At 73.8% G+C, this 86173-nt stretch carries 46 protein-coding genes, 1 pseudogene and 2 riboswitches (1 of these 49 cut by a window edge); of the genes and pseudogenes, 19 read left to right on the top strand and 28 right to left on the bottom strand.

Features of this window, described 5'->3' with window-relative positions:
* The first annotated feature begins 269 nt into the window (after positions 1 to 269).
* From ACIP4Z_RS16520 to ACIP4Z_RS16510, 3 genes are read left to right on the top strand one after another with little or no spacing between them, the layout of a single operon-like run.
* Complete coding sequence (locus ACIP4Z_RS16520) at positions 270 to 1472, top strand: ABC transporter substrate-binding protein (protein ID WP_355342412.1); 1203 nt, start codon at positions 270 to 272, stop codon at positions 1470 to 1472.
* Positions 1469 to 1993, top strand: a complete 525-nt coding sequence (locus ACIP4Z_RS16515) for a nuclear transport factor 2 family protein (protein WP_401308597.1) — start codon at positions 1469 to 1471, stop codon at positions 1991 to 1993. Before ACIP4Z_RS16520 ends, ACIP4Z_RS16515 begins: the two co-directional genes overlap by 4 nt.
* Positions 1972 to 2424 (top strand): MaoC family dehydratase, encoded by a 453-nt coding sequence (locus ACIP4Z_RS16510; RefSeq protein WP_401308595.1) that lies wholly within the window; start codon positions 1972 to 1974, stop codon positions 2422 to 2424. Before ACIP4Z_RS16515 ends, ACIP4Z_RS16510 begins: the two co-directional genes overlap by 22 nt.
* A gap of 197 nt (positions 2425 to 2621) precedes the next feature.
* Here ACIP4Z_RS16510 and ACIP4Z_RS16505 read toward each other — a convergent pair whose 3' ends face one another.
* From ACIP4Z_RS16505 to ACIP4Z_RS16450, 12 genes are all read right to left on the bottom strand, one after another.
* Positions 2622 to 2819 carry a ferredoxin gene (locus ACIP4Z_RS16505; protein WP_188284234.1) on the bottom strand — a complete coding sequence of 66 codons (198 nt, stop codon included), beginning with the start codon at positions 2817 to 2819 and terminating at the stop codon, positions 2622 to 2624.
* A 32-nt stretch (positions 2820 to 2851) separates the two neighbouring features.
* Positions 2852 to 4084, bottom strand: a complete 1233-nt coding sequence (locus ACIP4Z_RS16500; RefSeq protein ID WP_355342403.1) for a cytochrome P450 — start codon at positions 4082 to 4084, stop codon at positions 2852 to 2854.
* Positions 4085 to 4485: 401 nt separating this feature from the next.
* Complete coding sequence (locus ACIP4Z_RS16495) at positions 4486 to 5283, bottom strand: 4'-phosphopantetheinyl transferase family protein (protein ID WP_401308590.1); 798 nt, start codon at positions 5281 to 5283, stop codon at positions 4486 to 4488.
* Positions 5280 to 8552: a S41 family peptidase gene (locus ACIP4Z_RS16490; protein WP_401308587.1), complete on the bottom strand. Its 3273-nt coding sequence runs from the start codon at positions 8550 to 8552 to the stop codon at positions 5280 to 5282. Before ACIP4Z_RS16490 ends, ACIP4Z_RS16495 begins: the two co-directional genes overlap by 4 nt.
* On the bottom strand, positions 8549 to 9133 hold the full coding sequence (locus ACIP4Z_RS16485) for a GNAT family N-acetyltransferase (RefSeq protein ID WP_355342394.1): 585 nt from the start codon (positions 9131 to 9133) through the stop codon (positions 8549 to 8551). Before ACIP4Z_RS16485 ends, ACIP4Z_RS16490 begins: the two co-directional genes overlap by 4 nt.
* Positions 9134 to 9136: 3 nt before the next feature.
* On the bottom strand, positions 9137 to 9574 hold the full coding sequence (locus ACIP4Z_RS16480; protein WP_401308583.1) for a hypothetical protein: 438 nt from the start codon (positions 9572 to 9574) through the stop codon (positions 9137 to 9139).
* A complete protein-coding gene (locus ACIP4Z_RS16475) occupies positions 9567 to 10067 on the bottom strand; it encodes a hypothetical protein (protein WP_355342388.1) in 501 nt (166 codons plus the stop codon). The genes ACIP4Z_RS16480 and ACIP4Z_RS16475 overlap by 8 nt, the downstream gene beginning before the upstream one ends.
* Positions 10064 to 10621: a hypothetical protein gene (locus ACIP4Z_RS16470; protein ID WP_391163053.1), complete on the bottom strand. Its 558-nt coding sequence runs from the start codon at positions 10619 to 10621 to the stop codon at positions 10064 to 10066. Before ACIP4Z_RS16470 ends, ACIP4Z_RS16475 begins: the two co-directional genes overlap by 4 nt.
* Positions 10618 to 11754 (bottom strand): acyl-CoA dehydrogenase family protein, encoded by a 1137-nt coding sequence (locus ACIP4Z_RS16465; protein WP_355342382.1) that lies wholly within the window; start codon positions 11752 to 11754, stop codon positions 10618 to 10620. The genes ACIP4Z_RS16470 and ACIP4Z_RS16465 overlap by 4 nt, the downstream gene beginning before the upstream one ends.
* Positions 11751 to 12374: an acyl-CoA dehydrogenase family protein gene (locus ACIP4Z_RS16460; RefSeq protein WP_355342379.1), complete on the bottom strand. Its 624-nt coding sequence runs from the start codon at positions 12372 to 12374 to the stop codon at positions 11751 to 11753. The genes ACIP4Z_RS16465 and ACIP4Z_RS16460 overlap by 4 nt, the downstream gene beginning before the upstream one ends.
* Before the next feature lie 31 nt (positions 12375 to 12405).
* Positions 12406 to 12672, bottom strand: a complete 267-nt coding sequence (locus ACIP4Z_RS16455; RefSeq protein ID WP_188284224.1) for a phosphopantetheine-binding protein — start codon at positions 12670 to 12672, stop codon at positions 12406 to 12408.
* A gap of 165 nt (positions 12673 to 12837) precedes the next feature.
* Complete coding sequence (locus ACIP4Z_RS16450) at positions 12838 to 13023, bottom strand: hypothetical protein (RefSeq protein WP_355342376.1); 186 nt, start codon at positions 13021 to 13023, stop codon at positions 12838 to 12840.
* A gap of 280 nt (positions 13024 to 13303) precedes the next feature.
* Between ACIP4Z_RS16450 and ACIP4Z_RS16445 the strand changes: the two genes are divergently transcribed.
* A complete protein-coding gene (locus ACIP4Z_RS16445; RefSeq protein WP_401308576.1) occupies positions 13304 to 15160 on the top strand; it encodes a condensation domain-containing protein in 1857 nt (618 codons plus the stop codon).
* 273 nt (positions 15161 to 15433) lie between these two features.
* On the opposite strand, the gene ACIP4Z_RS16440 is transcribed toward ACIP4Z_RS16445, so the two are convergent.
* A complete protein-coding gene (locus ACIP4Z_RS16440; RefSeq protein WP_355341381.1) occupies positions 15434 to 16513 on the bottom strand; it encodes a hypothetical protein in 1080 nt (359 codons plus the stop codon).
* Between the two features lie 350 nt (positions 16514 to 16863).
* Between ACIP4Z_RS16440 and ACIP4Z_RS16435 the strand changes: the two genes are divergently transcribed.
* From ACIP4Z_RS16435 to ACIP4Z_RS16405, 7 genes are all read left to right on the top strand, one after another.
* Entirely contained in the window at positions 16864 to 17142 is a 279-nt protein-coding gene (locus ACIP4Z_RS16435; protein ID WP_355341384.1) for a phosphopantetheine-binding protein, read from the top strand.
* Positions 17143 to 17164: 22 nt separating this feature from the next.
* On the top strand, positions 17165 to 18865 hold the full coding sequence (locus ACIP4Z_RS16430; protein ID WP_401308573.1) for an acyl-CoA ligase (AMP-forming), exosortase A system-associated: 1701 nt from the start codon (positions 17165 to 17167) through the stop codon (positions 18863 to 18865).
* Complete coding sequence (locus ACIP4Z_RS16425; RefSeq protein ID WP_355341390.1) at positions 18862 to 20133, top strand: pyridoxal-dependent decarboxylase, exosortase A system-associated; 1272 nt, start codon at positions 18862 to 18864, stop codon at positions 20131 to 20133. The genes ACIP4Z_RS16430 and ACIP4Z_RS16425 overlap by 4 nt, the downstream gene beginning before the upstream one ends.
* A gap of 62 nt (positions 20134 to 20195) precedes the next feature.
* A complete protein-coding gene (locus ACIP4Z_RS16420; RefSeq protein WP_401308569.1) occupies positions 20196 to 22916 on the top strand; it encodes a BTAD domain-containing putative transcriptional regulator in 2721 nt (906 codons plus the stop codon).
* A 103-nt stretch (positions 22917 to 23019) separates the two neighbouring features.
* Complete coding sequence (locus ACIP4Z_RS16415) at positions 23020 to 23958, top strand: ABC transporter ATP-binding protein (RefSeq protein WP_355341396.1); 939 nt, start codon at positions 23020 to 23022, stop codon at positions 23956 to 23958.
* Positions 23948 to 24703 (top strand): ABC transporter permease, encoded by a 756-nt coding sequence (locus tag ACIP4Z_RS16410; protein ID WP_355341399.1) that lies wholly within the window; start codon positions 23948 to 23950, stop codon positions 24701 to 24703. The genes ACIP4Z_RS16415 and ACIP4Z_RS16410 overlap by 11 nt, the downstream gene beginning before the upstream one ends.
* 9 nt (positions 24704 to 24712) lie before the next feature.
* Entirely contained in the window at positions 24713 to 28540 is a 3828-nt protein-coding gene (locus tag ACIP4Z_RS16405; protein ID WP_401308565.1) for an SDR family NAD(P)-dependent oxidoreductase, read from the top strand.
* A gap of 134 nt (positions 28541 to 28674) precedes the next feature.
* Here the strand turns inward: ACIP4Z_RS16405 and ACIP4Z_RS16400 are convergent, their stop codons facing one another.
* The 10 genes from ACIP4Z_RS16400 to ACIP4Z_RS16355 all read right to left on the bottom strand — a co-directional run bounded on the left by ACIP4Z_RS16400 (position 28675) and on the right by ACIP4Z_RS16355 (position 63223).
* On the bottom strand, positions 28675 to 30252 hold the full coding sequence (locus ACIP4Z_RS16400) for an AMP-binding protein (RefSeq protein ID WP_401308562.1): 1578 nt from the start codon (positions 30250 to 30252) through the stop codon (positions 28675 to 28677).
* On the bottom strand, positions 30239 to 31081 hold the full coding sequence (locus ACIP4Z_RS16395) for a thioesterase domain-containing protein (protein WP_355341408.1): 843 nt from the start codon (positions 31079 to 31081) through the stop codon (positions 30239 to 30241). The genes ACIP4Z_RS16400 and ACIP4Z_RS16395 overlap by 14 nt, the downstream gene beginning before the upstream one ends.
* Positions 31078 to 32187, bottom strand: a complete 1110-nt coding sequence (locus ACIP4Z_RS16390) for an HAD-IIIC family phosphatase (protein ID WP_355341410.1) — start codon at positions 32185 to 32187, stop codon at positions 31078 to 31080. The genes ACIP4Z_RS16395 and ACIP4Z_RS16390 overlap by 4 nt, the downstream gene beginning before the upstream one ends.
* Complete coding sequence (locus ACIP4Z_RS16385; protein ID WP_355341413.1) at positions 32184 to 33350, bottom strand: acyl-CoA dehydrogenase family protein; 1167 nt, start codon at positions 33348 to 33350, stop codon at positions 32184 to 32186. The genes ACIP4Z_RS16390 and ACIP4Z_RS16385 overlap by 4 nt, the downstream gene beginning before the upstream one ends.
* Before the next feature lie 11 nt (positions 33351 to 33361).
* Positions 33362 to 33622, bottom strand: coding sequence for an acyl carrier protein (locus tag ACIP4Z_RS16380; protein WP_188282225.1), 261 nt, complete (start codon positions 33620 to 33622; stop codon positions 33362 to 33364).
* 5 nt (positions 33623 to 33627) lie between these two features.
* Entirely contained in the window at positions 33628 to 34479 is an 852-nt protein-coding gene (locus tag ACIP4Z_RS16375) for a 3-hydroxyacyl-CoA dehydrogenase NAD-binding domain-containing protein (RefSeq protein ID WP_355341416.1), read from the bottom strand.
* Positions 34480 to 34582: 103 nt separating this feature from the next.
* Positions 34583 to 43684: a beta-ketoacyl synthase N-terminal-like domain-containing protein gene (locus ACIP4Z_RS16370; protein ID WP_401308556.1), complete on the bottom strand. Its 9102-nt coding sequence runs from the start codon at positions 43682 to 43684 to the stop codon at positions 34583 to 34585.
* Between the two features lie 12 nt (positions 43685 to 43696).
* The gene (locus ACIP4Z_RS16365; protein WP_401308553.1) at positions 43697 to 48583 is read right to left on the bottom strand and encodes an SDR family NAD(P)-dependent oxidoreductase; all 4887 of its coding nucleotides are present in this window, start codon (positions 48581 to 48583) and stop codon (positions 43697 to 43699) included.
* Between the two features lie 147 nt (positions 48584 to 48730).
* A complete protein-coding gene (locus tag ACIP4Z_RS16360) occupies positions 48731 to 54268 on the bottom strand; it encodes a beta-ketoacyl synthase N-terminal-like domain-containing protein (protein WP_401308550.1) in 5538 nt (1845 codons plus the stop codon).
* Between the two features lie 39 nt (positions 54269 to 54307).
* Positions 54308 to 63223 carry an SDR family NAD(P)-dependent oxidoreductase gene (locus tag ACIP4Z_RS16355; protein WP_401308547.1) on the bottom strand — a complete coding sequence of 2972 codons (8916 nt, stop codon included), beginning with the start codon at positions 63221 to 63223 and terminating at the stop codon, positions 54308 to 54310.
* Positions 63224 to 64013: 790 nt separating this feature from the next.
* On the opposite strand from ACIP4Z_RS16355, the gene ACIP4Z_RS16350 reads away from it, so the two are divergent.
* Positions 64014 to 65435: a condensation domain-containing protein gene (locus ACIP4Z_RS16350; RefSeq protein WP_401308544.1), complete on the top strand. Its 1422-nt coding sequence runs from the start codon at positions 64014 to 64016 to the stop codon at positions 65433 to 65435.
* Between the two features lie 10 nt (positions 65436 to 65445).
* Here ACIP4Z_RS16350 and ACIP4Z_RS16345 read toward each other — a convergent pair whose 3' ends face one another.
* Positions 65446 to 66054 carry a hydroxyisourate hydrolase gene (locus ACIP4Z_RS16345; protein WP_391045985.1) on the bottom strand — a complete coding sequence of 203 codons (609 nt, stop codon included), beginning with the start codon at positions 66052 to 66054 and terminating at the stop codon, positions 65446 to 65448.
* Positions 66055 to 66106: 52 nt separating this feature from the next.
* Between ACIP4Z_RS16345 and ACIP4Z_RS16340 the strand changes: the two genes are divergently transcribed.
* Positions 66107 to 66301: a hypothetical protein gene (locus ACIP4Z_RS16340; RefSeq protein ID WP_188281614.1), complete on the top strand. Its 195-nt coding sequence runs from the start codon at positions 66107 to 66109 to the stop codon at positions 66299 to 66301.
* 457 nt (positions 66302 to 66758) lie between these two features.
* Here the strand turns inward: ACIP4Z_RS16340 and ACIP4Z_RS16335 are convergent, their stop codons facing one another.
* On the bottom strand, positions 66759 to 70391 hold the full coding sequence (locus ACIP4Z_RS16335; RefSeq protein ID WP_401308539.1) for a BTAD domain-containing putative transcriptional regulator: 3633 nt from the start codon (positions 70389 to 70391) through the stop codon (positions 66759 to 66761).
* Between the two features lie 893 nt (positions 70392 to 71284).
* On the opposite strand from ACIP4Z_RS16335, the gene ACIP4Z_RS16330 reads away from it, so the two are divergent.
* Together ACIP4Z_RS16330 and ACIP4Z_RS16325 are read left to right on the top strand one after the other, a co-directional pair.
* Positions 71285 to 72277, top strand: a complete 993-nt coding sequence (locus ACIP4Z_RS16330; protein WP_391045981.1) for an ATP-binding cassette domain-containing protein — start codon at positions 71285 to 71287, stop codon at positions 72275 to 72277.
* Positions 72274 to 73173 carry an ABC transporter permease gene (locus ACIP4Z_RS16325; protein ID WP_355341444.1) on the top strand — a complete coding sequence of 300 codons (900 nt, stop codon included), beginning with the start codon at positions 72274 to 72276 and terminating at the stop codon, positions 73171 to 73173. The genes ACIP4Z_RS16330 and ACIP4Z_RS16325 overlap by 4 nt, the downstream gene beginning before the upstream one ends.
* Before the next feature lie 167 nt (positions 73174 to 73340).
* Here the strand turns inward: ACIP4Z_RS16325 and ACIP4Z_RS16320 are convergent, their stop codons facing one another.
* Together ACIP4Z_RS16320 and ACIP4Z_RS16315 are read right to left on the bottom strand one after the other, a co-directional pair.
* Positions 73341 to 73808 carry a hypothetical protein gene (locus tag ACIP4Z_RS16320; protein ID WP_401308535.1) on the bottom strand — a complete coding sequence of 156 codons (468 nt, stop codon included), beginning with the start codon at positions 73806 to 73808 and terminating at the stop codon, positions 73341 to 73343.
* 42 nt (positions 73809 to 73850) lie between these two features.
* A pseudogene (locus ACIP4Z_RS16315) lies at positions 73851 to 74554 on the bottom strand (IS5 family transposase).
* Positions 74555 to 75080: 526 nt separating this feature from the next.
* Between ACIP4Z_RS16315 and ACIP4Z_RS16310 the strand changes: the two are divergent.
* A complete protein-coding gene (locus ACIP4Z_RS16310) occupies positions 75081 to 78641 on the top strand; it encodes a family 78 glycoside hydrolase catalytic domain (RefSeq protein WP_401308532.1) in 3561 nt (1186 codons plus the stop codon).
* Between the two features lie 151 nt (positions 78642 to 78792).
* Positions 78793 to 79737 carry a cobalamin-binding protein gene (locus ACIP4Z_RS16305; RefSeq protein WP_401308529.1) on the top strand — a complete coding sequence of 315 codons (945 nt, stop codon included), beginning with the start codon at positions 78793 to 78795 and terminating at the stop codon, positions 79735 to 79737.
* On the opposite strand, the gene ACIP4Z_RS16300 is transcribed toward ACIP4Z_RS16305, so the two are convergent.
* Positions 79716 to 81152 carry a hypothetical protein gene (locus ACIP4Z_RS16300; protein ID WP_401308526.1) on the bottom strand — a complete coding sequence of 479 codons (1437 nt, stop codon included), beginning with the start codon at positions 81150 to 81152 and terminating at the stop codon, positions 79716 to 79718. The genes ACIP4Z_RS16305 and ACIP4Z_RS16300 overlap by 22 nt on opposite strands.
* A 109-nt stretch (positions 81153 to 81261) precedes the next feature.
* A riboswitch (cobalamin riboswitch) is annotated at positions 81262 to 81407 on the bottom strand.
* A 50-nt stretch (positions 81408 to 81457) separates the two neighbouring features.
* Positions 81458 to 81591, top strand: a riboswitch (cobalamin riboswitch).
* A gap of 106 nt (positions 81592 to 81697) precedes the next feature.
* On the opposite strand from ACIP4Z_RS16300, the gene ACIP4Z_RS16295 reads away from it, so the two are divergent.
* Positions 81698 to 85399, top strand: a complete 3702-nt coding sequence (locus ACIP4Z_RS16295; protein ID WP_401308523.1) for a prenyltransferase/squalene oxidase repeat-containing protein — start codon at positions 81698 to 81700, stop codon at positions 85397 to 85399.
* A gap of 26 nt (positions 85400 to 85425) precedes the next feature.
* Positions 85426 to 86173 carry the 5' portion of a hypothetical protein gene (locus ACIP4Z_RS16290; protein WP_401308520.1) on the top strand. It continues 245 nt past the right edge of the window, so the window shows 748 of its 993 coding nt (coding positions 1–748); the start codon lies at positions 85426 to 85428; the stop codon falls past the right edge of the window.

Genomic DNA, 86173 nt, shown 5'->3' with positions numbered 1-86173 from the left:
CTGAGACCGCGCCACGCGACCGAGGCCACCTCCGGCTGAGACCGCGCCACGCGACCGAGGCCACCTCCGGCTGAGACCGCGCCACGCGACCGAGGCCACCTCCGGCTGAGACCGCGCCACGCGACCGAGGCCGGGTCCGGCCGAGGCCGCACCCTACCGAGAGCACCTCCGGCTGAGCCCGCTCGTGGCTGAGCCCGCCCACCCTCCCCGTGACGCGCGTACGCGCCGTCGCCGGCGATCCATCATTTCACTTCGTTAAGGAGCCTGTTGTGCACAGATCCCTCTTCGGCGTCGGCGTCCTGGCGCTCGCCGCCACGATGTCGCTCGCCGCCTGCGGCTCCAACGGCGGGGGCAGCACCTCCGGCGGTGGCGGCGGCAAGACCCTGGTCATCGGCTTCGCCGCCCCGCTCACCAGCGGCAACGCGGCAGTGGCCGAGCAGATGGTCAACACGGCCAAACTGGCCGTGAAGACGATCAACGCGGACGGCGGCGCGGGCGGCCGGAAGCTCTCCCTCAAGGTCTACGACGACAAGCTCACCGCCGACGAGTCGGCCAAGGTCGCCCAGCGGGCCATCACGGTCGACAAGGCCGGGGTCATGATGGGCGGCTACACCAGCATCGAGGGACTGGCGATCCGCAAGATCGTCGAGCCGCGCAAGATCGTCTTCATCAACTCCTCGACGATCTCACCCGCCCTGATGGACGGCGCGAAGTACACCTTCCGCACCACCGTCGACCAGAGCGACTACCCGGTCCAGATGATCGACCTGCTCAAGTCGCTCGGCTACAAGCACCCGGTGGTGACCGCGGACGACGGCCCGACCGGATCGACGCTGTGGAAGCCGATCGTCGACCAGGCGAAGCAGGCGGGCATGGACCCGGGCGACACCGTGCACTACACGCTGGGCGCGACCGACCTGACGTCGGCCGTGACCAAGCTGAAGGGCGAGCACCCGGACGCCGTCGTCCACATCGGCTCCGCGGCGGCCGACGCGGGACTCATGCTCAAGACGATGGCGGAGGCCGGGGTCAACGTGCCCGTCGTCGGCTTCGGCTCGCTCATCGCGCCGGACGCCCTGAAGATCGGCGGCGACGCGTACACCAAGCTCCCGGCGATCTACACGCTGGCCAACCAGCAGCCGTCCAAGCCGGAGTACCAGGACTTCGTCAAGGCGTACGCCACCGAGTACGGCGGCAGCGCGGACGCGCTCGCGCTGGGCCTGGCGGAGCAGGCGGGCGCCACCTGGGACGCCTTCACCGTCCTGAAGAAGGGGCTCGACGCCACCAACGGCGACACCGACGGGGACAAGCTCGCCAAGGCGATCGACGCCATCACGCCCTTCGCGGGCGCCGCGGGCAAGGACGGCTCGCTGATCAACTTCGGTGACGGACGCGACGGATTCAGCAAGTCGCTCGTGGCCTTCCAGTTCGTCGGCGGCAAGCCCAAGGAACTGGCGAAGCAGCCCTCGTGACCCGGCGCGACCCGGTCGACGCGCCGGGCCCCACACCCCGGGGCCCGGCGCTCGACGCCCAGGACGTCCGGCGGATCACCGCCCTGCTCACCGCGTACTGCGACAGCGTGGACACCGGTGACTTCGCGCGCTTCGCCCGCCTCTTCCGCGACGGCACCTGGCTGGGAATGCCCGGCGAAGACGTCGAGGACTGGATGCGGGAGAACGTCCTCACCTACGACGGCGCCACGCACACCCGGCACCGCGTGCACGACATCAGCCTGGCACCCGGCCGTTCGCGGGACGAGGCGTACGGGACCTGCGGCATCGAGGTCACCCAGCGGTTCCCCGGTGAGCGGGCCCTGCTCGTCACCCGCAACACCTACGCCGACCGGTTCCGCCGCGTGGACGGCCGGTGGCGGTTCGACTCCCGGACGATCACGCGGCGGCAGCCCGGCGACGACTCCCGGCACCGGCGCCGGGGGAGCGGCCGGGACGACAACCAGAAGGGACGAGGCACGTGCGGATCTTCGACGGCCTGACGGATCTGGCCGACTCCGAAGGCGAGGATCTGGGGGCCGGCGACTGGATCGCGGTCGACCAGGAGCGCATCGACGCCTTCGCCGACGTGACCGGGGACCACCAGTGGATCCACGTCGACCCGGACCGCGCGGCCTCCGGCCCCTTCGGGCGGACGGTGGCCCACGGCTACCTGACCCTGTCGCTGCTCGCCGAACTCACCACCCGGCTCTACCGCGTCGACAACGTCTCCTTCGCGGTCAACTACGGCCTGGACCGCGTCCGGTTCGTCACGCCCGTGCTCGAAGGCTCCCGCATCCGCGCCACGGCGCGGCTCGCGGAGGCCGCACGCCTGGACGCGGCCGTCCAGGTGAGGCTGGAGAGCACCATCGAGATCGAAGGGTCACGGCGCCCGGCCGCGGTCGTCACCTCACTCGCCCGCTACATCGTCTGAGCCGGGCAGCGTACGAGGCGCGGCGGACCGGGACAGGACAGCGCGATGGACCTGCGCGTCGCGCCGCACCGGCTGTGCCCCTTCTGCGACCGGCGGCGGGAACTGCCGGGCGGCCGGTGATCCGGGGGCGCTCTCTGCGGAGCGCCCCCGGATCACCGTGGCTGTACGGCTCTACGGCTTCGGCTACGGCCTACGGCCTACGGCTCGACCGTCTCGATCGCCTGCGCCGGGCAGCCCACCTCGGCCTCGCGGACGTCGTCCCACGTCGCCTCGGGCGGCTCGTCGGCCAGCAGCCGCACGATGCCGTCCTCGTCGCGCTGGTCGAAGACGCCGGGCGCGGTCAGGACGCACATGCCGGAGCCGCAGCACTTGTCGGTGTCGACGTGGACACGCATGAGGCGTTCCTTTCGTTGCGGAGCGGCGGGGTTCACCAGGCGAGCGGGAGCGCGTGCAGCCCGTAGACGGCCATCTCGTGGCGGAAGCGCAGCTCTTCGAAGGGGACGGCCAGACGCAGGCCGGGGAACCTCTGGAGTACGGCGGGCAGCGCGACGCGCAGTTCGAGGCGGGCGAGCGGCTGGCCGAGGCACTGGTGGACGCCGAAGCCGAAGGCAAGGTGGCGGCGGGCGCCGGGGCGGCCGAGGTCGAGCAGGCCGCCCTCGGGGAAGGCGTCCTCGTCCCGGTTGGCGGCGCCGATCATGCACAGGACGCCCTCGCCCGCCCGTATCCGCGTGCCGCTGACCTCCACGTCCTCGACGGCGGCCCGGCCGATCCCGTTGTGGACCACCGTCATGTAGCGCAGCAGCTCCTCGACGGCGGTGTCGAGGGCGGAGCCGTCGCCGTCCTCGTCGAGCCGGGCCGCCTCGTGCAGCCGCGCGGCCTGGGCGGGCTCGCGCAGCAGGGCGAGGACCGACAGGGAGGTCATGTTGGCGGTGGTCTCGTGCCCGGCCACCAGCAGCAGCCGGCCCATCGACGCGATCTCGTCGTCGTCCAGGACGTCCTGCTCGGCGAGGCGGCTGATGATGCTGTCGTCCGGCGCGGCCCGCTTGGCGCGCGCCAACCCGGCGAGATAGGCGCCCAGTTCGTCCTGCGCCGCGGCGACCTCCTGCGGCGGCGCGTCGGTGCGCAGCATCGTGCTGCTGCACTGCTGGAAGAAGGCGTGGTCGGCGTAGGGGACGCCCAGCAGCAGGCAGATGACCATGGAGGGCAGCGGCAGCGCGAAGTCGGCGACCAGGTCCGCGGTGCGGTCGGCGCGGGCGGCCATCCGGTCCAGCAGGTCGTCGGTGACCTGGCGTACGGCCGGTCGCATCTCGGCGACCTTGCGGATCATGAAGTCGGCGGTGAGCATGCGGCGCAGCCGGGCGTGGTCCGGGTCGTCCATCCGGATGAAGGTCGGCCGGTCGGTGGCGAGCGTCCGCAGGCCGGCCGAGAGGAACGGGAAGCCGGGCCGCCTCGCGTCCGAGCTGAAGCTCCGGTCCCGCAGCACGGAGCGGATGTCCGCGTGCCGGGTCACCATCCAGCACGACGTGCCGTCCCACAGCCGGACACGGCTCAACCCCTCCTCGCCTCGGGCCTGTTCGTAGGCGGGCGGTGGGGCGAAGGGGCACGTCCCTCGGGCGGCGGGGGCGGTGACGGCAACGGGCGGGTGCGCGGCGGTGGCCATGACGGACACTCCTGTCTTGCCGGTGCGGAAGGTGCCAGAGCGGTGCCAGGGGCAGCAGAGGTCAGTGCCTGTAGCACTAAGTGCCGTAGGCAACTAACTTGGTGTCGAGGCTAGTTCGCTCTCCGCGCTCGCCGGTAGGGCGGATTCGGGCCGTTTCACGCTGATGCGACCCGGTGGTCACGCCTTCGGTGACGGGACGTCACGCCCCGAACGGGGCGCCCGCTTGAGGTCGGCGCGGCGGCCCCGACCGGCGACGCCGCGCCGTGCCGTCGCGCACCCGCTCGCGTCGCGCCGACCGCCGCCCGGCACCGTCCGAAACGCATCGGTACGGGGTCGGGTGCGGCCATTCGGTGTGGCTGCCGTCCGTGGCTGCCGTGCGTGGCTGCCGTGCGTGGCCGCCGTCACTCCGGGAGTGTGCGCCGCCGGACGTGGGTCACCGGAACCGTCGTGGCCAGGGCCGCGCGATGGGCGGCCGGGGCCGCGAGGGGGGTGAGGTGGAGCGGGGCGCGGGGCCAGTCCCGCACGGTCGGCGCCGTGGCCAGCGCAGTGCTGACGTCGATCGCCGCGGGAGGAGCCGACAGGCCGTGGCCGGTCAGCTTCATCGCCGCCTCCTTGCGCACCCAGGCGTCGAGGAACGCCTCCGGGCGCGCGCCGGGCGGGAGTTGGTCGTACGCGGCGCGCTCGGCGGGGGTCAGGGTGAGCGCCGCGAGGCCGTCCGCGTCACGGTCCGCGTCGAGTTGGTCGAGATCCGCGCCGATCAGGCCGCTGCCGACGACCGCGATCAGCAGCCACTCGCGGGTGTGCGAGACGGAGAAGTCGAAGGCGGCGTCCGCCACTCGGGGGCGGCCGTGCCGGGGCGCGCCGCACAGCCCGCAACCCCGCTCGACGGCCACCTCGGCCGGTGGCACGCCCAAGTAGCGTCCTACGACGAGCCGTTGGGCCGCCCGCGAGGTCAGCAGCGTATCGGCCGCCGCGCCCTCACCGAGCACCTGCCACCGCTCCCGCTCCTCGGCGCCGAGCAGACCGGCCCACGCCGCGCGCCGCCGCACCGGCACCAGCCACACCTCGCAGGTCCCGGTGGCGGGCGCAGCGAGGGCCCTTCCGGCCGCGACCGGCCCGGCCGCAAAGGGGCTCGCCGCCAGAGGCGTGGGGACGAGCGATCCGGCCGCGGCCCGCCCCGCCGCCTCCGGCCCGCTCATCCGCCGCTCCGTCCCGTCGCGGCGCCGACGGCCCCGGCGTCGACCGCCCCGGCGTCGGCCGGTGCGATGTCCATGCCGGACCCGTCCGTCGACGCCGGTGCCGGCAGCACCGTCAGCAGATGCGTCACCGCCGTCGCCAACTGCGCGTCCAGGCCGGGCTGCGGCCCCGCCGGGACCACGGCGACCGTGATGTCCGGCTCGACCCCGCGGTTCTCCAGCCCCGCCCCGACCCCGCGGAAGTAGTAGCAGAATTCGGGCTGGGTGGTCACCGTGCCGTCGACCAGCCCGTGCCGCGGCCAGGTGGCGATCGTGCCGCCCCACGTCCGCGTGCCCACCAGCGTGCCCAGGCCGCGCTCGCGGAACATATGGCCGAAGATCTCGCCGTCGGAGCCGGTCTGTTCGTTGATCAGCGCCGCCATCGGACCGCGCGGCGACTCCAGCGGATACGGCACCGCGCCGCTCCACCGGCCGTGCTCGGTACCCGTGCGGCTGCGCGCGAGCCGGTCGAGGAGCAGCGGAGAGACATGGCCGCCGCCGTTGAACCGCACGTCGACCACCAGCCCCTCCCGGTCCAGACCGCCGAGGAACTGCCGTACGAAGTCCGCGTATCCGGTCCTGAACATGTCCGGCACGTGCAGATACGCGAGCCTGCCGTCGGAGACGGTGTCCACGTACGCGCTGTTGCGGGCCACCCAGTCCAGGTAGCGGGCGCGCGCCTCGCTGCGGGCCGCGCGGACCACCACCCGGCGCGGGACGGCGCCGCCGCGCAGCACGGTCAGTTCGACCTCGCGGCCCGCGAGACCGGTGAGCAGTTCCGCCGGGCCGCCGGGCCCCACGAGGTGCCCGTCGACCGCGGCGATCTCGTCGCCCGGCCGGATGTCGACACCCGGCCGGTCGCAGGGCGAGGTGGCGTCGGGGTTCCACGGGTCGCCGCGCAGCACGTGCGCGATCCGCCACCGGCCCTCGGCCTGCGGCGCGGGCTCCCAGTCCACACCGAGGAAACCCTGCGCCTCACCGCTCGGCGCGCCGTAGTCGCCGCCGCGCTCGTACGCGTGCGAGGTCGCCAGCTCGCCGTGCAACTCCCAGACCAGGTCCGAGAGTTCGGCGCGGGTCGCGACCCGGTCGAGCAGCGGCAGATAGCACCGGTGCACCGCGTCCCAGTCGATCCCCGACATGTCGGCGTTCCAGAAGCTCTCGCGCTGGAGCCGCCACGCCTCCCGGAACATCTGCCGCCACTCCGCGGCAGGGACGAACGGGATCTTGACCCGGTCCAGGTCGACCCAGCCGGTGGGCCGCCCCGGCGGGGCGATGGGCGAGTCGAAGTCCTCCACGGCCTCCTTGGGCGCGCCCGCGGGCACCACGCGCAGCCGGTGGTTGTGCCGGTAGAGCAGCGCCGTGCCGGTGCGGTCGGTGCTGATCTCGTCGACCGGCCCGAGATAGTCCTCGGTCACGTCGCCGGTCGCCAGGTCCACCAGGGTGACGCTGCCCTCCTGTTGCTGCTGCGGGTCGTCCGGCTCGGGCGCGCTGAGCGGTACCGACAGCAGCAGCACGCAGTCGGGCAGACCCAGCACCGCCGCGTAGCGGCCCTCGGGGACCGGCAGCGGGACCAGGCGCCGTTCGATACCGGTGAAGTCGATGGCGACCGGCCCTTCCGGATCGCCCTCGTCGTACCCGTCGGGGGAGTACGCGCCGCCCGCCGACTGCTGCGGCGGAGCGAACGGCGGCTGCCGGTCGGCGGTCAGCGGCACCGCGTACGGCCGGGCGCCGAAGGGGAAGCCGATCTCGAACTGGACCTGGTCGTGCTCGGGCGTCAGGTCGCGCTGTCCGACGAAGTACAGATAGCGGCCCGCCGGGTCGAAGGACGGCAGCGCGTCCCGCAGCACCGGTCGGGTGATCCGCGAGGTGCGTCCGGTGTCCACCTCGGCGACCTTGATGGCCGTGCTCCTGGGCGTGTCCGGATAGGTGTAGGCGAGCCAGCGGCCGTCGGGCGACCAGGCCAGATCCTCGATCCGCTCATGGGCACTGGTATCGAGCAGCCGCGGCTCCAGCTTCGGCCGGTCGGTGTCGACGCTCCACAGCTCCTGCCGGTTGGTGGCGAAGGCGACCTGCCCGGTGGCGGGCGAGGCGGCCAGCGCGGTGACATAGCCCAGGTCGGCCAGCGGCACGCCGAGCAGCTCCGCGCCGCCCTCCGCGGGCAGCAGCACCAGCCGCTCACCGGGCCCCGAATCGCCCGCGACCGCGACCAGCCGCTCCCCGTCGGCGAGCCAGTTCAGCAGCCGGTAGCGGACACCGTCCGGGCGCCCGTGCCGCCGTACCGGACCCGACCAGGGCGCGAGCGTGAACGCCTTGCCGCGGGCGGTGACCGCGAGGGTCTGCCCGTCGGGGCCGATCCGCGCGCCGTCCAGGAAACCGGTGGCCGACACGATACGGCGCTGGTGCTGGACGCCCGAGGGGCCCAGCTCCACCCGCAGCCGCCGCGTGCCGCCGCGCGCCGGGTCCAGCACGTGCAGGACCGCGCCGCTGTGGTAGACCAGCCGGCGGCCGTCGCTGGACAGACCGCGCGCGTAGTACTCGTCGTGGTCGGTGTGCCGGGTCAGACCCGTGCCGTCGGAGTGGCAGGAGTAGACGTTGCCGGTGCCCTCGTGGTCGCTGATGAAGTAGATCCGGTTGCCGACCCAGCACGGGTCCGCCGGATTGCCCGCGGGCAGCGCGAGCCGCCGGTACGCGCCGGATCCGTCGTCGTCCACCCAGAGTTCACCGGCCGCGCCGCCGCGGTAGCGCTTGCGGCGCGCCGGGTCGGCGATGCTCCGGCCGATCACCGAACCGCCGCCGGGCCCGTACGACACGGACGCGGCGGGGCCCGCCTCGACCAGCCGCGGCGGGCCGCCGTCGGGGTGCACGGCGAACAGCCGGAAGCCGAAGCCCTCGGGCTGGCCCGCGGTGCTCGCGTACAGGATCTCGCCGGTCAGCGGGTGCCAGCCGGTGACCGTGCACCGGCCCGCCTGGTGGGTCAGCCGGCGGACGGGACCGCCGGAGACCGAGGTCAGGCAGACCTCGGTGAGGCCGTCGGGGGAGCCGGTGAAGGCGACCTGGCGGCCGTCGGGCGAGAGCCGGGGGCCCGCGCACGCGGTCGTGCCCGCGGTGAGCCGCCGCGCGGTGCCGCCTTCGGCGGACACCGTCCACAGGTCGTCCTCGCACACGAAGACCACGGTGTCGCCCACGATCGTCGCGTGGTGCAGATAGCCGCCTTCCGCGGCGCGGGCGCTCATGACGGCTGGGACGACGTGGAGCGGATACGGGCGGCGATCGCACGGCGCCGGTCGGCGACCTGCTCGCGCCGGCGGTGCACGTCCTGCTCGCTCTCGGTCCAGTAGCAGGCGGTGCGCCACTCGCCGACGGTGTAGGAGTCGTACGCGCAGCGCACCCGGCGCTGCTCGGTGAGTTCACCGGACGACACCAGCATCGTGTTGTGCTCCAGGACCTGGTTGACGACCACCCGCATGTTCAACTCCGCGCGGATGTACGCGTGCGCGGCGGTCACGGCGGTCGCGCCGTACGGGCCCCGGCACTCCGGCAGCACGCCGAAGGACAGCTCACAGGTCTGGCCGGGCCAGTCGATCGAGGTGATCCAGGCGAAGCCGACGGTCGCGCCGCGGGAGTCGCACATGGTGAACATCCGCTTGACGTCGTGCTCACGCGTGAGGGTGCGGCGCTGGTTGGCGGTGAGCGCGTCGTCGTCGCTGACGACCGCGAAGTCGGTGAGATTCGCCTGGAAGCGCGACTCGCGCAACAGGGCGGTACGCGTGGGGATGTCGTCCTCGGTGAAATGCCGGACGGTCACGAACGGCATGGGTCAGCCCTCCTCGGTGGCGCAGTAGACCAGCACGTCGTGGTAGCCGCCGGTGTGGAAGACATGGCCGGGCAGCCGGCCGGCGCCGGTGAAGCCGCAGGCTTCGAGCGCGGGCACGGCCGGTGAGCCGTCGGGGACCTCGGCGACATACGACGTGCACCGGCGGTAGGTGCGCAGGAAGGCGAGCAGGGCGGCCAGCGGCTCCGGGTCGGCGGACGTGGTCGCGACCCAACCCTGGCGCGGCTGCACGGGGTTGGGCACGTATCCCAGCAGCACGTCCCCGGCCTGGAGCACCTGCGCTCCGGTACGGGCCAGCTCGCGGGCGAGCAGCGGGCCGTTCTGGGTGACCGGGTCGAGGCCGAGGAAGCCGCGTGCGGCCTGCGGCGCGGCGCTCAGCCGCGCGGCGGCCTCGGCGGTGCCGAGCAGGGTCAGGTCAGCCATGGCGGGTCGCTCCCCAGATCTGTCGGGCCACCGGGCGGCCGTCCAGCCACAGCGCCCGCGGGATGTCGGCCTCCGGGCTCAGCCCCGCGTCACGCAGCAGGGCGTCGCGCGGGAGCCCGTCGGGCAGCGGCACGGCCGGGGTGACCCAGCCGAAGACCCGGCTCAGGCCGAGCACCCGGAAAGCGTGGTCGAGGGCGGCCTTCAGCAGCGGCTCCGCGCTGGTCTCCGCGCCGGAGCGCAGACCGATCTCCAGCCGCGCCCTGCGGTGCACCCAGTCCAGGGCGGCGAGCCGGACGAAGCCGGTGCCGGGCACGACGCACAACTCGTCGTCCTGGCCCGGCGCTCCGTCCTCGCCGGGACCTTCCGGCGCCGGCACCCGGGCCGGTTCCGCCAGGACGGGCCTGCCGGGCACGGACAGGCCGAGCAGCTCGCCCGGCAGCCAGTGGCCGGTGAGCAGGGGCAGGTCGGCGCCCCGGTATCCGCGCAGCATCATGACGTGGGCTCCCAGATCCGGGAGAGGAAGACGGAACCGCGGCGGTGTCCGTCGTGGACGACGTGTCCGGTCAGGACGCCTTCCTCGGTGAAGCCCGCCAGGCGGGCGGCGGTCAGGCCCCGGTCGTCGAACTCGTGGACGACGACGGCCAGTCGGACCACCTCGCGCTGCCAGCGCAGCGCCCGGACCAGCTCGCGGTACGCCGACGCCCAGGCGTCCGTGCGCAGCCGTGAGGTCAGCCGCAGGTGCAGCACGTAGTGGCAGGCGTGCTCGGCGCCCATCGCCTCCAGGGCGTACAGGCCCACGGGCCGTCCGTCGGCGCTCAGCAGCCGGGTGTCCTCGTCCAGCAGGGCGAGGATCTCCCACTGCGGGCGGGTGGCGGGGCGGGCGGTGCGGAAGTAGAAGTCGGACTCGGTGAAGAGGTCGAGTACGGCGTCGTGGTCGGCCTCCGTGACCGGCCGGGCGGACCACGCGAAGGACGCGGGCGCGGGAGCTGTCGCGGGGGCGGGGACGGACGCCGTGGCCGGGCGCGCCGTCAGGTCCGTGGCGGTCATGTCCGTCCCTTCCGCGCAGCCAGGTCGTGGGTGATGTGCAGCCGCTGGATGTTGCTGGTGCCCTCCATGAACTCGAAGGCGAGCACGTCCCGGCTCCACTTCTCCAGCAGCGGGTGCTCGATCAGCGCGCCGGGGCCGAGCGCCCGGGCCGCCCAGTGCGTGGTGCGCACCGCCAGATCGGTGGTGTGCAGCTTCGCCATGGACGGCGGCCGTACGACGTCGGGCTGGAGGTCGACGGCCGCCGCGGACTCGTACAGCAGCGCCGTGGCCGCGTCGAGCCGGGCGGAGACCACCTCGTGCCCCGACCAGCCGGGACGCTGCTCGGTCACGTAGTCGCGGGTGCCGAGAGCGGTGCCCAGGGCCAGCGCGGCGATCTGGAGCCGCATCGCGTTGAAGGTCCGGCTGATCCCCCACAGACCGCGCCGGGAGGCGGGCAGGTGGGCGCCGAGCAGCATCTCGCGCGGCACGGGCACCTCGTCGAGGTCCAGCCGGCAGATCCGCGCGCCGCGCAGACCGATCATGTCCAGCGGCTCGCCGTGGAAGCCGGGCGCGGGCTGCCGGATCAGCGCGCCGCGGATGGAGAGCGGGCTGCGGCCGGTCCTGGCGAAGACCACGCCGATCGCGCCCCGGGAGGCGTTGCCGACATAGCGCTTGGAGCCGGAGAGCAGGTAACCGTCGGCGGGGTCGCCCGCCGCGTCGAACCTGCTCTCCATCGCCGTGGCGTCGGTGCCGTGCTCCGGTTCCGTCATGCCGAAGAAGGTCCAGGCGCGACCGTCGGCGATGGTGTCGTAGAACAGTTCGCGCTGTGCCTCGTTGCCCAGGGTGTCGACAGCGACGCCGGCCAGGGAGGGACCGGTGTTGGCGCTGAGCACCCCCGCGTCGCCGCGCGCCAGTTCGACGCTGGCGACCACGCGGGACAGGCAGGTGTCGGAGTAGCCGCCGTCGTCCACGGCGGAGCCGGTGCGGTAGTCCTTGGGGGTGGAGGCGGACCTGACCAGCGCCATGACGGGCAGGTCGAGGTGGGCCGTGCCGGCCGGGTCGGCGTCGACGGCCAGGGCGTGGGCGCGCAGTTCCCGGCCCGCTTCCCGGCACTGTTCGCGCAGCTCCCGCAGCGGGGTGTCGAGGGGGATCATGGCTGTACGTCCTCCCGGTCGGTCCAGCAGTCCGCCGCGAGCCGGCCGACGTACGCGGCGCGCACCGGTCCGTCGGCGAGGTAACCGGAGGCCCCGAAGAGCTTGGCGGTGTCCCAGTCGAGCGCGGTGATCCGGTCGTGCGCGTCGGCCACGGCCGCGGGGACGCGGTGGGCGACGAGCAGGAGTTGGCGTACGGCGTCGAGTGCGGTCATGACGTCGGCGACGGTGCCGAGCACGAGTTGTTTGCGGATCAGGGGCTCGCCGCCGCCCACCCGTCCGGACAGGTGGGCGACCGCGTCGTCGAGGAGCCTGCGGGACACGCCCACCCGTACCGCGCCGAGCAGCGCGGCGAATACGGTGCGGCGGTCGTCGGGCCCGTCGTACGAGGCCGGTGCGGCGGATTCTGCGGGCCGGTGGGGCCACGCCACGAAGGCGACGCCCTCCATTTCCGCGAGGCGGTGCGGCACGACCTCGGCGCCCGTGGGCACCCGGCCCGCCGGGAAAGCGGCGACGCGTCCCGCGGGAGCGCCGACCTCCACCGTGCGCAGCGCCAGCTCCAGGCCGGGCGTGAACCCGCCGTCATGGGCCGCCGCTTCACACGCCACGAGCGTGTCCCTCATCGAATCCTCCGTTGGGCCGTGCCGTGTTCGGCTAACCGGCGACCCGCGTGAGGTCCAGCCGGATTTTGATGTAGTCGGCAAAGGAGCCTGCGGACTGGAATACCTCGGGTTCGAGAGTGTCGGGGTCGACTTCGAGGCCGATGGTGTCCTCAAGGCTCATGAGGAGTTCGACAAAACGCATGGAGTCGATCTCCAGGTCTTCGAGAATCCTGGTATCCGCGCTGAATTCGGGGAGCGGCCGGTCCAGGATCACGGAGAGGGAATGCTGAAGGTGCTCGATAATCTCGGCGTGTTCCACCGGACTTTCCCCTTCCCTGGGAGAAGTGGGCCCGAGCGGTCGGCCGTCCGGCCCTGGGGGAGGGCTGCCCGCCGGCAGGGCGCCGGCCGCCTGATGGCGGACGCGGCGCCTTGCCGGCGACGGACGTCACACGGCCGTGAGCTCAGACATGTTGCAGGTCCGAGATCAGGCGGCCTTGGACGCGGCCTTCACCGCGGCCTTGACGGCCGCCTTCGACGCGGCCTTGCTCGCAGCCTTGCTGGCCGCCTTGGACGCGGCCTTGGTCGCCGACTTGTCAGCGGCCTTGACGGCAGCCTTGCTGGCGGCCTTGGACGCGGCCTTGACGGCGGCCTTCACGGCGGTCTTGGACAAAGGAACCACACCTTCCATGTAAGGAAATTCGGGACCCGAGTGGGCCCCGGATGCCGGATCTGGTTTCTCCGACACCATGAGATTCCCGGACGGCGCAACTCCCGTCAACCCTTGCCGGGTTGCACCGGGTCGAATCCCGATGGCAGCTTTTTGCCGTCAACAAGCGGCCACCGTGAAACGCTGCCGTTATTCCCGTTCGGGCCTGATGCTGGGAGGTGATTCACGGGCCCGCGCGAATGCGGCCGGGCCGGTCCCACTCACGGTTTGGAAGGAGGGCGGGATGCCCGAGGTGAGAAGCGCGGACCTCTGCTGGGGGCAGCGGTACCACTGGCTGAGGTACCAGCAGGTGCCCGCGGGCGCTCGTCACGACGCGCACATCGTCACCAACTACCCGCTGCCGCAGGGACTCTCCCTGACGGGCCTGCGGTCCGCGCTGGCCTATCTGGTGCGCAGGCACGAGGGGCTGCGCACGGTCTTCGACGCACACGCCAGGCCGGGCCCGAGACAGCGGGTCGAGCCGCCGGGGCCGATGCCGCTGCTGGTCGCCGCCACCGAGCAGGACGGTACGCCGGGACCCGCGGCGGTCATCGCCGAGATGTCCAGCACCGAGTTCGACCCGGAACGCGAGTGGCCGATCAGGGCCTGCGCGGTCACCACGGGCGGAGTGCCGCGCACGCTGGCGCTCGTCCTCAACCACACGGCCTTCGACGACTGGAGCATGCAGCTCTTCCAGCGCGACTTCGAGGCACTGCTCGGCACGCTCGCCACCGGCCGCCGGGCGCAGTTGGGGCCGGTCGCGTACCAGCCCGCCGACCTCGCGGCCATCGAGGCGCGGCCGTCGCCGGAGCGGGCGCAGATGCTGCGCTATTGGCAGCGGGCGGTATCCGAGCTGCCCGCCGACATGTTCGTACGGCGCCGTGAGCCGGCCGTGCCCGACGGCGTCGCCGCCTTCGGGGCGACGCTCACCTCGCCCGCGCTGCTCCCCGCCGTCCGCGAGATCGCCGCCCGGCTGCGGGTGTGGCCCTCCGCGGTGCACCTGGCGGCGTACGCGGTGGCCATGGCCACGTACACCGGCGAGCGGACGGTCACCCACCGCTGGCTGACCAGCCACCGCCAGGACGGACCCCGGATGTCCGTGTTGACGTGCATGTTCTCGCCGGCGCTCGTCTCGGTCGACCTCGGCGGCGACCCCGGATTCGCCGAGGTGGTCGCGCGGGTCGCCGCCGCGCTGGAGACGGCGCAGGAGCACGCGTACGCGCCGTACGACGAGATCGTGGAGCTGGTCGCCCAGGACGCCTTCCGGCGCGGCGCGCCGATCAGGACCTCCTCCGAGGTCAACTTCCTCAACCACGGGACGAAGAGCTGCGGCACCCGAAAGGAACGCCTCCTGCGGACACCGGAGCCGACCGCGTGGGCGCTGTCCGAGACCGACACCTATCTGCGGGTCGGGGAGTGGGACGACGGGGTCACCGTCGGCCTCAACGCGCGGGCCGACGTGATGGACGCGGCGGCCGTCGAGCACTTCCTGCGCGGGTACGGGCGGCTGCTGGAGGCGCACCGCGACGCGGCCGTCGACCTGCGGCTCGACGAGGCCGCCGCGCTCTTCGACTTCACCGCCCCCGCCCCGCGCCGCCTGGCCCGGCTCGGACCCGACGCGGTGGACCTGGACGCGACCGAGCGCGTGCTGCTGGCGCATCCGGCGGTACGGTCCGCGCGGGTGTCCGTGGAAGACGGCCGGCTGCTTGCCGAGGTCACCACGGAACGGCCCCTGGACGAGCGGGAGTTGCGGCTGCACTGCCTGGACACCGGCTCCGCGCTGCCCGGTGCGCGCCGCCCCGACCTCTTCCGGGTGACGGCCGGGGAGGGCGCCCGCGCGGCGCGTACGGAAGCGGTGGCCGCGGACGCGCTGGCCGCCGTCGTCGCCGAGGTCAACGGGCTGGCCGCCGTGGACCTCGACGCCTCCTACACCGTGGCGGGCGGCCGGATGCTGCGCGCGCCGCGGGTCCTGACCGAGCTGCGCGCCCGCGGCTGGGAGGGCGCCGATCTGAACCAGCTCGGCGGCACCCGGCCGCTGTCGGGCCTGGCCCACGGACTGACCCCGGTCCAGGAGCCGACCCCGGAGTTGACCCCGGCCTGACACCCTTCCGCCCGGCCGCTGTCGACCGCGCCGCCCTCGCCACGGACCACCCGCGGCGAGGGCGGCGCGGCCATGCCGGGACCGCTCCGCCGTACCGCTCGCGGCCATGTCGGGACCGCTCCGCCGTACCGCCGTTCCGCGCGCCGCCGTACCGCGCCCGTGACATCCGGGACCGGCCCGCGCACGCCGCCCCCGCAACCCACGGCGGCGGCCGACCCCGGTGGGGGTCGGCCGCCGCCGTGCGGGTCGGGGACGGGTGTGCGGGGGGCGGGTTCAGGCGGCCTCCTCCAGGGACAGGCGCTGGGCGATCTGGACGCCGGCCTGGAAGCGGCTGACCGAGCCCAGGCTGCGCAGCAGGGCCGCGATGTGGCGGCGGCAGGTGCGGACCGACATGTCCAGGCGGCGGGCCACGACCTCGTCGGTGAGGCCCTGGGCCATCAGCCGGGCGATGGAGCGCTGGAGGTCGTCGTTGATGTCCTCCGCGTAGCCCGCCTCCTCCATCGCGAAGGGTGCGGCGCCGTCCCACAGCAGGTCGAACATGTCGACCATGCACCGGATCATCGTCTCGTCGCGGACCTGCCGCGCGGTGGGCGGTCCGCCCGCCTCGCCCGCGGTGACCACCACGGCCAGCGCGCGGTCGAAGACCACCGCCGTCTGCGGCACGGAGCGGATGGTGCGGATCGACGCGCCGCGTTCCGTCAGCTTCTTGGCGCGGGCGCGGGAGGCGAAGTCGGCGCGGTCGCGGTGCGGCGAGAGCACCCGTACGTCGATCTCCGTGCCGAGCGTGTCGTAGCAGGCGTCGAAGAGGTCGTCCGGGGCGATCCGCGCGTCGTGACCGGGGCGCAGGACGATCGCCTCCGTGGCGCAGTCACCGGCCGCAAGGCGCAGCAGGCCGCGGATCTCGGCCTCGCCCTCGACGGTGTCGATGACGCCGAGCGGCCCTTCCGCGCCGCCCGGACCGCCCGCGATGGAGTCGATCCTGGCGCGCAACCGGTCGGCCAGCTCGCGCTGTTGGAGGATGGCCCGCTCGATCGGCGAGGTGAGCTGGGTCGCCGCGGAGTGCGGGTCCACCGGTACGAGACCGGTGCCGGTCGTCTCGTCGGTGCGCAGCAGCCGCAGTTCCACCAGCCGTGCGGCGGCGGCGAACACCTCCCCCGCGGACAGGCCGAGTTCGAGCGCCACCAGGTCGATCGAGCCGGGGGTGACGGCGCCGCTGCGGGTCGCGTACTGGTAGACCGCGACGAGATCGCCGCTGTCGTGGCCGCCGGCCGGGTGCCGGTCGTATCCCGCGGGACGCGGGTGTTCCGGCGGGCGGTCCGGTGTCGGCGCGAGGTCGGATATCCCCGTGAGCATGGAGGGTGCCTCCCCTTCGTGGATCAATGCGGTGCCGCGGCGGGTCAGGTTCCGTTCGTGCTCCGCCCATGGTGCGTCGGGCCGCCATCACGCCGCCCTCGTTCCGCTCACCGCCCCCTGATACCGGCTCCCGGCGCGCTATCGATCCGCTATCGGCCCACTGTCCGGGGACCGCCGCCGGGGGCCGCGCCATCGCCCCGGGAACCCGCGTCACCTCGTCCGAGGGGCCGGGCGAGAGCGCTGCGATGGCGGTTCGAGAGCGGCCGGCGGTCAAGTGACATCTGTGCGCGGGTGGGTCCCGCGCCCCGGACGAAGACGAAGACCGGATGAAGACAAGGGGACCGATCACCATGGCCGAGACGACGCGGGAGATACCGCGCACCTTTCAGGACGTCCTGCTGCCCCGCCTGCCGTACGCGGAGGGCGACGAGCTGACGGCGGACGCCGATCTGGCCGCGCTGGGGCTGGACTCGATGGGCGTCGTGCAGCTTCTCGCGGACCTGGAGGACCACTTCGGGGTGGAGCTGGACGACGAGCTGCTGACCGAGGAGACCTTCGCCACGGTCGGCTCGCTGTGGGCGACCGTCGCCGACTTCGTCACGCCGGAACTCGCGGCCGGCCATGAGTGAGCCGACGGTGAGCGCGTCGGCGGTGAGCGAACCGACGACGGGCCGGACGACAGCACAGGCCACGGCGACGAACGGCACGGCGAACGGCACGGCGACAAGTGCGCCGTCCACGAACGGCACGGCGCCCCACGGGGCGGCGGTGGCCGCCCGCCGGGTCGCCGCGCCGCTGACCCGCCTGGACCGGCTGATCGCGCGCGGCGCGACCCACCGACCGGCGCTGACCTTCAAGGACCGCACCGTCAGCTACGGCGAACTCGCCGAGCAGGTCGCCGAAGTCGCCTACGGCCTGCATCGGTTGGGCGTGCGGCGCGGCGACCGCGTCGCGGTCTACGCGGAAAAGCGCGTCGAGACCGTCGTGTCGATGCTCGCGGTCTCCGCGGCCGGGGCCGTCTTCGTCCCGGTCAACCCGCTCTTCAAGGGCCGCCACCTGGCCGGTATCACCACCGACTGCGCGGTCACCGCGCTGGTCACCACCGCCGAGCGGCTGGAGACCGTACGCGCGGCGCTGCCGCCGGACACCACCGTCCGCCACCTGGTGCTGATCGGCGACACCGGCACCGTGCTCCCGGCCGACGACCGCTGGACCGCGGTGCCGTGGGAGCGGCTGCGCGAGCACGGGCCGCTGCCGGTGCCCGGCGCCGACGCCGTCGTGGACGGCGACGTCGCGGCCGTCTTCTACACCTCGGGCAGCACCGGCGGCCCCAAGGGCGTGGTGCTCTCGCACCGCAATCTGCTCGCCGGGGCCGAGAGCGTCGCCTCCTACCTCGGGCACACCGAGGACGACGTGGTGCTGGCCGCGCTGCCGTTCAGCTTCGACGCCGGTTTCAGCCAGCTCACCACCACCCTGATCGCCGGGGCCCACCTGGTGCTCACCAACTACCTGCTGCCGCGCGAGGTGGTACGGCTCTGCGCCCGCCACGGCGTCACCGCGCTCACCTGCGTACCGCCGCTGTGGCTGCAACTGGCCGCCCAGCAGTGGCCGCGGGAGGCGACCGCGCGGCTGCGGTACTTCGCCAACACCGGCGGCCGGATGCCCCGCGCCACCCTGGGCCGGCTCCGCGAGATCTTCCCGCAGGCCCGGCCGTATCTGATGTACGGGCTCACGGAGGCGTTCCGCTCCACCTACCTCGACCCGGACGAGACCGACCGCCGTCCCGACTCGATCGGCAAGGCCATCCCCAACGCCGAGATCCTGGTGCTCCGCCCCGACGGCACCCCGTGCGTGCCCGGCGAGCACGGCGAACTGGTGCACCGCGGCGCGCTGGTGGCCCTCGGCTACTGGAACGACCCCGAGCGCACCGCCGAGCGCTTCCGCCCGGTGCCGGGCGCCGTCCCGTACGGCGGCACCGAGTTGGCGGTCTGGTCGGGCGACACCGTCTACAGCGACGAGGCCGGTTTCCTGTACTTCGTCGGCCGCACCGACGACATGATCAAGTCGTCGGGCTACCGGATCAGCCCCACCGAGATCGAGGAGGCCGTGTACGCCAGCGGCCTGGTCACCGAGGCGGTCGCGCTCGGCGTCGGCGACGAACGGCTCGGCCAGCACGTGGTCCTGGTCGTCGCGGGGGCCTGCGACACCGCCCGGCTGCACCAGGCGCTCGCCCGCGAGCTGCCGCCGTACATGCTGCCGCGCCGCACGGTCGTCCTGGACGAACTGCCGCGTTCGGTGAACGGGAAATTCGACCGGGTCGAGCTGCGCAGGACCGTGGAGGGCAACCGATGAGCGGCGCGGCACCGGGTCAGGGCGCGGAGGGCGCCGACGCTTTCGGCGGCTTCGGCCGGCACGGCCGGTTCACCGTCGTGGACGGCGAGTTGGCCGTCGGCGGGGTGCCCGCGGGGCGGCTGGCCGAACGCGTCGGCTCCACCCCCTTCTTCGCCTACGACCGTTCCCTGCTCAGCCGCCGCGTCGCGGAACTGCGGGCGGCGCTGCCCGACGGCGTGGAGCTGAACTACGCCGTCAAGGCCAATCCGATGCCCGCGCTGCTGCACCACATGAGCACGCTGGTCGACGGCCTCGACGTGGCGTCGGCCGGTGAGATGCTCACCGCGCTCGACACCACCGTCCCGGCCGAGCGAATCGGCTTCGCCGGACCCGGCAAGACCTCGATCGAGATCCGGCAGGCCGTCGCCGCGGGCGTCATCGTGGAACTGGAGTCGGCCACGGAACTGGCCCGGGTCCGGCTCGCGGGCGAACAGCTCGGCATCACCGCCCGCGTCGCCCTGCGCGTCAACCCGCCCTTCGCGGTGCGCGGTTCGGGCATGCGGCTGGGCGGCGGACCGCAGCAGTTCGGGGTGGACGCCGAACAGGCGCCGGAACTGCTCGCCGGGATCGGCGCGGCCGGGCTGGACTTCCAGGGCTTCCACGTCTTCGCCGGATCGCAGAACCTCGACGCCGAGAGCATCTGCGCCGCCCAGCGCGGCACCGTGGAACTGGTCACGGAACTGGCCGAGCACGCGCCGGGACCGGTGCGCTACCTCAACCTCGGCGGCGGCTTCGGCATCCCCTACGCCGCCCGCGACCGCGCCCTGGACCTGGGGCCGATCGGCGAGAACCTCGCCAAGCTCCTCGACACCGTCATCCGCCCCGCGCTCCCGCAGGCGCGCACCGTCATCGAACTCGGCCGCTATCTGGTCGGCGAGGCCGGTGTCTATCTGACCAGGGTCGTGGACCGCAAGATCTCCCGCGGCACCACCTTCCTCGTGGTGGACGGCGGTCTGCACCACCAGCTCGCGGCCACCGGCAACCTGGGCCGCGCGATCCGGCGCAACTACCCCATCGCGGTGGTGGGTTCCGCCGTCGCCCCGGCCACCGAGACGGTCGACGTGGTCGGCTGCCTCTGCACCCCGCTCGACCTGCTCGGCAAGGACGTGTCACTGCCCCACGCGGAGATCGGCGACCTCATCGCGGTGTTCCAGGCGGGCGCCTACGGCCTGACGGCCAGTCCGGTCGGCTTCCTCGGCCATCCGGCACCGCACGAAGTCCTGATCTGAACCCACCCGCCGCGGCGGCACCGGGCCCCGCGAGCCTCACGTTGCAAGGAAGGCTGACGGACATGGCGATCGCATCACCCCTCCCCGCCAGAGCCACGGCGGACCCCACGCCGGACCCGGCTGCGAACCCGCCCGCGGACTCGACATCGGACTCGACAACGGACCTGACGGGTGAGCCCACCGTGGACGGGCAGGCGCCCGCCGCCCCGGTGGGCACCGCGGTCCGGTTCCGGGTACTCGGCTCCCTCGAGGTGCGCGGCTCGCAGCAGGTGGCGGTCACGGCGCGGCGGCAGCAGATCGTGCTGGCGCTGCTGCTGCTGGAGACCGGCCGCGGTGTGGGACTCGAAACGATGGTGAACGCGGTCTGGGGCGGCGCCCCGCCCGCGACCGCCCGCTCCCAGGTGCAGACCGCCGTGTCGGCGCTGCGCCAGCGGATGGAGCGCGCCGGGCTCGGCAAGCGCATCCGCATGCACGGTCTCGGCTACACCCTCGACCTCGCCCCCGGCGAGCTGGACCTGCACGTCTTCGACGAGCTGGCGGCCCGCGGCCGGGCCGCCGCGGCCGACGGGCGGCCCGCAGCCGCCCGCGCCGCCTTCCGCGAGGCGCTCGACCTGTGGAACGGCGACCCGCTGCCCGAGGTCGACAGCCCCGTGGTGCAGACGAAGCTGGTACGGATCTCCGAGCGCCGCTTCGAGGTGCTGGAGGAGTGCCTGGACGCCGAGCTGCGTCTGGGCCTGCACCACGAGGTGCTGGGCGAGATCAGCGCGCTGGCCGCCGAATTCCCGCTGCGCGAGCGCCCCGCCGTGCAGCTCATGACCGCGCTGTACCGCTGCGGGCGGCAGGCCGAGGCGCTGGCCGCGTACCACCAGGTGCGGCGCACCTTCATCGAGGAGCTGGGCATCGAGCCGGGGCCGGTGCTGCTCAAGCTGGAGCTGGCCATCCTCAACGGCTCCGGCGACCTGGACCTCCCGCAGACCGCCGCCCCCGCCACCGTCAACGCGACCGCGCCGCTGCCGCTGCCGCGGATGCTCCCGGCCCGGATCACCGACTTCACCGGCCACGCCGACGTCCTGGCGGAACTGACCGACCGGCTGTCCGCGCCCTCGGCGCCGATGGCCGTGATCACCGGCTGCGCGGGCGTCGGCAAGTCCGCGCTCGCCGTCGAGGCCGCGCACGCCCTCGCCCCGGCCTTCGCCGACGGCCAGTTGTACGCGAGGCTGCCGGTCGGCGCAGGTCCCCGCGAGGTCTCCGACGTCCTGGAACGCTTCCTGCGGGCGCTCGGCTTCACCGCCGCCGCCGTACCCGAGTCCCTGGACGGCCGCTCCGCGCTCTACCGCAGCGCGCTGGCCGAGCGCCGGATGCTGGTGGTCGTCGAGGACGCCGCCGACGTCACGCTGCTGCGCCCCCTGGTGCCCGGCACCCCCACCTGCGGTCTGCTCGTCACCAGCCGCGCCCGGCTGTCCGCGCCCGCCGACACGTACACCGTCGAGCTGGAAGTGCCGCAGATCCCCGAGGCCGTGGAATTGCTCGCGGCGATGACCGGCCGCGAGCGGGTGGCGGCCGAGCCCAGCGAGGCGATCGAACTGGCCGAGCTGTGCGACGGGCTGCCGCTGGCACTGCGCGCCGCCGCCGCCCGGCTGTCCGCCCGCCCGCACTGGAGCCTGGCCCAGCTCACCGCGCGGCTGCGCGACGAACGCCGCCGGCTGGACGAGCTGTTCCACCAGGGCCTGGACGTACGGGCCGCGCTGCGCGGCACCTACGAGCAACTGGCCGCGCCCGCACGGCAGCTCTTCGCCCGGCTCGGCGGACTGCCCACGGCGGAGTTCCCCGCGTGGGCCGCGGCCCCGCTGCTCGACGTGGCGACCGCGTCGGCCGTGGACGTGCTGGAGACGCTGGTCGACGCCCGGCTGGTCGACCCGGTCGGCGGCAGCGGCGTCACCGCCCGCTACCGGCTGCGCGGCCTGACCCGGCTGCACGCCGCCGAGTGCCTGGCGGAACTGGCCGAGGACCAGGACGAGTCGGCCCCGCGGCGGCGGCTGCTCGGCGCGTGGCTGACGCTGGCCGACGAGGCGCTGCTGCGCCAGGGCGGCACCCCGGCCGCCGAACTCCACCACCCCACCCGCTGGCCGATGGAACTGCCCATGCTCCGGGCCGTGTTGAGCGACCCCGGCGAGTGGTACGGCACCGAGCGCGAGTCGCTGCTGGCCGCCGTACGGCAGGCGGCCGACGTCCACGAGACCGAGGCGTGCTGGCACCTGGCGGTCGCGGTCGGTGCTCTGGCCGCGGTCCAGCGGGCCCACGACGACTGGCGGGCCGCGGGCACCGACGCGCTGCGCGCCACGCAGCGCGCCGGGGACTCCCTCGGCGAGGCCGCCATCTTGTTCTCGCTCGGCACGCTCGACCTGCGCGAGCGCCGGTACGAGCAGGCCACCGCCCGGCTGCGGGGCGCGCTCGGCGCCTTCGAACGGCTCGGTGCCGACTCCTGGCGCGAGGCGGCGGCCAAGGCGCTGGAGCGGCTGGCCCGCGAGACCGGGGCAGCGGCCGACGGCAGGACCCCGCGTCCCGGCCGCGGCGGCGCGGGCTCGACGCCCGCGACGCCGGTCGAGACCTCCGCCTGGGGCGTCCCGGCCACCCAGCGCCGCTACGGCCTGGCCGCCAGCACCGGCGGCTCCGGCACCCCCGCGGCCCGTACCACCCCGGCCCCCCGCTCCACGGCCCCCCGCCACCGCCCGGCGGCCTCCTTCCCCACCCGCCGGCGTACCGAATCGGTGGAGGAGCAGTGACGCGGGCGCCCCACCCCGTGCGGTACGGGTGCCCCGCCCCGGCGCCCACCGGTCCTGACCACCGCGTTCTGCACTGGCAGCACACCGATTCCCAGGAGGAGCAATGAGCTTGAGGACCCCCTCGCCGCCGGCGGGAGTGCGGGACGAACCGTCGCGGAAGCCGGACCGGCAGGCCGCCAGGAGCGGTGAGGACAGCGACCGGGCCATGCTCGAAGTGACCGGACTCAGCAAGCGCTACGGCGAGGTCCAGGCGCTCGACGGCTTCGAACTGACCGCGCACCGCGGCGAGATCGTCGGACTGGTCGGCCACAACGGCGCGGGCAAGTCGACCTTCGTCGAGATCGTCTCCGGGCTCATCAGGGCCGACTCCGGCGGCGTCCGCATCGGCGGCGAGGAGCCCACCAAGGCGCGCGGGCGGATCGGCGTCTCCCCGCAGAACATCGCCCTCTACCCGCCGCTGTCCGTCCGCGAGCACATGAAGTTCTTCGGCGGCCTCTCGGGACTGCGCCGCCGCGCCCTCACGTCCGCCATCGACGAACTGTCCGCCGCGCTGCGGCTGACCGAATTCCTCGACCGCCCGGCCGGTGTGCTCTCCGGCGGCCAGCAGCGCCGTACGCAGGCGGCCGTCGCCATGATCCACCGCCCCGACCTGCTGCTGCTCGACGAGCCCACCGCGGGCGCCGACCCGGAGACCCGCCAGGCGCTGCTCGACACCGTCAAGCTCCGCGCCGCCGACGGCGCCGCCGTCGTCTACACCACCCACTACCTGACCGAACTCACCGAACTGGCCGCGACCATCGCCGTCGCCAAGCGCGGCCGGGTGGTCGCCCGCGGCACCAGCGCGCAGCTCCTGGAAGGCCTGCCCGGCGAGGTCCGCGTGGTCCTGGCCGACGGCAGCGAACTCCACGAGTCCACCACCGACCCGACCGCCGCCCTGGTGCGGCTGCTCCACGAGGCGCGGCAGCCGGTCACCTCCGTCGACGTCCGCAAGCCCGACCTCGACGACCTCTACCGATCCCTGGCGGTGCTCGATGTCGACTGAATCCCTCTACCGGTCCGGCCTGATGGCCAAGTACAACGCCCTGCTGCGGCTGCGCGACCCCGGACAGCTCATCAGCTACATCGCGATGCCGATGCTGCTGATGCTGGTCTTCAAACCGCTGTACGTGACCGCGCTCAAGACCGGCACGCTCCAGGCGGTCACCGGGCCGCTGGTGATGTTCTCGGTCTTCGCGCTCTCCATCGTGGGCAACTCGATCATGGTCGAGCGCGAGTGGCGCACCTGGGACCGGCTGCGCGTCACCCGCGCCTCACGGGCCCAGCTCCTGCTGGGCAAGGCCGTACCGGCCTTCGTGATCCTGCTGCTCCAGCAGAGCGTGCTGCTGATCTTCGGCTGCCTGGTGATCGGGCTGCCGGTCCCGCCGACCCTGGGCTGGATCATGCTGGCCGTCGCGGTGTGGGGCTTCACCCTGCTCGCCCTCGGCACGGCGCTCGCCACGGTCGTCCGCAGCCGCGGCGACCTCGGCATGGTCTCCGACCTGGGCGCGATGCTGGTCAGCGCGCTCGGCGGCGCCTTGGTGCCGGTCAGCCTGATGCCCGCCTGGGCCCAGCACATCGCCCCGGCCTCGCCCGGCTACTGGGCGATGTCCCTGCTGCACGCCGCCATCGACGGCGACGCCTCGCGGATGCTGCGCCCGGCGCTGGTCTGCCTGGCGATCGGCGTGGCCTGCGGCGCCTTCGCCACCTACCGGCTCTCTCGCGGCTGGGGCCGCAGCCACCTGCTGTGAGGAGACATCGTGTCTGACATACCCGACGAGACGGACGAGACCGACGAGGCGTACGACGCCTACGATTCCGCGGTGGCCCTGGTCGGCATGGCCGGCCGCTTCCCCGGCGCCCCGGACGTGGCCACGCTGTGGCGCAACGCGCTGGCCGGTGTCAGCGGCCTGCGCGAGATCACCGACGAGGAACTGGCCGCGGCGGGCGTCTCCGCGCGGACCGCCGCCAACCCCCACTACGTACGGGTGGGCGGGCCGGTCGACGGCATCGCCGACTTCGACGCCGCCGCGTTCGGCTTCTCGCCGCGCGAGGCGGAGACGATGGGCCCGCAGCACCGGCTCTTCCTGGAGTGCTCCTGGGAAGCGCTGGAGAACGCCGGTTACCCGCCGGTGGCCCCGCCGGGACAGGTCGGCGTCTTCGGCGGTTCCGCCTTCCCCGACTACCTGCTCGACAACGTCGCGCACGTCATGGACGAGCCCGGCGGCGGCCAGTTGGTCGCGGTCGGCAACGAACGGGACTCGCTCACCAGCCTGGTGGCGTACAAGCTCGGCCTGCGCGGTCCGAGCCTGAGCGTGCAGACCTTCTGCTCGACGTCGCTGGTCGCGGTGCACCTGGCCTGCCAGAGCCTGCTGACCTTCGAGAGCGATCTGGCCCTGGCCGGCGGCGCCTTCCTGCCGCTGCCGCAGCCGACCGGGTACATGTACCACCCGGGCGGCATCACCTCGCCGCAGGGCACGGTCCGCAGCTTCGACGCGGCGGCCGACGGAACGGTGATGGGCGCGGCCGTCGGCGTGGTCGCGCTGCGCAGGATGACCGACGCGCTCGCCGACGGCGACGTGATCCACGCGGTCATCCTGGGCTCCGCGGTCAACAACGACGGTCAGGAGCGCGTCGGTTACTCCGCACCGGGCGTCGAGGGACAGGCCGCGGTGATCCGTACCGCGCTGAACGTCGCCGACGTCAAGCCCGAGTCCGTCGGCTACGTGGAGTGCCACGCCACCGGCACCGCGCTCGGCGACGGCATCGAACTGACCGCGCTGTCACGGGTGTTCCAGACGACACCGCAGACACCGATCGTGCTGGGCTCGGCCAAACCGGCCGTCGGCCACCTGGACCGGGCCTCCGGCGTCACCGGCCTGATCCGGGCCGCGCTCGGCGTCCGCGACGGCGTACGGCTGGCCATCCCCGGCTTCGAGAAGCCCAACCCCGCGCTGGCCGCCGCCTCCGACCGCTTCACCGTACTGCCGCACAATCAGCCGTGGCCGGCCGGACCCGAGCCGCGCCGGGCCGGAGTCAGCTCCTTCGGCATGGGCGGCACCAACGCGCACGTCGTCATCGAGCAGGCCCCGCCGCGTACCGCCCGCGCCGCCGTCCCCGGACCGCACCTGCTGGCCTTCTCCGCGGGCGACCAGGACGCGCTCGACGAGGTCACCGAGCGGCTGCGCGGCCACCTGGCCGCGCACCCCGAACTGGACCCGGCCGACGTCGCCTACACCCTCCAGGTCTCGCGCGGGCACTTCGCACTGCGCCGCTTCGTGGTCTGCGACGACCTCCAGGACGCGGTCGCCGCGCTCGGCGACCCCGGCCGCTGGGTGGACGGCGAGACCACCCGGCACGACCCGGCCGTGGTGCTGGCCGAGGAGGAGCGGGCACCGGCCGACTGGCGGTCCCAACTGGCCGCCGCGGCGGCCTCGTTGCTGCCGGGAACCCCCGAGGGCGGCGCTTCCCCCGCCGTCTCCGCCGTCCTGGAACAGGGACTGCGGGCGATCGGCGTGCGGATCAGGGCCGCTGGTGACACCGGGACCGGGCACGTCGAGACCGTCACCGTCGCCCCCGAGGCCGACGCTCCCTCCGGGTCGGCGGCGCGCTGGCTCGTGACCACCGTGGGCCGACTGTGGCTGGCGGGCGCCGCGATCGACTGGGCCGCGCTGCACAAGGGCGAGGGACGGCGGGCCGAACTGCCCACCTACCCCTTCCGCCGCACCCGCCACTGGGTGGAGGCGCGGCCGGGAGCCCGCGGTGAGAAGCCGCCGGCCGAGGGCCGTGTCGACGACCTCGCGCAGTGGTCGTATCTGCCCGCGTGGCGGCAACGCCCGCTGCCCACCCGCGATCTGGACGAGCGGCTGCGCGCGGCCGGGCCGTGGCTGGTGCTGGCCGCCGAGGAGCGCGCCGAGGCGCTGGTACGCCGACTGGCGGCGGCCGGCGCCGAGGTCGTCACGGCGAGGCCCGGCGGGGAGTTCGGGCAGGACGCGGCGGGGGACTTCACCGTACGCGTCGAACACCCGGAGGATCTGGGGGAGTTGCTGGCCCTGCAATTCGTCGCGCCCCGCACGCTCGTGCACGGCTTCTCGCTCGCCTCACCCGAGGGCGACGGCGCCGGCCACTTCACCGCGGAGCAGGAGCGGGGAACGCACTCCGCGCTCGGCCTGGTCGGCGTGCTGGCCGCCGAATCCGAGCCCGCGCAGGCCGAGTTGACCCTGCTGACCGCCGGGGCCGTCTCCGTGACCGGCACCGATCTGCGGCATCCGGAGCACGCGGCGCTCGCCGCGCTGGCCCCCACCATCGGCCAGGAGAACGCGCATCTGTCGTGCCGTCACCTCGACCTGGACCCGGCGGAGGGCGCCGGCACACCGTCGGCGGTCGACCAGACGCTGGCCGCGATCGTCCACCCGCACCAAGGGCCTTCGGCCGTCCGGGCCGGCGACCTGTGGGCGCGGACCTATCAGCCGCACCCGCTGGAGGAGACCGACCCCGCGCGTCCGGTGTTCGGCGACGGCGAGACGGTGCTGATCACCGGCGGTCTCGGCGACGTCGGCCTGGCCCTGGCCCGGCACCTCGCGGAGAGCCACGGCTGCCGTCTGGTGCTGACCTCGCGCGGCGGACTCCCGCCGCGTGAGCGCTGGCCGGAGCTGTCGGCCGGTGACGACCGGGTCGCCCGGCACATCAGGAACGTGCTGGATCTGGAAGCGCGCGGCGCCGAGGTGATCGCCATGGGCGCGGACGTCGGCGACCAGGAGGCGATGCGGGCCGTCGTCCGGGCGGCCGACGAGCGGTTCGGCGGCATCGACGCGGTGGTGCACGCGGCCGGTACGCGGGACCCGAGCCGGTTCGAGATCGCCCACCTGTCCGACCGGGAGAACCGCGCCGCGCACCTGCACCCCAAGGTGGCCGGCTTCCACACCCTCCAGGCGGTCCTCGGGGACCGCGCCAAGGACCGCAGGATCACCGTGTCCTCGCTGTCCGCGGTGCTCGGCGGCGTCACGTTCGGTCCGCACGCCGCGGCCAACGCGGCACTGGACGCGTACGCCCGCAGGGCCCGGCTGCGCGGCGAGGGCCGCTGGATCACCGTCGACTGGGACACCTGGGCGACCGACGCGGAGCGCCGTGAGGCGCACGGCGATCCGGCCGCCGGGGCCTACGAGATGACGGTGCCGGAGGGCCTGACCCTGCTGGAGCGCGCGCTGGCGGCGGCCGACCGGCTCGCCCATGTGGTGATCTCCTCCGGGCCGCTCGCCCCGCGGCTCGCCCAGTGGGTCACCGGCGACGGCACGTCGGCGGAGCAGCGGGCCGCCGACGACGGGCAGCGCCACGCGCGGCCGAAGCTGCGCACCCCGTACGCCGAGCCCGCCGAGGGCACGGAGGCGGCGCTGGCGGAGATCTGGGGCCAGGTCCTGGCGGTGGAGGGAATCGGCGCGGATGACGGCTTCTTCGAACTGGGCGGTCACTCGCTCGTCGCCGTCGAGCTCTCGGCGCGCATCCGCGCGGCCCTCTCGTGCGACCTCGCCCCGACCGACCTGCTGGAGCACTTCACCGTCCGCCGTCTGGCGTCCTTCGTGGAGGGCTGACACCGGCACGTACCGGCACCCGTACCGCCAGGGGCGGCCGTCGCGGACCCTCCGCGTCGGCCGCCCCGCGCGTGCTGTCCGCGCGGTGGTCCCGTGCGGCACGCCCGGCTCCGCCACCCGGTGGCGGGGCGCCGTCACCGGTCGGCCGCCGCGGCGCGCGCCGTGAGGGCCTTGCGGTCGATCTTGCGGTTGGCGTTGAGCGGGAACTCCTCGACCTGGACGAAGCGGCGGGGGACCAGGGCGCGCGGCAGGAAGGCCGCCAGGTCCTCGGCCAGGGCCGCCTGAGGCCGCCGCTCACCGAGCAGGAAGGCCGTCAACTCGCCGTCCACGGCGACCGCGACGGCCTCCTTCACACCCTCGACGCGGCGCAACGCCCACTCCACCTCGGCCAGTTCGACGCGCACCCCGTGGATCTTCACCTGGTGGTCGCGCCGGCCCAGATACGCGAAGGCGTCGCCGGGCAGCCGCCGTACCAAGTCGCCCGTGCGGTACCAGCGTTCGCCGCCGTGCTCCAGGAACCGGCCCTCGTCGTCGGCCGGGTCGAGATAGCCGGGGAACATCTGGTCGCCGGTGACGCACAGTTCACCGTCGCCGTCCTCGGTGGGCTCGTGCAGCAGCGCCCGCATACCGGGGTGCAGACGGCCGATCGACACCACGTCGTTGACGCACGACGGCGGTGAGGTGACCGGGTCCCAGCGGTGCACACTGCACGAGATGGTCAGCTCGGTCGGGCCGTAGAGATTCTCGACCACCGAGCCGGGCGCCGCAGCGCCCCACTCCCGCGCGTCGTGGGCCAGCAGCGGCTCCCCGCAGAACAGGCTCCAGCGCAGGCTCGGCATGCTGCCCGCGGGCAGCCCCCGGGGCCGCCGCCGCAGCAGCGACACCAGGCTCGGCGCGGAGAACCACACGGTGATGCCCTGCTCGGCGACGAACCGCTCCAGCGAGGCGTACGCGGTCGGCGGCACGCTCACCACGGTGCCGCCGCTGCCCCAGCCGGTGAACAGGTCGAACATCGCCAGGTCGAAGGTGAGATCGAAGGTCTGCGAGAACACGTCCCCGCTGTGGAAGCCGTACCGGCCGTGCACGAAGCGCAGATAGGCGTCGACATTGCGGTGCAGCACGGGCACCCCCTTGGGCGTGCCCGTGGAGCCCGAGGTGAACAGGATGTACGCGATGTCGTCGGGCGTCGTCGGCAGCGGCTGCTCCAACGGCTCCCCGACCGGCTCCCCGACGACGGGGACGCCGTCGAGGACCCCGGCCAGCTCCGGCAGCACGGCGGCGCCGCGCTCGTCCACGATCAGCGCGTCCAGACCGGCCGCGGTGATCATCCGGGCGGTGCGGTCGGCGGGGAAGCCGGGGTGCAGCGGCACGACGGCCGCGCCCGCGAACTGCGCGGCCAGCAGACCGGCGTAGGCGGTCACGGTACGGGAGGCCAGCAGGCCGACCCGCCGGGGCCGCCCGCCGGGGACCGCCGCGACGACGGTCCCGGCGAGCGCCCGCGCGGCGGCGTCCAGCCGCGTGTAGTCGACGGCGGTGGAGCCGACGCGCAGCGCCTCGGCCCCGCCGTCGAGCGCCAGGCCGTGCCGGAACCAGTCGGTGAGGGTCCGGCCCGCCGGGACCGCGGCGCCCGCGGTCCCCGGCGGCCGGTCCCCGGCCTCCCGTCGCGGCCCGCCCGGCCGCGACGGCAGGCGCGCGGGTTCAGTGGTGAACAACGGATGCCTCCTGCGGGTGGATGGGCGCGAGGCCCGGAAGCTGCGGGCCCCAGGTGCCGCGCAGCGCCCGGTCGATGTACCGGTGGGTGACCGCGGCCTGCTCCAGCACCGCGAAGTGCCCGCCGGTCAGGGTGTGCGAGGTGAAGCGCCCGGTGGTCTGGTCGCGCCACCCCGCCACGTCGGCGATGCCCGCGCGCGGGTCGTCGGTGGCCGCGAGCGCCGTGATCGGCACGCTCAGCGGAGCCTGCGGCCGGTACTCGTAGGAGTCCCTGACCCCGAAGTCCGCGCGGAACGGCGGCAGGATCATCCGCAGCACCGTCGGGTCGGTCAGCATCCACTCCGGGGTGCCGCCGATCCGCCGCAGCAGCGCCACGACCTCGTCCTGCGTCATCCCCGCCACCGGCGGGTCGCCGTCGTCGGGCGAGCCGGGCGCCGCGCACCCGGAGACGAACAGGTGCACCGGCATCGGCCCGCCGCGGCGCCGGATCTCCCGCACCAGCTCGAAGCCGACCAGCGCCCCGAGGCTGTGCCCGTACACCGCGTACGGCCGCGTCTCCCCCTCCGGGGAGGTGTCGGCCAGCACGGCGTCCGCGAGGTCCGGCACCAGCCGGTCCATCCGGTCGTACGGGGTGTCGCGCAGCCGGGTCTCCCGGCCGGGCGGCTGGACCGGGCGCACCGACACCGGGCCCAGCCTGCCGAACCAGGAACGGTACGCCGAGGCCGAACCTCCGGCGTGCGGCAGGCAGTACAGCCGCACGCCGGCGCAGCCGGGCTGCTCCGCGAAGGGCAGCCACGAGGCGGCGGGCGCCGCCTCCAGCACGGTCGTCATCGCGTCACCTCGACCTCGACATAGCCGGGCAGCGGCTGGATCTGGTCCAGGTCGGCCCCCAGCACCAGCCGGTCGCCCTCCCTGGCCACCTCGCGGAAGCCGCTGAAGGCGTAGGTGATCTGCATCATCCGGTTGCGGCCGGTCTCCACGAAGTCCGCGCGCAGGCCCGCACCGGCCTCCCGCGCCCGCTCCATGATGTGGCTGAGCAGCACCGAGCCGACCCCGCGGGACATCACCCGGCACGACATCAGCATCATGTGGAGCTGCCAGTTCGGGTCGCCGGTCTCCACCAGCGCCAGGCCGATCTTGCCGTACGAGCCGAACCGGTCGGTGAGGGTGGCCACCAGCAGCAGGTGGTCGGGCGACTCGCGCAGCGCGTCCAGCTCGTCGTACGAGTACGTGCGGCCCGTCGAGTTGAGCTGGTTGGTGCGGATGGTCAGTTCCTCCGCGCGCTGGAGGTCCTCGCGGGCCGCCGGGGCGATGGTGAACGTCATGCCCAGGCTGGCCAGGAACTCCTCGTTGGTGCCGACGAAATCGCTCTCGATCTCGTCCCGCGCGAGCTGGCTGTGGTACATCGCCCGGCGCTGCGCCGACTCGTCGGAGACGAACCGCGGCCGGAACTCGATCCGGTTCAGCTCGGTGTCGATGTCGAGCGCGTTGACCCGGGTGACCTCGGGGACGGAGAACTCCATCTCGGCCAGCTCGAAGTCCTGGTCGTCGACGAAGGCGAACGCGTCGAGCCCCAGATTGAGCTTGGCGGAGATCTGCCGGACCGACTCCGACTTGGCGTTCCAGCCGATCCGCGGGTACAGGAACAGGTCCTCAAGGCCCAGTTCGCGCAGCTTCGCCATGGCCGTGTCGTGGTCGTTCTTGCTCGCCACGGAGTGCAGGACGCCCAGCGCGTCCAGCCGGCGGATGTGCTCCACCACACCGGGGCGCAGGGTGACCTCGCCGTCCTCCAGCAGCACCCCGTCCCACAGCGTGTTGTCCAGGTCCCACACCACGCACTTGATCTTGCCCTGCGCGGGCTTGCGGTACGGACCGTCCGGCGGCGACGCCGGGCCGGTTGCCGGCGCGGTGGCCGGCGGTTGCGTCAGCGTGCTCACAGTGCCCACTCCCGGTATGCCTCGTCAGCGATCGTGATCCGCTGGATCTCGTTGCTGCCCTCGATGATTTCCATGACCTTCGCGTCCCGGTACAGCCGTGCGACCGGGAAGTCGGCGCTCATTCCGTTGGCGCCGTGGATCTGTACGGCCTCCGTGGAGTGCCGGGCCGCCGCGGTGGACGCGAAGTACTTCGCCACCCAGGTGGCCATGATGGTCGCCGGGTCCCCGGCGTCCTTGAGCACACCGGCCTGGTGGCACAGCAGCCTGGCCGCCCGCACATCGGTGACCATGTCCGACAACTTCGCCCGGATGAGCTGGAGTTCACGGAGCTTGCTGCCGCCGACCGTGCGCTGCGCGGTGTAGTACGCCGACGCCTCCAGGCACGCCTGGACGATTCCGACGGAACCGGAGGCGACCGAGAACCGGCCCAGGTCGAGGGTTCCGCTGAGCACCATGCCGGAGGCGAAGGAGCTGGGCCCCAGCAGCGCGTCGGAGTCGAGCCGCACATCGTCGAACTCCAGCTCGGCGATGAGCGAGGCCCGGGTGCCGAGCACGTCCTCCACCGGTATCACCCGCACGCCGGGTGACCGGCGCGGTACGAGCAGGGCGATCACGCTGGACTCGGTGCGGGCGAACACCAGGAACAGGTCCGCCCGTTGGCCACCGGTGATCCACTTCTTGCGGCCGTTGAGCCGCCACCCGCCGTTCTCCTGGACGGCGGTGGTACGGATGCCCGCGGTGTCGCTGCCGCCACCTGCGGGCTCCGACAGGCAGAAGGCGCCGCGCACCGCGCCGGTGGCCAGCGACGGCGCCCACTGCTCGATCTGGGCGGGGCTGCCCCAGCGGAGCAGCGCCCACGACAGCATGGTGTGCACGGTGAGCAGGGACCTGACCGAGGAACATCCCCGGCCCACCTCCTCGTGCACCTGACCGAGCGTCACCAGGTCAAGGTCCTGGCCGCCCAGCGCGGCCGGGTAGAAGGGGGCCCACAGGCCCGCCTCGCCGATCCGCTCCTGCAACTCCTCGGGGACCGCGCCCCGCCGGTCGTACACGTCGGCCACCGGCATGATGTGGGTGTCGACGAACGCGCGTGCCGAGTCCCGGGTGATCCGGGCCCCCGCCGGCGCCGCCGCGAGGGGCGGCGCCGTGGTCAAGCTCGTCATGGTCTGGCTCCTCAGTCGACGGAGACGGGGACGCTCCGGCGGGCGACGAGGTCCGCCATGGCCTCGACGGTGCGGAAGTTGTCGATGCGCAGTTCGTCGTTGGGGATGGTGAGGCCGAAGGTCTTCTCGATGAACATCACCAGCTCCATCGCGAAGAGCGAGTTGATGTAGCCGAGCGAGAAGATGTCCTGGTCGGTGGCGATGCTGGCCTGCGGGAAGCGGGCCTCGATGAAGGAGAGGATGCTGGTCTGGGCGGTGGTGTTCTCGGACATGGTCGTCATCCCTTGTTGTCGTAGGTGTAGAAGCCACGGCCGGTCTTCCGGCCGTGCAGTCCGGCGTCGGTCATCTGCTTGAGCAGCGGGCAGGGCCGGTACTTGCTGTCGGCGTAGTGCTCGTAGAGCACCTCGACGCTGTAGAGGATCGTGTCGACGCCGATCAGGTCGGCGGTCTCCAGCGGACCCATCGGGTGCCCGAAGCACCCGCGGAACACCTCGTCCACCGACTCCGCGGTGGCGACGCCCTCGTGGACGAGGAAGGCGGCCTCGTTGACGGTCAGCATGAGCACCCGGTTGGAGACGAAGCCGGAGGCGTCCTTGACGTCCACCGCCTTCTTGCCCATGCCGCTGAGGAGCTGGCGGGTGACCTCGACGGTCTCCTGCGCGGTGTGGAAGCCGGGGATCAGCTCCACGACCGGCTTGGCCGGCACCGGGTTCATGAAGTGCACCCCGACGACCCGCTCCGGGTGCGTGCCGACCGCGGCGACGCGGGTGATCGGGATCGCGGAGGTGTTGACGATCACGACCGCCTCGGGGGAGAGCACGCGGTCCAGCTCGGCGTGCACCTCGCGCTTGATCTCCCAGTTCTCGGTGACGTTCTCGATCACGAAGTCGGCCTTGGCGAGCGCCTCGACGCCGACAGCGGTCGTGATCCGGCCCAGGATCTCATCGGGGTCAAGGGCCGGTCCGCCCATCAGGCGGCTGAGCCGGCAGTTGCGGCTGATGGCCGCCTTGGCGTCGGTGAGAATCCGCTCGTCGATGTCGACGAGGACGGTCTCGTAACCGGACTGGGCCAGATTGTGCGCGACTCCGATGCCCATGACCCCGGCACCGACAACTCCTACGACGGTCATGATCTCTCCGATTCCTTGGTGGGTGGTGCTGGCTGTTGTGGGTGTGCTGAACCACGCCTGGGGCGTGGGGTGTCGCGTGGTGCGGAGTGCCGCTGACGCGGGATCAGCTCCTGCGCCGCCGGGCGGCGGTCTTCAGGCCGGACCTGCGCAGTCGCGCCTGCTCCTGGCCGTCGGGCTCCGGGACGGGCGCCGCGTCCGCGGCGGGTCCGTCCACGACCTTGGCGAGGGCCTCGACGGTCGGGGCCTCGTAGAGGATGTGCGGGGGGAGCTCGGCGTCCTGGAAGGCCCGGCGCAGGGCCGCGAGCAGGGCGATGCCGAGCAGTGAGTTGCCGCCGAGTTCGAAGAAGTTGTCACGGGCGCCGACCCGTTCGAGCTTGAGCATGTCGCCCCAGACCTCCGCCAGCCGCTCCTCGACGGGGCCCGAGGGCTCCCGGTAGGGGGTGAGGAGTTCGGGCCGCGGGTGCCGGTCGGCGGAGCCGGAGCCGCCGCCCGCCGGGGCCATGACGGCCTCGACGGTGAAGCCGGTGCTGTAGCTCACCATCGTCGGCAGGTCCTGCGTGGAGACCACGACCCGCGACTCGCCGGAGGCCAGGGCCCGCAGCAGCGAGCGCCAGCCCTCCGCGAAGGTGATGCCGAAGGCTTCCCGGTGCGAGCGGAAGAAGGCCTGCAAGCCCTCGTCGTAGCCCGACAGACCGGAGTCCCAGGCGTTCCAGGTCCACTCGCCCCAGTCGACCGACAGGACCCGGCGGCCGGTGGCCGCCTGCCGTGCCGCGTAGCCGTCGAGGTAGGCGTTGCCCGCGCAGTAGTCGACCTGCCCCGGGCCGCCGCCGGTGGCCGCGGTGATCGAGGAGAACAGCACCAGGAAGTCCAGCGCGGTCTCATCAGCGTGGCCGATTCGCAGTGCTTTGTCCAGGGCCTGTACGCCGGCAACTTTGGGCGCGAGAACGAGCTCGGAGTCGTCGGACTGCTTGAACTGGATCAGACCCGTTCCGGGCACGCCGGCGGTGTGCAGGATGCCGTGCAGGGCGCCGAAACGCTCCTGCGCCAGGTCGATGGCGCGCCGGACATCGGGCGCGCTCGCCACGTCACCCGTGACGATCTCGACCTCCGCGCCCAGCTCCACGATGCCCAGGACACGGCTCACCCTGGCCCGCAGCGCCTCGTCGGCCGCCTCGGTGCCCGCGGCGATGCCCTCCCACCGCTCACGCGGCGGCAGCCCGCGGCGGCCGAAGAGCACCAGCCGGGCGCCGACCTGCCGTGCGAGGTGTTCCGCCATGCCCAGACCGATGCCGCCCAGACCGCCGGTGATCAGATAGACCCCGCGCTCGCGCAGCACCGCCGCGGCGCTCTCGTCGTCCGCCGCCGGGAGCATGTCGTAACCGCACACCCAGCGCCTGCTGCCGCGCAGGGCGACGGCCGCGTCGGTCCGCGGTCGGCGCAGTTCGGCGGCGACGGCGGCGGCCGGGGTGTCCGGCTCGACGTCGAGCAGCCGGGTGGTGACGTTGGGGTACTCCAGCGGCACCACGAGCGTCGGGCCGATGAGCGTGGCGGCGTCGGGCCGTACCTCCGAACCGTCGAGCACCTGGTGGGCGCCCGCGGTGACCATGTCCAACTGCCAGTCGCCCGAGCCCAGTTCACCGGCCGCACGGGCCAGTGCCACCAGGGTGTGCAGACCGAACGCGATCGACTCGTCGTCGGGCCGCTCCGCGAGCGTCCACAGATGGACCACCCGTTCCAGCGCGAGCCCGCGCTTGCGCAGATCGCGCAGGACCGCCTGGGCGTCGCCCGAGTGGCCCGGCCGTACGGTGTAGCCGGTCGCCGGGTCGGCGCTCCAGCCGCCGCCGGGACGGACCGCGGTCACGGTCGCGCCGTCGGCCGCCGCCGCGCGCACCAACTCGTCGAGCACACCGTCGGCTTCCGACCCGTCGGCGTAGACCAGCCAGCTCGCGGGCTGCGCGCCCGCCGTCGCCGGGGACGCGGTCTGCCGCCACACCGGCTGCCAGACCCACTGCTCCTCCGGCAGCTTCGGGACCCGGTCGATGTCCTCGAAGCTGGCGGGCACACCCGGTGTGCCCGGCGCCGTCGCAGCCGCGGGCGCGGCCGGCTTGGCGCCGATCAGCGGGGTCTGCTCGATCCAGTAGCGCTGCCGCTGGAAGGGGTACGTGGGCAGCGGCACCCTGCCGGGCGCGAAGCCCCGGTGCAGCTCGGCGGTCCGCTCGGCGCGGCCGTGGTAGGCCGCCCAGTCCAGGTCCACACCGGTCAGCCACAGCCGCGACAGGGCCTCGGTCAGGACCCGGTCGGCCGGACGCGGGTCGCTCTGCGCGGGCAGCGTCGCGGTGATCGTCGCCCAGCGCTGCGGAGCGCAGCCCGCGCCGCGCACCATCGTGCCCAGCGACTGTCCGGGACCGATCTCCACCATCGCCAGCTCGGGATCGGCCAGCAGCGTCTCGACGGCCGCCGCGAACTGCACGGGACGGCACATGTGCTCCGCCCAGTAGGCGGGGTCCCGCACCAGCCGGGCGTCGGCGACACCGCCGGTGACGTTCGACAGGTACGGCAGCCGCGGCGGGTTGAGCCGGATGTTCTCCGCGACCCACGAGGTCAGCTCGTCCGCGAGCGGGGCGAGCATCCGGGAGTGGAAGGCGTGCGTGGTGCGCAGCCCCCGGCTGGGGACGCCGTCGCGCTCCAGGTCGGCGGCGAGGCCGGCCAGCGCGTCGGCGGGACCGGCGACCACGACGGTCTGCGGGCCGTTGACCGCGGCGATGTCCAGGCCGCGCGCCTGAAGTCCGTAGCGGTCGCGCAGGTCGTCGGGCCCGAGCGGCACCGCGGCCATGGAACCCGTCTCGACCCCGGAGATCAGCCGGGCCCGGTGCACCACCAGCGCCAGCGCGTCCTCCAGCGACAGCACCCCGGCCAGGCAGGCCGCGACGTACTCGCCGAGGCTGTAGCCGAGCATCAGCGACGGCTGCACGCCCCACACCATCAGCGTCGAGGCCAGCGCGTAGTCCACCGCGAACAGCAGCGGCTGGACGATCTCGGTGCGCTCCAGCTCCGCCTCCCGGTCGTCGGCCGCGCCGGTCGCCCGGCCCAGCAGCGCCGCCAGGTCCATGCCGCCGCCGGGACGGTCCCCGGTCAGCAGCCCCATCAGGTCGGTGTCCGGCAGGTGCGCGGCCAACAGGCCCAGGCAGTGGTCGAGTTCGGCGCGGAAGACCGGCTCGTGCCGGTAGAGGTCGCCGACCAGACCCGGATACTGCTCGCCGACCCCGGCGAAGAGGAAGGCGACGGGACGGCCGTGCGCGGTCTCCACCCGCGCCGACAGCGGCGCGTCCTCGTCCGTGCCGGTCAGCGAGGCCACGGCCTGCTCACCGCTGGAGACCACGGTGGCGCGGCGGTGCTCGAAGGTCTTGCGGCCGACCTGGAGGGTGTAGGCGACATCGGCGACGCTCGCCCCCGAGGTCGCGGCCAGGTGCTCGGCGAGGTTGCTCACGGCCTGGTCGGCGGCGTCGGAGGTTCGGGCCGAGACCGGCAGGAAGTGGTGCCGCCTGCCGCCCTGCGGGGTGTCGGGGCCGGCCCTGCGGGCCGGCGGCTCTTCGACGACGACGTGCACGTTGGTGCCTCCCATGCCCAGCGAGTTGAGTCCGGCGATCCGCGGCCTGCCGTCCTCGGCCGGCCACTCGGTCAGCCGGGTGTTGACGTAGAAGGGGCTGTCGGCGAAGTCGATCTGCGGGTTGGGGGCGGTGAAGTGCAAGGTCGCGGGGACCATCCGCTCGCGGACGGTGAGGACCGTCTTGATCAGGCCCGCGGTGCCCGAAGCGTGGTTGAGGTGACCGATGTTGGTCTTCACCGCGCCGATCGGGATGCTGCCGGGGCCGCCCGCCGTGCCGAACGCCCGGCTCAGCGCGGTGACTTCGATCGGGTCGCCGATCGGGGTGGCCGTGCCGTGCGCCTCGATGTAGCCGAAGTCCTCCGGCCTCACCCGTGCGTCGGCCATCGCGTCCTGCACCACACGGGCCTGCCCGGCGACGCTGGGCGCGGTGTAACCGACCTTCAGGGCGCCGTCGTTGTTGATCGCCGAGCCGCGGATGACCGCGTGCACGGTGTCGCCGTCGCGCAGCGCGTCCGAGAGCCGCTTGAGGACCACGACGGTCGCGCCGTCGCCGAACATCGAACCGCTGGCCTGCGCGTCGAAGGTCCGCACATGGCCGTCGTGCGACTCCATGCCGCCCTGCTGGCGGCGGTGGCCGACCCGGTCCGGCACGCTGATGGACACACCGCCCGCCAGCGCCATCTCGCACTCGCCGCCGCGCAGGCTCTGCACCGCCAGGTGCACACCGACCAGCGACGTCGAGCAGAAGGTCTGCACCGCGACGCTCGGTCCGCGCAGGTCGAACAGGTAGGAGACGGACGTGGTCAGCGCGTCCTTGTCGTTGCTCATGATGATCTCGTACGGGCTGATGTCGCCCGCGGCGAGCTGCGAGGTCATCCCGAACAGATACGTGGAGAGGTTGGAGCCGCCGAAGACGCCGATCCGGTCGCGGTACGCCTCGTTGGCGTACCCCGCGTGCTCCAGACCCTCCCAGCAGACCTCAAGGAAGAGCCGCTGCTGCGGGTCGGTGAGCGCCGCCATCCGCGGGCTCATCCCGAAGAATCCGGCGTCGAAGCCGCTGATGTCGTCCAGCACGGCGCGCGCGGGCACGTACTCCGGGTCCTGGACCATGTCCGGGTCGACGCCCGCCTCGATCAGCTCCTCAGGGGTGAAGAAGCGGATCGACTCCACGCCCTCGCACAGATTCCGCCAGAAGCCGGCCACATCGCCCGCGCCGGGGAAGCGGCCCGCCATGCCGACGATGGCGATCCGCCGGTCGAGTTCGGTGCTCTCCGGTTCGGTGTCCTCGGCGCGCTCGGTGTGCTGGGTGACCGCGCTGACGGCCGGGGTCGCGGCCACGGCCGGACGCGGCGCCGGAGCGGCGACGAGTACGGGCGCGGGGGCGGGCCGGGGCGCGGGGACGACGGTCGCCGCGGGGGTACGGGGCGCCGCCGGGGCGCGGACCGGTGCCGGGCTCGGCCCCCCGGCGGCCTTGGGCTTCTGCTCGTCCAGGACGGCCGCCAGCCGGTGCACGGTCGGCGCCTCGAAGAGCGTGACCGTCGGCACCGTCACACCGAAGCGCGACTTCACGGTGGCCAGCATCTGGAGGGCGAAGAGCGAACTGCCGCCCAGGTCGAAGAAGTTGTCACGGGTGCCGACCGGGTCGACACCGAGGGTGTCGGTCCACAGCGCGCACAGCTCGCGCTCCGTGGCGGTCAGCGGCGCCGTGTACGGCTGCGGCAGGTCGGGCCGCGGGAAGGACGCCACAGGGGACGTGCTCCCGGCGCCCGCCGGGACCGCCTGCGGACGGCTCGGGAGCCGGCCCGCCAGACCGCCGGCCACCACGACCACCGCGGGCAGCGGCTGCGTCACCGCGCGGTCGAGTGCGGTCAGCGACTGCTCGGCGGTCATCGCGTGCGCGGCCATCGAGGCGCCGGTCCTGGCGTCGACCTTGGCCAGCGTCGGCGCCCAGGTGTCCCAGGCGGCCGAGGTCCAGCGGGTCTGCGCGGTGCCGTCGTCCGGGCCCGCTCCTGCGAGCGCGGCCAGCGCGGCGTTGGCCGCCGCGTAGCTGCCGAAGGCCAGTCCGCCCAGGTGCGCGGAGGTCGAGGAGAACAGCAGGCCCCAACGCGGCGCGCGGTCCCCGGCGAGCCCGCCGACGGCGTCGCGCAGCACGTGAGCGCCCTCGTACTTGGCGGCGAAGTGCCGTGCGACGGTGCTCTCCTGGAGCGCGCCCAGCGGCAGGAAGGTGTCCTCCGAGGTGTCGGCCGCCGCGTGCACCAGGCCGTCGAAGCGCTCCGCGCCGAACAGGGCGCGTACGGCGTCGGCGTTGGTGACGTCCAGCGCGGGCGCCTCGACGTCCGCGCCGAGCGCGCGCAGCCGGACGACCGCCTGGCGGCGCGGGTCCGCCGGGTCGGCGGGCAGTCCGGTACGGCTGGCGAGCACGACGCGCCCGGCGCCGCCGCGGATCAGGTGCTCCGCGACCATCAGGCCCACGTCGCCCAGGCCGCCGGTGACGAGGTAGCTCTCGCCGGGCAGGACCACGGGCAGTTCGTCGGTGTGCGCCTTGGGCGCGTCGATCGGGCGGTACCGCGGGGTGAGGCGGCTGCCCGCGCGGAAGGCGGTGAGCACCGGCCCCTCGGCGGCGGCCAGTTCGGCGGCGAGCAGGGCGGCGGAGGCCGCCGCGTCGGCCGCGGGGTCCAGGTCGACGCCGCGGGCGTCGAGGCCCGGGTACTCCTGGCCCGCGACGACCGGCAGGACGGCGACCGCGGCCTGCGCCGGGAGGCTCCGCTCGGCGGCCGTGACGCTCTGGCCGCCGCGGGTGACCACGACGACACCGCCGGTCCCGGCCCGGTCGCCCCACGCCGACACGGCGCGGGAGACGTCGAGGACGGCCCGGGCCGGGTCCGCGTCGGGCCCGTCCGCGTCCAGCGCGGACAGCACGACCACGGTCAGCGGCCCGTCGCCGGGCACCTCGGCGGTGTCGGGCGCGTCCGTCGGCCGTACGGTGACGGCCTCGGCGCCCGCGCCGCGCAGCCGCTCGGCCAGCGCGTCGCCGACCCCGGAGGCGTCGGCGTACAGCAGGAACCGGCCGGTGGCCGTACCCGTGCCGCCGTTCGCGTCCGGGCTCCACACCCGGCTCATGACCTGTACGTGCTCCTCGGCGCCGGAGTCGGCGGACTCCGTTGCCGCGGAGGGGAGTTCGGGCTTGGCGGCGGCGGGCGCGTCGATCCAGTAGCGGGAGCGCTGGAAGGGGTATCCGGGCAGCTTCGTGCGCAGGACGTCACGGCCGTGCTGGTAGCCGGACCAGTCGATGTCGACGCCGGTCAGCCACAGCCGGCCCACGGCCTCGGTGAGGACCGTGCCCGCCTCGCGCGGGTCGTCGTCGCCGGGCAGCGCGGGGATCAGCAGGTCCGCGCGCCCTTCGGTGAGGGCGCGGTGGGCGCCGAGGGCGCCGTCGCCGATCTCCAGCAGGGCGTGGTTCCCGGACTCCAGCAGCGCGCCGAGCGCGGTGCCGGGGTCGGCGGGCGGGCCCGTGAGGGCCGCGGTCCAGTGCGCGGGGTCGGTGGCCTCGGCCGCCGTAAGCCGGCCGCCGGTCGCGGCGGAGTACAGGACGGTTCCGGGCTCGCCGAAGGTGATGTGGCCCGCCGCCCAGTCGGTCAGCGGCTGTCCCTCGGTCTCCGTGCGGCGGTGCAGCAGCGCGAAGGCGTCCTTGAGGGAGAAGACCCCGGCCAGGCACCCGGCGACGTACTCGCCGACGCCGTGCCCGAGGAGGGCGTCCGGCTGGATGCCCCAGGAGCGCAGGAGCGTGCCGAGCGCGTATCCGAAGGCGAAGGCGCGGTGCCCGTGCTGGTCGTGGCCGCTGGTGCGGTCGGGGGAGAGCAGTCCGGCCAGCGGGGCGCCGCCGACGGCCTGGGCGGCGGCGCGGCACTCGTCGAGCGCGGTACGGAACGCCGGTTCCGCGTCGTAGAGTTCGGCCGCCGCGGCGGGGTACGGCTCCGCGGCGCCGGTCAGCAGGAAGGCGACCGGCCGGGAGGAGGTGCCGTCGGCGCGGCCGAGGGCGGACCCGGCGCGCAGCTCGCGCGCCGCGCCGCTCAGCGAGTCCGCGACCAGGGCGCGCCGGTGGCTGAAGAGCCGGCGGCCGCTCTGGAGGGTGTAGGCGACGTCGGAGATGCCCGCGCCGACCGTGGTGTCCGCGTCGTCCATGGTGTCCAGGTGCGCGGCGAGATTGGCGGTGGCCTCGTCGGCGGCGGCCTCGGTGCGGGCGGACCACACCAGCAGTTCGCTGCGGCGGCCCGAGCCGGTGCTGCGGGCGGCGACCGGCGGGGCCTCCTCCAGGATCACGTGGGCGTTGGTGCCGCCGATGCCGAAGGCGCTGACCCCGGCGCGGCGCGGACGGTCGCCGCGCGGCCACGGGTGCCGCTCGGTGAGGACCGTCAACCGCGCGTCGCCGGACTCCAGTTGGGGATTGGGCGCGGTGTAGTTGCGGGTCGCGGGGATCTCGCCGTGGTGCAGCGACAGGGCGGTCTTGATCAGACCGGTCACACCGGCCGCGCGGTCCAGGTGGCCGAGGTTGGTCTTGACCGAACCGATCATGACCTCCTTGCCGTCGAACACCTGCTGGAGCGCGGCGAGTTCGGCGGCGTCGCCGAGCGCGGTGCCGGTGCCGTGCGCCTCGATGTAGTCGATGTCCTCGGGCTCGAGACCGGTCGCGGCGAGCGCCTCGGCGATCACCTCGGCCTGGCCGCTGACACCCGGCGCGGTGAAGCCGACCTTGCGGCCCGCGTCGTTGTTGACGGCCCAGCCGCGGATCACCGCGTACACCTGGTCGCCGTCGGCGAGCGCGTCGACCAGGCGGCGCAGCGCGACCACGCCGACGCCGTTGCCGACCAGGCTGCCCCGGCCGGAGGCGTCGAAGGCGCGGCACTCGCCGTCGGGCGAGCTGATGCCGCCCGGCTGGTAGAGGTAGCCGGTGTCGTCCGGGACCGCGATGGCGGCGCCGCCCGCGAGGGCCAGGTCGCACTCGAAACCGGCCAGGCTGGTGGCCGCGGCGCAGACCGCGACCAGGGACGTCGAGCAGTAGCTCTGGATGCCGTACGCGGGCCCTGACAGGCCCAGCGTGTGGGCGACGCGCAGGGTCAGCGAGTCCTTGTCGTTGGCCAGGCCCACGGTCAGCTCGCCGACGCTGCGGCCGATCCCGGACGGGGCGACGTTACGCGTCAGATAGGTGCTGATCGCGCAGCCGGCGAAGACACCGATCGAGCCGTCGAAGCTCGCCGGGTCGCAGCCCGCGTCCTCCAGCGCGTGCCAACTGTGCTCCAGGAAGAGCCGGTGCTGCGGGTCGAGGATCTGCGCCTCCTTCGGGTTGATCCCGAAGAAGTCGGCGTCGAAGCGGTCGATCCCGTCGATCACCGCGCCCGCCTTCACATACGCGGGGTCGTCGATCAGCTCGTCGGGCACGCCCGCGGCGCGCAGTTGGTCGTCGGTGAAGCGGGTGATGCCCGAGCGGCCGTCGCGGAGCGCCGACCACAGCTCCGTGGCATCGGTGGCGCCGGGGAAGCGCCCGGCGAGGCCGACGATGGCGATGTCCATCGGTGACACCTCGGTGGGTATGCGCGGCATGAATCCGTCCTCCTAGTTCCGGGTGATGGAAGGCTGGGCACCGCGGGCGCGGCGCCGTCTCTCGCCCCGGGCGAGGCCGGAGTCGCGTGCTGTGGTGGTGGCGGTCCCGGCGGGACCGCCGTCGAGCGCCGCCGCGAAGGCGGCGACGGTCGGGTGCTCGAACAGGACGGCCGGGGCGATCCTGCGGTCGAGCCGCTTCTCGATGTCGGCGACCATGGACATCCCGACCAGGGAGTTGCCGCCCAGGTCGAAGAACGGGTCGTGGACGCCGATGCCGTCGATGCCGAGGTGCCGGCCCCAGCTGTCGGCGATGACCGTCTCCAACTCGGTGCGCGGGGCCGCGTATTCGGTACGCAGCAACGGCCGGGGGAAGCGCGGCCGTTCGCTGTCGGCGGGGGCGCCGGCCGCGACGAGCGCGTCCAGGTCGGTCAGCGCCGCCCACTCGCGCAACCCCTCGGCCATCGGCATCCGCACCGCCAGCAGGCTGCCGCGGGCGGCGCCCGCCAGCCTGCCCAGCAGCGCGTTGCCGCCGGACTCGGAGAAGCCGTAGCGGGCGCGGTGCTCGCGGACCCGGTCGGCCAGCGCGCCGCCGGACGCCTCGGCCTGCCAGTCGTCGTGCTGCCACGGGCCCCAGGCCACGCTCAGCACCTTGGTGGTGGCCGCGGCGGCGTCGGCCAGCGCCGCGCCGTACGCGTCCAGGACGGTGTTGGCGGCGCTGTAGTCGCCCTCGCCCAGGCCGCCGAAGACGCTGACCGCCGAGGAGTACAGGACCAGCAGCTCCGGCCGGTCGGCCTCCGGGGTGCCGGGGCCGACGAGTTCGGCGAGCGGGCCCATGGCGAGCACCTTCGGCGCGAGCACCGTACGGGCCGTGCCGGGCGTCAGGCGGACGGCCATGCCGCCCGCGGGGACGCCCGCCGCGTGCAGGACGCCGGTCAGCGTTCCGAACCGCTCCCGGCAGTCGCGCAGCGCGCGCCGCAGGTCCTCCGGTACGCCGACGTCGGCGGTGAGCAGCAGCACCTCGGCGCCTGACGCCTCCAACGCGGCGATGTCGCGCAGGCTTTGGGCGGCCCGCCCCTCGGGGTCGGCGGCAGCCGCGGCGTTCAGATCGGTCCTGCCGACCAGGGCCAGCCGCCGCGCCCCGGAGCGTACGAGTTCCCGTGCGAGCCCGAGGCCGAGACCGCGGGTGCCGCCGGTGACCAGATACGCGCCGTCGGGGCGTACGGGGAAGCCGGTCGCGCCGTCGGCCGCGGGGAGCGGCACCAGGCGCCAGTCCTTGAGCAGGCGGCGTCCCGCGCGCCAGGCGATCAGCGCGGGGGTGGCGGCCGGGTCGTCGTGCTGCCAGGCGCGGTGGCCGATCTCCTCCGCGAGGTGGGCGGCGCAGGTATCAGCGGGCGCCGACGGGTCCAGGTCGACACCGCGCCAGGCCGTACCCGGCTGCTCGGCGTGGGCGATCCGCGCGAAGCCGTGGGCCAGCGCCCGGTCGGGGGCCGTGCAGTCGCCGCCGTGCACCTGGGCGGCGCCCGCGGTCACGGTCAGCAGCTTCACGCCGCGTTCGGCCGCCGCCGAGGCGAGCGACTGGACGGTGAGCAGCAGGCTGTCGAAGCCCAGCCGGACCGCCCTGACCAGCTCGGCGTCCTCGGCGAACAGCGGGGTGCGGGCCGGGTCGCGCAGGCTCCACAGGTGGGCGACGCGCAGCGGTCCCGCGGTCCCGGCCAGCGCTTCCGCGACGACCCTGCGGTAGTGCTCGGGGTCGGCGGGGTCGATGACGACCCGCCGTCCGTCGCGCCGCCAGGCGCCGCCGGGCACGACCTCGGTGACGGGTGCGCCGCAGGCCGCGGCCAGCTCGGCCAGCCGGGTCCCGACACCGTCGCCGTCGGCGAACACCACCAGGGGCGCGGCCGGTTCCACGGCGGTCGGCGCGGGCAGGGTGACGTCCTGCTGCCACGCGGGGGCGTAGCAGAAGTCGTCGGGCTGCACGGCGCCGCCCGTGGAGCCGGTGCCGGTCGCGGCGGCCGTCCCCGTGCCCGTCCGCGGCCAGTAGCGGGTCCGCTGGAAGGGGTAGGCGGGCAGATCCGTGAGCGTGCCGGGGCGTGCGCCGCGCAGCGACGTCCAGTCGAGGTCGGCGCCCAGCTCCCAGAGCCGGCCGAAGGTCTCCAGCAGCCGGGAGCGGCCGTCGGTGGGGCCGCCCGCCGCCCACTGCGCGGGGACGGTGCCGAGCACGGTGGGGTTGGCGCCGCTGCGGTCGTTCTGCCGGAGCAGGCCGCCCAGGGTCTGGCCGGGGCCCAGCTCCACATAGCCGTCCACACCCAGATCCGCGCAGGCCGCCAGACCGTCGGCGAACCGCACCGGGCTGGTCAGGTGGTCGGCCCAGTAGCCGGGGTCGGTGGCCTGCTCGGCGGTCAGCGGCGCGCCGGTGACGTTGGAGACGACCGGGATGCGCGGCTCGTGCCGGGGCACCGCGGCCACGGCCTCGGCCAGCTCCGCGCGGGCCGGGGCGAGCAGCGCCGAGTGGAAGGGGTGCGCGGAGCGCAACTGCCGTGCCGCCAGGCCCTGTTCGGCCAGGTGGGCGGCGGCGGTCGCCACGGCGTCCGGCGCTCCGCTGACCACGGTCATGGCCGGGCCGTTGACGGCGGCGATGTCCACCGCCGTGCCGCACGCGGCCAGTTCGGCGCGCACCCGGTCGGCGTCGGCGGCGACCGCCAGCATCCGGCCCTCGGGCGCCGCCTCGATCAGCCGGGCGCGCCGCGCCACCAGCCACAGGGCGTCGGGCAGTTCGAAGACACCGGCCAGGGTCGCGGCCACGTACTCGCCGAGGCTGTAGCCGATCAGCAGGTCGGGCGTGACACCGTGCGTGGCCAGCAGCCTGGCCAGCGCGTACTCGACGGTGAACAGCGACAGGTGCGCGATCTCCGCGTGGCTGTCCGGGTCGTCCGCCAGGTCGGCCCCGCTGCCGGGCCTGGCCAGAAAGCCCGCCCCCGCGTCGGCCGGCGCCTGCGCGGGCTCACCGAGCAGCGTGTCCCGCAGGTCGATGCCGCAGCGCTCCTCGGCGACGGCCAGGCACGTCTCGACGGCCTCGGCGAACGCCGGTTCCGTACGGTGCAGATCGCGCGCCATGCCCCGGTAGTGGTCGCCCGTGCCCGGCAGCAGATACGCCAGCTTGGGGCGGCCCTTGACCGTACGGACCCCGGTGGCCCGCGCCGCGGTCGCCAGCGCGGCGGCAGCGTCCTCGGGGTCGGCGGCCACCACCGCGCGCCTGAACTCCAGCGCCGCGCGGCCGCTTTGCAGCGTGTACGCCAGGTCGTCGAGGCCGGTGCGTCCGGCGACCGAGGCCAGCGCGTCCAGCCGCGCCGTCAGCGCGTCGTCGTCGGCGGCGGAGACGGGCAGCAGTTCGGCCCTGCCGGGCGCCGGGGCGGCTTCGACGGAACCTTCGGCGGCGCCGTCGGCCGAGGTGCCTCCCGTGGTGGCGAGACCGGCGCGGACCGGGCCGCCGACGCCCGCCGCCGTGCCCGTCCCGGCCGCCGCGGGCGACGGCGCCGCCAGGACGACATGGGCGTTGGTGCCGCACCAGCCGAAGGAGCTGACGCCCACGAGCTGCGGCGACGCCTCGTCGGTCGGGAGGGGGCGGGACTCGGAAGCCGGGCGGACGGCGCCCGCGGCGACGGCGGTCTCCGAGGGCTCGGTCATGTTCAGATTCGGCGGCACCGTGCGGTGCTTGACGGCCAGGACGGCCTTGATGAGACCGGCCATCCCGGCCGCGGCCTGGGTGTGGCCGATGTTGGTCTTCACCGCGCCCACGTGCAGCGGCCGTTCGTCGCTGCGGCGCCCGAACACATCGGTGAGCGCGCCCAGTTCGATGGCGTCGCCGAGCTTGGTGCCGGAGCCGTGCGCCTCGACGTACGCGATGTCGTCGGGGGTCGCCCCGGCAGCGGACACCGCGCGGCGGATGACGTCGGCCTGGGCGCTGCGGCTGGGCGCGGTCAGGCCGTTGCTGCGGCCGTCCTGGTTGACGGCCGTGCCGCGGATGACCGCGTGCACCCGGTGGCCGCGCCGTACCGCGTCGGAGAGCCGCTCCAGGACGACCACCCCGGCGCCCTCGCCCAGCACATAGCCGTCGGCGCGGGCGTCGAAGGTCTTGCACAGGCCGTCGGGGGACAGCATCGAGGTGGAGCAGGCGTTGACGTACATGTCGGTGTGCATCAGCAGGAAGGCGCCGCCCGCCACCGCGAGGTCGCACTCGCCGCGGCGCAGCGCCGTACCGGCGAGGTGGACGGCCACCAGCGAGGACGAGCAGGCGGTGTCCAGGGTCAGCGCGGGGCCGCGCAGGTCGTAGTGGTACGCGAGCCGGCCCGCGACGACGCTGGCGGAACCGCCCTGGCCGCCGTACGGGTCGTGCAGCACGCCCAGACCTTCCTCGGCCTGCTCCAGGCGCAGGTACTGGAGGACGTCGGAGAAGCCGATCATCACTCCGGTACGGCTGCCCGCCAGGCTCGGCGGCGGCGTACCGGAGTCCTCCAGCGCCTCCCAGGTCAGCTCCATGAGCAGCCGCTGCTGCGGGTCCATCCGCAGCGCCTCCTGCGGGGAGCTGCCGAAGAACCGGGCGTCCCAGCCCGCCACGTCGTCGAGGAAGGCGCCGCGGGTGGTGTAGACCCCGTCGTTCTCGACGTGCGGGGCGAGGTCGAACCGGCCGCCCGGCACCTCGTCGAGGACCGCGGACCTGCCCTGGTCGAGCAGGTCCCAGTAGGCGTCGACGGAACCGGCGCCGGGGAAGCGGCACGACATGCCGACGACTGCGATCGGCTCGTGCGTCTGTGCCTGGGCCTCGGCCAGCTTGCGCCTGGCGTCACCCAGGTCGACCGTGGCCTTCTTCAGGTATTCGCGGAGTCTGTCCTCGCCTGCCATCTTCCTGCCCTCTGCCGATTCGTGGTGTGGTGACGGACTGCCCGGTGCCGGGAGCCGGTGGTGCCGGTGATGTGCGCCGGCGATGTGCCGGGGGAGTGCCGGGGAGTCGCTGTACCTCGGTGGCCGGGCCGTGCGCCCGGCGCGGGATTACGCCTGGGCGTCGATGAAGGCGAAGATCTCCTCGTCGGAGGCCTCGTCGAGCACCGCGGTGGGGGAGTCCATCGGGACTCCGAGTCGGTTGAGGGCGTCCTGCAGGGCCACGACCATGCGGTCCCGCAGCGCGGGTGCGGACGAGCTGAGTTCGCCGGTGATCCGGGCGAGGGCTTCTTCCATGGTGGTCACGTCATCCTTCGGGGCCGGGACCAGCGCGATGGCCAGGTGCTCCGCCAGGGCGCCGATGGTCGGGTGATCGAAGACGAGCGTCGGGGCCAGGTCGAGACCGGAGTCCGTCTGGAGCCGATTGCGCAGTTCGACCGCCGTCAGCGAGTCGAATCCGAGGTCGATGAAGGGCAGGTCGGGGTCGAGCGCTTCGGGCGCTCCATGGGCCAGTACCGCGGCCACGTGGTGGCGTACGGCGGTGTCGACCGCGGACTTCGCGGCGTCACCGGTGAGTCCTTCGAGCTTCTTGGCCAGGCCGCCCGCGGCGTTGGCGCCGGACTGCCGGGCGCCGCCGCCTTCCGCGGTCCGCCGCCCCGCGCGGACCAGGCCGCGCAGGATCTGCGGAATCCGCTCGCCGCTGTCCTGCGCGCCGCGCAGGCCGCTCAGGCTCCAGCGGGAGGCCACGACCGCGGCCTCGACGTCGGGGTCGGTCAGCACCGTGTCCAGCAGCCCGAGGCCCTGTCGCTCGTCGAGCGGCGCGACCCCGATCCTGGCCAGCCGCGCCTCGTCGGCCGCGGTCAGCGTCGAGCCCATGCCCGCCGTCGACCACAGGCCCCAGGCCACGGAGACCGCGGGCAGACCCGCCGCCCTGCGGTGGACGGCCAGCGCGTCCAGGAAGGTGTTGGCGGCTCCGTACGTGGTCTGCCCGGCGTTGCCGAGCACGCCCGCGACGGAGGAGAACAGGACGAAGGCGGCCAGCGGCAGGTCCGCGGTCAGCTCGTGCAGCAGCCAGGCCGCGTCCGCCTTCGGCCGCAGCACGTCCGCCAGGCGCTGCGGCGACTGGCCCGCGAGCAGGCCGTCGTCCAGGACACCGGCGGCGTGCAGCACACCGGTCAGCGGGTGCTCCGGCGGCACCGAGGCCAGCAGCGCCGACAGCTCGCCGCGGTCGGCGGCGTCGCACGCCTCGATCCGTACGGTGGCGCCGGGTCCGGCGGCCTCGGTCAGCTCGTCGGCCAGCTCCCGCGCCCCGGGGGCCGCGAGACCGCGCCGCGAGGTCAGCAGCAGGTGCCGTACGCCGAAGCGTTCGACCAGCCGCCGGGCGACCAGCGCGCCGAGCGCCCCGGTGCCGCCGGTGACCAGGACCGTGCCGTCGCCGAAGGCCGGCTCGACGGCGGGTGCGGGCACCCGGCGGGCGACCCGCGGCAGCAGCGTACGGCCGTCCTCCAGCAGCACCTGCGGCTCGTCGGCCTCGGCCGCGGCGGCGAGCAGCGCCACCGCCCTGCCGGGACCCGCGAGGGCCGCGCTGATGCCGCCGCGGGCGCCCACCAGCAGGAACCGGCCGGGGTGTTCGGCCTGCGCCGCCCGCACCAGGCCCCAAACCCCTGCCGTGCGCAGCGAGTCGGGGTCGGTGGCGATCACCAGCCGGGAGGCGGCGAAGGCCGCGTCGTCGGCCCACCGCTGGAGCAGGCCGAGCACCTGGCCGGTCAACTCGCTGACGCTCTGCGGGAGTTCGGCGCCCTCGGCGGTGTCCAGTGCCTCGGTGTCGAGCAGGACGTAGTCGGGCCGGACGCCGGACGCGGCGAGCGCGTCGGGGCCGGTGTGGAAGGGGAGCGCGGCGACCGGGGTGCCGAGCGCGGCCCAACTGCCGGGGCTCACCGCGGGAAGCGTCGTCTCGGTCCACTCCAGGCCGTAGTAGCCCTCGGGCGAGGCCGCGCTTCCGGCGAGCGCCCGCATGGCCGCGGCCGGCACCGCCCTGACCCGCATGTCGCGGGCGTCCAGGACCAGTCCGCCGTTCTCGTCCGCCGCGGTCAGCGACAACTGGTCGGCGCCCTCGGTCACGATCCTGACCCGCAGGGCGGACGCGCCGACCGCGGTCAGCCGCACCCCGCGGAAGACGAACGGCAGCCGCAGCTCGTCCCCTTCGCCCTCGGCGGCGTACGGGTGGAAGGCCGAGTCGAGCAGCACCGGGTGAAGGCCGAAGCCGTCGTTCTCCGCGCCCTCGGGCACCTCGACCTCGGCGAACAGCTCACCGTCGGTGCGCCAGGCGCCGCGCAGCCCGCGGAAGGCCGGGCCGTAGCCGTAGCCGCGCTCCGTCAGCCGCTCGTAGACCGCGTCCAGGTCGACCGGTGCGGCCCCCTGCGGCGGCCAGGTGGCGGCCCACGCGCAGCCGTCGGGCTCCGCGGGGCCCGCGGCCAGGCTGCCCGACGCGTGCCGGGTCCAGCTCTCCTCGCCGCCGCGCCGGGCGTGCACCCCGACGGAGCCGTCGCCGCCGATGGCGACCTGGAGGTCGAGCGACCCGGTCACCGGCAGCGGCATCGGCGCCTCGAACGTCAGCTCCTCGACCCGGTCGTAACCGGCCTGCGCCGCCGCCTCGACGACCATGTCGAGCAGGGCGGTGCCGGGCACGATCGCCGCGCCGCCCACGGAGTGGTCGGCCAGCCAGGGCAGGTCGTCCGCGGTCAGCCTGCCGGTGGCGACCAGTCCGCCGTCGGCGACGGCGACCGCCGCGCCCAGCAGCGGGTGCCGCAGCTCGGTCAGGCCGAGCGCGTCGGCGTCGCCGCGCGGCGGGGTCCGCAGCAGCCAGTAGCGCGTGTGGTCGAAGGCGTACGTGGGCAGTTCGACGGGCTGTCCGCCGGGCGCCGCGGCGCTCCAGTCGGCGGACGCGCCGGCCGCGTACGCCTCGGCGAGCGCGGTCAGCAGCCCCTCGGGCTCGGCCAGCGTGCGCCGGGACACGGCGGTCACGACGGCCTTGGCGTCCGGCAGGCAGGCGCGGACCATCCCGGAGAGCACCGGGCGCGGCCCGATCTCCAGATAGACGTCCGTGCCCGCCGCGTCCAGCCGCGCGGTCATGTCGGCGAAGCCCACGGCCTGGCGGACCTGGTCGGTCCAGTAGCCGGGGTCGGTCCAGCTCCGGTCGGCGCCGAGGTTGACGGCGGTGTCCAGCGTCGGCTGACGGAAGGTCAGCGCGGCCAGTTCGGCGCCGAAGGCGTCGAGCATCGGCTCCATCAGCGGCGAGTGGAAGGCGTGGCTGACGGTGAGGCGCTTGGTGCGGCGGCCCTGCTCCGCCCAGTGGGCGGCGACGGCGGCGCAGGTCTCCTCGTCACCGGAGACCACCACGTCCGCGGGGCTGTTGACGGCGGCGACCTGCGCCAGGCTCTCCTTGCCCGCCAGCGTGACGGCGACTTCCCGCGCCGTGGCGGAGATCGCGAACATCGCGCCGCCGGAGGGGAGTTGCTGCATCAGCCGGGCGCGGGCGGTGATCATCCGGGCCGCGTCGGCCAGGTCCCAGACACCGGCCACATGGGCGGCGGCGATCTCGCCGACGCTGTGCCCGGCGACCTTGTCGGGGACCAGACCGAGCGAGCCGAGCAGCCGGAAGGCGGCGACCTGATAGGCGAAGAGCGCGGGCTGCGTGTAGTAGGTGCGGTCCAGCTCCGCGGCCTCGGGCGTGCCGGGCTCCGCCCACATCACCTCGCGCAGCGGCCGGTCGAGATACGGGTCGAGCGCGTCGCACACCTCGTCCAGGGCTGCGGCGAAGACGGGGAAGGCGGCGTGCAGTTGACGCCCCATGCCGGGCTGCTGCCCGCCCTGTCCGGTGAACAGGAAGACGGTCCTGGCCGTACCGGACGCCACGCCGGTGGTCACCGGGGAGCCGTCCCTGCCCTGCGCGAAACCGTCGAGCCGGTCGAGGAGTTCGGCGCGGTCGCGGCCGACGACGACCGCGCGGTGGTCGAAGCGGGCGCGGGTGGCGGCCAGCGACCAGGCCACGTCCACCGGGCGCAGCGCCGGTTGAGCGGCGACGCGGCGGCCGAGCCGGTCGGCCTGGCCGCGCAGGGCGTCGGCGCTGCGGGCGCTGAGCACCCAGGCGAGCGGGGCCTTGCCGGTGTCGGACGCGGCGCCGGTCCCGGTGTCGGAGCCGGTGTCGGTCCCGGTCTCGGAACCCGTCCCGGTCTCCAACTCCGTTGCGGCGGGGGCCGGTCGCGGCTCCTCCAGGATCACGTGCGCATTGGTGCCGCTGATCCCGAAGGACGAGACGGCGGCCCGGCGCGGCGCGTCCTCGCGCGACTCCCAGGGCTCCTCTTCGGTCAACAGCCGTACGGTGCCCGCCGACCAGTCGACCCGCGAGGTCGGGGTGCCGACGTGCAGGGTGCGCGGCAGCTTGCCGTGCCGCATCGCCTGCATCATCTTGATCATTCCGGCGATGCCCGCGGCGGCCTGCGTGTGCCCGATGTTGGACTTGATCGTGCCGAGCAGCAACGGCCGCTCCGGCGTGTGGTCCTTGCCGTAGGCGGACAGGATCGCGTTGGCCTCGATCGGGTCGCCGAGCGGCGTGGCCGTGCCGTGCGCCTCGACCGCGTCGATGTCACGGGGCGTCAGGCGGGCGTCGGCCAGCGCCTGGGCGATCACCCGCTCCTGCGCCTTGCCGTTGGGCGCGGTCTGCCCGTTGCTTGCGCCGTCCTGGTTGACGGCCGTGCCGCGGATCACGCCGTAGATCGGCCGGCCGTTGCGCTGAGCGTCCGAGAGGCGCTCCAGCAGCAGGACACCGCAGCCCTCGCCCCACACCGTGCCGTCGGCGTCGGCGGAGAACGGCTTGCAGCGCCCGTCGGGGGCCAGGCCGCGCTGCCGGGAGAACTCCGCGAACATGTCGGGCTCCGCCATGACGGTCACCCCGCCCGCCACCGCGAGCGTGCACTCGCCGCTGCGCAGGGAGCGTACGGCCTGGTGGACCGCGACCAGCGAGGACGAGCAGGCGGTGTCGAGGGTCACCGAGGGACCTTCGAGACCGAAGCTGTAGGAGACCCGGCCGGACAGCATGCTCGGGGTGCTGGCGACCAGGAGGGTGCCGTCGACGTCCTCGGGAACGGCGCCGAGGAAACGCGCCGAGTAGAACTCGTACATCATCCCGGCCCACACGCCCGTGCTGCTGCCGCGCAGCGTCGCCGGGTCGATGCCGGCCCGCTCGAAGGACTCCCAGGCCGCTTCGAGGAAGAGCCGGTGGTGCGGGTCGGTGCTCACCGCGTGACGGGGGCTGATCCGGAAGAAGGGGGCGTCGAAGTCGCCCGCGTCGTGCACGAAGGCGCCGCGCCGGGTGTAGCTGGTGCCGGGGGTGTCGGGGTCCGGGTCGTACAGCTTCTCCAGGTCCCAGCCGCGGTCGGTCGGGAACGGGCTGGTCGCGTCGGTGCCGGAGTCCACCAGCTCCCACAGGTCGTCAGGTGCCTCGACCCCGCCGGGGTAGCGGCAGCCGATGCCGACCACGGCCACCGCCTCGTGCTCGCGGTCATCGGCCTCGCTCAGCTTGCGCCGGGCGTCGGTCAGGTCGCCGACCACCTTCTTCAGATATTCGCGAAGCCGCTCTTCGCTCGTCATAGCCGTGTCCTCCAGTACGAAGTCGGGTTGTCGCGAATGTCAGAGTTGGTTGTCGATGAAGTCGAAGAGGTCCTCGTCCGAGACGGTTTCGAGGCCGCCGCCGGGCAGTGCCGGGCTCAGGAGCCGCCCCGGTCCCTCGCCGCCGTCGCGCAGCCGGCTCAGCGCCGCCTGGAGCAGCGCCTCGGTGCGGTCGCGCTCGTCGGGGTCGGCCGGGCCCTCGGCCGCGGCGCCGCCGTCGAGCAGCGCGGACAGCGCGTCGCCGAGGGTGCCCCACAGCCGGTCGCCCGCCGGTACGGGCTCGGCCGGTGCGAAGTCCGCGGCGAGCCGGGCCGCCACGTCCGCGACGGTCGGATGGTCGAAGGTCAGCGTCGCCGGGAGCGGCACGCCGGTCATCCGGCCCAGGCCCTCCTGGAGTTCCACCGCGGCCAGCGAGTCGAAGCCCAGCTCCGTGAAGGGCCGGTCGACCTCGATCCGGTCGGCCCTGTCGTGCCCGAGGACGAGCGCGGCGCGCTCCCTGACCAGGTCGAGCAGCACCGCGTGCGCCGCCTCCCGGTCGAGCCCCGCCAGCTTCCCGGCGAGTCCGCCCTGACCCGCGGCGGGCGCGGGCGCCGTCGTACCGGGCGCGGCGGCGGGCCGGACGGAGGCCGTTCCGCGGGCCGGGCGCGGCGCCGGCACCAGGCCGCGCAGCAGCGGCGGTACGGGTGACCCGCTGGAGGCCGCGCGGGCCCGCAGCCCGGTCAGGTCCCAACGGGCCGCCACCGTACGGCCGCCCGTCAGGTCGGCGGCCAGCGCCGCGTCGAAGAGCGCCAGACCCTCCTCCTGGCCGAGCGGCAGCGTGCCGATCCGTGCCAGCCGCGCCTGGTCCACCGCGCTCAGCGCCGTGGCCATCCCGGCCTCCGCGGACCACAGGCCCCACGCGACCGAGGTCGCGGGCAGCCCCGCCGCCCTGCGGTGGACGGCCAGCGCGTCCAGGAAGCCGTTGGCGGCGGCGTAACCCGCCTGCCCCGCGGTCCCGAGCACGCCCGCCACGGACGAGTACAGGACGAACGCCGCCAGCGGCAGGTCCGCCGTCGCCTCGTGCAACAGCCACGCCGCGTCCGCCTTGGGCCGCAGCACATTCCCCAGCCGCTCACCGTCGAGCCGCGCGACCACGCCGTCGTCGAGCACGCCCGCGGTGTGCACCACCGCGGTCAGCGGCTTGTCGTCCGCGATCGAGTCCAGCACCGCGGTCAGCGCCGCCCGGTCCGCCACGTCGCACGCCGCGACCCGTACGGCCGCGCCGCGCGCTTCGAGCGCGGCGACCAGCTCGTCGGCCCCTTCGGCCGCCGGGCCGCGCCGTGAGACCAGGAGCAGGTCCCGCACGCCGTGCCGTGCCACGAGGTGCGCGGCGAGGCGCGCGCCGAGTCCGCCGGTACCGCCGGTGATCAGGACCGTGCCGGTGCCGAGGGCGCTTCCGGGGTCCGGGGTGTCCACGGTCCGCGCGCCGTCGACCGGCTCGGTGTCGGTGCTGGTGCCGGTGCCGGTGCCGGTGTGGGTGTGGGTGTGGGTCTCGGTCTCGGTCTCGGTCTCGGTCTCGCGGAGGGTGAGCCGGGGGACCAGCAGGGCGCCGTCGCGGACGGCCGTCTGCGGCTCCGCCTGGTGCAACGCGGCTGCCAGCAGCGGCCATTCGTCCGGCGCCGTACCGCTCGCGTCGGCCAGGGCGAAGGCGTCGGGGTGCTCGGTCTGGGCCGACCTGATCAGGCCCCAGAGCGGGCCGCCGGTCAGCGAGTCGGGGTCGGCGAGGAAGAGCAGCCGGGTGCCGGCCAGTTCGGGGTCGGCGACGCGTCGCCGTACGAGGTCGAGGGTGTCCGCGAGGACGCGGCGCACGGTCGAGGGGAGGCCGCCGGACGCTGCCGGTTCCTCGGATGTCGGGCCCTCGGGCGTCGGGTCCTGGGGCGCGGGGATGACCAGGACGGCCGGGGCCGCGCCCGTGCGGGGGGTGTCGAGGTCGGCGAGTACCGAGGCGGGGCGGCCGGAGGAGCGCAGGGCCGCGGCCACGGGTTCGGCGGCGGCGGAGCCGAGCACCGCCCAGGGCGCTGAGTCCTCGGAGGACGGGGCCGGGGACGCGGCGGCCGGGACCCAGGCGATGTCGTACAGGCCGATGTCCTTGGGGGCCGAGGTCGCCGTGAGGCCGAAGCCCTCGGGGGCGTTGCGCATGCTCACCGTCACCTCGCCCACCGGGCGTCCCGCCGTGTCGCACAGGGACATCCGGGTGCCGTCGCCGGACGCGTCGCTCGCGGTGAGCCGTACGCGCAGGGCGTCGGTTCCGGGCGCGGGGACGGTGACGGACGTGAAGGAGAAGGGGACAGGGCGGCCCGCCGACGAGGCGTTCCTGGCCTCCAGGACGAGGATGTGCAGGGCGGCGTCGAGCAGGGCCGGGTGCACGGCGAAGTCGGCGGCGGCGGACCGTACGTCCTCGGGCAGCCGGACCTCCGCGTAGAGGTCGTCGCCCGCACGCCAGGCGCCGGTGAGGCCCTGGAAGGCGGGGCCGTAGCCGTAACCCGCGGCGGCGAGCCGCCCGTACACGTCGGTGAGGTCGACCGTCTCGGCTCCGGCCGGCGGCCAGACCGCGGCCCAGCCGTCGTCGGGGGCGGCGTCCGCCGAGGCCGTCAGGTGGCCGGTGGCGTGCGCCGTCCACGGCGCGTCGGTGTCGTCGGCGGGCCTGGCGTGGACGGTCAGCGCGCGCCGCCCGTCCGCGTCCTCGCCGCCCACGGCGACCTGGACCTCGACCGCGCCCAGTGGCGGCAGGACCAGCGGGGTGAGCAGGGTGAGTCCGCCGACCGCCTCCGCCCCGGCCAACTCCGCCGCCTGGAGGGCGCATTCGACCAGCGCCGTACCGGGGACGACGGCGGTGCCGCCGATGGCGTGGTCGGCCAGCCACGGCGTGGAGCGCAGCGAGAGCCGTCCGCCGAGCAGGTGGCCGCCGTCGGCCGCGACGGTGGTCGCGCGGCGCAGCAGCGAGGTGCGGGCGGTCGAGCCCGCGTCGGGCCCCGCGTCGGTGAGCCAGAACCGGCGCCGGTCGAAGGCGTAGGTGGGCAGCTCGGTACGGGCGCCGTCCGCCGCGGTGGCGGCCCAGTCGACGGTGGCTCCGGCGGCGAACGCCTCGGCCAGGCCCCGCAGGAGCGCGTCCTGTTCGTCCCGGCCGCGCCGGACCAGCGGTACGACGCTGCCGGGCCGCCCGGCCAGACTCTCGCGGGCCATCGGGGTGAGCACCGCCTGCGGTCCGACCTCGAACAGCACGCCGGTACCGGCGGCGGCCAGCCGGTCCACGACCGGCGCGAAGAGCACCGTGTCCCGGATCTGGTCCACCCAGTAGGCGGGGTCGGTCCAGGAGCGGTCGGCGCCCAGGGCGGCCTCGTAAGGGAGTTGGGGTTCGGCGAGGGTGGTCGCGGCGATCTCCCGCCGGAAGGCGTCGAGCATCGGGTCCATCAGCGGCGAGTGGAAGGCGTGGCTGACGGTGAGCCGCTTGGTGCGGCGGCCCGCGTCGGCCCACTGCCGCGCGATGGCCTCGCAGGTCTGCTCCTCGCCGGAGATCACGCAGCTCAGCGGGCCGTTGACGGCGGCCAGGCCCACGGCCCGCGCCGCGTACCGCGGCTCCGCCAGCGTGCCGCGGATCTCCTCCTCGCTCGCGGCGACGGCGAACATCGCTCCGCCGCGCGGGAGTTCCTGCATCAGCCGGCCGCGCGCGGCCACCAGCCGTACGGCGTCGGCCGGTTGCCACACCCCGGCCGCGCAGGCCGCCGCGTACTCGCCGACCGAGTGCCCCGCCACGACGTCGGCCTCGACGCCGAGGGAGCGCAGCAGCCGCCACGCGGCCGTCTCGAAGGCGAAGAGCGCGGGCTGGGTGTAGCGGGTCTCGTCCAGCAGGACCGCGTCGGGTCCGTCGGGCTCGGCCCACAGCACCTCGCGCAGCGGGCGGTCGAGGTAGGGGCCGAAGGCCGCGCAGATCTCGTCGTACGCCGCCGCGAACACCGGGAAGGCGGCGTGCAGTTCGCGTCCCATGCCGAGCCGCTGACCGCCCTGCCCGGTGAAGAGCAGCGCCGTCCGGGCGCGGCCCCTGGCCGTACCGGAGACGGTGCCGGGCCCGGCCGGGTCGCCGTCGGCGAGGGCGCGCAGCCCCGCGATCAGCTCGTCGGTTCCGGCGCCGAGGACGACGGCGCGCTGCTCGAAGACGGTACGGCCGGCCAGCGTGCGGGCGACGTCCTCGGGACGCCTGTCGGCGACGGCGCCGGTCAGCCGCTGGGCCTGGTGCCGCAGCGCCTCGGGGGTGCGGGCGGTGACCGGCCAGGCCAACAGGCACTGTGCGGAGCTTCCCTGACGGTCCGTCCGTTCGACGGGAAGGTCGGCCGCGGCCGGTTCCTCCACGACCACGTGGGCGTTGGTGCCGCTGATGCCGAAGGAGGAGACGGCGGCCCTGCGGACCCGCTCCCCGCGCGGCCAGGCCCGCTGCTCGGTGAGCAGCCTGATCCGTCCGGCGTCCCAGTCGGCGCGCGGCGTGGGCTCGTCGGCGTGCAGCGTGCGCGGCAGCGTCTCGTGGCGCAGCGCCTGCACCATCTTGATGACGCCCGCCACACCCGCGGCGGCCTGCGTGTGACCGATGTTGGCCTTCACCGAGCCGAGCCAGACCGGTCGCGCGGCGGCGGGGTCGCCGCCGCCCGGGGCGCTGCCGTAGGTGTCGATCAGCGCGTTGGCCTCGACGGGGTCGCCGAGGGAGGTGCCGGTGCCGTGCGCCTCGATGGCGTCGACGTCGTCGGCCGTGAGCCGCGCGTCGGCCAACGCCTGGCGTACGAGGGCGCGTTGGGCCTGACCGTCGGGTGCGGTGAGGCCGTTGCTCGCACCGTCCTGGTTGACGGCGGTGCCGCGGATGACGGCGAGCACCGGGTGGCCGTTGCGGCGGGCGTCGGAGAGCTTCTCCAGCAGCAGCACCCCCGCGCCCTCGGAGAAGGACGTGCCGTCCGCGTCGGCCGAGAACGCCTTGGCCCGGCCGTCCGCGGCGAGTCCGTGCTGCCTGCTGAACTCCACCAGATTGCCGGGCGTCGACATCACCGTCACGCCGCCCGCCAGCGCCATCGGGCACTCGCCGCCGCGCAGGGCGCGGACCGCCAGGTGCAGGGCGACCAGGGAGGACGAGCAGGCCGTGTCGACGGTCAGCGCGGGGCCGCGCAGGCCGAGGGTGTACGCGACCCGGCCGGAGATGACGCTGAGCGCCGTACCGGTGAGCAGGTGGCCGTCACCGCCGCCGTTCGGCCGGTGCAGCGGGGGGCCGTAGTCGGAGGCCATCGAGCCGAAGAAGACGCCGACCGGCTGCCCGGCGAGCGTGGCCGGGTCGATGCCCGCCCGCTCGACGGCCTCCCACGACGTCTCCAGCAGCAGCCGCTGCTGCGGGTCCATCGCGAGCGCCTCGCGGGGGCTGATGCCGAAGAAGGCGGCGTCGAACTCCGGTGCCTCGTGCAGGAATCCGCCGCCGACGGTGGTCAGGGCGCCGGGCCGGTCGGGGCCCGCGCCGAGCAGTGCGTCCAGGTCCCAGCCGCGGTCGGCGGGCAGCCCGGTGACCGCGTCGGTGCCGTCCGCGACGAGCTGCCACAGCTCCTCCGGGGTACTGACCCCGCCGGGGTAGCGGCAGCTCATGGCGACGACGGCGATCGGCTCGGGCGCGTCGGGGTCGACGCTGGAACCGGCGGACGTACCGGTGTCGGCAGCGGTGTCGGCGGAAGTGCCGTCGCTGGTCACGCTGTTGGGGGCGGGCCGCACGCCCGCGCCGTCCGCCTCGGGCGTCTGCGGCGTCAACCGCGCTGTCAGCTCGGCCAGTCGCTCGGCCAGCCGCTTCGGCGTCGGGAACTCGAAGAGCAGTGTCGTCGGCAGCTTCAGACCGGTGGCGTCCTTGAGCCGGTTGCGCAGCTCGACGGTGCCCTGCGAGTCCAGGCCGAGGTCCTTGAAGCTGCGGCGCGGGTCGATCGCGCTGCCGTCCGCGTGCCCGAGGACCGCGGCGGTGCTCGCGGTGACCAGATCGCGTACGGCCTCGGGAGTGCGGACCGCCACGGGCGCCGGGGCCGGGTCCGAGGGTCCCGCGGTGCCGGCGGCACCGGGACCGGCCGCCGCGCCGAGGATCGGCGCCCCGCCCAGCCAGTGCCGCTCGCGCTGGAAGGCGTACGTGGGCAGGTCCGTCGTACGGGCTCCCGGTACGGCCGCGACGGGCGCCCAGTCGACGTCGGCGCCGTGTACGTAGGCACCGGCGAGGGCGCGCAGCACCTGCGCGGGGCCGCCCTCCTCGCGGCGCAGGGTGGGCACGGCGGCGGCCTCGTGGCCCGCCTCCTCCGCGGTCTCCTCGATCGCGTGCCGCAGCACCGGGTGCGGGCTGCACTCGACGAACAGGCCGTTGCCGTCGGCGAGCGCGGAGCGGGTGGCGTCGGTGAAGCGGACGGCGTGGCGCAGATTGCGGTACCAGAAGTCGCCGTCGAGCTCCGAGGTGTCCTCGACCCGGCAGCCGGTCAGCGAGGAGTAGAAGGGGGTGTCGACGGCGACCGGCCGGACCGGTGCGAGCACGTCGAGCACCTGCTCGCGGATGACTTCCACGGCGGGGGAGTGCGAGGCGTAGTCGATCTTGAGGACCTTGGTGCGGAAGCCGTCGGCGTCGAAGCTCGCGGCCAGCTCGGTGAGCGTGTCCAGCGGTCCGGAGACGACCGCGGAGGTGGGGCTGTTGAGCACGCTGAGGGTCGCCGCCCCGTAGGCCGCCAGCCGTTCCTCGACCATGGCGAGCGGCGCGGACACCGACAGCATCCGGCCGCCGGTGACCTGGAGCAGCACCTGGCTGCGCAGGGCCACCACGCGGGCCCCGTCGTCCAGGGAGAGCGCGCCGATGACGGTCGCGGCGGCGATCTCGCCCTGCGAGTGGCCGATGACGAAGTCCGGTTCGACCCCGGCCGCGCGCCACACCTCGGCGAGCGAGACCATCACGGCCCACAGCGCCGGCTGCACCACGTCGAGCCGCTCGAAGCCGGGCGCGCCGGGCGCACCGCGCACCACGTCCACCAAGTCGTAGTCGGTGTACGGGGCCAGCGCGCGGGCGCACTCGGCGATCCGGTCGGCGAACGGGCCGTCGATCTCCAGCAGTTCGCGCGCCATGCCCCACCACTGGGAGCCCTGGCCCGGGAAGACGAATCCCACGCCGCCGGTCGCGGTGTGCCCGGTGATGACCTCGCTGTGGGGTCGGCCCGCCGCCAACTCGGCGAGCAGCGTGTCCAGTTCGGGGCGGCCCGCGCCGAGGACGACGGCGCGGTGGTCGAAGGCCGAGCGGGTGCGCAGCAGGGACAGCGCGACGTCCCGCGCCGGTACGTCGGGGCGCGCGGCGAGGTGGGCGGCGAGCCGGTCCGCCTGGGCGGTCAGGCCGCGCGGGGAGCGGGCCGACAGGAGCCAGGGGGTGGTCGGGGCCGCGTCGGCGTCGCAGTCGCGGCGGACCTCGGGGCTGTCGTCCGCGACGGTCTCGTTCGGCGTGGTCTCGTTCGGCGTGGTCTCGTTCGGCACGGTCTGGGGCGCCACGGTCTCGTTCGGCACGGTCCGGGGCGCCGCAGTCCCGTTCGGTGCGGTCTCGGGCGCCGCCGCCAGGATCAGGTGGCAGTTGGTACCGCCCATACCGAAGGCGCTGACGCCCGCGGTCGGGCGGCTGTCGGGGGAGCCGGGCCACGGACGGGCGGCGGTGACCACCTCGATGCCCTGCTGCTCGGCCGCGATGGCCGGGTGGAGCGAGGTGAAGTTCAGGCTGGGCGGGAGCGTGCGGTGGCCGATGCTGAGCGCCACCTTCAGCAGACCGACGATGCCGGCCGCGCCCTCCAGGTGGCCGACGTTGGTCTTGGCCGAGCCGACCAGCAGCGGCGGGGCGCCGTGCGCCACCCGGGACCCGGTCTCCAGCGAGGCCCCGAGACCGGCCGCCTCGATCGGGTCGCCGACCGCCGTACCGGTGCCGTGCAGCTCCACGTAGGCGATCTCGGCGGGCGCGACTCCCGCGTCGCGGCAGGCCAGCCGGACGACCTCGCGCTGCGCCTCGGGGTCGGGAACGGTCAGGTGCTCTCCTGTGCCGCTGTTGACGGCGCCGCCGAGGATGACGCAGTGCACGGTGTCGCCGTCGGCGAGCGCGGCCGACAGCGGCTTGAGGAGCACCACACCGCCGCCCTCGCCGCGTACGTAACCGTTGGCCCGGCCGTCGAAGGTGTGGCAGCGGCCGTCGGGGGACAGGGCGCCGAAGCGCTCCAGGGCCCGGTCGCTCTCGCCGAGCAGATTCAGGTTCACTCCGCCCGCCAGCGCCGTCCGCGCGGTGCCGCGACGCAGCTCCTCGCAGGCCAGCCGCACGGCGACCAGGGCGGAGGACTGGCCGGAGTCGACGGTGAGGCTGGGGCCGCGCAGGCCGAGCAGGTGCGAGACCCGGTTGGCGATGATGCTGCGGTGGGTGCCGGTGACGCTGTGCCTGCTGATCCCCTGGCCGCCGAGCCGGTCGTGGACCAGCGCGTAGTCGCCGGTGATGGCGCCGATGAAGACTCCGGCCGCCGTGCCGTGCAGGGTCGAGGGGACGATCCGGGCGTGCTCGATCGCCTCCCACGCCAGCTCCAGGACGAGCCGCTGCTGCGGGTCCATCGCCGCGGCCTCGGCCGGGGAGAGGCCGAAGAAGGCGGCGTCGAAACGGTCCACGTCGGCGATGTATCCGCCGCGCCTGGCCCGGCCGGTGCCGTCCGCGGCGCCGTCCGCCGTCGATCCCGCCGTACCGTCCGTCTGGCGCCGGTCCGCCGGGGCCTCGCCGACCGCTTCGCGGCCTTCGCTCAGCAGCCGCCAGAACTCCTCGGGGCTCTTCGCGCCGGGCAGCCGGCAGGACATGCCGATGACGGCGACCGGCTCCGCGGCCGTGGACCGTTCAGTCAGAGCGGACATGACCCACCTTTCGAGGATTGGCTGTTCCAGAACGCATCGCCCGGCATCGCACGCACTGCGGCGCATTGCCGTGAATTTCTTCTTCGTGTTTCTCTTCGCGGGTCCTGACGGTTCGGTAAACGCATTCCGCTGCTCAGGACCGGGAAATACGACCGGGGCGGCCGGCGTGGTCTTCACCGGTGGCCCCGGCTGTTCCGGGCATGGCAGAAGCGTGGACTCCACGGCCCTGGCGGGTCAAGGAAGTTCGCCCCGAACGCGGTGGCAGGGAATACCGCGAACTTGATGCCAACGCGCGCGTATGGACAAGGAGAAGCGACCCATGAATAAGTGTGTGATGCGGCGAAAGGGCCGCCGGAAAACCGTCAGGAGCGAGGTGCGGGAGGAGGTGAAGCAAATGCGCAAGGTGGTCTGTACGCGGGTGGTCTGCACCCGGGTCGTCTGCACGGCCGTGAGCCACGCGCGCGGCACCGTCTGTCGCTGAGCCGTCACGTTCCACGCGCCGCGCGGCTCGTCACCTTCCTCCCCGCGCCGACGGGCGCGGGGGGAGGGGCCGTACGGCCGTACGCGAACCCGTAGCGCGGCCCGGAGCCCGCAGACCGCAGCCCGCCGACTACCGATCACCGACCGCTTTCCGGCGCACGACCGCCGCACGCCTGCCGCACGACCGCCGTCCGACCGCCGCCCCGAAACCCCGTCGGCGCCTCACCTCGCGCCGCGCCACCTCCTCACGCCACGCCGGACCACCGCCTCACGCCACGCCTCGTGCCCCACCTCATGCCACGGAGGGACCATGCCCGTCGACGCCCCGCTCACCTTCGGCCAGTTGTCGACCTGGCGATCGATAGAAACCTTCGCCACCGACCGGCTGATGGAGGTGAACGTCCCCGCGCTGTGGGACGTCGAGGGACTTCAGGCGCCCGCGATCGACCGTGCCCTGCGCGTCCTGACGTACCGTCACGACAGCCTGCGGACGACGTTCCACACCGATGCCGACGGCCGGCCCTTCCAGCGCGTCCACCCCGAAGTCCCGCTCCGGTTGGACCGGTTGGACCTGCCGTCGGTGACCCCGCAGGACGGCGCGCGGGTGCTGCGCGAGCTGTACGCGCGGCCCTTCCCCGTCGTCGGCGACCCCGGCTGGCACGGCACGCTGATATGCGCCGCGGGCCGCCCCCGCTATCTGGCCGTGTCGATGTCGCACATGGTGGTGGACGTCTGGGCGATCCGCGAACTGGAAAGGCAGCTCAAGGAGTTGGCGGCCAGGGGCGGAGGGGACCCGGCGGCCGACGGCCGGCCGGGGCCCGCGCCGCGCGAGCTGGCCGTCCTCCAGCACGGCGACGCCTGGGCGGGCCACCGCCGCGGCGCCGAGAAGTACTGGAAGAAGATCCTGGCGGGCGGCCCGCTGAGCAATCTGCCCGCCCGGACGCCCGGTTCCGACGAGCGCCGCATCCAGGCGACGTTGCGCTCCCCGCGGCTCGCCGCGCTGGTCGCGGACGCCGCCTCCGCACACCGGGTGTCGCCGCAGAGCGTTCTGACCGCGCTGACCGGCGCGGCCCTTTCCGGAGTGCTGTCCCGGAACCGGATCATGCTGAGCCTGATGTGCGCCAACCGCTTCGACCCGCTGTGGCAGCCCGTCGTCAGCACCATGAACCAACTGGTGCCGCTGCCCTGCGCGGTGGACCCGGACGCGCCGCTGTCCGGCTTCCTCAAGCGCGCGCATCTCAGCTCGCTGCTGGCCTACCGTCACGGCAGTTACGACGTCGACGCGGCGGCGCGGCTGGCCGCCGAGGCACCGGGGCCGGACGGCTCGCTCTTCGTCCACGACTGCTGGTTCAACTACGTGGCGGAGGAATCGGAGCCGTCCGCCGACGTACCGTCGGCATCGTCACCGCCGCCCGTACCGGCGCGGGACCGGGCCGATGTCCCGTCCGGCGCGTCCCTGACCTGGACGCCCCCGGCCCGCGAGGCGGGTCACCCGTTCTATCTCCGGGTCAACGCCGAAGGGGCTCACCAGGTGGAGCTGACGCTGCGGTCCGACCCCGACGTGCTCGGTGAGGAGGATGTCACCGCCGTCCTGCGGACCATCGCGCTCGGGGCGCTGCGCGCGGCCACCGAGCCGGAGGCCACGGTCGGCGCCCTGCTGGACGACGGACGGGCGAGGGGGGAGCTGGGAGCCGATCTGTTCCCGCGTCAACCGGCCCTCGCCAAGGGGTAGTCGCGGTGCCTCAGGCGCCGCGGTAGCTCAGGAAGGAGTGCGTGGAGACCACGATCGGCAGGTGGATGTCCGCGTCGGACTCGGTCACTCGGAACTCGACGATGGCCCGGGGGTGCAGGGGCAGCGAGCCGAGGACGGCGTAGTACGCGTCCAGGTCGCAGACCACCTGGTAGATGCCCGGCTGGATGTTCCGGTCACCGAGCATCGCCAGCCGGCCGTCCTGACCGGTGCGCCCGCGCACCAGCTCACGCCAGTCGTCTCCGGCGGGCTGGCGCAGCAGGACGTCGACGTCCGCTGCCGGTACGCCGAACGCACTGTCCACGATGTGCACGCAAAGACTCACGGGGTCCCGCCTCCGGGTTCGGGCGCGCCTTTTGCGGTGTCGCGCCTGGGTGGCCACGACGTTGGGGGATGCCCCTATCGTTCCGCCATCGCTCCGGCGGCCCGGGACGATAGGACCGGCGGCCCCCGACGATAGCGAAACGAGGGCGGGGCGAGAGCCGGACCGCCGCGCCGAGCCCCGCGCCGACCTGCGGCGGTCGGGTGAGAGCGCCGTGATAGCGACCGTGATAGCCGGGCGAGGACGGACCGAAAGCGGTCCACCGAACCATGAAGTCATCGAGCCACCGGGACACCTGAACCGGCGGCCCCACAGACTTGGAGATGGCATCATGACGGTTCGCGCCTTCCGCCGCAGCATCACCGCCGCCGCCCTGCTCGTCACCCTCACGGGCGGCGTCGCCGTCGCGGTCACCTCGACGCACTCGTCCACGAACGGCCACACCTCGGTCGTACGTGTCGACGGCGGAACGCCGAAGCCGACCCCCACCCCCACCGCCTCCACGGACAACACCATCTGGGACTGACCTCCGCCGCGGCCCTCGCGGCCCGGCACCCCGTACCACCGCACCGCGCACCACCGCTTCCCCAGCTCCACCCCACGACGACCGCCGCTCGGTCGGCCGGATGAGCCCTTTCTCACGGCGCCCCGGTTCGATCCGGCGAATCGTCTCCCCACGAAGCCCGTGCCGACACGGGCATCCCGCACCGTCGGAGATCCGGCACCCCCACCCGCCCGCGCTCTCGGGTACCTCCGCACCATGACGCCCGTGACCCCGGGCCGCCCACACGGCTGGGCGCCTTCCACCCCGTGACACCCGGTGCTACCGGCTGCCCGGATTCTCCCTGCCCGCACCGGCGGGCGCCCCCGCTCCACGACGCCCGGTCGGCCGCACCTTCACGCCGACCGGAAACACCGCCGACCCGGCAGGCCCCCTGCCGGGAGCTGGCGTTCCCCCAACTCCCCGGCGATTCCTCGGCCGTTCAGCTGTGCAGCTCGGCCTCCGCCGGAAGCTGCGCCGCCGCGACACCCGCGTCGGCGCCCCCGTCGGCCAGCGTACGCAGCAGCCGCCGCACCTCCTCGACCAGCGCGACACCGCCCTTGTCCGTCCGCAGCCCGGTCAGCATGCCCGCCGCCGCCTGCCAGTCGGCACGCGCGCCCTGCGGACGGCCGGACGCCGCGTGCACCCGGCCGCGCAGCACCATCGCGCGCGCCTTGTCCAACGTCGCGCCGATCGCCTCGAAGCCGGTCAGCGCGCGCTCGACGTACTCCGGCGCCGCCTCGACGTCCGAGGTGAGCAGCGCCTCGGCGAGCGCCAGCGCGATCCGGCTCTCCACCATGCGGGCGCCGGCCTGTACCGCCAGTTCGAGCGCCTCGGTCAGCATCGCCCGCGCGGAACCCGGCTCGCCGCGGCGCAGGTCGACCGTCGCCAGACCCAGCAGCGCGTAGCACTCGCCGACCTTGTCGCCGGTCACCCGCACACTGTCCAGCACACGCGTGTAGGCGACATGCGCGTCGTCCAGCCGCCCGACCCGCAGGTGCAGCGCGCCCAGCCGGTTCTGCACCTGAGCGGTGACCCGGCGGTTGCCGACCTCGTGGCAGATCGCCTCGGCGCGCTCCAACAGCCGCAGCGCCGTGGCCGTTTCACCGCAGTCCACGTGCACCTGGGCCATGTTGTGCAGGACGTGCGCCTCGGCGATCCGGTCGCCGGTGACCTGGAAGACGCCCAGCGCCTCCTCCCACCGCTCCTGCGCCGACGCGATGTCACCGGTCAGCCGGTCCAGATAGGCCATGTTGCGCAGTACGAGCGCCGCGCCGTGCTCGTCGCCGAGTTCGTGGTAGAGCGTGTGCGCCCGCTCGAACTGCCGCATCGCCGGGTCCGTGCTCTGCTCGAACATGTGCAGTGAGCCCAGCGAGTAGCGCATCGCCGCCTCGCCGTGCTGATCGCCCGCCCGGCAGGCGGCCTTGAGCGCGATCTCGTGCGTCTCGCGCCAGTTGCCGAAGTACGAGTACGCCTCGAAGAGCGTCACCGAGCTGAGCGCCAGGTCCCAGCAGTGCTCGACCAGTCCGGCCGCCGACGCCTGCCGCACGGCCGCCACGATCGACGTACGCTCCTGCTCGTACCAGGCCAGCGGGTCGGACAGCAGCCGCTCCACCAGACGGTCGGGCAGCCGCCAGCGCTCCGCCGAACTGCGCCGTTCCAGATAGCCGCCCGCGTACTCGCGGCGGTGCGCCTCACCGGTCAGCGACAGCAGCGCGCCGAGCCAGCGCTCCAGCGCGCCCAGCCGCTCCTCGGAACTCTCCTCCGCCAGCCGCTCCTGCGCGAAGGGCCGCATGATGTCGTGGAAGCTGTAGCGGACATGGCCGCCGGGACCTGGCGTGGCGTCGATCAGATACGCCTCCGCCAGGACTTCGAGCGCCTCCTGCGCGCGCAGCACGTCGACCTGGAGCAGCGGGGAGCCCACCCAGGCCGCGAAGTTGGGCACGTCGAGCAGGGCGAGACGGCGGAAGAGCAGCCGGGCGTCGTCCGGCAGGCTGTCGTACGTCAGCGAGATGCTGGCCCTGACCTGCATCTCACCGTGGTTCAACTCGTCCAGCCTGCGGGACTCGTCGAGCAGCCGGTCGACGAGGTCGGCGACGCTCCAGTGCGGACGGGCCGCCAGCCGCGCCGCCGAGATCCGTAACGCCAGCGGCAACCGGCCGCAGAGCTGGGAGAGTTCGGTGACGCTCTCCGCCTCCGCGACCACCCGCGCCTCACCGATGTAGCGGGCGAGCAACGCGGCGGCCCCGCTCTCGCTGAGCGCGCCGATCTCCACCCGGCCCGCGGTGGGCAGTCCGGTGAGCCGCTGACGGCTCGTCACGATCACCGAGCAGTCGGCGCTTCCGGGCAGCAGCCAGGTGACCTGACGCTCCGTCATGGCGTCGTCCAGCACGACCAGTACATGCCGCCCGCTGACCAGGTCGCGGAAGAGCTCGGCGCGTTCCTCAAGGGACTTGGGCAGGCTGGGGCCGACGACACCGAGCGCCCGCAGGAAGCGCTCCAGGATGTCGGACGGGTTCGCCGGACGGTCGCCGACCCGCAGGTGCGCGAAGAGCTGGCCGTCGGGGAAGTCCTGGGTGAGCAGGTGCGCGACATGCACGGCCAGCGTCGTCTTGCCCGCGCCGCCCTGTCCGACGATCACGCAGACGGGCACCGCCTGGTCGCTGCGGTGGCGCTGGTCGCCGCCGATCTGCCGCACGATGTCGTTCACGGTCTCGCTGCGGCTGGTGAAGTCCGGGATGTCGGCGGGCAGCAGGCTCGGCGCGCGCCGCTTGGGCTCCTCGGCCGGCGGCTGGTGCGGCGACTGCCCTTCGGCCTGGCCGCGCGCCTGGTCCGAGGCGCCCTCCGGGTCGGCGCGGGCACCGGGCATGGGGGCGCCCGTCGAGGTGGGCGGCCGGGCCGACTCCGCGGGCGCGCTGCCCGTCGGATCGTCCCGGTCTCCGTACCGGTCGTCGCGGTCCCGCTCCATGCGGTCCCACGGATCGCGCCGGGGTTCGTCGCGCCGGTGTTCGTCCGCGCGGTAGTCGTCACGGCGCGGGTCGTCCCGCCCGTGTTCGTCCCGCCCGTGTTCGTCGCGGCGCTGCTCGTCGCGTCGGCGTTCGTCCCGGCGGTAGTCGTCCCGGCGGGGGTCGTCGCGCCTTTGATCGTCGCGCCGCTGGTCGTCCCGGCGCTGTTCGTCGCGCCGCTGGTCCTCCCGCCGCTGTTCGTCGCGCCGCTGGTCGTCGCGCCGCTGGTCTTCGCGGTGCTGCGGCTGACGCCCCTGACCGTCGTGGTCCCGGCTGTCCCGGCTCGTCGAACGCCCCGACGTCGTCTCGTCCGGCTCCGCGCCCGGCAGCGAGAACGTACCGGCGAGCATCGCCCGGTGCAGGCCGCGCAGTTCACTGCCCGGGTCGATGCCCAGTTCGCTCTGCAATTCCTCACGCACCTTGCGGTACGCGTCCAGCGCCTCCGCCTGCCGCCCCGCCGCGTAGAGCGCGATCATCAGGAGCGCCCTGAAGTGCTCGTGCAGCGGATACTCGGCCGCGAGGGACGTCAACTCGCCGATCAGCCGGTGCTGTTCACCCGCGATCAGCCCGGACTTCAGGCTCTCGCCGAGCACGGCGAGCCGTCGCTCGTTGAGCCGCCCCACTCCCTGCTGCACCAGCGTGCTGTCCACGTCGGCGAGCGCGGGACCGCGCCACAGTTGCAGCGCGTCCCGCAGGATGCGGGCCGACCCGGCCGGGTCCCCGGCCGCCAACGCCGCCTGCCCTTCGTGGACTTCGGCCTCGAACCGGTGCAGGTCGAGCGTGCCCGCGGGGACCCGCAGCAGATAGCCGGGCCGTCGGGTCTCGATCAGGTCCTCGCCGCCGCCCGCGAGGATGCGCCGCCGCAGGTTGGAGATACAGATCTGGATCTGCCCACGCGAGGTCGCCGGCGGGTCGTCGCCCCACACGGCGTCGATGAGCCGTTCCACCGGGATCACATGACCGGCCTCGATGAGCAGCATCGCCAGTACCGTCCGCTCGCGGGCACCGCCGAGTTGCACCGGGCGCCCGTTCGCCGAGACTTCGAGGTGCCCGAGTATGCAGAACTCCAACGATTTACCCCCGGCTACTGTCGGTAACGGAGCGGGTGAGTGCGCTGTCCCGCCGCGCGAGGCCCCGGTGTGCGCGGCGGGCCTCTATTGCGTGTACTCCGTGCCGCTCAATTGGACGAATTCTCATTCATGACGCAGCACAAATCAAGATGTCCATAGCAGCATGGTTGATTTCGAAGAGAGCCACTGGGGTGAGTGGGGCGCGTGTGACATGAGTGCGTCATCGACTTCCTCCCGGGGCCGCACTTCGGCGCCGATCCCCGCCGCGCGCCGACCCGCCGCCTTGTGTCGCGACACTCCCCGTAAGTAGCGTCCTGTCCGTCTTTCCCCGTCACATACGGCGACGTTCCGGCTGCGAATCCGGTATGTCCGCCCGTGGGGTATCGGTCATGCGCTGTCCCCCCTGCCCGCCCGGCCCGCGGCCCTCGGCCGGACCCGCCGGAGACCCTATTGGCCGCCTCCGGATCAATGTTCAGAACACCCGGATGGTGTGAGAATGAATGAATTCACGCCGTCATTCCCTTGAATCCTGTACGAGTTTCCCGAATGGGTCCTTTACTGGCTCTTCGCAACCGTGTACTGCCACTTCGGGAATCCGCGGCCATTGGGCATATGCGCCGGTCCTGTTCCCCGGCCCCGCTCCTCTGGCCGCTCACAGCCCCCGCGACGGCGGTCGGGGACCCCGCCGGGAGGCGGGCGGTCCGCTTTTCGCGATCATCATAAACGCCCCCGCCCGCGTCGGCCGACGTCCCCCGGTCGGACCGTTGTCGCGGGCCGCGCGGACGGGGGCGTGTTTCGATGACGAGAGCAGCGGGCGCACGGATCGGGCAGCCGACGGGCGCGGGCCGGGCGGCGGACGGGCATGCGGGTCGAGCGGAGCCGGGAGGTGGGACATGGCGGTCGAGGCGGCGGTGGAGCGGACGGGCCCCGGCGGCGGACGGCCCCCGGTGATCCGTACGGTCGGGCTCACCAAGCGGTATCCCAAAGCGCCCGTCATGGCGGTCGACGGCCTCGACCTCGAGGTCTACGCCGGGGAGTTCTTCGGACTCCTCGGACCCAACGGCGCGGGGAAGACCACCACCATCGGCATGCTCGCCACGCGCGTGGTCCCCACCGGCGGGAAAGCGTACGTCGGGGACATCGACGTCGTCGCGCAGCCCGCGCTGGCCAAGCAGGTCATCGCGGTCGTGACGCAGCAGAACACCCTGGACCGCTCGCTGACGGTGTGGGAGAACCTCTACTACCACGGGCTGCTGTTCGGGATCTCCGCCGGACGGTCGCGCGAACTGGCCGACGAGTCGTTGGAACGCTTCAGTCTGTCGCGCTGGGCCGCCTCTCCTGTGGGCAACCTGTCGGGCGGCATGGCGCAGCGGCTGCTGGTGGCGCGCGCGATCATGCACCGCCCGGCCGTCCTCTTCCTGGACGAACCGACGGCCGGTCTCGATCCGCAGAGCAGGCTCGCGCTGTGGGAGATCCTGGCCGGGCTCATCGCCGACGGCCAGACCATCGTGCTCACCACGCACAACATGGAAGAGGCCGACCAGCTCTGCGACCGGGTGGCGATCATCGACCACGGGAAGATCCTCGCCCTCGACACACCGGAAGCCCTCAAGCAGGGAGTCGGCGCCGACACCATCGTCACCGTACTGGCCAGTGGCGACCACGAAGCCCTCGCCGCCCGCCTCACCCGGGACATCGAGGGCGCCGTCCGCACCCGGCTGGTCGACGGCGGCGTCGAACTCCAGGTCCAGGGCGACGAACGCCTGCTGCCGCGCGTGGTCGCCAGCACTGAGCGGGGCGGCTTCGAACTGGTCGACCTGTCGATCGTGCGCAGCTCTCTGGAGACCGTGTTCATCAGCCTCACCGGCAAGGAGCTGAGGGAATGACCGCACCACCGGCCGGACCCTCGCAGCCGCTGTCCCCGACGCACCGCCCGGTCACCGTACGGCCGAGCCGTTCCGTGGCCGCCGCCAGCCGTACCGCCCTCGGCGCGCTCGTCCGGCGGGACCTGCGGGTGCTGTGGAAGAGCTTCGGGCAGTTCGTCGCCCGGACACTGGTCCAGCCGTTCCTGCTGGTCTTCGTCTTCCTCTACGTCTTCCCCACCATCGGGCAGGGCATCGGCGGCGCCGGGGGCTCGACGGGCGAGTCGGACTTCGCCACCGTCCTCGTGCCCGGCGTCGTCGCCATCAGCATCATGTTCCAGGGCATCCAGTCCGTCGCGATCCAGATGTCACAGGAGTTCGGCTACACCCGCGAGATCGAGGACCGGGTGCAGGCGCCCTGCCCGATCTGGCTGGTCGCCGTCGCCCGCGTGCTGTCCGGCGCCGTCCAGGCCCTGATCTCGGCGGTCATCGTCTTCCCGATCGCCGCGGTCGTCCACGCGCCCGGCGTCCACGCCCATCTCACCGTCCACTGGTGGATCGTGGTCACCCTGATCCCGCTCGCCTGCGTCGCCATGACCTCGCTCGGCCTGATGCTCGGCACCACCTTCCAGCCGCAGAACATCGGCGTCATGTTCGGCTTCGTCGTCCTGCCCCTGGTCTTCCTCGGCGGCACCTACTACCAGTGGACGAAGCTCTCCCTCGTCCACCTCGGCGGCTTCCACTGGCTCCAGATCCTGGTCCTGGTCAACCCGCTCATCTACATCACCGAAGGCATGCGCGCCGCCTTCACCGAGTCCACCCACATGTCGCTCTTCGCCGTCTACCCGGTCCTGATCGCCGCCTGCGCCGTCTTCCTCACCCTGGGCCTGCGCAACTTCCGGCACCGCGTGCTGTCCTGACCCACGAGCGGACGGGCGGACGGGCGGACGGGCGGACGGGCTCACGGGTTCACGGGCGTACGGGTTTACCGACCCGCGAGCCGCGGCCGGTGCGGCCCGCGCGGCTTAGACGTCGTTTCTTATGGCTGTGTGAGCCGATTTGGCGACAGGCGTCTTGGGGGCTTCGGTCACTCTGCGACTGGAAACGCTGCCTGGGCCAGGGTCTGTGCTGTGAGGAGTACGGCGTTCTCCCAGGCTCGGAGACCTTCAGGAGACAGGTAGTCGAGGTAGTACTCCTCGCCCACGGCCTGGACGAATTCACGCTCGGCCTTTGTCTGCGACGCGAGCCCCTGCCAGATTCGAGCCGCTGCGACCCTCGGCGATACTGCACCGGCGCATAGCCGTGTCGCCATGTGGTGCAGGAGACAGCGCTCAGCGGTCTCGCCATCGGGGATCCGGACTCCGAGCTCCGCCATCGCCCGGTCGAAGAGTTCGTCGATCTCTGCTGTCTCCGCCCGTCGGGAAAGGCCCGCCAGTTCACGCAGCGAGGGAGAGTCGTATCCGTCAGCCAGCAGGTGGGCCGCCGCCATCGGCAAGTCCTCCGGGAAGATCAAACGCACGACGTACTGCCAGGCGACTGTGGCGAGCTGGTCCATGAGGGCATCCTGCCTGCCCCGGAATACGTCTGACCAGCGAATTTACGCGCTTCGGGCGAGTCGGCGGTGGCAGATCAGGGCGGCGGCTATGGCAGTGAAGGCGAGGAAGTGCTTGGCTGTGCGTTCGTAGCGGTAGTGGAGCCGGCGGCAGCCGGCCAGCCAGGAATCGGTCCGCTCAACCACCCAGCGGTGCCGCCCCAGGCGTTGTGAAGACTCGATGCCCCTGCGGGCAATGCGGTGGCGGATGCCGCGCACGAGCGGTATCAGGCCCTGGCTGTCGTGGAGGTTGGCGGCGGAGATTCCGAGGGAGAGGGGCAGTCCGTTGCGATCGGTGACAAGGTGGATCTTCGATCCATTCTTGCCACGGCCGGTCGGATTCGGTCCCGTCAGAGACCCCCTTTCGCGGCTCTGACGCTGACGGATTCGACTGCGCACCTGGACCAGTCCAGCTCACCGCAAGCGCCCAGTTCCTCAAGGATGACGCGGTGGAGTCTGGCCCAGACCCGCGCTTTGCTCCACTGGGCGAAACGCCGGTAGACCGTAGGCCAGGCCGGGCCGAAGACCGGCGGAAGCTGCCGCCAGGTGCAGCCCGATGTTGCCACGAAGATGATCGCCGCCAGCGCCTCCCGGTCACCTGCCCGCCGTCGGCCTCCAACCTGATGACGGTTGACCTCGGTGGGAGGCACCACCCGCCGAAACAGCACCCACAGGTCCTCCGGCACCAACCGTTCCACCAGATCCGTCATGCACTGCTCAACGACAACCAGCACCAAAGGAAACGACGTCTAAATCAGTCGGCACGTTCGGGGCGCGTGGGCCGCTCCGCGTCCTGGCCCTGGGAGCGCTGACCCCGCCTCACCGCACCCCGAGCGGGCGGGCTGCGCTGACCCCGCCTCACCGCACCCCGACCGAGCGGGCGAAGCCCGAGCCCGGCAGCGCACCGACTCGATCGTGAACGAACACAGCCGAAGGCGCGCCAAAGGCGGGGCCGCCCGGCGGTTTCGACGGCCACCCGAGCCGAAGAAGGCCGCCGGGCGGCCCTCCCCTCGACGTCGACGGCCATCCGACCCCCACTGAATCGATTCCCCGCGCCCCGCCCGCGAGCCCGCGCGCCCCGACTCCTTGACCGGCGTATACGCCCACCGGCCCCCGGCGTCAGGAGTCTTGACACACCCGTTCACGCGTCCGTAACGTCACTAGCAGATGAAGTGAAACGATTCAATCCCCTTCCGTGGACGGACTGTGACGATGCGTCGAAGACTGGTGTCCCTCTTGGCCACGGCCTCGGCCCTCGCGGCCCTGGTCCTGGTCCAGCCGCTGGCCGGACCCGCGAGCGCCGCGCCGCCGGGCGCGCCGGGCCCGGGGCAGCAGGCAGGCGTGGGGAACAGCGGCGCGCCCTCCCACCTGACGGTCGGATCGCTGTCCGCTCCCGTGGACGTCGATCCCGCCGGCACCGTCGGCTTCGGCTGGCAGTCCGGGGTCGGCCGCCAGACCGGCTACGAACTACGCGTCACCGAGGGCGAGTCGGGCCGCGGCCGGGTCGTGTGGGACAGCGCGAAGGTCGCCTCGGCCGCCGCGACCGCGATCCCGTACGGCGGCGCCGCCCTGCGCACGGCCGAGCGCTACTCCTGGTCGGTGCGGGTCTGGGACGAGCGCGGCAGGGCCACCGCGTGGTCGGCCCCCGCGACCTTCGGCACCGGACCCGGCGCCACCTGGGGCACGAGCGCGCCGATCTGGTCCGCGCCGCCCGCCGTCGACACCTGGACCGACTACCGCCTCGACGTGAAGCTGACCGTGACCAAGGTCGCGCTCGGGGTGAGGTTCCGCTCGCCCGACGTCCGCAACGGCTACATGTGGCAGTTCAGGGCGTCGGACACCAGCAACCCCAACACCCTTGTCCCGCACGTCGAGACCAACGGCACTTTCCGCGCGGGCACGCCCGTACCGCTGAACACCACGCTCGCCGTCGGCACCACGCACGACGTCCGCGTCGAGGCGGTCGGCTCGACGCTCACCACCTTCCTCGACGGCAAGGTCGTCGACACCAGGACCGACACCGCCTTCGCCGAGGGCGGCATCGGATTCCGTACCGGCGGCACCGAGACGGGCACCGCGGACGACGTCACCGTCACCAGCCTGGCGGCGGCCGACAGCGGAAAAACCCTCTACGCCAACGACTTCGGCGCGACCGGCGCGCCCTTCCCGTGCGGCACCGTGCAGAACGGCGCGCTCGCCGTGGGCACCAGCACGGACTGCCTCAGCTCCCACGCCACCAACGACTGGGCGCTGCTGCGCCACGACTTCACGCTCGACAAGAGCGGGAAGCGGACCAAGCAGGTCGCCTGGGCCACTGTCTTCGCGACCGGCTCCTCCTTCGACGCGGCCAAGCAGTACGTCTACAAGCTGTATCTCGACGGCCGGTTCGTGGGTCTCGGCCCGACCGAGGCGCTGGACAAGGAGACCCGCTACGACGGCTTCGACGTGACGGCCGCGCTGCGGTCCGGCGGCGAGCACGCGCTGTCGGCGGTCGCGTACACCACCAAGGACCAGCGTTTCCAGGCGTATCTGGTGATCCGCTACACCGACGGCAGCACGAGCACGGTCGGCACAGGACCCGGCTGGAGGAGCATGTCAGGGGCGGACATCTGGCCGTCCGCGAAGTCCACCGGGACCAGCTACTGGAACATGCCGCAGGAGGACATCACGATGAGCCGCTACCCGGACGGCTTCGGCCGCTTCGGGTACGACGACTCCGCGTGGCCCGCCGCCACCGCGAAGACCGCGTTCGCCGACCTGCGGCCGACCCCGTTCGGCAAGGTCCGGGAACAGCTCAGGCGGCCCGTGAAGATCACCGACAAGGGCAGCGGGAACTACCTCGTCGACTTCGGCCAGACCTGGCAGGGCGGCGTCCACCTCACGCTGCCCGGCACGGCGGGACGCAAGGTCACCCTCCGCTACGGCGAGGAACTGTCCGACCCGACGACCGTGCGCTACAAGCTGCGCGCGGGCAACGAGTACCAGGACGTCGTCACCCTGCGCGGCGGCACCCAGAGCGTCGACACCTGGGGCATGCGCGTCTTCCGCTACCTCGACGTCCTCAACTCGCCCGTCCCCGTCACGGCCGACAATCTCCAGGCCCTCGCCATGGTCTACCCGTTCGACGAGAGCGGCGCCCAGCTCACCTCGTCCGACCCCGACCTCGTCTCGGTCTGGCAGCTCGCCAAGAACACCGTGGAGACCACCAACCAGAACTTCTACGTCGACTCCTGGACCCGCGAGCGCGGACCCTACGAATCCGACAACTACATCCACCAGTTGGCGAGTCTCTACCTCAGCGACGACCCGACACTCGGCGTCTACTCGATGGACTACTTCGCCAACCACCGCACCTGGCCGCAGGAATGGCCGCTCTACGTGATCACGTCCGTCTACGACAACTGGCGGCAGACCGGCTCCACCGACCAGGTCAAGCGGATGTACGACGCGCTCGTGCCCAAGCTGCTCAGCAAGGACTACAACGCGGCGCTCGGCACCATCGACCAGTCGGACGCCATCGTGGACTGGCCGGAGGGCAGCCGTGACGGCTATGTCTTCGCCGCGAAGAACACCATCCTGGGCGCCCTTTCGTACAGCAACTTCTCGCAGATGGCGGTCCTGGCCGCCTCCCTCGGCAAGAGCGCCGACGCGGCGAACTTCACTGTGATCGCCGACCGGCTGCGCACCACCCTCAACTCGGCGTTCTACAACGCAGGCAAGGGCGCGTACGACGACGGGCTCAGCGCCGACATGAAGCCGACCGGGCACTTCGCGGTCCAGGCGACCGCGTTCCCCGCCGCCTTCGGCGTCCCCGCGAGCCGGCAGCAGTACGACGCGGTCGCGTCGTACCTCACCTCGCGCGGCATGGCGTGCAGCGTCTACTGCTCGGGCTTCCTGCTCCAGGGGCTGTACAACGCGGGCCACGCGCAGGAAGCGCTCGACCTGCTCACCTCGCACGGCACCAACGGTTGGCTGCACATGATCGACCTGGGCGCGGGCGCCACCGGCGAGGCGTGGGACCCGGCCGAGAAGAGCAACATGACGTGGTCGCACCCGTGGGCCACCGCCCCCTCGTACGTCATCCCGCGCGACATGTACGGCATCGCGCCGTCCACGCCGGGCTACGACACCTTCACCGTGCGTCCGCAGCCGGGCGACCAGACGTACGGCTCGGTGACGACACCGACCGTCAAGGGCACGGTCGGCGCGTCCTTCCACCGCGTGGGCGACCGTACCGACCTCGGCGTGTCGGTGCCGGGCAACTCCGTCGCCACGGTGAGCGTGCCGGTCACCGACGGATACCGGGGCACGACGGTGTACGTGGACGGCCGTGCGCGGACCGCGATCCGGCAGGACGACGGCGGGCTCGCGGTGCGCGTCGGCGTCGGCTGCCATGTGCTCAGCACCTCGGGCAGCCGGGCCGTGACCGCTGACCCGCTGCTGACGGGCGTGTGCGGCGGCGCGTACCGGGTCGGCGACACGCCCACCGGCTCGCTGGCCACCACGGCGGTGAGCGCGACACGCGGGAAGCCCATCCCGGTGACGCTCACCCTCGACCAGCAGGTCACCGGCCTGACCGCCGCCGACCTGCGGGTGTCCAACGGCACCGTCACCGGCCTCACCGCCAACGGCGTCGGCGCGGCGGGCACGACCTGGACGTTCACCGTCACCCCGCGCGGCAACGGCGAGGTGACGGTCCGGGTCCCGGCAGGCGCGGTGCACGGCACCAGCGGGCGGCCGAGCCTGTCGATCGGACCGCTGACCGTCGGCTCCGCCGGACACGGGCCATGGGGCTGACCGCCTCTCGCCGCAGACCCTGAACCCCGCTGAATCCCCCTGAACCAAGGCCGGGTGCCACGATCAACCCGTGGCACCCGGCCTTGTCCCTGTCCTCCGCTTCCCCTCGGCCGCGCGAGCCCCCGCCCGCCCCCCGGCTACCGTTCCCCGTATGCGCATCGTCTCCCTGCTCCCCGCCGCGACCGACATCGTCGTCGAACTCGGCCTCGGCGACGCCCTCGTGGGCCGTACCCATGAGTGCGACTGGCCGCCGGAGGTGGTCGCCGACGTACCGGTGGTGACCGGCGCGGAATTCGACCCGGACGCGCTCAGCAGCCGGGAGATCTCGCAGGCCGTCGGCGGCGCCGCGCACCGGGGCTCGTCCCTCTACACCCTGGACACCGCGCTGCTCGCCGAGTTGGCGCCCGACGTGGTCCTCACCCAGGACCTCTGCCAGGTCTGCGCCGTCTCCTACGGCGCGGTCACCGACTCCGTACGCGTGCTGGACGGCGAAGGACCGCGCGTGATCAGCCTGGAGCCGAAGACCCTGCCCGACGTACTCGCCTGCGTGCGCCAGGTCGGTGACGTGCTGGGCGTTCCCGAGGCCGCGGCCCGCAGGACGGCGGAGCTGGAGGAGCGGCTGGCGGCGGTAAGGGAGCGGGTGGCGGGCCGCCCCCGGCCGCGGGTGGCCGCCATCGAATGGCTGGACCCGCTGTGGCCCGCCGGGCACTGGGTCCCGGAACAGATCCGCTGCGCGGGCGGCGAACCCCTGCTCGCGCGACCGGGCGAGCACACCGCGCCCATGGAGTGGACCGCGCTGCGGGAAGCCGCGCCGGAAGCGGTCATGCTGCTGCCGTGCGGCTTCCCGCCCGAGCGCACCCTGAAGGAGGCCGGCCTGCTGACCGGCCACCCCTCATGGGCCCAACTGCCCGCCGTCCGCGACGGGCGCGTGTGGGTCCTGGACGGACCCGCCTACTTCAACCGGCCGGGACCCCGCGTCGTGCGCGGCGCCGAAGTCCTGGCCCACGCGCTCCACGGCGTCGAACCGGCGGAACCGGTCACCGCCGCGGAAGCGCGCCCGCTGGCGGGAGCCGGTCAGCTCCCGTACCGCAGGTAGACCGTGTCACCGAGGTGGACGGTCGTGCCGCGCGAGGCGGCGATCGGCGCCGAGCCGTCCAGGCTCGACTTCCACGTCGCCGTACCGGAGTTGACGGTGCCGTTGAGCGCCGTGACCGTGCCCGTGCCGGTGGCGGGCGTGACGGCGGTGACGCAGCCGCCGGGTGTCGCGGACGACGCCGCCGCGTCCAGGACCGTACCGAGCGTCGTGGTCGTACCGGTCGCCGCGACCGGCACCGAGCACACCTTCAGCGAACCGCCGCCGTTGTCCACAATGAGCGCGAGCTTGCTGGTGGAGCCGCTGGTGAAGTCGGTGGTGGCGGCCCAGGCGGGCGCGCCGGGAGTGACCGGGGCCGGGGGAGTGGCGGTGAAGCCGCCGCCCGCGACCGCGCGGACCGCGTCGATCGAGGCGTACGCCGACGGGCTCGTGTCGGTGGGCAGGTAGCGGAAGCCGCCGCCCGGACTGAACTGCTGGGCGAGCAGGAAGTCGACCGGCGTCTTGCGCGCCGCGGTGGTGAAGTCCGTGCCCTGCGCGTTGAATCCGCAGGCGTTCAGGCCGGAGACGGCCCAGCCATTGGAGTCGGTGTTCGCGCCGAACATCGAGGTGAAGGCGCCGGTGGCGTTGACGAGTTTGCCCTTGAGGAAGTTCTTGCCCGCGACGACGGCCGTGTCGGTGTTGGGCACCCCGGCCGAGCACAGCGACGCCAGGGTCGCGCCGGTCATGTCGATGTCGCTCGCGGCGCCGAGCTGCGTCGGATCGCCCGCCGCCTTCGCGTAGTTCCAGCCGCCGTCGGTGTGCTCGTTGGCGCGCACGACCGCCACCGACGCGTCGAGCAGGGCCTGCGGCACGCGCTGCCCGCCCGATTGCGTCTTCGCCCCGGCCAGCGCCAGCAGCCCGAAGACGGTGCCGTTGAAGTTGGCGGGCGGCCCGAAGTAGCCGGGCGAGGCGGGCTGCCAGTACGAGGCGATGTCCGCGATCAGATTGCGGCCGGTGCCGACGCGGGCCGGATCGATGCCCGCCGCGTACGCGTTGAGCGCGCCGCGCTCGTAGTCCGTCACCACCGGCGACGCGGACGGCCACGCGGCGGTGGCCAGCAGATTCCGGTAGACGGTCCTGGCGTTCTTCGTGGTGTCGCCGCCGGGAGAGACGTCGGCCGCCGCGGTGCCCGCGGCGGCGAAGGCGCTGAACGCCCACTCGTTGGACAGACCGCCGCCCGCGTACGAGCCGTCGGCGGCCTGAAGCGACTTCAGATAGGCGACGCCGTTCGCCTTGGACGTGGCGATCTGCGCCGGGGTCGAGGTCGCCCGCGCGGGCGCGGTCGCGGTGAACAGCAGGGCTCCGGCCGCCAGCGGTACGGCGACGGCGAGTGCCCGGCGCCGGGCGGTGCGGGAGGGCACGGTCACAGGAACGGTCATGGGTGGAGGACTCTCCTTGGAAGGGGGCGCCTCGCGCCCCGGCACACGGCTGTCCTCACGACCGGCCCGCGCCGAGGCGGTCGCCGCCCGAACGCGTGGTCAGGCTTCCGCACGTGCTGCGTCTCCGAGCGGGTGATCGGGCTCGGACCACCGCGAAGGCGGCCCCTACCGTTGCGCGTCAGCTCCGGACTCTCACCGGATTCCCCCAGTCGGCGACCAGCCGAGGCTAGCGCAGCACGCGCGTGACGTAAGGGTCGCGGGGGAGTGGTGAAGGCAACTGCCCGCCACGTTGACGGGGCACACGCCGACGTGGTGCTATGAAACGTATTTCCGATTCAGCAGCCAGGGGAAGCCGGTCCAAGTCCGGCGCTGACCCGCAACCGTAGGCCCTCCGAGAGGCGGGCGAGCCGGATCACCTGCGCTGAGCAGCAAGTCACGATCGCCGTCGAGGACTACGGCACGGACGACAGGACGGCCGCGTCAACCGCCAGGCCGCCTCGCCTCCGCGGCCCGCCCTCCCCGTCGGCCGACCCGGGGGGCCACCCGTGCTTCGTCTTGTCCCGCGCCGCCGTCACAGACGGCCGCGCATCGTCGTCCTGCTCACCGCGGCGGCGCTGACCTTCGGCAGCCTCACGGCCGGACTGGTCTCGGTGGCGACCCCGGCGGGCGCGGACCCGATCGGCGACTGCACACCCACCTCGGGGGCGATCGTCGCGGTGGACTACGGGCACTGGAACGGCCCGGTGCTGCGCGGCTGCGACGCGCACCCCACCACGGGCATGAATCTGCTGCACAACGCCGGATTCACCACCACCGGCACCGTGCACGACGGCCCCGGCTTCATCTGCCGGATCGGCAACGACGGCTTCGACAGCGGCACGCAGTACCCGACGACCGCCGACGAGGCGTGCGTCCTGACCCCGCCCGCGAACGCGTACTGGTCGTTCTGGATCGCGCCCGCGGGACAGGACACCTGGACGTACAGCCCGCTCGGCGCGCTCGGCGACCACCCGCAGGACGGCGAGGTCGAGGCGTGGGTGTTCGGTCCCACCGACATCGGCGGCGGCACCGGCGGTCCCTCGTTCACACCGGACTCCGTCCGCGCCCACGCCACCACCACGCCGCCGACCACCCCGCCCACGACGCCGCCGACCACGCCCCCGACCGGTCCCGGCGGACAGGCCGACACAGCGGCGGCGGCCACCTGGCTGACGAGGCAACTCACCGACGGCGACCACGTCTTCGACGGCTGGGGCACCGACTTCGGCGCCACCGCGAACACCGCCATCGCACTCGCGGCGGCCGGCGGCCCCGACGCCACGATCCGCGCGATCGACGCCTTTCTGACGGCGCACGCCGACGACTACCTGCTCCCGGACTCCACGGTCACCGTGCCGAGCCCGGCCGCGGCGGCCAACCTGGCGCTGCTCACCGAGATCCTGGGCGGTGACCCCACCTCCTTCGGCGGCCACGACCTGCTCAAGGACCTGACGGACAACGTCTGCGCGGCGGCCGGAAGCCTCGGCAACTGCACCGCGGCCGGTGACTTCCACGGCGCTTTCTCGCCCGGCACCCAGGCCCGCGCCCTGCTCGCGCTGGCCCGCGGCGGCGCCACCGTGCCGCGGCCCGCCGTCGACCGGCTCACCGGGATGCAGTGCGCCGACGGCGGATTCTCCGGCTCGATGCTCTCGCCCGGCGAGCGCTGCACGTCCGACCCCGGTTCGACCGCCGACGCCGTCGTCGCCCTCAAGTACCTGCCCGGTACCGGCGACGTGCTGGACAAGGCGCGGGCGTACCTCACCAAGACGCAGTCCGCCGACGGCGGTTACCTCGCGTACGAGGGGGCGTCCTCCGGCGACACCGGTACGACCTCCTCCGCGGCCCAGGCGCTGACCGTACTGGCGCAGACCGACCGCGCCGCCGCCGCCCGCTCCTGGCTCGCGGCCCGGCAGACCGACGGCGGCGGTTTCGCCTCCGACGGCTCCGGCGGCACCGACCCGGACCTGTACGCCTCGACCGCCGCCGTCCTCGCCGTGACCTCCAGCGACCTCGGCAGCCTCGCCTACGGCGACACCCCGACGAGCCCGCCGACGACGCCCCCCACCACCGCGCCGACGATCCCGCCCACGACCGCGCCGACGACCCCGCCCACGACCGGACCGACCACCCCGGCCGCGGCAACCCCCGACCTGGCCAAGGGCGTCGCGTACCTCATCAACCGCGGCAATCTCGTGGACGGCCACTACTACGAGTCCAGCGCGGGCCAGAACACCGGCTTCGCCGACTTCGGCCTGACCGTCGACGGCGTGCTCGCGCTGGCCGCGACCGGCGGCGCCGACGACACCCTCGCAGGGATCACCGACTTCCTCCAGCACGGCAAGGACGGCTCCGGCCGCGGCATCGACGACTGGACGCTGATCGGTACCTCCTACGCGCAGGGCGGCTCGCTCGCCAAGGAGGCCGTCGCGGCCGAGGTCACCGGCAACGACCCGCGCGCCTTCGGCGGCCACGACCTGATCGCCGCGCTCGACGCCACCGTCTGCGCCGCGGCCGACACCTCGGGCGGCTGCGCCGCCAGGAACAACTACGCCTACGCCACCTCGGTGTTCTCCCAGTCCCTCGGCGTCATCGCCCAACTGCGCGCGGGTGACACCGCCAAGGCGGCCGGGCCGGTCGCGTACCTGGAGAGCCTCCAGGACTCCAGCGGCGCCTGGCCGAGCCTGATCCCGGCCGCCGGCGACCAGGACGTGGACAGCACGGCGATGGCGATCATGGCCCTCGACCTGGTGCCCGGCGACGCCGCGGCCAAGGCGGTCGCCAAGGGCGCGGCCTGGATCGCGAGCAAGCAGCTCGGCGACGGCGGCTTCCGGGGCGCGGCCGGTGACTCCGTCAACTCCGCCGCCCTCGCCGTCCAGGGCCTCACCCTGGGCGGCACGGGGTACCGCGCGCAGATCGCCAAGGCGCGCGCGTTCCTGGCCGCGCAGCAGAACGCGGACGGCGGCTTCCGGGTCGCCTCCGACACCGACCAGAAGCAGTCCGACGTACGCGCCTCCACGCAGGCCGTCGGCGGCGCGGTCGGCACGTCCTTCGGCACCCTGCTGCGCGACCTCGCGGACCAGAAGGCGGCGGCCGAAGGGGCCGCGTACCTGGTCGAGCAGCTCGACGGCAGCGACCACCTGGCCAGCACCTACGGCCCCGACTACGGTCTGACCGCCGACCTCGCCCTCGCGCTCGCCTCCACCGGCGGCCAGGACCCGACGCTGACCAAGGTCACCGGCTACCTCGCGGGACACGTCGCGGACTACGCCGACCCGGCGGGCACCTCCGCCTACCCCGGCCCGTACAGCGGCGCCACCGCCAAACTCGCGGTGCTCGCCCAGGTCATGGGCCAGGACCCGCGGCACTTCGGCGGCTTCGACCTGATCGGCACGCTCAGCGGCCACGTCTGCACGGCCGCCGCCGAGGACGGCTCCTGCACCGCCCCCGGCGACTTCGACCAGGCGTACTCGACGGTCTCCCAGTCCCTCGGCGTCCTCGCCCTGGCCCGCGCGGGCCAGACCCCGCCCGCCGCCGCCGTGAACCGGCTGCTCCAACTCCAGTGCGCGGACGGCGGTTTCTCCTCCACGCTGGACGCGCCGGGCGCCGACTGCGCCTCCGACGTGGACACCACCGGCTACGCGCTCCAGGCGCTCGTCCTGGTGCCGGGACACGCGGACGCGGTCACCAAGGCGCGTACGTATCTCGTCAAGGCCCAGCAGTCCAGCGGCGGTTACCAGGGCGCGGCGGGCGTCAGCAGCAACTCCACCGCGCTCGCCGTCCAGGCGCTGCTGGCCACCGACAAGATCCGGCCCCAACAGGCGCGCGACGGGCAGAAGTTCCTGCGCACCACGCAGAACAAGGACGGCGGCTTCCGGATCACCGCCGCGGCGGGCGACTCCGACCTGCGGTCCAGCACCCAGGCCGTCCCGGCACTCGCGGGCACCCCGCTGACCACGCTCACCCACGCGCTCGCGCCCATCGCGCCCTCGGGCGGCGGCTCCACCGGCGGTTCTTCCGGTTCTTCCGGTTCCGGCGGCTCGTCCGGCGCCGCGGGCGGCACGGACTCCGGCGGCTCCGGCGGCTCGCTGGCCGCCACCGGCACCGGCGTGCTCGCGGCGGCCGGTCTCGCCGCGCTGCTGCTGGCCCTCGGCAGCGCGCTGACCGTACGGCGGCGGCGCACCGCACAACAGGGCGGGAGGCACCAGTGATCCACGGCATTCGGCCGGCCCATGGCATGCGGTCAACGGCCCGGCGGGCGGCGCCCGTCGCAGGCGCGTCCTGCCATCCACGGCGGCCCGGCGCACGATCGGTCCTCGCCCGTACGGTCACCGCGCTCGCGCTGACGCTCGCCGCCGTGTGCGGCGGGCTCACCGTGGGCGCGGCGCCCGCGATGGCGACCGCGCAGCCGATGAGCGCGTGCACGACCACCAAGGGCGTCGTGCTCGCGGTGGACTTCAGCCACTGGGGCGGCCCGCTGCTGCGCTCCTGCGGCACCACGCCCACCACCGGCTACACCCTGCTGAACCAGGGCGGCTGGGCCACCACCGGCACCCAGCACGACGGTCCGGCCTTCATCTGCCGGATCGGCTACGCCGGTTACCAGGGCGGCAAGCAGTATCCGACGTCCAAGGACGCCCCCTGCGTGCTGACGCCGCCCGCGACCGCCTACTGGTCGTACTGGCACGCCGACGCGGGGCAGAACACCTGGTCCTACAGCCAGTTGGGCGCGATGAGCTACCACCCCAAGCCCGGCAGTGTGGACCTGTGGATCTTCGGCGCCACCAACGTCGCGGGCACGCAGGGCCGTCCGACGTTCTCACCCGACAGCGTCCGGGCGCACAACACCACGTCCGGCGGCGCCACTTCGGCCCCGCCCAGGCCGACCAAGCCCGCCGGTACGCACACCGCCGCGGGCTCGGCGCCCGGGAAGACCTCACGACCGGCCGCCACCACGCCGTCCGCGACCCGTACGACACCGGCCA

It is taken from the genome of Streptomyces sp. NPDC088910, assembly GCF_044749865.1.
Classification (GTDB): domain Bacteria; phylum Actinomycetota; class Actinomycetes; order Streptomycetales; family Streptomycetaceae; genus Actinacidiphila.
Note: the sequence above shows the minus strand (reverse complement) of the source record. Positions and strands in the feature narration are given on the sequence as shown.

Bases quoted from the DNA above. Each gene is read 5' to 3' on its own strand.
- ACIP4Z_RS16505 (WP_188284234.1), bottom strand. From the start codon at position 2,819: ATGCGTGTCCACGTCGACACCGACAAGTGCTGCGGCTCCGGCATGTGC.
- ACIP4Z_RS16500 (WP_355342403.1), bottom strand. From the start codon at position 4,084: ATGGCCACCGCCGCGCACCCGCCCGTTGCCGTCACCGCCCCCGCCGCC.
- ACIP4Z_RS16495 (WP_401308590.1), bottom strand. From the start codon at position 5,283: ATGAGCGGGCCGGAGGCGGCGGGGCGGGCCGCGGCCGGATCGCTCGTC.
- ACIP4Z_RS16490 (WP_401308587.1), bottom strand. From the start codon at position 8,552: ATGAGCGCCCGCGCCGCGGAAGGCGGCTATCTGCACCACGCGACGATC.
- ACIP4Z_RS16485 (WP_355342394.1), bottom strand. From the start codon at position 9,133: ATGCCGTTCGTGACCGTCCGGCATTTCACCGAGGACGACATCCCCACG.
- ACIP4Z_RS16480 (WP_401308583.1), bottom strand. From the start codon at position 9,574: ATGGCTGACCTGACCCTGCTCGGCACCGCCGAGGCCGCCGCGCGGCTG.
- ACIP4Z_RS16475 (WP_355342388.1), bottom strand. From the start codon at position 10,067: ATGATGCTGCGCGGATACCGGGGCGCCGACCTGCCCCTGCTCACCGGC.
- ACIP4Z_RS16470 (WP_391163053.1), bottom strand. From the start codon at position 10,621: ATGACCGCCACGGACCTGACGGCGCGCCCGGCCACGGCGTCCGTCCCC.
- ACIP4Z_RS16465 (WP_355342382.1), bottom strand. From the start codon at position 11,754: ATGATCCCCCTCGACACCCCGCTGCGGGAGCTGCGCGAACAGTGCCGG.
- ACIP4Z_RS16460 (WP_355342379.1), bottom strand. From the start codon at position 12,374: ATGAGGGACACGCTCGTGGCGTGTGAAGCGGCGGCCCATGACGGCGGG.
- ACIP4Z_RS16445 (WP_401308576.1), top strand. From the start codon at position 13,304: ATGCCCGAGGTGAGAAGCGCGGACCTCTGCTGGGGGCAGCGGTACCAC.
- ACIP4Z_RS16440 (WP_355341381.1), bottom strand. From the start codon at position 16,513: ATGCTCACGGGGATATCCGACCTCGCGCCGACACCGGACCGCCCGCCG.
- ACIP4Z_RS16435 (WP_355341384.1), top strand. From the start codon at position 16,864: ATGGCCGAGACGACGCGGGAGATACCGCGCACCTTTCAGGACGTCCTG.
- ACIP4Z_RS16425 (WP_355341390.1), top strand. From the start codon at position 18,862: ATGAGCGGCGCGGCACCGGGTCAGGGCGCGGAGGGCGCCGACGCTTTC.
- ACIP4Z_RS16420 (WP_401308569.1), top strand. From the start codon at position 20,196: ATGGCGATCGCATCACCCCTCCCCGCCAGAGCCACGGCGGACCCCACG.
- ACIP4Z_RS16415 (WP_355341396.1), top strand. From the start codon at position 23,020: ATGAGCTTGAGGACCCCCTCGCCGCCGGCGGGAGTGCGGGACGAACCG.
- ACIP4Z_RS16410 (WP_355341399.1), top strand. From the start codon at position 23,948: ATGTCGACTGAATCCCTCTACCGGTCCGGCCTGATGGCCAAGTACAAC.
- ACIP4Z_RS16395 (WP_355341408.1), bottom strand. From the start codon at position 31,081: ATGACGACCGTGCTGGAGGCGGCGCCCGCCGCCTCGTGGCTGCCCTTC.
- ACIP4Z_RS16385 (WP_355341413.1), bottom strand. From the start codon at position 33,350: ATGACGAGCTTGACCACGGCGCCGCCCCTCGCGGCGGCGCCGGCGGGG.
- ACIP4Z_RS16380 (WP_188282225.1), bottom strand. From the start codon at position 33,622: ATGTCCGAGAACACCACCGCCCAGACCAGCATCCTCTCCTTCATCGAG.
- ACIP4Z_RS16375 (WP_355341416.1), bottom strand. From the start codon at position 34,479: ATGACCGTCGTAGGAGTTGTCGGTGCCGGGGTCATGGGCATCGGAGTC.
- ACIP4Z_RS16370 (WP_401308556.1), bottom strand. From the start codon at position 43,684: ATGCCGCGCATACCCACCGAGGTGTCACCGATGGACATCGCCATCGTC.
- ACIP4Z_RS16365 (WP_401308553.1), bottom strand. From the start codon at position 48,583: ATGGCAGGCGAGGACAGACTCCGCGAATACCTGAAGAAGGCCACGGTC.
- ACIP4Z_RS16360 (WP_401308550.1), bottom strand. From the start codon at position 54,268: ATGACGAGCGAAGAGCGGCTTCGCGAATATCTGAAGAAGGTGGTCGGC.
- ACIP4Z_RS16355 (WP_401308547.1), bottom strand. From the start codon at position 63,223: ATGTCCGCTCTGACTGAACGGTCCACGGCCGCGGAGCCGGTCGCCGTC.
- ACIP4Z_RS16350 (WP_401308544.1), top strand. From the start codon at position 64,014: ATGCCCGTCGACGCCCCGCTCACCTTCGGCCAGTTGTCGACCTGGCGA.
- ACIP4Z_RS16345 (WP_391045985.1), bottom strand. From the start codon at position 66,054: ATGACTTCATGGTTCGGTGGACCGCTTTCGGTCCGTCCTCGCCCGGCT.
- ACIP4Z_RS16340 (WP_188281614.1), top strand. From the start codon at position 66,107: ATGACGGTTCGCGCCTTCCGCCGCAGCATCACCGCCGCCGCCCTGCTC.
- ACIP4Z_RS16330 (WP_391045981.1), top strand. From the start codon at position 71,285: ATGGCGGTCGAGGCGGCGGTGGAGCGGACGGGCCCCGGCGGCGGACGG.
- ACIP4Z_RS16325 (WP_355341444.1), top strand. From the start codon at position 72,274: ATGACCGCACCACCGGCCGGACCCTCGCAGCCGCTGTCCCCGACGCAC.
- ACIP4Z_RS16320 (WP_401308535.1), bottom strand. From the start codon at position 73,808: ATGGACCAGCTCGCCACAGTCGCCTGGCAGTACGTCGTGCGTTTGATC.
- ACIP4Z_RS16305 (WP_401308529.1), top strand. From the start codon at position 78,793: ATGCGCATCGTCTCCCTGCTCCCCGCCGCGACCGACATCGTCGTCGAA.
- ACIP4Z_RS16300 (WP_401308526.1), bottom strand. From the start codon at position 81,152: ATGACCGTTCCTGTGACCGTGCCCTCCCGCACCGCCCGGCGCCGGGCA.